At 62.7% G+C, this 112,055-nt stretch carries 120 protein-coding genes and 1 pseudogene (2 of these 121 only partly in view); 40 read left to right on the top strand and 81 right to left on the bottom strand.

The annotated features are described in order from the left end of the window. The 7 genes in view from TM49_RS01520 to TM49_RS01555 are tightly spaced (at most 7 nt apart) and all read right to left on the bottom strand, a layout consistent with a single transcriptional unit that may run on beyond the window. A protein-coding gene (locus TM49_RS01520; protein WP_244464771.1) for a phage tail protein crosses the window boundary here: on the bottom strand, positions 1–174 show its beginning. The gene continues 2,052 nt to the left of window position 1, outside the view; the window shows 174 of its 2,226 coding nt (coding positions 1–174); its start codon is at positions 172–174; the stop codon falls past the left edge of the window. Next, complete coding sequence (locus TM49_RS01525) at positions 167–562, bottom strand: DUF6950 family protein (RefSeq protein ID WP_045679239.1); 396 nt, start codon at positions 560–562, stop codon at positions 167–169. The genes TM49_RS01520 and TM49_RS01525 overlap by 8 nt, the downstream gene beginning before the upstream one ends. A 7-nt stretch (positions 563–569) precedes the next feature. After that, positions 570–1,172, bottom strand: a complete 603-nt coding sequence (locus TM49_RS01530) for a hypothetical protein (protein WP_045679240.1) — start codon at positions 1,170–1,172, stop codon at positions 570–572. Beyond that, entirely contained in the window at positions 1,172–1,906 is a 735-nt protein-coding gene (locus TM49_RS01535; protein ID WP_045679241.1) for a hypothetical protein, read from the bottom strand. Before TM49_RS01535 ends, TM49_RS01530 begins: the two co-directional genes overlap by 1 nt. A 3-nt stretch (positions 1,907–1,909) precedes the next feature. After that, positions 1,910–4,300 carry a hypothetical protein gene (locus tag TM49_RS01540; RefSeq protein WP_045679242.1) on the bottom strand — a complete coding sequence of 797 codons (2,391 nt, stop codon included), beginning with the start codon at positions 4,298–4,300 and terminating at the stop codon, positions 1,910–1,912. After that, positions 4,293–4,835 (bottom strand): gene transfer agent family protein, encoded by a 543-nt coding sequence (locus TM49_RS22495; RefSeq protein WP_052699655.1) that lies wholly within the window; start codon positions 4,833–4,835, stop codon positions 4,293–4,295. Before TM49_RS22495 ends, TM49_RS01540 begins: the two co-directional genes overlap by 8 nt. Beyond that, a complete protein-coding gene (locus TM49_RS01555; RefSeq protein ID WP_045679243.1) occupies positions 4,835–5,278 on the bottom strand; it encodes a phage tail tube protein in 444 nt (147 codons plus the stop codon). The genes TM49_RS22495 and TM49_RS01555 overlap by 1 nt, the downstream gene beginning before the upstream one ends. A 223-nt stretch (positions 5,279–5,501) precedes the next feature. On the opposite strand from TM49_RS01555, the gene TM49_RS01560 reads away from it, so the two are divergent. Beyond that, complete coding sequence (locus tag TM49_RS01560; protein WP_144409431.1) at positions 5,502–5,861, top strand: hypothetical protein; 360 nt, start codon at positions 5,502–5,504, stop codon at positions 5,859–5,861. A gap of 432 nt (positions 5,862–6,293) precedes the next feature. On the opposite strand, the gene TM49_RS01570 is transcribed toward TM49_RS01560, so the two are convergent. From TM49_RS01570 to TM49_RS01685, 26 genes are all read right to left on the bottom strand, one after another. After that, on the bottom strand, positions 6,294–6,704 hold the full coding sequence (locus TM49_RS01570) for a DUF3168 domain-containing protein (protein ID WP_045679244.1): 411 nt from the start codon (positions 6,702–6,704) through the stop codon (positions 6,294–6,296). Then, the gene (locus TM49_RS01575; protein WP_158498592.1) at positions 6,701–7,048 is read right to left on the bottom strand and encodes a phage head completion protein; all 348 of its coding nucleotides are present in this window, start codon (positions 7,046–7,048) and stop codon (positions 6,701–6,703) included. Before TM49_RS01575 ends, TM49_RS01570 begins: the two co-directional genes overlap by 4 nt. Next, entirely contained in the window at positions 7,030–7,605 is a 576-nt protein-coding gene (locus tag TM49_RS01580) for a class I SAM-dependent methyltransferase (protein ID WP_045679245.1), read from the bottom strand. The genes TM49_RS01575 and TM49_RS01580 overlap by 19 nt, the downstream gene beginning before the upstream one ends. Next, positions 7,599–8,189: a hypothetical protein gene (locus tag TM49_RS01585; protein ID WP_045679246.1), complete on the bottom strand. Its 591-nt coding sequence runs from the start codon at positions 8,187–8,189 to the stop codon at positions 7,599–7,601. The genes TM49_RS01580 and TM49_RS01585 overlap by 7 nt, the downstream gene beginning before the upstream one ends. Then, complete coding sequence (locus TM49_RS01590; RefSeq protein ID WP_045679247.1) at positions 8,186–8,755, bottom strand: head-tail connector protein; 570 nt, start codon at positions 8,753–8,755, stop codon at positions 8,186–8,188. Before TM49_RS01590 ends, TM49_RS01585 begins: the two co-directional genes overlap by 4 nt. Beyond that, a complete protein-coding gene (locus TM49_RS23815) occupies positions 8,749–9,102 on the bottom strand; it encodes a hypothetical protein (RefSeq protein ID WP_244464772.1) in 354 nt (117 codons plus the stop codon). Before TM49_RS23815 ends, TM49_RS01590 begins: the two co-directional genes overlap by 7 nt. Positions 9,103–9,599: 497 nt before the next feature. Then, a complete protein-coding gene (locus TM49_RS01600) occupies positions 9,600–10,922 on the bottom strand; it encodes a phage major capsid protein (protein WP_045679249.1) in 1,323 nt (440 codons plus the stop codon). Beyond that, the gene (locus TM49_RS01605) at positions 10,919–11,782 is read right to left on the bottom strand and encodes a head maturation protease, ClpP-related (protein ID WP_045679250.1); all 864 of its coding nucleotides are present in this window, start codon (positions 11,780–11,782) and stop codon (positions 10,919–10,921) included. Before TM49_RS01605 ends, TM49_RS01600 begins: the two co-directional genes overlap by 4 nt. After that, positions 11,769–13,106 carry a phage portal protein gene (locus tag TM49_RS01610; protein WP_045679251.1) on the bottom strand — a complete coding sequence of 446 codons (1,338 nt, stop codon included), beginning with the start codon at positions 13,104–13,106 and terminating at the stop codon, positions 11,769–11,771. The genes TM49_RS01605 and TM49_RS01610 overlap by 14 nt, the downstream gene beginning before the upstream one ends. Continuing rightward, positions 13,106–14,836 carry a terminase large subunit domain-containing protein gene (locus TM49_RS01615; RefSeq protein ID WP_244464773.1) on the bottom strand — a complete coding sequence of 577 codons (1,731 nt, stop codon included), beginning with the start codon at positions 14,834–14,836 and terminating at the stop codon, positions 13,106–13,108. Before TM49_RS01615 ends, TM49_RS01610 begins: the two co-directional genes overlap by 1 nt. Further along, positions 14,808–15,344 (bottom strand): hypothetical protein, encoded by a 537-nt coding sequence (locus TM49_RS01620; RefSeq protein WP_244464774.1) that lies wholly within the window; start codon positions 15,342–15,344, stop codon positions 14,808–14,810. The genes TM49_RS01615 and TM49_RS01620 overlap by 29 nt, the downstream gene beginning before the upstream one ends. A 23-nt stretch (positions 15,345–15,367) precedes the next feature. After that, positions 15,368–15,832, bottom strand: coding sequence for an HNH endonuclease (locus TM49_RS23820; protein WP_244464775.1), 465 nt, complete (start codon positions 15,830–15,832; stop codon positions 15,368–15,370). Positions 15,833–15,879: 47 nt separating this feature from the next. Then, positions 15,880–16,674, bottom strand: coding sequence for a hypothetical protein (locus TM49_RS01630; RefSeq protein ID WP_045679254.1), 795 nt, complete (start codon positions 16,672–16,674; stop codon positions 15,880–15,882). Positions 16,675–17,103: 429 nt separating this feature from the next. Beyond that, a complete protein-coding gene (locus tag TM49_RS01635) occupies positions 17,104–19,011 on the bottom strand; it encodes a phage/plasmid primase, P4 family (RefSeq protein WP_244464776.1) in 1,908 nt (635 codons plus the stop codon). Between the two features lie 97 nt (positions 19,012–19,108). Further along, positions 19,109–20,350: a DUF7146 domain-containing protein gene (locus TM49_RS01640; RefSeq protein WP_045679256.1), complete on the bottom strand. Its 1,242-nt coding sequence runs from the start codon at positions 20,348–20,350 to the stop codon at positions 19,109–19,111. Continuing rightward, positions 20,347–22,719, bottom strand: coding sequence for a DNA cytosine methyltransferase (locus tag TM49_RS01645; RefSeq protein ID WP_425283282.1), 2,373 nt, complete (start codon positions 22,717–22,719; stop codon positions 20,347–20,349). The genes TM49_RS01640 and TM49_RS01645 overlap by 4 nt, the downstream gene beginning before the upstream one ends. Positions 22,720–22,724: 5 nt before the next feature. Then, the gene (locus TM49_RS01650) at positions 22,725–23,039 is read right to left on the bottom strand and encodes a hypothetical protein (protein WP_045679257.1); all 315 of its coding nucleotides are present in this window, start codon (positions 23,037–23,039) and stop codon (positions 22,725–22,727) included. Beyond that, the gene (locus tag TM49_RS23585) at positions 23,029–23,190 is read right to left on the bottom strand and encodes a hypothetical protein (RefSeq protein WP_158498593.1); all 162 of its coding nucleotides are present in this window, start codon (positions 23,188–23,190) and stop codon (positions 23,029–23,031) included. The genes TM49_RS01650 and TM49_RS23585 overlap by 11 nt, the downstream gene beginning before the upstream one ends. Beyond that, complete coding sequence (locus TM49_RS01655; protein ID WP_045679258.1) at positions 23,181–23,585, bottom strand: hypothetical protein; 405 nt, start codon at positions 23,583–23,585, stop codon at positions 23,181–23,183. The genes TM49_RS23585 and TM49_RS01655 overlap by 10 nt, the downstream gene beginning before the upstream one ends. Continuing rightward, the gene (locus TM49_RS01660) at positions 23,578–23,862 is read right to left on the bottom strand and encodes a hypothetical protein (protein ID WP_045679259.1); all 285 of its coding nucleotides are present in this window, start codon (positions 23,860–23,862) and stop codon (positions 23,578–23,580) included. Before TM49_RS01660 ends, TM49_RS01655 begins: the two co-directional genes overlap by 8 nt. Next, positions 23,859–24,245, bottom strand: a complete 387-nt coding sequence (locus TM49_RS22500; RefSeq protein ID WP_052699659.1) for an HNH endonuclease — start codon at positions 24,243–24,245, stop codon at positions 23,859–23,861. The genes TM49_RS01660 and TM49_RS22500 overlap by 4 nt, the downstream gene beginning before the upstream one ends. Continuing rightward, a complete protein-coding gene (locus tag TM49_RS01670; RefSeq protein WP_045679260.1) occupies positions 24,242–24,898 on the bottom strand; it encodes a GcrA family cell cycle regulator in 657 nt (218 codons plus the stop codon). The genes TM49_RS22500 and TM49_RS01670 overlap by 4 nt, the downstream gene beginning before the upstream one ends. Further along, positions 24,895–25,164 carry a hypothetical protein gene (locus TM49_RS01675; RefSeq protein WP_045679261.1) on the bottom strand — a complete coding sequence of 90 codons (270 nt, stop codon included), beginning with the start codon at positions 25,162–25,164 and terminating at the stop codon, positions 24,895–24,897. The genes TM49_RS01670 and TM49_RS01675 overlap by 4 nt, the downstream gene beginning before the upstream one ends. A gap of 2 nt (positions 25,165–25,166) precedes the next feature. After that, positions 25,167–25,622, bottom strand: coding sequence for a hypothetical protein (locus tag TM49_RS01680; protein ID WP_045679262.1), 456 nt, complete (start codon positions 25,620–25,622; stop codon positions 25,167–25,169). A gap of 238 nt (positions 25,623–25,860) precedes the next feature. Next, positions 25,861–26,028, bottom strand: a complete 168-nt coding sequence (locus tag TM49_RS23590) for a hypothetical protein (protein WP_158498594.1) — start codon at positions 26,026–26,028, stop codon at positions 25,861–25,863. Then, the gene (locus TM49_RS01685) at positions 26,025–26,240 is read right to left on the bottom strand and encodes a YdaS family helix-turn-helix protein (RefSeq protein WP_045679263.1); all 216 of its coding nucleotides are present in this window, start codon (positions 26,238–26,240) and stop codon (positions 26,025–26,027) included. The genes TM49_RS23590 and TM49_RS01685 overlap by 4 nt, the downstream gene beginning before the upstream one ends. 93 nt (positions 26,241–26,333) lie before the next feature. On the opposite strand from TM49_RS01685, the gene TM49_RS01690 reads away from it, so the two are divergent. After that, positions 26,334–26,672 (top strand): helix-turn-helix domain-containing protein, encoded by a 339-nt coding sequence (locus tag TM49_RS01690; protein ID WP_052699660.1) that lies wholly within the window; start codon positions 26,334–26,336, stop codon positions 26,670–26,672. A gap of 40 nt (positions 26,673–26,712) precedes the next feature. Here TM49_RS01690 and TM49_RS01695 read toward each other — a convergent pair whose 3' ends face one another. Next, complete coding sequence (locus TM49_RS01695) at positions 26,713–26,946, bottom strand: hypothetical protein (RefSeq protein ID WP_144409435.1); 234 nt, start codon at positions 26,944–26,946, stop codon at positions 26,713–26,715. A gap of 246 nt (positions 26,947–27,192) precedes the next feature. On the opposite strand from TM49_RS01695, the gene TM49_RS01700 reads away from it, so the two are divergent. The 11 genes and pseudogenes from TM49_RS01700 to TM49_RS01740 all read left to right on the top strand — a co-directional run bounded on the left by TM49_RS01700 (position 27,193) and on the right by TM49_RS01740 (position 32,775). Next, entirely contained in the window at positions 27,193–27,489 is a 297-nt protein-coding gene (locus TM49_RS01700; RefSeq protein ID WP_045679265.1) for a hypothetical protein, read from the top strand. Positions 27,490–27,554: 65 nt separating this feature from the next. Beyond that, positions 27,555–28,178 (top strand): hypothetical protein, encoded by a 624-nt coding sequence (locus TM49_RS23755; protein ID WP_179945012.1) that lies wholly within the window; start codon positions 27,555–27,557, stop codon positions 28,176–28,178. Further along, positions 28,175–28,426 (top strand): hypothetical protein, encoded by a 252-nt coding sequence (locus TM49_RS23270; RefSeq protein WP_144409437.1) that lies wholly within the window; start codon positions 28,175–28,177, stop codon positions 28,424–28,426. The genes TM49_RS23755 and TM49_RS23270 overlap by 4 nt, the downstream gene beginning before the upstream one ends. A 156-nt stretch (positions 28,427–28,582) precedes the next feature. After that, positions 28,583–28,798, top strand: a complete 216-nt coding sequence (locus TM49_RS01710) for a hypothetical protein (protein ID WP_045679266.1) — start codon at positions 28,583–28,585, stop codon at positions 28,796–28,798. After that, complete coding sequence (locus tag TM49_RS01715) at positions 28,798–29,448, top strand: hypothetical protein (RefSeq protein WP_045679267.1); 651 nt, start codon at positions 28,798–28,800, stop codon at positions 29,446–29,448. Before TM49_RS01710 ends, TM49_RS01715 begins: the two co-directional genes overlap by 1 nt. An 11-nt stretch (positions 29,449–29,459) precedes the next feature. Continuing rightward, a complete protein-coding gene (gene ssb / locus TM49_RS01720) occupies positions 29,460–29,927 on the top strand; it encodes a single-stranded DNA-binding protein (RefSeq protein WP_045679268.1) in 468 nt (155 codons plus the stop codon). Positions 29,928–29,938: 11 nt separating this feature from the next. Beyond that, positions 29,939–30,202 (top strand): DUF2312 domain-containing protein, encoded by a 264-nt coding sequence (locus tag TM49_RS01725; protein ID WP_045679269.1) that lies wholly within the window; start codon positions 29,939–29,941, stop codon positions 30,200–30,202. Next, a complete protein-coding gene (locus TM49_RS23275) occupies positions 30,199–30,501 on the top strand; it encodes a hypothetical protein (RefSeq protein WP_144409439.1) in 303 nt (100 codons plus the stop codon). Before TM49_RS01725 ends, TM49_RS23275 begins: the two co-directional genes overlap by 4 nt. After that, positions 30,488–31,606, top strand: coding sequence for a DNA polymerase III subunit beta (gene dnaN / locus TM49_RS01735; RefSeq protein WP_052699661.1), 1,119 nt, complete (start codon positions 30,488–30,490; stop codon positions 31,604–31,606). The genes TM49_RS23275 and dnaN overlap by 14 nt, the downstream gene beginning before the upstream one ends. 9 nt (positions 31,607–31,615) lie before the next feature. Further along, positions 31,616–31,750, top strand: a pseudogene (locus TM49_RS24020) (excisionase family DNA-binding protein); the annotation flags it as partial. A gap of 17 nt (positions 31,751–31,767) precedes the next feature. Beyond that, on the top strand, positions 31,768–32,775 hold the full coding sequence (locus TM49_RS01740; protein WP_045679271.1) for a tyrosine-type recombinase/integrase: 1,008 nt from the start codon (positions 31,768–31,770) through the stop codon (positions 32,773–32,775). Between the two features lie 402 nt (positions 32,776–33,177). On the opposite strand, the gene TM49_RS01745 is transcribed toward TM49_RS01740, so the two are convergent. Then, positions 33,178–34,758 (bottom strand): ABC transporter substrate-binding protein, encoded by a 1,581-nt coding sequence (locus TM49_RS01745; RefSeq protein ID WP_045679272.1) that lies wholly within the window; start codon positions 34,756–34,758, stop codon positions 33,178–33,180. A 2-nt stretch (positions 34,759–34,760) separates the two neighbouring features. Further along, positions 34,761–35,399 (bottom strand): helix-turn-helix domain-containing protein, encoded by a 639-nt coding sequence (locus TM49_RS01750; protein ID WP_045679273.1) that lies wholly within the window; start codon positions 35,397–35,399, stop codon positions 34,761–34,763. A gap of 122 nt (positions 35,400–35,521) precedes the next feature. Between TM49_RS01750 and TM49_RS01755 the strand changes: the two genes are divergently transcribed. The 6 genes from TM49_RS01755 to TM49_RS01780 all read left to right on the top strand — a co-directional run bounded on the left by TM49_RS01755 (position 35,522) and on the right by TM49_RS01780 (position 40,716). Then, the gene (locus TM49_RS01755; protein ID WP_045684601.1) at positions 35,522–36,601 is read left to right on the top strand and encodes an ABC transporter permease; all 1,080 of its coding nucleotides are present in this window, start codon (positions 35,522–35,524) and stop codon (positions 36,599–36,601) included. Continuing rightward, positions 36,598–37,494 carry an ABC transporter permease gene (locus TM49_RS01760; protein ID WP_045679274.1) on the top strand — a complete coding sequence of 299 codons (897 nt, stop codon included), beginning with the start codon at positions 36,598–36,600 and terminating at the stop codon, positions 37,492–37,494. Before TM49_RS01755 ends, TM49_RS01760 begins: the two co-directional genes overlap by 4 nt. Further along, positions 37,491–38,315 carry an ABC transporter ATP-binding protein gene (locus TM49_RS01765; protein ID WP_045679275.1) on the top strand — a complete coding sequence of 275 codons (825 nt, stop codon included), beginning with the start codon at positions 37,491–37,493 and terminating at the stop codon, positions 38,313–38,315. The genes TM49_RS01760 and TM49_RS01765 overlap by 4 nt, the downstream gene beginning before the upstream one ends. After that, on the top strand, positions 38,315–39,061 hold the full coding sequence (locus TM49_RS01770; protein WP_045679276.1) for an ABC transporter ATP-binding protein: 747 nt from the start codon (positions 38,315–38,317) through the stop codon (positions 39,059–39,061). Before TM49_RS01765 ends, TM49_RS01770 begins: the two co-directional genes overlap by 1 nt. Before the next feature lies 1 nt (position 39,062). After that, positions 39,063–39,551 carry a GAF domain-containing protein gene (locus tag TM49_RS01775; RefSeq protein ID WP_045679277.1) on the top strand — a complete coding sequence of 163 codons (489 nt, stop codon included), beginning with the start codon at positions 39,063–39,065 and terminating at the stop codon, positions 39,549–39,551. A 241-nt stretch (positions 39,552–39,792) separates the two neighbouring features. Beyond that, positions 39,793–40,716: an ROK family protein gene (locus TM49_RS01780; RefSeq protein ID WP_045679278.1), complete on the top strand. Its 924-nt coding sequence runs from the start codon at positions 39,793–39,795 to the stop codon at positions 40,714–40,716. Positions 40,717–40,746: 30 nt separating this feature from the next. Here TM49_RS01780 and TM49_RS01785 read toward each other — a convergent pair whose 3' ends face one another. The 3 genes from TM49_RS01785 to bcsN form a co-directional block, all read right to left on the bottom strand. Next, positions 40,747–43,083 (bottom strand): cellulose biosynthesis cyclic di-GMP-binding regulatory protein BcsB, encoded by a 2,337-nt coding sequence (locus TM49_RS01785; protein ID WP_052699662.1) that lies wholly within the window; start codon positions 43,081–43,083, stop codon positions 40,747–40,749. Continuing rightward, positions 43,083–45,275 (bottom strand): UDP-forming cellulose synthase catalytic subunit, encoded by a 2,193-nt coding sequence (gene bcsA, locus TM49_RS01790; protein WP_045679279.1) that lies wholly within the window; start codon positions 45,273–45,275, stop codon positions 43,083–43,085. The genes TM49_RS01785 and bcsA overlap by 1 nt, the downstream gene beginning before the upstream one ends. 370 nt (positions 45,276–45,645) lie before the next feature. Continuing rightward, a complete protein-coding gene (bcsN, locus tag TM49_RS22505; RefSeq protein ID WP_158498595.1) occupies positions 45,646–46,722 on the bottom strand; it encodes a cellulose biosynthesis protein BcsN in 1,077 nt (358 codons plus the stop codon). Between the two features lie 471 nt (positions 46,723–47,193). Between bcsN and TM49_RS22510 the strand changes: the two genes are divergently transcribed. Next, positions 47,194–50,109 (top strand): tetratricopeptide repeat protein, encoded by a 2,916-nt coding sequence (locus TM49_RS22510; RefSeq protein WP_052699664.1) that lies wholly within the window; start codon positions 47,194–47,196, stop codon positions 50,107–50,109. Positions 50,110–50,119: 10 nt separating this feature from the next. Here TM49_RS22510 and TM49_RS01805 read toward each other — a convergent pair whose 3' ends face one another. The 4 genes from TM49_RS01805 to TM49_RS01820 all read right to left on the bottom strand — a co-directional run bounded on the left by TM49_RS01805 (position 50,120) and on the right by TM49_RS01820 (position 54,191). Continuing rightward, entirely contained in the window at positions 50,120–51,034 is a 915-nt protein-coding gene (locus tag TM49_RS01805; RefSeq protein WP_045679280.1) for a bifunctional helix-turn-helix transcriptional regulator/GNAT family N-acetyltransferase, read from the bottom strand. A 112-nt stretch (positions 51,035–51,146) separates the two neighbouring features. Continuing rightward, positions 51,147–51,377, bottom strand: coding sequence for a DUF2093 domain-containing protein (locus tag TM49_RS01810; protein ID WP_045679281.1), 231 nt, complete (start codon positions 51,375–51,377; stop codon positions 51,147–51,149). 26 nt (positions 51,378–51,403) lie between these two features. Continuing rightward, a complete protein-coding gene (mutL, locus tag TM49_RS01815; RefSeq protein ID WP_045679282.1) occupies positions 51,404–53,248 on the bottom strand; it encodes a DNA mismatch repair endonuclease MutL in 1,845 nt (614 codons plus the stop codon). Between the two features lie 52 nt (positions 53,249–53,300). Next, a complete protein-coding gene (locus tag TM49_RS01820; protein WP_045679283.1) occupies positions 53,301–54,191 on the bottom strand; it encodes an SMP-30/gluconolactonase/LRE family protein in 891 nt (296 codons plus the stop codon). A gap of 553 nt (positions 54,192–54,744) precedes the next feature. Here TM49_RS01820 and apbC point away from each other — a divergent pair. Next, a complete protein-coding gene (gene apbC / locus TM49_RS01825; RefSeq protein ID WP_045679284.1) occupies positions 54,745–55,845 on the top strand; it encodes an iron-sulfur cluster carrier protein ApbC in 1,101 nt (366 codons plus the stop codon). On the opposite strand, the gene nagA is transcribed toward apbC, so the two are convergent. The 3 genes from nagA to TM49_RS01840 are packed head-to-tail and all read right to left on the bottom strand — an operon-like array spanning position 55,846 to position 58,827. After that, entirely contained in the window at positions 55,846–56,988 is a 1,143-nt protein-coding gene (gene nagA / locus TM49_RS01830; RefSeq protein WP_045679285.1) for an N-acetylglucosamine-6-phosphate deacetylase, read from the bottom strand. A 1-nt stretch (position 56,989) separates the two neighbouring features. Continuing rightward, positions 56,990–58,018, bottom strand: coding sequence for an SIS domain-containing protein (locus tag TM49_RS01835; protein ID WP_045679286.1), 1,029 nt, complete (start codon positions 58,016–58,018; stop codon positions 56,990–56,992). A gap of 23 nt (positions 58,019–58,041) precedes the next feature. Further along, positions 58,042–58,827: a GntR family transcriptional regulator gene (locus TM49_RS01840; protein ID WP_045679287.1), complete on the bottom strand. Its 786-nt coding sequence runs from the start codon at positions 58,825–58,827 to the stop codon at positions 58,042–58,044. Positions 58,828–59,008: 181 nt separating this feature from the next. Between TM49_RS01840 and TM49_RS01845 the strand changes: the two genes are divergently transcribed. Then, positions 59,009–59,914 carry a LysR family transcriptional regulator gene (locus TM49_RS01845; RefSeq protein ID WP_045684608.1) on the top strand — a complete coding sequence of 302 codons (906 nt, stop codon included), beginning with the start codon at positions 59,009–59,011 and terminating at the stop codon, positions 59,912–59,914. An 8-nt stretch (positions 59,915–59,922) separates the two neighbouring features. Here the strand turns inward: TM49_RS01845 and TM49_RS01850 are convergent, their stop codons facing one another. Next, a complete protein-coding gene (locus TM49_RS01850) occupies positions 59,923–60,930 on the bottom strand; it encodes a 2-hydroxyacid dehydrogenase (RefSeq protein ID WP_045679288.1) in 1,008 nt (335 codons plus the stop codon). A gap of 130 nt (positions 60,931–61,060) precedes the next feature. Between TM49_RS01850 and TM49_RS01855 the strand changes: the two genes are divergently transcribed. Further along, positions 61,061–61,591, top strand: coding sequence for an SH3 domain-containing protein (locus tag TM49_RS01855; protein ID WP_052699665.1), 531 nt, complete (start codon positions 61,061–61,063; stop codon positions 61,589–61,591). On the opposite strand, the gene ubiG is transcribed toward TM49_RS01855, so the two are convergent. The 4 genes from ubiG to TM49_RS01875 form a co-directional block, all read right to left on the bottom strand. Continuing rightward, positions 61,592–62,347 (bottom strand): bifunctional 2-polyprenyl-6-hydroxyphenol methylase/3-demethylubiquinol 3-O-methyltransferase UbiG, encoded by a 756-nt coding sequence (gene ubiG / locus TM49_RS01860; RefSeq protein WP_045679289.1) that lies wholly within the window; start codon positions 62,345–62,347, stop codon positions 61,592–61,594. A gap of 78 nt (positions 62,348–62,425) precedes the next feature. Continuing rightward, entirely contained in the window at positions 62,426–63,331 is a 906-nt protein-coding gene (gene trhO / locus TM49_RS01865; protein ID WP_082074579.1) for an oxygen-dependent tRNA uridine(34) hydroxylase TrhO, read from the bottom strand. Positions 63,332–63,413: 82 nt separating this feature from the next. Next, positions 63,414–64,325: a CHAD domain-containing protein gene (locus TM49_RS01870; RefSeq protein ID WP_045679291.1), complete on the bottom strand. Its 912-nt coding sequence runs from the start codon at positions 64,323–64,325 to the stop codon at positions 63,414–63,416. After that, complete coding sequence (locus TM49_RS01875; RefSeq protein ID WP_045679292.1) at positions 64,326–64,799, bottom strand: CYTH domain-containing protein; 474 nt, start codon at positions 64,797–64,799, stop codon at positions 64,326–64,328. It lies immediately after the preceding gene. A gap of 163 nt (positions 64,800–64,962) precedes the next feature. Between TM49_RS01875 and TM49_RS01880 the strand changes: the two genes are divergently transcribed. Next, positions 64,963–65,604, top strand: coding sequence for a 2-dehydro-3-deoxy-phosphogluconate aldolase (locus TM49_RS01880; protein WP_045679293.1), 642 nt, complete (start codon positions 64,963–64,965; stop codon positions 65,602–65,604). A 205-nt stretch (positions 65,605–65,809) separates the two neighbouring features. Here the strand turns inward: TM49_RS01880 and TM49_RS01885 are convergent, their stop codons facing one another. Further along, complete coding sequence (locus tag TM49_RS01885) at positions 65,810–66,256, bottom strand: Crp/Fnr family transcriptional regulator (RefSeq protein WP_045679294.1); 447 nt, start codon at positions 66,254–66,256, stop codon at positions 65,810–65,812. A 29-nt stretch (positions 66,257–66,285) separates the two neighbouring features. Continuing rightward, a complete protein-coding gene (locus TM49_RS01890) occupies positions 66,286–66,969 on the bottom strand; it encodes a response regulator transcription factor (protein WP_045679295.1) in 684 nt (227 codons plus the stop codon). Positions 66,970–67,063: 94 nt separating this feature from the next. On the opposite strand from TM49_RS01890, the gene TM49_RS01895 reads away from it, so the two are divergent. Beyond that, positions 67,064–67,594, top strand: coding sequence for a L,D-transpeptidase family protein (locus tag TM49_RS01895; RefSeq protein ID WP_244464777.1), 531 nt, complete (start codon positions 67,064–67,066; stop codon positions 67,592–67,594). Here the strand turns inward: TM49_RS01895 and TM49_RS01900 are convergent. The 5 genes from TM49_RS01900 to TM49_RS01920 all read right to left on the bottom strand — a co-directional run bounded on the left by TM49_RS01900 (position 67,572) and on the right by TM49_RS01920 (position 72,570). Beyond that, complete coding sequence (locus tag TM49_RS01900; protein ID WP_045679296.1) at positions 67,572–68,807, bottom strand: AI-2E family transporter; 1,236 nt, start codon at positions 68,805–68,807, stop codon at positions 67,572–67,574. The genes TM49_RS01895 and TM49_RS01900 overlap by 23 nt on opposite strands. 76 nt (positions 68,808–68,883) lie before the next feature. After that, positions 68,884–69,432, bottom strand: coding sequence for a gamma-glutamylcyclotransferase family protein (locus TM49_RS01905; protein ID WP_045679297.1), 549 nt, complete (start codon positions 69,430–69,432; stop codon positions 68,884–68,886). Between the two features lie 3 nt (positions 69,433–69,435). Then, the gene (locus TM49_RS01910) at positions 69,436–71,256 is read right to left on the bottom strand and encodes an ABC-F family ATP-binding cassette domain-containing protein (protein ID WP_045679298.1); all 1,821 of its coding nucleotides are present in this window, start codon (positions 71,254–71,256) and stop codon (positions 69,436–69,438) included. A 3-nt stretch (positions 71,257–71,259) separates the two neighbouring features. Next, complete coding sequence (locus TM49_RS01915; RefSeq protein WP_045679299.1) at positions 71,260–71,916, bottom strand: thiamine diphosphokinase; 657 nt, start codon at positions 71,914–71,916, stop codon at positions 71,260–71,262. 111 nt (positions 71,917–72,027) lie between these two features. Next, positions 72,028–72,570, bottom strand: a complete 543-nt coding sequence (locus TM49_RS01920) for a MarR family winged helix-turn-helix transcriptional regulator (RefSeq protein ID WP_045679300.1) — start codon at positions 72,568–72,570, stop codon at positions 72,028–72,030. Between the two features lie 123 nt (positions 72,571–72,693). On the opposite strand from TM49_RS01920, the gene TM49_RS01925 reads away from it, so the two are divergent. Further along, entirely contained in the window at positions 72,694–74,211 is a 1,518-nt protein-coding gene (locus TM49_RS01925; RefSeq protein WP_045679301.1) for an MDR family MFS transporter, read from the top strand. Positions 74,212–74,242: 31 nt separating this feature from the next. Here TM49_RS01925 and TM49_RS01930 read toward each other — a convergent pair whose 3' ends face one another. The 5 genes from TM49_RS01930 to TM49_RS01945 all read right to left on the bottom strand — a co-directional run bounded on the left by TM49_RS01930 (position 74,243) and on the right by TM49_RS01945 (position 79,968). After that, on the bottom strand, positions 74,243–75,442 hold the full coding sequence (locus TM49_RS01930) for an OpgC family protein (RefSeq protein WP_244464848.1): 1,200 nt from the start codon (positions 75,440–75,442) through the stop codon (positions 74,243–74,245). Between the two features lie 20 nt (positions 75,443–75,462). Next, positions 75,463–77,277, bottom strand: a complete 1,815-nt coding sequence (gene mdoH, locus TM49_RS01935; protein ID WP_045679302.1) for a glucans biosynthesis glucosyltransferase MdoH — start codon at positions 77,275–77,277, stop codon at positions 75,463–75,465. A 74-nt stretch (positions 77,278–77,351) separates the two neighbouring features. Then, positions 77,352–77,531: a hypothetical protein gene (locus TM49_RS23280; protein WP_144409444.1), complete on the bottom strand. Its 180-nt coding sequence runs from the start codon at positions 77,529–77,531 to the stop codon at positions 77,352–77,354. Continuing rightward, positions 77,515–79,134, bottom strand: a complete 1,620-nt coding sequence (locus TM49_RS01940; protein WP_045679303.1) for an OpgD/OpgG family glucan biosynthesis protein — start codon at positions 79,132–79,134, stop codon at positions 77,515–77,517. Before TM49_RS01940 ends, TM49_RS23280 begins: the two co-directional genes overlap by 17 nt. Positions 79,135–79,530: 396 nt before the next feature. Continuing rightward, complete coding sequence (locus tag TM49_RS01945; RefSeq protein WP_045679304.1) at positions 79,531–79,968, bottom strand: FKBP-type peptidyl-prolyl cis-trans isomerase; 438 nt, start codon at positions 79,966–79,968, stop codon at positions 79,531–79,533. 477 nt (positions 79,969–80,445) lie between these two features. Here TM49_RS01945 and TM49_RS01950 point away from each other — a divergent pair, with 477 nt between their 5' ends. Then, positions 80,446–81,954: a M48 family metalloprotease gene (locus tag TM49_RS01950; RefSeq protein ID WP_425283268.1), complete on the top strand. Its 1,509-nt coding sequence runs from the start codon at positions 80,446–80,448 to the stop codon at positions 81,952–81,954. A 76-nt stretch (positions 81,955–82,030) separates the two neighbouring features. Continuing rightward, entirely contained in the window at positions 82,031–83,842 is a 1,812-nt protein-coding gene (locus tag TM49_RS01955; RefSeq protein ID WP_045679305.1) for a B12-binding domain-containing radical SAM protein, read from the top strand. A gap of 32 nt (positions 83,843–83,874) precedes the next feature. Here the strand turns inward: TM49_RS01955 and TM49_RS01960 are convergent, their stop codons facing one another. After that, complete coding sequence (locus TM49_RS01960; protein WP_045679306.1) at positions 83,875–84,738, bottom strand: RNA polymerase factor sigma-32; 864 nt, start codon at positions 84,736–84,738, stop codon at positions 83,875–83,877. Between the two features lie 233 nt (positions 84,739–84,971). On the opposite strand from TM49_RS01960, the gene TM49_RS01965 reads away from it, so the two are divergent. Continuing rightward, entirely contained in the window at positions 84,972–85,655 is a 684-nt protein-coding gene (locus TM49_RS01965; RefSeq protein WP_144409446.1) for a hypothetical protein, read from the top strand. Positions 85,656–85,693: 38 nt separating this feature from the next. Here the strand turns inward: TM49_RS01965 and TM49_RS01970 are convergent, their stop codons facing one another. The 4 genes from TM49_RS01970 to TM49_RS01985 form a co-directional block, all read right to left on the bottom strand. After that, positions 85,694–86,266, bottom strand: a complete 573-nt coding sequence (locus TM49_RS01970; protein WP_045679308.1) for a CarD family transcriptional regulator — start codon at positions 86,264–86,266, stop codon at positions 85,694–85,696. A 419-nt stretch (positions 86,267–86,685) separates the two neighbouring features. Then, on the bottom strand, positions 86,686–87,024 hold the full coding sequence (gene fdxA, locus TM49_RS01975) for a ferredoxin FdxA (RefSeq protein WP_045679309.1): 339 nt from the start codon (positions 87,022–87,024) through the stop codon (positions 86,686–86,688). 167 nt (positions 87,025–87,191) lie between these two features. Beyond that, positions 87,192–87,593 (bottom strand): RNA-binding S4 domain-containing protein, encoded by a 402-nt coding sequence (locus tag TM49_RS01980; RefSeq protein WP_045679310.1) that lies wholly within the window; start codon positions 87,591–87,593, stop codon positions 87,192–87,194. Positions 87,594–87,596: 3 nt separating this feature from the next. Further along, on the bottom strand, positions 87,597–90,650 hold the full coding sequence (locus TM49_RS01985) for a helicase-related protein (protein ID WP_045679311.1): 3,054 nt from the start codon (positions 90,648–90,650) through the stop codon (positions 87,597–87,599). Between the two features lie 886 nt (positions 90,651–91,536). Here TM49_RS01985 and TM49_RS22880 point away from each other — a divergent pair. Both TM49_RS22880 and TM49_RS01990 read left to right on the top strand, forming a co-directional pair. Next, positions 91,537–91,692, top strand: a complete 156-nt coding sequence (locus TM49_RS22880; RefSeq protein ID WP_082074580.1) for a DUF3309 family protein — start codon at positions 91,537–91,539, stop codon at positions 91,690–91,692. A gap of 22 nt (positions 91,693–91,714) precedes the next feature. Further along, on the top strand, positions 91,715–91,897 hold the full coding sequence (locus TM49_RS01990; protein WP_045679312.1) for a hypothetical protein: 183 nt from the start codon (positions 91,715–91,717) through the stop codon (positions 91,895–91,897). A gap of 103 nt (positions 91,898–92,000) precedes the next feature. On the opposite strand, the gene TM49_RS01995 is transcribed toward TM49_RS01990, so the two are convergent. Further along, positions 92,001–93,182, bottom strand: coding sequence for an acetyl-CoA C-acetyltransferase (locus TM49_RS01995; protein ID WP_045679313.1), 1,182 nt, complete (start codon positions 93,180–93,182; stop codon positions 92,001–92,003). A gap of 208 nt (positions 93,183–93,390) precedes the next feature. Between TM49_RS01995 and phaR the strand changes: the two genes are divergently transcribed. Continuing rightward, on the top strand, positions 93,391–93,921 hold the full coding sequence (gene phaR / locus TM49_RS02000) for a polyhydroxyalkanoate synthesis repressor PhaR (protein WP_045679314.1): 531 nt from the start codon (positions 93,391–93,393) through the stop codon (positions 93,919–93,921). 91 nt (positions 93,922–94,012) lie between these two features. Here phaR and pheT read toward each other — a convergent pair whose 3' ends face one another. The 6 genes from pheT to infC all read right to left on the bottom strand — a co-directional run bounded on the left by pheT (position 94,013) and on the right by infC (position 99,622). Further along, positions 94,013–96,454, bottom strand: a complete 2,442-nt coding sequence (gene pheT / locus TM49_RS02005; RefSeq protein ID WP_045679315.1) for a phenylalanine--tRNA ligase subunit beta — start codon at positions 96,452–96,454, stop codon at positions 94,013–94,015. 163 nt (positions 96,455–96,617) lie between these two features. Continuing rightward, on the bottom strand, positions 96,618–96,893 hold the full coding sequence (locus tag TM49_RS02010) for a DUF2442 domain-containing protein (protein WP_045679316.1): 276 nt from the start codon (positions 96,891–96,893) through the stop codon (positions 96,618–96,620). 35 nt (positions 96,894–96,928) lie between these two features. Then, positions 96,929–98,011: a phenylalanine--tRNA ligase subunit alpha gene (gene pheS / locus TM49_RS02015; protein ID WP_045684618.1), complete on the bottom strand. Its 1,083-nt coding sequence runs from the start codon at positions 98,009–98,011 to the stop codon at positions 96,929–96,931. A gap of 150 nt (positions 98,012–98,161) precedes the next feature. After that, complete coding sequence (gene rplT / locus TM49_RS02020; RefSeq protein WP_045679317.1) at positions 98,162–98,566, bottom strand: 50S ribosomal protein L20; 405 nt, start codon at positions 98,564–98,566, stop codon at positions 98,162–98,164. A gap of 43 nt (positions 98,567–98,609) precedes the next feature. Further along, positions 98,610–98,810 carry a 50S ribosomal protein L35 gene (gene rpmI / locus TM49_RS02025; RefSeq protein ID WP_045679318.1) on the bottom strand — a complete coding sequence of 67 codons (201 nt, stop codon included), beginning with the start codon at positions 98,808–98,810 and terminating at the stop codon, positions 98,610–98,612. A gap of 275 nt (positions 98,811–99,085) precedes the next feature. After that, the gene (gene infC / locus TM49_RS02030) at positions 99,086–99,622 is read right to left on the bottom strand and encodes a translation initiation factor IF-3 (protein WP_082074581.1); all 537 of its coding nucleotides are present in this window, start codon (positions 99,620–99,622) and stop codon (positions 99,086–99,088) included. A 191-nt stretch (positions 99,623–99,813) separates the two neighbouring features. Between infC and TM49_RS02035 the strand changes: the two genes are divergently transcribed. The 5 genes from TM49_RS02035 (at position 99,814) to TM49_RS02055 (ending at position 103,112) form a co-directional block, all read left to right on the top strand. Beyond that, positions 99,814–100,623 (top strand): alpha/beta hydrolase, encoded by an 810-nt coding sequence (locus tag TM49_RS02035; RefSeq protein WP_425283269.1) that lies wholly within the window; start codon positions 99,814–99,816, stop codon positions 100,621–100,623. A 131-nt stretch (positions 100,624–100,754) separates the two neighbouring features. Next, a complete protein-coding gene (locus TM49_RS02040; RefSeq protein ID WP_045684621.1) occupies positions 100,755–101,333 on the top strand; it encodes a transglutaminase-like cysteine peptidase in 579 nt (192 codons plus the stop codon). A 3-nt stretch (positions 101,334–101,336) separates the two neighbouring features. After that, complete coding sequence (locus TM49_RS02045; protein WP_045679320.1) at positions 101,337–102,047, top strand: NAD-dependent deacylase; 711 nt, start codon at positions 101,337–101,339, stop codon at positions 102,045–102,047. 297 nt (positions 102,048–102,344) lie between these two features. Then, entirely contained in the window at positions 102,345–102,890 is a 546-nt protein-coding gene (locus TM49_RS02050) for a DUF2975 domain-containing protein (RefSeq protein WP_158498596.1), read from the top strand. Positions 102,891–102,893: 3 nt separating this feature from the next. Continuing rightward, the gene (locus TM49_RS02055) at positions 102,894–103,112 is read left to right on the top strand and encodes a helix-turn-helix domain-containing protein (protein WP_045679322.1); all 219 of its coding nucleotides are present in this window, start codon (positions 102,894–102,896) and stop codon (positions 103,110–103,112) included. A 184-nt stretch (positions 103,113–103,296) separates the two neighbouring features. Here the strand turns inward: TM49_RS02055 and der are convergent, their stop codons facing one another. The 6 genes from der to TM49_RS02085 form a co-directional block, all read right to left on the bottom strand. Further along, positions 103,297–104,724 (bottom strand): ribosome biogenesis GTPase Der, encoded by a 1,428-nt coding sequence (gene der, locus TM49_RS02060; protein ID WP_045679323.1) that lies wholly within the window; start codon positions 104,722–104,724, stop codon positions 103,297–103,299. A gap of 25 nt (positions 104,725–104,749) precedes the next feature. Continuing rightward, positions 104,750–105,457 (bottom strand): tetratricopeptide repeat protein, encoded by a 708-nt coding sequence (locus TM49_RS02065; RefSeq protein ID WP_045679324.1) that lies wholly within the window; start codon positions 105,455–105,457, stop codon positions 104,750–104,752. Positions 105,458–105,575: 118 nt separating this feature from the next. Further along, positions 105,576–106,163 (bottom strand): NnrU family protein, encoded by a 588-nt coding sequence (locus tag TM49_RS02070; RefSeq protein WP_045679325.1) that lies wholly within the window; start codon positions 106,161–106,163, stop codon positions 105,576–105,578. Positions 106,164–106,224: 61 nt separating this feature from the next. Then, positions 106,225–107,541: a peptide antibiotic transporter SbmA gene (sbmA, locus tag TM49_RS02075; RefSeq protein WP_082074583.1), complete on the bottom strand. Its 1,317-nt coding sequence runs from the start codon at positions 107,539–107,541 to the stop codon at positions 106,225–106,227. A gap of 129 nt (positions 107,542–107,670) precedes the next feature. Then, complete coding sequence (gene map, locus TM49_RS02080; protein ID WP_045679326.1) at positions 107,671–108,426, bottom strand: type I methionyl aminopeptidase; 756 nt, start codon at positions 108,424–108,426, stop codon at positions 107,671–107,673. Positions 108,427–108,447: 21 nt separating this feature from the next. After that, on the bottom strand, positions 108,448–109,494 hold the full coding sequence (locus tag TM49_RS02085) for an LLM class flavin-dependent oxidoreductase (RefSeq protein ID WP_045679327.1): 1,047 nt from the start codon (positions 109,492–109,494) through the stop codon (positions 108,448–108,450). A 229-nt stretch (positions 109,495–109,723) separates the two neighbouring features. Here TM49_RS02085 and TM49_RS02090 point away from each other — a divergent pair, with 229 nt between their 5' ends. From TM49_RS02090 to xdhA, 3 genes are all read left to right on the top strand, one after another. After that, the gene (locus tag TM49_RS02090; RefSeq protein ID WP_045679328.1) at positions 109,724–110,236 is read left to right on the top strand and encodes a hypothetical protein; all 513 of its coding nucleotides are present in this window, start codon (positions 109,724–109,726) and stop codon (positions 110,234–110,236) included. 161 nt (positions 110,237–110,397) lie between these two features. Then, a complete protein-coding gene (locus TM49_RS02095; protein WP_045679329.1) occupies positions 110,398–111,174 on the top strand; it encodes a 3-hydroxybutyrate dehydrogenase in 777 nt (258 codons plus the stop codon). 28 nt (positions 111,175–111,202) lie between these two features. Next, positions 111,203–112,055 carry the 5' portion of a xanthine dehydrogenase small subunit gene (xdhA, locus tag TM49_RS02100; RefSeq protein WP_045679330.1) on the top strand. 611 nt of this gene lie beyond the right edge of the window, so 853 of the gene's 1,464 nt are visible here — the first part of the coding sequence; its start codon is at positions 111,203–111,205; the stop codon falls past the right edge of the window.

Raw genomic sequence — 112,055 nt, forward strand, 5'->3', positions numbered from 1 at the left:
GGCAAAGCCGCTCGAGAATATGCCGCCGATCAGCGCCGTAATCGGATCGCGGCCGACGAAGGGCGAATAGAGCGCCGTCGAGCCGCGCAACAGCGCCCGTCGCTGGTATCCCCGCAGATGGCCGGTGTCGATCCCGTCAAGCTCGTACCAGCGCAGCCGGTAGCGCTCATGCATGGATCGGCCTCCAGATCGCCTTCGCATCCCAGCGCTTGGCCATTACGCCGCGCAGGCTCATCATCGCCCAGAGCGGCCCGAAGCGGATCGCGCCGGCCTCATGACCATCGGGACCGGCGACGACGGCGATATCGCCGTCTGCGGGAAGCTGAACGCGGCGGCAGAGCGATGGCAGCACAAGTCGTTCGACGAGCGGAACCATGCCGCCAGCCTCGGCAATGATCGCGTCCGCGCCCTCGCGATCGCGATAGGTGCCACGAAGCGAAGCGGCCGGGTCGACGCCGGTGATCTCGGCAACCCAGGTGGCGAGCAGCGTCATGCAATCATCGCCGTCGACCCCGCCCCATGCATGATGGCGCGGTGCCTCGATAAAGGCTTTCAGGTTCATAAATCCCTCAGGAGTAGTAAGGCCAGACGACGTCGACGCCGCGGGAAAGGCGGCCGGTCTGGTCGCAGAAGAGATCGGTCGGCGAAAGCGCCTTTTGGTGCGGCGCCGACCAGAATGTGCGTGCCGGCCGCGAGCGGGCGCGGCCACCGGAAACGGCGGTGAGCGACAGCCTGAGCGTCGCCGGATCGCCCTGCCCACCGCCGTCATAGGCCTCGGTCGTGTGCGACGCCATCGCCTGCCAGAGCGGGATGACGGCGCTCATCGGCTGATAGTAATCGTCAAGCGTGGTCATCCCGACATGCATCAGGCATCCGCGCACCGGCGGAAGGCTCTCGACGATCCGCGCGCGCTCGTCCGGGTCGACGCCCGTGATCGTGAACGATGCTGAACCGGCCGTGCCGTTGACCAGCACCTCCAGCGTGTCCAGCTCCAGAAGCCGCCCCGCGCCCTCGTAGACCGCCCCGGCTTCGTCGAGCGCGTCGAAGCCAACCGGCACGTCATTGACGCCCAGCCAGAGCCGGAGCGGCGGATCGGTGTCGAGGCGGACGAAGACGGCGAGCTGATGCGACCCGCGCAGCGCGTCGATGATGTTGTCCGGTACGTAGGCCATCAGAAGGCCTCGACGAACTTCAGCGTCACCTGGCGCACATAATTGCCGGGCGTTTCGCTCGGCAGATTGAAGTCCGCCGCGAATTTCATGGCGCAGAGCGGGCGGGCAAACTCAACCCGCGTCCCGGCCGGGACAGCCGCCCTCAGAGGCGGTTGCAGGGCGAGTGTGTAGACCGGGTTCGTCTCATCCGTTGCGGACAACACCTCCCAGTGGCGATAGGCGCGCCAGCCCTTCTTGTCGGCGTGGTATATCGAAAACCAGTCCGACCACTGCAAAGGCCTGGAAAGCCCGTAGACGCGCATCTTCAGGATGCCGGCATTGAGTGCGGCATTCTCGGTGACCTCGCCCCAGACGGTCGCCTGCGAATAGCCGGAGCCATCCGAGAACAGCGAACCGTCACTATGGGGGATGCCCTTGATGATCGCCCGCTTCTTGCCGTCAAGAACAGGGAACGGGCCCTTGGCATCGGTCCAGATCGGCACATTGATGAACCGGAAGCCGCCGTTCAGTCGAGCGCTGAGCCAATCGAGGTAATTATGCACCTCCATGTTGCGCGAGCTGGCATTGGCATCCAGCTCGTATGTCACCATGCCACCACAGGAAAGGTCCATGGTGATGCTCTCGCCAACGCCGTTCGCGCCACCGGATATGACGTTTCCGACCACGTTGGCGGCGACGCGCGACGGCTTCAGGAAATCGTGCGCAAGGCTTGGCAGGTTCAGATATGCAGCCACCGGTCAGCCCTTCTGCTGGTCAAACGTCTTGTTCATCTCGCCGACGCCGCCGCGCTTCATGGCACGATGGTAATTGGCCAGGCCCGTCGTTACGGCGCTCGATGACTCTCTGCGGGAGATGCGCTGCACCTCCGCCTGCCACTGCCCGTTCTCGTCCATGTAGACGCGGACGTCGGAGGCAACGTTTACGCGACCGGCGACCTGCCCGCCGCCAGCACCCGTTGCCTCGCGCACGGCCCTGACACCGAGATCGCCATTGGCAGCCCTCACCAGCGGCATTACCGCCTCGGGGTCCTTCTCGCCCATGACACCGTTCTTTTTGCCACCGGAGCCGAACTTGAAGAAGGTCGGGCTGGAGACGATCGAATTCGTGAACGACCCACCCTTGGCAAACGGCTTGGCGCCGGATGTGCCGAAGGCGTTGCCTTTCTCGGATTTGAACAGACCGCCAAGACCAGAGAACAAGCTGCCAAGCAACCCGGAGCCATGCCCGCTTGAAAACGGCCCTTCGTTGAATAGCACCGCATTCAGGGCCGCCTTTGCCAGCGACTTCGCGACATCCTCAAGCACGCCGGCAAAGTCTTCGCCGGCGACGATGGCGTCCAGAAGCCCGTCCTTGATATCGGCCTGGATGCCCTCGAAATATTCCGCACGGTCCTTTGCCTCGTTGTACTTTTCGGTCAGGCGTCCAACGGCCTCGGCCTGCTTGTCGATCTGCTGGCCAACGGTTTCGCCGGTTCCAGCGATCTGCATGTCGAGACTGAGCCCGCGTTCCTTCGCGGCGTCGAGGAGTTGCCATCGTGCCTCCAGTTCGGCGACCTGGCGGTCGGTCTTTCCAAGCAGTTCAAGGTTGCGCTCGAGCCTCAGAAGCTGATCGTCGGAAGAGGCGAAGATGCTTTCCTTTTCCTTTTTGCTACGACCGCCGCCGCCACGGCTCTTGCGGCCGAGCTTCGCCTGCTCCTTGCGCCAGTTCTCCAGCTGTTGGGCATACTCCGCGGTCTCCTTCGCATTGGCGACAGCCTCATCGCGCATGGCCATCCATTCCTTGGTGGCCATCAGGTCGCCCTGCGGAGGCTTGGTTTCGGCGAAGTTCTGGCGCGTGATCGCCCCGGCCTTGCCGATCGGGTCGTCGCGGAACTGCCATTCGATCTTGGCCCGGGCGAGGTCGGATATGCCGCTGGCGGCAAGCGCGGCCGCGTTCTGCACCGCCCGACCGATCTCGTCGGCCAGACGACCGGCTTCGCTGGCGGCGGTCGAGATGGAGACATCTGCAAGTTCCATCGCGGCCTTAAGATCGGCAGCGGACCTTCCCGCTTCCGCGACGGAATTATACAGATCTTGCGCGCTCTGGTTCATGTCATCGAACGGCCCAAGCGCATCTTCGAGAGCCTTAAGAAGACCTTCGGCGGCCTTCATCTGTTCTTCAGGACCATTGGCGTCACCAAGAGCATTTAAGGCCTTGGCAAGATTGTTGGCGCTACCGACCGTGATGTCCAGCGCGTCCATCATCTGGTAAATGCTGGCAATGCGATCGGACGGGTCGGCGCCGGGCACCCTCCGCAGATCACCATAGGACTGGGACAGGTCGCTGAAAGTGTTGTTGAGTTCCTCTTCCGCGCGAAAACGGTTGATATCCTTCAGGACATCAAGGAATTCCTTCGCAGCGAAGGTCGCCGTGCCGTATTTCTCGGCGAGCTCCTTCGTCGGCAGGTTCGCCTCCCGCACGGCGTCACGATAGGCATCGACAGCCGACTGCAATTCCTTGAGCTTCTTGTCCGCATCCTCGCCGGCTTCGCCAAGATCGATGAACGAACTGGCAAGCGGGACCGCGATCGCGACCACCGCGCCCAGCACGGCGCCGAGCACGCCGAAACCTCCCAGCAACTGCGGCATCTGCATGCCAAGTGCTTTCGACGCGGCTGTACCGGCCCCCACCTGCACGGCGAAATCGCCGATCTGGTAGGCGACATTCTGGATGCCCGCCTGCAGCCCCGGCGTCATCCGGCTGACATTCTTGCCCTGCACGACAAGGCTTCTGGAGCCGACGGCGGCCGCCGTGTACCGGGCATTCAGAGCTGTCAAAGACTCTCCATAAACACGATTGTCGATCGCGCCTACCTTCAAAGCCCTGTTCAGCTCTTCCAGTTCCGTTTCGTACAGCTTCGATGCCCGGAAGAGAGGATCGTACTTGGCTCTAAGCCGATCCATTTCCGCACCGATGGCATTGGCGGAGTGCTCGGCAGACTGTGCCATCTTCTGCTGCGCACGATCAGTGATCTCCTGCATCTGTTTCATGCTGCGACCGACAATGCTGTTGGCTTTGGCCAGCCTCTTTTCAAGACCGGTGATCGAAGCCTCAAGTCGCAGGACCAGGCGATCGTCGTTCTCAGCCATTGCTGTTCAGAGCCTCCGGCTCATAACGGGCAAGAATGTCCTCGAATTCCTCGACGGTCGGCGGTTCGGCCTTGCGCGAAGATCCTGCATTGAAGCCCTTAACGAGATTGATGAAGTCGGCGTAGTCCATCGCTCGAAGTTCAAGCGGCGACATGTTGAAGACCCGGCAAATCTGCGAGACCTCGGAGAACCGGACAGGCTCCGCCTCTCCATCATTCGGCGCCCCGCTCTTTTCGACGCCGGCAAACAGTGCGGTAAGGATTTCCGCAGCCAGTGCGGCATTGTCCGCCAGCGGATAAAGGTCGAAGTGAGCGTCAGAAAGACGCTTGGCCTCCACCTTGCCGACCCCACCGCCTATAAGCCCGATACGTATGACCTGATAGACGTCTTCGAGCCGATATTTCCCAGCCGCAACGCGCAGGAGTATCTCGCCGATGGCATCGCCGCGGCAGGCCTGCTCAAGGTCCATCACGTCGCCGAAGGAAAGCCGGAAAAGCCTATCTTTCCCGGCCCATTCGCTGATCAGTTCCGCCATCAGGATGCATCCGTCCAAACGCGACGGCCGGAGCCCGAGATCGATCCGGTGAAGGTGACCTTGCCGCTCCCCTCTTTCGAGAGTTCAAGTGAACCGAGATAGGCCGGCATGATCCAGAAGCCACCATTGCTTGCGGCAGGTTCGTCGATCAGCATCTTGATGTTCTTCTCCGACCCGTCATCGGCCCAGTCACGCCAAGTCGGCCAGGCTTCCGTCGTGACCATGCCGGAAATCGACACGGACGTATCCTGGCTTTCCAGATGCCGCGTGATCGTCGCCGGAAGGTCCAGCGGGTCGTCGCAGTCCAGCACGGTGTTTTCACCGAGATTGTTGGTCAGCGTGATGCCGAAGGTGTTGGCTCCACAGGTATGAGCGAACAACTCGGGCGAGCCACCATCGCCAAGCTGAATGATCAGCCGTTTCGTCTGATTTCCCGTCGCCATGCCATCAGTCCTTTCTGGGTTCGGTTTTGACAGGTTCCGCCACGCCGCGCGCGATCAGCGCTTTTGCCGTCGCACGTGGCACATTCGCGCTTGTTCCGGCCCGGAAGGACTGGGACAGCGCCGAGCTGATGCGATGATGTGCATCGGCAAGTATTTTGATTTTCATGATTGACACCGTGGCGCCCGATCGAACTCAATGCGAGGATCAAAAGAGGGGGCGCAAATGAAGTTCAGCGTTGCAATTATACTATCGACTGTGGCTCTGGCCGGCTGTCAAACCGTAGAGACGTACACTCCGATGGAGGTTGCTCTCAACAAGGCGGCAGGGGCTGACGTTCTGGCTCAGAAGTGTGGCTATCTCGACTATCGAGCGGTCCAGCAGGTGTATTCCGACAAGAACAAAAACATGAGCGAGGCGAAGTCTCTCGGTGCGACGAAGTCAGACTACAGTGCTGCATATGATCGTGTTAATGGGCGTGTGACGACGGCCATGATTTTCGCGGGCACCAATGCGGCGTGCAATGAGTTGCTCACGCAGCTGGCGAAGAGTAATTCCGAAGCGAATATCGACCTTCCGGACTAAAGGTTCCGTATCGCCTTACTTATTGCCCCCGTCATGCGTGACCTGACCCGTCTCTTGTAGGCTCGCCATACAGGATAGAAATAGGGCTGCGCTGTGATGCGCCCGGTGTATCGTCCAACCTGTGTGTGTCGTTCAGACGTCCCAAACTCGAACCAACGAGCCACGGCGGGAAACGAGCCGGCGCCAACGACTGCGGTTGCATAGATCGTGATCCGGAGACTGGAAGTGCCCGGTGACACTTCAGCCGATGCGAGCGTCACGGATCCCGATGGCGGGCTACCCCATGTCCAATCCACCTCGATTTCCGGGATCGGCGTATTTTTGTTCATCGCTGCGACGGTCTCCTTGGCACCCGTCTCCATCGCATCCTGAAGGGAGACACGGATGGCGCTTGGAAGCCGCGCCCACCGGCGCTGCAGTTCGACTACCCCCTCAACCATGGTCTTCGGTAAACGCCGCGACCGTGACGACGCCATGGGCAATCTGCTCGTCGGGATCGTCCATAATGCGGACATCGTCGACCCGGATCATCACCAGCGCGAAAGGATCGGCGAGGGTGAGTTCCTGAAGGTGAAGCACCTTCTTCACCGCGCCACAGATCACCTTGTTTCCACGCTTGGAGCCGCCTTCCTTCGTCCAGACATCGATCTGCTGGTAGTTCTCTTCCGCGTCGAGGCAGGACAGGAACTCCGACAGGTTCTGTGAAGGACCGAACGAAATGTACGGATAGACCGGAGCGGCGGGCGGGTTGTCGTAGACGCGTGCGCCGACAAGCGCGGATACGGCAGCGTCGGCGATCAAGGCGCTGTAGATGCTGTCCTGAAGCGCGACATCAGCACTCATCCCGCCTTCCCCCCTTCGATCACGATATAGGTCCACCTGCGATCGGTGATGCTGTCTGCTTCGATTATCGCATACTCGACATTGCGACGGGCATCCCTCAGCCGCCAATCCGTCGTAACCGCGCGAACGGCGCTGCAGGATCGGACCCTGAGCTTGTAGATCGGTCGCCCTTCCAGGCGTGCCGCTTCAACGACTTCCGAGCCCTTCGAATAGATGAACTCCGCCCGGCACGCATACCGCTGGGTGAAGACTGTCGTCGTCACGCCGCCGGCGCCTTGTGTGGAAACGGGTTCCAGGAATGCAACCGCCTCGATCAGCCGCCGGTTCAAAGCCGCACCCACCATGTGAAATTGGCATCCGTTTCGAGCGTCAGACCGACGACGGAAACCCATTCATCGACAGCATCCGTCACACCGAAGCGAAATCGCGGATCGGGGTTCCTGTAGTCATGCCCCCCGAGATAGCCACCCGGCGCGAGCTTCGGCAACCAGGCATCGATGTCAGCCCGCACACCGTCATAGGAATGATCGCCGTCGAGAAACACCAGATCGAGGCTGCCGTCCTCTACATTGGCCTCCATGTCGACAGACCGGCCGTGGAGGATACGGAACCGTTCGGCATCAAAGCGTGCAACCGAGGCCAGAGCCTCTTCCATATGCCGCCCGGTCCGCCATGCATCGTGAAACGCATGTTCGTCGCCGGTCGCCTTGTACGCTTCGGTCTGCTGTTCGCGCGCCGCCCAGCTGTCGACCATCGTCAGGCGAAGCTGATCGTGGCGATCGAGGAGCCATCCGGAAAGATGGCCACGCAACACACCGATCTCCGCGGCACGGCACGGGCCGGATGGCAACCGCTTCATGATCGTTTTGCCACGCTCGGCCACTGCCTTGTTGATCACCATCCGACGTCCCATGGTCTCGGTTTTCCGTGAAAGGCGACGATGCTCGCCACCCCGATATTGCCGGTCTCTCTGACATCGGCCTTGTAGCTGACGATGCTTCCGGGCAATTCGTCCTGAAGTCGAACCGCCCGCCGCAGCCATAACTGCTCGAGGAATGACTGGTCGCCACCGCGCCGGAACCGCCGCATCGCGGAGCGCGGGTCCGAAATCCAGGCGTTCCATACCGGGCGGCGGTCAGCTTCAGGCAACAGCATCGCAGCCGACTGAAGGCCGTCAGGTCGATAGACATCCCGCATGATCGCAAGACGCCCGATCGCCATCAGGTCGGCCAGCGGCCCCGTGATCGCCATGTCGAGGTCGAGGTAGAACAACGGGCCGGCGATATCAGGCCGGAACAGCTCCATCTTGGCCCACCAGCCCGGCCAGTCGAACAGCAAGGGCAGCGTATCGACCCCGTCGATCGCGCAGTCGCTGAGACAGAGGAAATCCGCCTGCGAAAACAGCGAGACCTGCCGCTGAAGCCTCAGCACATGCTCGGGACCGTATTCGCCCCCGGACCGCAGAACGCAGACGACCCGCGTCATCGAAGAACCCGGCGCCCCGACATCATCCGCCGCATATCCGCCTCGCTCATGATCTCGCCGCCGTCATAGATGCGCTTGACCAGATGCATGATGTTCGTGGCATCGGCCGGGTCCTGCGCGAGCGCCGGGTCGTCTCCGCTGCCGCTTGCATCCGGAAGGTCGTATCCCCCCGAAAACCGCACGCGCACCGGCCAGTCCCCGTCTCCAAGGTCTGGATAGACAAAGGCATCGCCAAACCTGATCGAGGCCGTCGTGTCCGCGGGCTCCAGTGACCAGAGATCATCGGAGACGGTATGCTCGACGCCGTCCTCGTCGAAATAGGCGATCTCGATGACCGAGCGAACCGGGCCGACATCAAGGAACAGCCTGCGGGCAAAGCAGCCAAAGCACATTTCGAAGTTCCCCGGAACCATGATCCGCCGCGTGAAGATTTCGTAGCGGCTGGTTTCCGAACGGGTCAGCTTCTCGATACGGTCGTCATCGTCGTCGAAATTGACGACCAGCTCGCGCTTCATCTGATCGAGCGGAACCGCAAGGCCGGACGGTTGGCCAAGTCTGATCAGCATTCGAGTGCCTCGCGAAAATCCATTTTACGATAGTTCTCAAGCGCTGAAACGGCGCTTGCATTGATCACCTTGATGCCCATCGCCGAGATCGGCCCGGCAGCATCGTCGACAACGCGCCGCCAGCGGCTGACATTGCGCTCTGTCGGGTTGTTGAGCCCCTCGTGCAGGCCGTGCCAGTGAACGCCCTTGTCGATCCGCATGTCGTAACCGACGAGAATGATCTTGGCGGCGCCGAACTGAACCGCGAGGTTGAGGCACTGAAACCCGCTATTGCCGCCCCAGCCCGTGACGCCCGGACGATTGACGAGGATCCTGTCGTCGTGGCGGGTCACCTCGATGCGATGCACACCCCAGTCTTTCCGGGTCAGCGCACGATCGGCGGTGAGCTTCAGCCCCGAGAACGCGGGAACGCCGCGATATTTTTGCCACCAGGCGCAGTCGCAGGCATAGAGAATGTCTGCCCATGGCGCCAGTTGCCAGCCATTGTTGATGGCTATGACCCGGCAGCGGCCCCGCGCTTCCTCGATCGGCGCTTCTCGGGCGCTGGGTCCGCCTGCAATGATGCAGACTGTTTCGCCTTCCCAGTCTGGCCACCAGCGGGGATATCCCGGCCTGACTGGCGAGGGTTTTCGGTTGCCGTTCCGGCCGCCTCCGTGACGTAGGGGACAGCAAGGCCTTTGCGGATGAGGCGTTCGGCGAGATGGTCCTCTACTTCGGCGATACGACCTCGCCGCAACGAACCATAATCACCGGTCACGCTCTTGAGCGGTCTGATGCGCATATCGTTCTCCGGAGGGAGAACCGGGCGACCAATGCCGCCCGGTTCGGTGAAAGATAGCCGGGATTAGCCGGAGACGTTGCCGAAGTCGCCGTTGACCAGCGCGGCCGGGCGCTTGACCGCGAGCGCCAGACGCTCTTCGGCGCGAACCGTGATCATGTTCTTGACGAAGTTGTCACGGTCTTCCGAGGAAGCGACGACCTCCGGATCCATGCGATCATAGATGGTCGCGGCCATCTTGAAGGCACCAACCAGGAACTCATCCTGATCCATCGCCTGTGTCTCGACCACCGGGCGGCCCCAGAGCTGCGGGCCGGCGAGCTGCATCACGTTGGCGAAGATATAGCGGAATTCGCCGTCCTTCGTCAGTTCGATGCGAGCCCAGTCAGTCGGGTGCAGCACCATGCCATCGGCCGGGTACTCAGACAGCGACGCCTGCAGAAGTGCGAGCCGCAACGTGTCGATCATCGTCTCGCCAGTCACGGCAAAGGCAGCGGAATAATCGGTCGCGTTCGGGATCAGGCCGTGCAGGTTCTGCCCGGTTCCGTCACCCTTGAGCAACTGACCCTCTTCCGCCAGCATCAGGCCGTAGCGCAGCTCGCCATCGATTTCCGTCTGCAGCTGTCCGGCGTCTTCCATGGCTTGCCGGGAAACGTGTACCCAGTGCGCGATTGTCCGCACATTCGCCGTTTCCTGCTCCCAGGCATAGGTCGATTCCGGCTTCATCGCGCCTTCGCTGACCGGGCCGGCATTGTTGGTCCGGGTCACCTGCCGCGCATACTCGATCGAATTGGAGCCGGTCGAGCCCTGCATGAGAAGGCTGCGGATGGTCATCTGACGTTTCGGCATACCGACGATCTCGGTCTCGCGATCCGACCAGATCAGCCCACCGGCGCCCGGCGATACAGAGGTGATCGCCTGCTTGACCGGCAGCGCGAGGCGCGCCGTCCCCTTGCTGCCATTGGCGGCAAAGGCGCGGATAACCTCGTTCTCGGCAACCAGCTGGCCGAACGACTTGACATCCCCGCCGCCGCCACGGCCGCGCTGCGCGACCTGCTGTTCAAGATCGGAATTCCGGGTTTCGACCTTTTCGAGCCGGTTCGCGATCTTTTCCAGGCTGTCGCCCAGCGTCTTCTGAGCCGTCAGAAGAGCGTCGGCGTTCTTCTTCAGCTCGGTCGTGGTGGCGCCGGTGTCCTTCGACTGTTTCAGCGCCTCCTCGGCGGTTTTCTTGACGTCGCTCTCGACGCGCTGAAGAACCTCCTTGGTTTCCTTCATCAGCGCTTCAAGGTCGCCCGGATTGGTTTCGTTGCGAACCGTGCCGATAACGGCCGCGGGACGCTGCGCCATCAGGGCGGCAAGCGCAATGCTTGGCATAAGCATCTTGGTCATGCCTGATCTCCTGTCATGGATTTCATTTTGCGGATGAGGTCCTCGACCTCGGTGATGACGGCAGCGTCCGGCTTGCCGTGACGGGCAGCGTCTCGCGTGCCCCCTTTGATGCCGGCGAGAAGTTCGCGGGCCTCAGAGCGTGAAATCCCGGCGCGAGCTGCGACGAGATCGAATTTGCGTTCCGCCGGCATCTCTCGGCCGGTCTGATTTCTGGCGCCCTCCGAAACGGCGTCGGAGGGCAGCAGGCTGTCCGCGAACTTCTGGTCGACGGCCGAAGCGCCGCTGATCCAGGTCTCGCGGTCGAGCATCGCGCCGAGCTTGTCGGCTGCAATGCCCGTGCGGGCGGCGTATATGTCGACGGCAGCGCCGTCGAAGGGCTCCAGCCAGTCGGCGACATCGCGAAGCGCGTGGCGGTCGCCGGCGGCAACGACCCATGTATTGTGGATCATCAGGAAACCGGCGCGCGCGATCTGAACCTCGTCGCCCGCCATGGCGATGACCGAAGCCGCCGAGGCCGCAATTCCGAGGATTTTGACCGTCACCTTCGCCGGGTGTTCCCGGAGCTTGTTGTAGATCGCCAGACCTTCGAAATAGTCCCCGCCCGGACTGTTGATGCTGACGGTCACGTCACGCTTTCCGATGTTCCTGAGGGCGGCATCGATCCGCTTCGACGTGACGCCCTCACCCCAGTAATCCTGCCCGATCACATCGAGAATGGAGATCGTCGCGTCTTCGTCGGCCTGGTCTTCAGTTGCGGCATGAACGTCCGGGTTCCAGCGCTGAATGGCCTTGGCGGAGACATCCGACCGGACGCCCGGCCGAACATTGACGACGGCGGATGGCAGGTTACGAATTGTCATGTCTGGTTCCTTCGTTTTCGACGCCGAGGAAGGTCCGCAGCGCGGCACGCAACTGGCTGCCTTCTTTCGTGGCACCCAGCTGGTCGAGCGGCGCCAGGTTCGTCTGCGCGGTCAGCTGATCCGTACCGTCCTTGAACGGAAGGTTGAGTTTCGAGCGACCTTCCCCGCGGGTCATGAGACCGTTTTGCACCATCGCCGACAGGAATGCGGACTTGGCGGCAGAATCCATCTGCAGCATCGCCTCGCGGTTGAATTCCGCGTAGCGCTTCCGCGAGCTGTAGGGGCGGATCAGCTGCTTGCGGATGCGCGCTTCGATCCTGTTGCAGATCGGGTCGATCCCGAGCGTCTTCCACGACAACAGGATTTGCTCGACACCCGATCCCCACATTGTCTGGCCGTCTGCGGCGTGCCCGATGATGATTGGCGGCATACCCCACCAGCGGCAGATGTCCTCGACGTCGAAGCGCCGCGTTTCCAGCATCTGCGCGTCTTCCGGATTGAGCGTTACGCCCTGCCACTTGACCCCGGCCTCCAGAATGCCGACCGAACCGGTCTTGCCCGAACCCGTCATCGGATCGACAAGAGCCTTGCGCGCCTGTACGCGCTGCTCCGGCGTCAGAAGCTGATCGAACAAAAAGAAGCCCGACGGCTTCATGCCATTGGCAAAGACGCTGGCGGCGGCCTCTTCAGCTGCCATTGCCGCGCCGAGTGAATTGACACCGGCGGCGATCGGCGAAAGGCCAGCGTCGCGGTTGCGGAGCGATTGCCCGAAACCCTTGAGGTGAAACACCTTGTCGCGTGGCAGCTCTTCAGTTCTGCCGCGATCCGTCACGCGGTATACCAGCGTCCCGTCCGGCTTGCGTTCCGGTATGCAGCTCATGCCTTCCGACTGAAGCGGATCGAGAGCGCGAAGCTTCCCGTTGATCTCCATCCGCTCGGCATAGGCGTTTCCCGTCGTCACCAGCCATGCGACCATGCCCTCCCAGAATTCGAGCGGTGTCTGATCGGCATTGGGGCTGTCTGTCAGCACCTCGGAGACAGGGTCATCGTCGATCCGCACCCTGTCGTCGTCGGCAGCGCGCTCGTATACGGCGAGAGGCAGAGAAGACACGGCCTGCGCCGTCGTCTTGATGCACGCCCATGCGGCTGACAACTGCAGCGCGCTGTCGATCGTCACGACCTTCCCGGATGACGACGTGCGCCCGGCGAAGCGCGACCAGCCCGCGCCATCGCTCAGGCGCAGGCGCCGGTCCTTCGCGACCTCATCGGAAACCGCATTGAAGACCTTGAACGGGGCGGCGGCCGCCCTGACAAACCAGTTCATCAGCCGGCCACCATGATCGGGTCGGCCAGAAACTCGCCAATATCCATCCTGTTGGCCTGCGGGTTGAGGAACATCAGCATGGCGGCATCGAAGAGCGCCATCAGCGGATCAATCTTTGCCGCGCCGGAAACCTGTTTGGTGACCACGTAATTGCTACCTTTCAGTTCCTGCTTGGCGTTGCCTGCGGCCCAGTTCATCGAGGCCTGACCGCCATGCAGAAAGCGGCGATCTTCGAGTTTGAGCGGGACCGACGAAATCGCTGTCTGAAGCTTCCAGCCCTGCGTGACCGCCTGAACCAGAGGAGGCTCCAGCTTCTCCGCTTCAAGAGCGTCGATCAGGAGCGCGACACCGGCACTGTCGAGGCCGATGCCGGCCGTCTCCGGCAAAAGCCCGCTGTCATACACCTTGCGACAGACTGCGGCGGCAAGCGCGGCCTGCTCCTCGCTGTTGCGGGCGACCGTCAGTTCGCCGGCCTCTTCGAAGGCGCGAAGCTTGTGGGCGATCCCCTTGCGAACCTCGTAGACCTTCGGCCTGATCCAGATATGCCCCCAGCCGAGCCAGACCTTCGTGGTCTGTTCGCGTCCGATGACATACAACGCGGCGAGGTCGTCGGCGCCGCCCCAGTCGATACCGATCGTGCAGACCTCCGAACGCTCCAGAAGGGCGTCGAGGCTGTCCAGCGTCTCGTCGATGCAATTGCCCCACTCGGCCGCACCCGACCAGCTGTCACCGGCAAGGCCGACGCCGATCTCGATGTTGAGATGCTGGCTCGACCAGATTTGCTCGGTTTCCTTGCTGACCCGCCCGTTGTTCTCGTAGTCGTCCTCAAGCGCGATCGCGTCGATTGAACGCCCGATATTCGGCAGCACCAGATGCCAGTTTTCGCGGTTGCGCCAGAACGCCTCGTCGAGCTGCTTCTCCTTCGGAAACTCGTAGAGCACCGGCAGCATGATCGGCGACGAGCCGCCCTTGCCGTCCCGGATCGCCCGGGCCTTGTCCAGCTCGGTTTTCCAGATGCCGGCAGGCTCCTCGTCCGACTGGGTCGTGATCATCAGGACCTGGCCGCGCTGCATCGTGATGCCGCCGCCTCTGATCTGCTGCATCACCCGCGAGGCCTTGGCCTTCTTGCCCAGTTCATGCAGCTCGTCGATGATCGTCAGGATCGGGATTTCCCCGGTCACGATCGACGTGTCGAAGGTCTTGACGTTGAGGTCCGTCCCCGTCTTGCGACGCGTGATGAACTTCTGATGATCGGTCACCTTGAAGATATCCGACAGCTTCTCGTCGAGCTTGATCATCCCCTGCGCCTGCTCGAAGCAACGTTCGGAAATGTTCTGACTCGGCGCCACGATCAGCATCTGACGGTTCGGCGCGTCCTCCATGAACAGCGCCGTCAGGCCGAGGGCTGCGACATAGGTCGTCTTCGAGTTCTTCTTGGGAACCATGCAAAGCAGTTCCCAGACCAGTCGACGCTTCGTCACGGGATCCTGACTGGCGAGAAACGCCACCAGAATGTCACGGAACCAGTCGCCGCATGCTTCCGACAAGGGCGGGTTTCCGGGAACGTCCGGAAGCTTCAGCCTGTTGAAGAACGCCAGCGCCCGCGCCGCCCGCTTCTCGTCGAGCGGGATTTCAGGGATCGGCGTTTCACCGGCCTGCAGCTTCTCCCACCAGTCCGGGCAGGCGAAGCGCGGCAGATCGTCAGTGATGTGCGTTATGGCTGGCTTCACGTTCAAGCTCCGCCATCAGGTCGGCGTCCGCATCGAGCGCCCGCAGATCGTCCATCTTCTTCTTGCCGATCCGTTCCGGCTTCTCGACGGCCGCGTCCGGAGAATTCTCGAACAGCCGCTCGGCTTCCATCCGGTCATTGCGATCGAGAAGCTTGCCGAATTCCCGCAGCGCCCCGACATTGCCGCCCTCGGCCATGTCCCAGGCGATCTCAAGTCGGCGAGCCTCCAGCATGTCGCGCGCCGCTTCCCGCTCGGCCAGCTCATAAAAATAATACTTGTGCAGCGTCGGAAGCGTGATCTGCAGGGTGGAAGCAATCCGCTGATTTCCCCACCCAAGGGCCACTAACATACTGACACGCTTACGTGTTTTCGCAGTGGCCTCATGCTTTGGCCGCCCACGCCGACGCGGCTTTTCGACAAACGGGTTGCCGAAGAGGTCAAAATTCACGGTCACAGCAAAAAAAATCCCTGAATGTGGGGGGCGCGGGTCTGGGCTGTCGACGCCCATGGACTTTTGACCCACCCTCCCCCTCAGCGATGCCGGCCGGCCCTCTGCCGCTCGGCGCGCTGTTTCGCGCCGTCATGGCAGGCCTTGCACAGGCACTGGAGGTTGTTGATATCCCAGAACAGCACAGGGTCACCGTGATGCTGACGCTTATGGTCAGCCACGAGCAGCGAGGTGTTGGTCTCGATCTTGCCGCAGCCTTTCATCTGGCAACGGAACTGATCACGGACCAGCACGCTCCATCGCAGCTTCTGCCATCGGCTCGTCTTGTACCACTGACGCCACGACACAACGGCGTCGCGCTTACGTTCACCGTTCTCGCCGGTCAGCACGGACGGCGGAAGCAAGCCCGGTGCTGCAGTCAGCCGCGATCCGATTGCCTTCAGTCTGCCCATGATGTCCGATGATGCCGCGGCTTTCCCGCATAAACGAAACCCGCCGAGCGGGCTTTCCGCTGGCGGGTGTTTTCTGATCTTTTTCAGTGTGCTCAAGCTATGTCAACTTACCGGCGCAAATCAAGGAAAAAGTGAAGGCGATATTATCCAGCTTTATCAATGCTTTGCTCTGGCAAAACAGCCTGAAACTTCCCCACCCATGGCGCAGGATCGAAGCGCATGGGCAAAGTGTTTCCGAAACTGAGGGTGTGGTCAAGCTCCCTGTCGAGCAGCTTTAGCGCCGCCTGCCACACCATCCAGTCGAGCCGCGACAGGATCGCGCCACGCAGTGGATCAGACAGCACATACTTGCGGTACGCCCCTTTCACCGGCCGCCGCGACCGCTTGTCCCTGCCATCCACCTCGACCATGCGCGACTTGCCGAACGCATCCTTGAACCGCTTCATGACGAACCATGCCGGCATGCCATTGTGCTCGACCATCCTTTCCTTCGGCCGATCCGCCCGCCAGTCCGGCCCGCGCTTCAGCACCGCGCATGTGACGATGAGGTTATAGGCATGCCGCCCCGTCTGCCGCTCGCCCCGCGCCCGCTCGCCCGCCAGCACCCGATCGACTTCCGCCCTGATCAGCCCGCGCTCATCACTCCATTCCGGAAACGGATACCAGTCGACCGGTATGTCGAACCCGTCCTTCGTCAGCGCCTTCACTGCCTGCCCGACCTTGAGCGCATCGGCATGCGGCTCATCGACATCCGACCATGTCGGGATCACGCCCCATCCGTTCGGCGAGCGATCGATCAGCGTGCCAAGCGTCTCGATGTCGCCATAGATCGCGCTCGCGCTCTGCATGGCCGGGATCAGCCTTCCGCCACCCTGCGCCTTGCATAGCTCTTCCGTGAAAGCCCAGGTCAAAAGCTGCTCGATTGTCATCTTCCTCATCGTATCGCTCTTCCTTCCCTGATTATAGAGTTTGCTTCCCTCATTCGGCTCCTACCTTCCCTGACACGCTTTCACCGCTCATTGATTTTATTGTGTTTTCTTAAAAGTAAGGGAGGATAGGGAAGGTAGGGAAGATAGATAAAACCCTACACATGTGCGCGCGACCTGCAGTACATATTCATGCGGCGTAGGCCGCATGTGTCTTTTCTATCTCGCGCGCGTCACGCGTAGCTTTGCGGCTACCTTCCCTACCTTCCCTACCTTCCAAACCCGTTGATTTTCCAAACCTTTTGGCAGGGAAGCAAACAGAACGACCGCTGCCCTACCCTCCCCAGCATCCCGATTTCATTCCCTGCGGGAGCAAAACAGCAAGGCATGCGCGGGAAGCTGGGCGCCCTGTCATGCCAAAGGGTCCGGGATCGAGCGTGTTTATAGATCAACAGGCCACTCCTCATCCCTGTAGGGAGGCGGCTGCTGCTCGCCATTGTCCCGGAAATCCTCCTTCACCCTGATGCCGAAATAGATGGTGACGCTGCGCTTGCCTTTGCGGAACATGTGCATGGCGCCGTCCTCGCCTACCCAGCTCTTGCGCGCCTGGTCAGGGAACCGCTTGGTGAAGGTCGGTTGCCGAAAGTCAGAAAGCCCCTCGCGCCTAGCAAACTTTTGATAGGCATTGAACAGGTCGAGAGGCGTCTCGGTATCATCGTCGCGGCCGGTGACGATGCACGCTCCGCGCACGAAGGCCCCCAACGGATCGTTTTCCTCGCGGTATTCCCGCGTCGCGGCCGAGATACCTTCCGGTTCCATCAGCCCGCGCTTCAGATAGTCCAGCGCGCCACGCACCATCCACGCGAAGATGCCCGCCTTTTCGGCTCTGAGCTTGCGTGGCAGATCGCGGTCAACCTCTCCCTCGGGTATCTGTACATCCCATGGCACCAGCTTGACCCGTCGCCAGATCCCGTCGCTGTCATCGCGGATCACCGGCTTATGGTTGCCCGAAAGGATGATCTTGAACTGCGGGTCGAGCTCGAAGAAATCTTGATTGAGCCGCCGCACAGCAATCGTCTCGCCGCCTGTCAGGCTCTTTATCAAGGCATCCTTCAGTTGGACCCCCATTTCGGGCTCGGAAGCCGCCACCAGGCGCGCACCGGGCAGTCTGGCAAGGTCAGGCGTCGCCTCGGCGCCAGATCGGCGTTTGTCGCCCGCGAAACTGTCGATCGACATCGAAACGGCGTAGTCGCCCATGATCTCGACCATCAGGTCCACAAATGTGGATTTGCCGTTTCGCCCGGCGCCATAGAAGAACAAAAGGCACTGCTCGCCAGTCTGACCGAGAAGGCAATAGCCCATGAAACGCTGAATATAGGCTCGAAGGTCGGCGTTGGGCATAACCTGCTGGAAGAACCGTTCGAAAACCGGCGCGATGGCATCCCGTTCAAGCTTCACCTCTGCAAGCTTGGTGATCAGGTCATGCGCCGCGTGCCGGTCTATTCGGGCTTTCCAGAACCGTTGACCATCCACTTCCTCGCAGATGAAACGCAGCGTTCCGGAATGGCAATTGATCGCGTAGAGATCACGATTGAATTCGCCGACCTCTTTCGAGAGATAGGGCGTCGCCTCGCTCAGCATGCAGTTCAGCTTGTTGGTCGAGCATGAACTTTTGGCGTGATTGTGCCGCGATGATATCCTGCCGGAGCGATCATCCTCCACAGCCTGCATCCTCGCCACATGCCGTTCCAGGGCGCCGTATTCCTCGTAGTCCTTTTCGGTCCAAGAGGCCGTCGCGTCGATCATCTTGTTTTTCTCACGATCGGCGTCCCGCCCCTTCTTGATCCGGGCTTTGACACCGGCAAGCTTTTCATGCACTTCGTCGGGCCAGTCCGCCTTCGCTGGCCCAAGCCTCACCCTTTCCTTCTCAGCTTCCGCCGCATCGGCAATAAGCTCTTCCAGATGTCTGAGGCGCTCCTCGCTGGCGTTGTCATTGTTCGACGGTGGCTTACCCATTGCCCGCATGCGTTCGCGCGCTAAGCGACCGGCCTCAATTGCGGCACGTTCGTCTTCCGAGCAATCAAGCAGGATCGCCTCATCGTCTATGAATTCGGCTGTCCTATGCGCCCATGCCCGAACGATCGATCCTGAAGGATCTTCCTTCCAGCGTGCGCCATCATAACCGTGCCAACCGACATTGATCACCGAGAGCGCACGGTCGCCATAACGGCATACAAAACGCCGCCCGTTGCCGATGTCTGTCTCAGGCTCGCTCGCACATTCCTCCAGAATTTCGTCAGGCGAGAGCTTCAGGGAAGCCTCTTCCTCTTCAGCCTCCAGAACGGGCAAGGGGTCCGGGTTTTTCGCATAGGCGGCGCGCGCCTGCGCACGTTTGGCAATCGCCTCTTCCGCCTCAGGTGATAGCCCGCCCTTCTTCTTTTTGGTCTCAGGCATCGGCCCCCTCCATCATCAGTTCAGAAAAGTCGCCGGCGCCCTCGGGCGGCCAGACGGTCACCACGGCACGCCCCGGCCGCGAAAGCCGCCGCTCGGCCCGCGCCATGGCAAAGGCGGTCTCGACAGGCTCGCTGTCGCCATCGGCGACAAGCACCAGGTCGTCGACATGGTCGGGCACGTCGAGGCATTCGCCAGGGGCAAGCCCGGCCTTAGGCAGGGGTCCGGGGATGGTCACGGCGCGGGCGCGCCCGCGCTTGTCGGTCATCGTCAATGTCGGATGCCGCTCGCGCCCCTCGGCCGGGCCGCAGAGATTGCCGATATCGCCGGCAGCGCCATAGAATGTGTCGGCGCGGAAGAATTCGAGCCCGGCCACGGCCGCGACATTCTCGATCCCCTCGGCCAGCACCCACCGCCGCGCCGAAAGATCGCCGCAGACCGGAATGACGGAACCCTTCTTCGCGCCCTGCATCTTCTTGGCGGAAAGCGGCCGGCCCTTCTTCGGGCAAGTGAGCAGCGGCCGGTATTTCGGCGCGCGGCCGAGATCAATCCATGTCTCGTGGCAGCCGGTCACGGCGCCATCGAGATCGACATAGGGCGCGATCATGGCCGGCCCGACATGAAGAGACAGTGGATTGCCGAATTCGTCTTCGTCGTGCCAGAAGGTGTGCCGGTCATCGAAACGGATGTTGTCGAACACAGATTCATCCATCTCCGCGCCGCAGCGCAGGCGGAGATAGTCGCGCACCACTCGCCCGGCCGCACCGGTCACGATCGAGGCGTTGAAATAGAGCCCGCGCGCCTTCGTCACCGCCTTTTGCCGATATTGGTTCTGCTGTTCGGCATGAGCCTCGGCCTGGCGCGCAGCCTTCGCCCGCGCATCCGCCATCCGCTCTTCGCGCGCGGCCCGCTCCTCATCGGTCTCGCGCTGGGCCGGATCCGGGATATCGCGATCCAGCACCGCAGCGCAGGCCTCAAGAAAGCCGGTCCGGTCCCTCAGATCGTGCCCATGCTCATGCGCCGCCAGCGAAATCGCATCATGCCCGCCCTGCCCGCACTTCCGGCAGTTCCAGACGCCCTTACCGGGATTGACCGCAAAGCCGTCCGTTCCTCTGTTGGTCGGGCAAGGCCCGGTCCATTCCGAGCCCCGCACGGGCACGCGACCGATCCGCCCTGCATAGTCGGCAAGGGTGATTGCGCGCGCTTCGGCTATGAAAGCGTCGATAACGTCGCTCATTCCGCCGCCACCATCATCGGCTCGAAGTCGGCACGCAAATGCCCGCAGTTCGCCGCCACCAGCGCGGCCGCGACCGGCGGGCACACCGAATTCCCGCAGGCCGAGACCTGCTGCGATTTCGTAAACGCCTTTCCGTCCGGTCCGCGGTCGATCTCGTAATCCTCCGGAAAGCCTTGCGCGTTGAACAGTTCGCGCGGCGTCAGCATCCGCATGCCGATATCGACCACGACGAAAGTCGCCCCGCCGATCGCCAGCGTTACGAACCTGCCGCGACGGCGGAAGTCCCGTCGCATGGCCCTTGTCTTGCCCCTCCGCATCCAGAACCCATGCCTGCGCAGGAATGCCGCCACCTTGCGCGCCCTGCCGGCCTGCGCCTCGGTGAAGGGTGGTGCGTCGATCGAAGCCTGGACATGGCCGAACCGGTCTTTCGTCGTCACCGTGTGCAGCGGGCCGTCATATGTCGCGCCATCGCCGGTTCCGAAGTACTTGGCGCAATAGGCCGCAACAGCGCCCTGCTGCGCCCCGGAGGCCGTCACCGTCGAAATGGGTTCATTCATGCTTCGGCCGGGATTGACGCCACCGAGACGACGGCTGTCATTGTTGTGCTGGGCCACGAAGGCGGCGGCGACACAAGTGTCCGCCTTGGCCGTCACGGTATGCATCGGCTCATCGCCGCCACGTGGACGGCTCTGCCCTGCCCTGCCACCGCAGCCGACGAGCGAGGGAATGACAACCGCGTGCTTGACGCCGCCGGCGACGACCGTGCCGAGCGGCTTCCGTGGATCGAGCGCGCGCGGCTCTTGTCCCGCCCGCTCGCCATAGCCGGTCTGCACCAGCGTTGGCGCTATGATCGCGTTCTGGTCCTTCGGGCTGGCGCAGATCGTGTGGTGCGGCACAGTCACCGTCCGCGCGCCACCGCCCTGCTGGGCATAGGTCAGCACCGGCGCGATAACCGCCGAATGTCCGCCGCCCGCCAGCACCGTCGGATGCGGCGCCGTCACGATGCTGTCGCGCCGCTCTTTGCCCTTCAGGCTCATCAGGTGCGGCGTTACGAGGGCGGATTTGTTGACGCCGGCCGTTACGGTCGCGGACGGCATCTGCATGCCGTGCCCTACCGACGCACCGAATTGCCGGGAAACGAAGGCAGACACCAAGGCGTGACGATTCTCTGTCGTCACAACCCGCAACGGTTCCCCAACGCTGGCCGACCTGCATTTACCACCCTGCCCTGGCCCATAGAATGCCGAGAGCATTGGCGCAATCACGCCCAGCGGCGCAGCGCCACCCGGGCGCTTGATGAAGCTGTTGGCGGTGATGGTCGGCAATGGCGCATCGACGGGGCTTCCCGTCGCGCCGGAATTGAACCGCACGACAGATGGTGTCACGAGCGAATGAGATATACCGCCGGCCGTCACCACGCCGAAAGGATCGGTGAGTGGATATTCCCGTCGCCCGCCGCTATCGCCATGCGCGATCGAGACCAGAAACGGCTCATCCGCCTCTAGCACATACCGCGCAAAACCCCGCGCGATCCGCGCCTCGGTGTTGTCCGCGAGCGGCCGCACCGATCCGACGCCATATTTCGCCTTGATCTCAGCCGACGTGTCAAAGATCGACGGGCACGGCAACGACCAGTCGATGATCTCCGCCGCCGTGCGCCATGCCAGCTTCTGCCCGAAATACACGCCAGCATCATCCGGCTCGCCATGCGTTTCCTCAGGCCAGACGATCGGCCGGCCGTCAAACCGGATGATCACGAACAGCCGGTTTCGGATGGTCGGTGCGCCGTAGCGAAAGGCCCGCAATTCCTGCATCTCCAGCTTGCCGCCAAGCCGCCGCAGCCGCTTGCACCACTTCTGGAAGGTCTCTCCCTTGCGTTCGGGATCCGGCACCTCGCCCTTGTCCGTCCGCATCAGCGGCCCCCAGGTCGAGAACTCCTCGACGTTCTCCATGATGATCACGTCGATCTTGCCGCCCGATTTCTGGATGCGATCCACCCAGAACGGGATGATATGCGCCAGATCGCGGATATTCCGCTCCACCGGCTTGCCGCCCTTGGCCTTGGAGAAGTGCTTGCAGTCCGGCGAGAACCAGGCGAGGCCGATATGCTGCCCTGCCACATAGTCGAGCGGATCGACCTTGTAGATATTTTCCGACAGGTGCAGCGTGTCCGGATGGTTCGCCGCATGCATGGCGAGCGCCACCGGATTGTGGTTGATGGCGATATCGGGCGAGCGCCCCAGCGCCATCTCGATACCGGTCGACGCGCCGCCACCGCCGGCGAAACTGTCGACGATCAGCGGCAAACCGTGGTCAAATTTGCGTTTCCGTGGCGCCGCCACGACATGTGCGCCAAGCAGGTCATCAATCGTCTTCACTCTGCAGCCTCCCGCACTGGCCGCATCAACGGCCCCAGATCGCGATCGTTCGCTGGGCGCAGTTCATGGCACCGCGTCCGGAGCGTCAGAACGTCATCAAGCATTCTGGTCTCGGCCGTGGAGCCCCACGTCTCACGAAAGGCCGTGATATACGGCGTCCCTGACGACCAGCGCCGCAGCAGATAGGCATCCGTCACGATCCGGATGCTTTCCATGCAGCCGAAATCGAGCCCGTGAGCCTCCATCGCCCGCGCGGCCTCGTGGCGGCTCGCGGCGACAACCAGCAGGATCGGTGTCCGCTCACGCCGCATCGGCCTTCCTCCGCTCTTCCAGCTTTTCCCGATGAAGCGCCTCGGCCTCCCGCCGCTCCGCATCGGTCAGCGCCCGCCAGGCATCGCGCGCCAGGTCAAACACGCCGAATTCGCGCTTCGTCCAGTCGGAGTTCAGTTCGATCAATGCCATTTGTTCGCCCTTTCCCGTTTCGGCTGGTGATGATGCTCGTCGACGATGACCACGTCGGCGCGGACGCCGGAAATCGTGTCGTCGGCAGGTCCGCTCGGCACACGATCGCGCTCTGCAATCTTCGTCTCGAGGCGGTCCATGAATTCTTCGGTGGCGGCGATCAGCTCGCGGGCCGCCCATCGCTCGGTCACGAGCCGCTGCATGTATCGGCTGTTCGATGTCTCGAAGTGCCAGCAGGCCCGGTAGCGCGACCCGGACGGGATTGCATCGATCCCCTGAGACGTGTCGACGACCTCGGCCCAGTCCGGCAGCCCGTAGAGACCGATGCCGAACACGGCGAGGCAGGCCCAGGGCGCATCGTCTGTGATGACATAGAAGCGCTTTTGCTCAGCCATCGACGGGCTCCAGCGTCTTCGGCTTCAGCATGGCCGTGAAAACCGAGATATCCGGTGCCTGCCGCGCCAGCGGGCGGAACGCCGCCGCCTGCCAATCCCAACCGATCTCATTGAATGACAGGAGAAGAACGTCTCCGACTGGAACGATGAATTCCACGCTTACCGCCGCAACCGTGAGGATATCGCCCTTCTTCGGCGCATACTCAGGAACGTCATCGAACCATCGGTCATCGATGCAAACCGCCTTCTCGCCCACCTTCCACGGATAGCCCCTCATTCCGCCGCCTCCTGCCCAGGCCCAAACAGCCCGCCGGCCAGCGTAGTGGCGGATAAATCCTCCGGCAGTGCCGCACCGACCTTCCGCGCCATCTTGCGCCGCTGGTTCTCTTCGCGACTGACGATTTCGAGATGATCCGGGTTCACGCACAGCGAGAAGCAGCAGGTGTGATCGCGATGCTCACCGCGCTTCAACGTGTTCCCGCCGATGGCATCACAGGCAAAGCGATGCGCCCGCACGACCTTGCCCTTCACCCGGAACGAGCCGTACCATTTACGATTGCCCTTCCCGCGCGAGCGTGCGCCGGTCCAGAACCAGCAGCCGTTCGGCAGCTTGTCGACGTAGCGCATGAACCGGGTGATATCGTCCTCGTCGAAGGTCATGCCGCATCCCTCGCCGCAAACACGACATCGCAATGCGCCGGGCACCAGCTCTTGCCGTCCTTCGCCGGCGCACCGCAGACCGGCACATCCGGCCCGTCCGCCGCATCGAAGGCCACGAGCGGAAACCGGCATTCATAGTTGCCGACCGACAGCATGGTCTTCGGTGCGGCATCGGTGGCGACGAACTTCGAAAGGTCGCGGCCAGCGCCAGGCACATGCGAGGCCTTGGCGGGCAGCGCCAGACCGGCGAGCCGCGGCGAGGGTTTCGCCTGCTTGGCCTTCTGCGGCCGCTTCAACCCCTGAACCTTCTTTCGCGGAAACAGCTCCGGATGCGCGGCCATCATCTTCGTCACGCAGGAGGGGCTGCAGCCGAGCTGCCGTCCGATTTCCCGTGCCGAGCGCCGCTCGCCCTTCAGCCGCGCCGCCTGCGCAATCAGCGCATCGGTCCATTGAAACCGCGCAGAGGCAGACACCGCTTCGGCCTCGGCTTGCTTCGCGGCCTGCGTCTCGGGCGGGAAAAGATCGCGGTTGCGCTTGGCGATCCCGGCAATGGCCGAGCGCGAGACGCCGAATTCTTCCGCAATCTCGGCATAGGAATGCCCCGCCCGCTTCATCTCCGCCGCTGCTGCCAGCCTTTCCGTCGCCCAGTTCATACCGCCACCCCGCAGGTGAAAGGCACGTCCTGAAAGTCATTACCGCCGCAGGCCTCGCAGTAATTGTAGCCGCACGCATCGACGAGCCGGCAGGTCGGCTTGGCCGCCGCCTTTCCCTCGTGGAATATGCGCGCGCGGCGCACCGGCCGGGCAACCTGAAGCCGCTCGGCGCTGCGCCAGTCGCGGCCGCTCTCGATCGACCAGCGCGCCAGCAGGTCGACGGTCGTGTCGGGTCCGTGCGAAATCAGCCAGGAGGCAAGGCTCATGCTCAAACTCTCCCCATGATCTGGAACAGCGCCCGCATCAGCCGGTCGAAGTCACGCAGGATCGCGCGGCGCTCGCCCTCGTCGACCTTCCCGTCATCGGAAAGCGCCTCATGCATGCGGGACTGAAAGCTGGAAAAGGCGACGCCCACGGTCGTCACGTCGCGATAGTCGAGCCCCTGCGCGGGATCCTCGGCGTCTTCGGGTACCAGGCGAAAGCCCTGCGCTGCCGCAAGCGCCGCCGCGATGATCGGCGAGCCGGCCTCCCGGTCGGCCTCAAGCGCGACATCGAGCGGAATGTAGGTGTCCTGATGATCCTCGGAGGCAAGCCCGTATTTGGAAAGCTGCCCTTCGGAAACGCGGGTTGTCAGCGAAAGCGCGTCGCCACCGCCGGCGGCTTTCACCGCCCGCCGCGTCGCCGCCTTCAGCTTTCTGCCGTCTTCGTCCGAAATCGCGCGCAAGGAACCGTCTCCCGTCAGGTCAAGGAAGTCTTTTTGGAAAACTCTTCGGTGATTGCCGCCTTACGCGGCGATAGCGTCGGGCCATCGAAACACGGAGACGGCCAGCATGAAGAACCACTCGAAAGCATCCCCGCCCGCCCGGAAGACGCGGACAGGCGGGGACACGGCCGCGCATCTCCCACGGGCGGGGAGGAGGAACGCCCGATGCGCGGCAGGCAAATGGTCGAAACGCGTGGCGTCATTCCCGCCCCCGCGTCATCTCGTCGATCCCCATGCGAAAGCCGCCGATGAATTCGCGCACCGACCACACCAGCCAGATCGCGCCAATGGCGAAGGCGGCATAAGGCCAGTGCATCGGCATCAGAAAAGCCCACGCCATCAGGGCGATCGTGACACGGACCATCATTCGGCGGCCTCCTGCGAGCCTTCCGGAATGTCGCCGTAGATGTCTGGACGGAGAAGGTGCCGGGAAATCCCGGTTCTCGCCTCGATCGCGAGAACGCGCGTAGGCGGCACGACCTTCCACTGAGAGATGGCGGACGGCTGAAGATTGAGCTGCATCGCAAGGGCGACGCGGCGTCCACGTTCAGCATTGAGATATGCGAGCAGGTGTTCCATGCCCCAAAATATTCAGCACCACTGAAGTTAAGTCAAGCTGAATTTTCAGTCGGGTCGAATGGCGCCGTTTTTAAGGTGAGCTAAAATCAGAGAATGGAAACCGTAACCCCCAATTTCAAAAAAGAGCGGCCGCGCTATTTTTTCAAGGAATGGCGCAAACATAGAGGCCTCACGCAGGAAGAGCTCGCCTCACGCATCGGCGTGTCGGCCAGCAGCGTCTCGCAGTTGGAAAACGGCAAGCAGGGTTTCACAGATTCTACGCTTGAGGCCTACGCATGGGCGCTCGGATGCAATCCAGGCGACCTCCTAATGCGCAACCCGCTTGAGGAAAATGCAATGTGGTCGATATGGGAAGACGCCATGAAGGCGGATCCTGCACGACAACAGCAGATCGTCGATTACGCCAGGTTTCTGCTCGGCAAGGCGAGCTGATCGAAACTCAGCCTGAAAGCATCGGCACGCAGTGTGCCGTCTATCCGTCGCTGCTGGTAAATTCCCGACCAACAAGCATCAGCGGGATAGAGGCGAGCGAGATAAAACCGCCGCCCAATATGACCATTGCCGAAACAATCGGCGGCAAGTCTCCATAGGTTTGTCCGCTATTTTTCAGCGCTAGGTACCATCCGCCCGCGGTCACGATTGGTCCTAAAAACAAGCAGAAAACACCGAGAACCCCTTGCTCGGTAAAGTGCTGTTTTGTTTTCATATGATCCCCCATTACTTTCCTGAAACATACCATTTCGTTGTGCGGCTTTCCACCACGAGCCTGCGGCTCTCTTTTGAACGTTCCGTCGCCGTAACTTAAGTGGTACTTATTTTTCGTTTGACATAAAATTTCAGCTGCACTTATATTCTCTTCTCATCAGGCCAATCCCCGAGCCTGAGACCCAGCCGCCGACAGCTCCCCCACCCCTCGGCTGTCGGCGGCCTTACCCCACGGGAAGGAAGAGCAATGAAGCCGAGATATCTCTCCTATTCGGAAGTTGGCCAACTGGGCGCCAAGGCCGTGGCTGCCGAGGATACGAAGCGCCGCGGTACGATCGAAGACGTCAGGGAGGCCTGCGGCGACGCCGAGGAGGTGCTCCGCAACTACCTGCGGGTCGCATGCCATAACATAGGCGCGGCCAACACGATCGCGCTCCTTCTCGACGAGGCTGAACGGCTCCAGCCACAGGGCCCGGCGATAGCGAATGCAGCTTTCGCAAACCTGGGCATTCCGCCATCAGGCGGCTCGTCCGGCCGCAACTGACCCCCGTTCCGCTCCGGTGTCCGGCTCCCCGCGAGCCGGCATCCCGAACGGAACGGAGGTTCGCCATGACCTGCAATTGCATTGAAACCTTTGATGATCTCCTGAAGGACAGGAACACTCGGATCGCGCCGGACCTGTTTTTCGGCTGGGTCGACGACGCGCGCCCGCACATTGCCACCGAACAGATCGAAACCGGCAGGGGCAAGAAGAAGGCCATCACGGTCGTCGCCAGTCATTGCCCGTTCTGCGGCATGAAGTACCGCGGCAAAGAAGAACCAGAAGAGCCCGTATGGCAATGGTGGTACGGCAGTTGCACCGAACGAATGTCCGGTCCCGCCGCAACGCGCGAGGCCGCCATCGAAGAGGGCCGCCGTGAGTTTGGCAACAGGCCCTTCACCATCCTCGAAGCCGTCAAGGCCGAACCCAGCCTACCGGATGCCGACGACATCCTCGACCTGTTCTGCATTCAAAATGAAGACCTCGCCGATCCGGAAGGCGACGGCTACGGATACGACATCGGCGGGTCCGCAGAACAGCGGGCGGCACTGACCACGCGCCTGCACGATGTCCTTTCCGACTGGATGACCTGCCACGAGGCATGGCCGTCTGTCTGGATGTTCGGCCAGATGCGCAACGAGGAGACGATCAACGCCGGGGAAGATACGGCGCCGAAAGGCGGTGACGCATGAAACACTACGTCGCTGTCATCCACAGCTGGTTCATATCGAGCAAAGGCTTTGAAGTATTCGACATCGACGCCGAAAATGAAGAAGCGGCTTGGTCTGTGGCAAAATCCAGATGCTACGACGCTGATAGCACCTTCAATCATGCGGCGGTGACAGTTATCGAGATTGGCCCGGATGAACGATCCGGAAGTTCTCTGCGCCTTACGTGGAAAGAGCGCATTTCTGGAAAACTGGAAAGGCGGCGAACATGACCGCCCGCCACCCTCTTACCCACGCCGATTGCGCCGCCATGCGCCGCGCCACTTGGCCGGCCCTCATCGTCGGCGCAGCCATCCTTGCGACCCTCACCGCCTGCCAGCTCCTCGCCCTTGAGGCGACGCTGGCGGCGGCGGCCGGAGTGTAACGCCATGGATGCCATCGTCGCACTGGTTTCGACCCTCTCCGCCTTCGCCCAGTCGGCTGCCTTCATCATCGGCAGCATCGTCTTCGGCGCCCTCTACATCGTGGCCGTCATTGCCGTGACGGCCGTGGTGTTCCGCCTCTTCAGCCGGCGCACCCAAAAGGCCCGCCGCCTCCCCACCACAAAACACGCTGTTCATCCGGACGGACTGGAGAAAGACTGATGCGCCTTGCCGAAAAACCTGTCTACGCTTTCCGTCCCGACGGTTCCGTCATGGACCTCGCCGCGCCCGACCCCGCCGAAATCCGCTTTGGCGAGATCGCGTCCGGGCTGTCGAAGATCGCCCGTTTCAACGGCACCAATTCCGGCCTTGCCTATGTGGTGTCGCAGCATTCGGTCATGGGCGCCGAGGCGATCCTTCAGGAAGGCGGCGATGAACTGACCGCAGCGCTCTTTCTGCTGCATGACGCCCACGAACACCTGATCGGCGACATCACCCGGACGACCGAAAAGCTCATCGCTGGCGTGCTCTCATCCATGCCGGAAAACCCGAGCTTGGCCTTTCGGTACGCGATCGAGAAGATCAAGCGCAAGTGGGATGAGGCTATCTACTTCGCAGCCGGCCTGCCGCTTCCCGAAAACTGGACGGCCCGCCAGACGATGACGGTCGCGGCCATGGACAACCGCATGCTGCATGCCGAGGTCGCGGCCCTCTTCGGTGAACACGCCGCCCGTAACATGGCCAGCGGAGACAGGCGCCCGCCGAAGACGCGCGGCGCCATCACCCCTTGGCCGGCGATGAAGGCCGAGGAACGGTTCAACGAGATGCTAAGTCAGCTGCCGATCCAGTCGGCCTTCGCTGCAGGCGCTTGAGGGAGGGCGATATGGCAGGTTCCGTCAACAAGGTCATCCTCATCGGCCACCTCGGCCGCGATCCCGACATCCGCACAACGCAGGACGGCCGCAAGATCGCCAGCCTGTCGCTCGCCACCTCCGAAAGCTGGCGCGACAGGAACTCCGGCGAGCGCAAGGAACGCACCGAGTGGCACCGCATCGTCATCTTCTCGGAACCGCTGGCGAAGGTCGCCGAGCAATTCCTGAAGAAGGGCGCGAAAGTCTACATCGAGGGCCAGCTCCAGACCCGCAAATACCAGGGCAATGACGGCCAGGACCGCTACACGACCGAGGTCGTGCTGAACGGCTTCAACGCCACGCTCCAGATGCTCGACGGCAATGGCGGCAACCGCCCGCCGCCTGCCGACGATCCCGGCAGTTACGGCCGCGATACGAGCCGCGACACGCCGCGCGACATCCCGTCCCGCAACGATCTCGACGACGACATCCCGTTTTGAGGAGAAGCACCATGTCAGATGCACACAGCATTGCCCGCGACCAGCTGAAGTCCTTCGTCGAGCGCATCGAGCGCCTCGAGGAGGAAAAGAAGACGATCGCCGACGACATCAGCGATGTCTACGCCGAAGCCAAGGGCACCGGCTTCGACACAAAAGCCCTGAAGCGCATCATCGCGCTGCGCAAGAAGGATGAACAGGAGCGCATGGAGGAAGAGGCCGTTCTCGACACCTACATGATCGCGCTCGGCATGCTCGCCGCGCCGGAGGATGAGTGATGGCCAGAGAAGTAACGCGGGTCTTCCACTTTGATGTCGAGATTGATCGTGAGGACGTGCTCGAAGCGCTTTCGGACGAAGATATTCGGCAGGAATGCGCCCGTAGACAACTCAGCGCGATCGATGACGCCGGACAAGACATCGAGCAGCTCGCGCGCCTGATTGCACGCGGAGAGACCGAGGACGCCCTTAAGCTTCTGCAAAAGCTTGCCCCCCCCTATGCCGATCTCATTTCCCCGGCATCGCTCATGCGCATCGAGGCGCTTCACCAGAAGGACATGCTTAATGTTCAAAGCTGAGAAATCCGCACTGCTCTCCGCACTGGAGACGGCCCGCGGCGCCGTCGAGCGTCGCAACACCATCCCGATCCTCGCCAACGTTCTCTTCGAGGAAGGTGGCGAGAAAGGTCACCTGCGTGTGCGCGCGACCGACCTCGATATCGAGATCACTGTGAAGTTCGCCGCAGAGATCGACAAGGGCTTCATGGCTTTTACGGTCCCGGCGCAGCTGATGACGTCGATCGTCAAGAACATGGGCGGCTCCGAAATCAGCGTCACGGCCGAGCCGGACAAGTCCGGTGGCCTCCATGAGGTCGTGGTACGTTCCGGACGGTCCCGCTTTCGGGTTCCGGTCCTGCCCGCGACAGACTTCCCGTCTCTTCCCGAGATCCGCGAAAAGCCGTTCGAACTCGATGCAGCCGCATTCCGGCAGGGTCTGATCGATACCGCTTTCGCCATCGCCCCGGCCAACGATAGTCGGGAGATGCTGAAAGGCGTCTTCATCGACCGCAGGGAACACGACATCGCTCTTGTGGCAACCCACGGCCACTATATGGCCCGCCGCATCATCGACGCCGGCGAAAGCCCGTCGGACCTGCCGGCAGCCATCATCCCCGACAAGACGGTCTCGATCCTGACAAAGGCACTGCCAGAAGCCGGAACGCTTCAGGTCGCGATCGACGACAGCCGCATCAGCATCGGCATGGGCAGCAAGTCGATCAGCTCGAAACTGATCGACGCCACCTATCACGACTATAACCGGATGATCCTGCCTGGCATGGACCTCGAGGCGACGGCTGACCGCAAGGCGCTTGCCGAGGCGGTCAAGCGGGTCGGTCTGGTGGCAAGCGAAATGAGCCGCGCTGCAGTTCTTCAGTTCGGGAAAGGGACGTTGTCGGTCGAGATGGCGAGCCCGGACGCCGGCGATGCCACGGACGAGCTTGAAATCGAGTGCGGCTTCGAAGAGCGCGTCGGCATCAACCAGAGCTACCTCGCGGCCACTCTCGATCATATCCCGGGCTCGCGGGTCACCATGCGGCGCACCAAAGGCGGCGACCGCGTCGAGATCACCAGCCCGGACGGCCACGACGACGATATCGTCATCGTCATGATGATGAGAGTGTGAGGAGAGGTCATGAACGAGGTATTCACCCCCGCAACGCTCGCCGAACGCTGGCAGTGTTCTGAGCGCCAGGTGCGCAAGATGATTTCCGAAGGCGAGTTGCACGCCTTCCGGCTTGGTGGCAAGTTGCTAAGGATCAGGCGCGAAGAAGTAGAGGCTATCGAATGCCGGACTGGCGACTTACAAGACTGCGAGGCGAGTTCTGCCTCACATGGGACGAGCGGGACGGAACGAGACGCCGGTACCGCCTTGGAACCGCAGACCCGCAAGAGGCGGCTCGACGGGCACCTTCGCTCTTTGCCGAACTGACGCGGCCGAAAGGCACGACGGTCGCCGACCTCTGGGCCGGCTATCTGGTCGACATGGAAGGCCGCGCCGTCACCGGCACCATGGCGCACACGTGGAAAGCGCTGAAGGATCGCTTCGGCGCGATGGAAGCAGAGGCAATCTCGATCGCCGATTGCCGCGCACACGTAGCAGAGCGCCGCGCCCAGGTCTCAAAACGCCAGCCCGAGGGCATTTCCGACGGCACCATTCACACCGAGCTTGGCCATCTGCGCATGGTGCTGCTCTGGGCCGCAAAGCATGGGTTGATCGCCAAGGCTCCGGCCATCGAGCGCCCGGCAAAGCCAGAGCCGAAATCAGATTTCCTGACGAGGTCCGAAGTCGTCGCTCTGCGTGACGCGGCGAAAGCCCCGCATGTACGCCTCGCCATCATCCTGATGATCGCCACCGGTGCCCGCAACGAAGCGGCCCTGCAATTGACATGGGATCGGGTCGACTTCGACCGCCGGATGATCATGCTCCGCAATCCCTTCGATCGCGGCCGGCGCAAGGGTCGCGCGACCGTGCCGATCAACGATACCCTGATGGCCGCGCTCAGCGAGGCAAAGGCCGGAGCGCTGACACCGTTCGTCGTCGAATGGGCCGGCAAACCCGTCAAGTCGATCAAGCGAGGCCTCAAGGCCGCCGGCAAGGCCATCGGCCGCCCGGACGTCTCACCGCACATGCTGCGCCACTCTGCGGCCGTCTGGCTGGCCGAGGACGGTCATTCGATGGATGAGATCGCGCAATACCTCGGCCATGACGACGTCAAGACCACAACCCGCATCTATGCCCGCTTCTCGCCGACACATCTGCGGAAACTGGCCGACTCTTTGAATGTGATCTAGTGCTGCGAAATGGGAAAGCGGTGCCATATTTTGACATTTGCTAATATGCAAGAGTTACGTAGTGCCCCTCAGGTTCGGCGAACCTAGAAATCGGAACAAAAGACGCACATCATGCCGAAAACACCCATTGGTGTAGTGCCCTTTTCCCGAAAATACGGGGCTTTCAGGTAGGGCCTGAAAGTTGACATCGTAGGGGTCACAAGTTCGATCCTTGTCACGCCCACCATCCAATTCTTTGATTTTGAAGGGCTTCCGCCAATGCGGGGGCCCTTTTGCATGATGGCGCTCAGAGGCCCGTGGCGGCCTCTGCGGCACTCCTCACCTCAGCCGTTCACCCAAAGAGAAGCATAGCGCGCCAAGTGCCGTCGGGGCCGTCGCGATCATAGCGACGGCCCCGGAAGATTACTTCGTCACCAGCCGGTAGAACACGAAGTCCGATGTTGCACCGTTGACGTAGCCATCGACATCATCCTGCATGGCGACTTCGTAGGCCGCCTGGAACATGATCACGATCGGGGAATTCTCCTGCACCTTCTTCTGCAGGTCGACATACATGTCGAGACGCTTTTCCGGATCGGATTCCGAAAGCGCGGCCATGGTTTCCTTGTTCATGTCGTCCGGCACGGCCCAGGCATTCCGCCAGGTGGTGGTTGCCTGATAGGTGTCGTCGGAATTGTCCGAATTGTAGGCGAAGGCCTTGGCATTCGAATGCGGGTCCATGAAGTCCGGCCCCCAGTAGAGCAGCATCGCTTCATGGGTGCGGTCGCGGTATTTGGTGATGACCTGCGCGCCGGTTCCGGGGATGATGTCGAAATTGATGCCGGCTTCGGCAAAGCTTGCCTGCAGCGACTGTGCCATGTCGGTGAACGGCGCCGAATTGATGACGTCGAGGGTCACGTCGATCGGCGTTTCCACGCCGGCATCGGCGAGGATCTGCTTCGCCTTCTCGGGATCGTAGGTATAGGGGTTCTCATCGTAGGAACCCGGGAAACCCTTCGGCCAGAAGGCCTGGTGGATTTCCATCTGTCCCTTCAGGAAGCTGTCGGTCATGCCTTCGTAGTTGACGAGGTAGCGTGCGGCCTCCCAGACGGCTTCAGGCTGCAGCGCCTCTGTCTTCTGGTTGAAGGAGAGGAAGTGGACGGCGGCCTGCGGGAAGGTCTCGACCTTGATGCCGTCGCCCTCGATCGAGGCAATCTGGTCCGGCGTCAGGTTGCGGGCGATATCGACGTCACCCGAGGTCAGCAGCAGCTGCTGCGTCGCCGATTCTGCGACATGGCGGATGATCACCGACGTCATCGCCGGCGCGCCCTTGAAATAATCCGGGTTGGCATTGAGACGGATCAGTTCGGCCGGACGATAGTCGGCGAGGCTGAAGGGGCCGGAGCCGGCCGAATTGGCGTTCAGCCAGGCATTTCCCATGTCGCCATCGGTCTCATGCGCCATCACTTCCTTCTCGTCGATGATCGAGGCTGGGCGGGCCGCGAGAACGTTGAGCACGAAGGCGGAGGAAAAGTCGCCGTCATACTTGATGGTGACGGTGTTGCCGTCGGCGGTGACCATCTCGTCGACATTCTCCGGCGTCCAGCCAAGCTGGGTGAGAATGAAGGCGGGCGTCAGGTTGAGCTTGACCACGCGGCCGAGCGAAAACACCACGTCTTCCGCCCGCACCGGATTGCCGGAGGTGAAAGTGGCGCCGTCGCGCATCGTGAAGGTGATGGTCTTGGCCGCGTCATCAGCCGTCCATTCGCTGGCTAGGCCGGCGGCAAGCACGGTCGGGTCCTCGGCATCATACTGCACCAGCCGGTCATAGGTGTTGGTGACGAGCTCGCCCGAGGTGAATTCATAGGCCTGCGCCGGGTCGATCGCGACGATGTCGTCGATGTTCTGCGCCACGACAAGCATGTTGTCGGGTGTGTCGGCGAAGGCAGCGCCCATCGGCAGGGTCAGCGCCGCCGCAAGCAATGCGGTGCGGAAGAGTTTCATGGTCAGTTCTCCTCTTTCTGGTTCGGTTTCGCCGTCGGTGCGGCTGGTTTTGGGGCGGCATTGGAACGGAAGAGTGCCAGCGTGCCCGCCCAGAGAAGCTTCGCCGGCCTGTCGGTGTGGTTCGACCATGCATGCGGCTGACTGCCGCGGAAATGCAGGCTGTCGCCCGCCGACATGATCATTTCCTCGTTGTCGACGCGCTGGGTGATCGATCCCTCCAGCACGTAGATGATCTCCTCACCCTCGTGGCTCACCACCTCCGAGCGGTAGCCGGGCGGCACGGTCATCAGGAAGGAGGAAAGCGTGTTGCCGGGGAAATCGGCGCCAAGTCGCTCGTAGATCACCGAAGAGCCATCAACGGAAAACTTGGTGCGCTCGCCCTCCCGCGTCAGCGCGTCGCGCGGCGCCGGCGTCGCGATGAAATAGTCGATGCCGACGTCGAGGGCCCGGGCGATCTGGGCCAGCGTGCCGAGCGAGGGCACGGCATGATCGCGCTCGACCTGGCTCAGATAGCCGACGGAAACGCCGGATGCCTGGCTGAGCGCCGTCAACGTCATCTGCTGCTGCTGCCGCCGAGCCCGGATGATCGATCCGACCTGCGGTTGAATGGCCTCCCCGGCGGGGGCCAGCGCGTCGCGCATGAGCACACCTCATCGAAATTTTTTTGATCTAAGCAAAAATACTTGTATCATCCAAGCGAAAATCTCCCGCCGCGGCGCTTCAGCGCTGCAAAGCCTCCGACAACCCGAGGGAAATGTCCGACGTGAGTTTTGAGCCCGACGGCCCGACAGACGAGACCATCGCCGGTCCCTCGCGCGCAAAGCGCGGCGGACGCATGGCGGGCGCCATCGCCTCGGTGCTGGTCACCATCGCCTTCACCTTTCTCGGCCTTCTCGCCATCACCTTCTTCATCGGCCGGGTGATCCCGATCGATCCGGTGCTTTCGGTCGTCGGCGATCGCGCGACGCCGGAGGTCTATGAGGCGGCGCGGGTGCAGATGGGGCTCGATCAGCCGCTGCCGGTGCAGTTCTTCCACTATGTCGTCAATGTGCTCTCCGGCGATTTCGGCCGCTCGGTCTCGACCGGCCGCCTGGTCTCCGACGATCTCGCACGGTTCTTTCCGGCAACGCTCGAAATGGCGACGCTCGGCATCATCATCGGCGTCCTGCTCGGTGTACCGATGGGCGTCTATGCCGCCGCCCATCGCGGCCGGCCGCTCGATCAGGTGATCCGCGTCATCGGCATGCTCGGCTATTCGGTGCCCGCCTTCTGGCTCGGCCTCGTCGGTCTCGCGCTGTTTTACGCCCGCTTCGGCCTTGTCGGCGGGCCGGGCCGGCTCGACATCTTCTATGACGGCCTGGTGCCGCCGGTGACCGGCCTCATTCTCGTCGACAGCCTGATCGCCGGCGATACCGACATCTTCTTCAACGCCATCTCGCACATCATCCTGCCGGCCTCGGTGCTCGGCTTCTTCAGCCTTGCCTATATCGCCCGGATGACCCGTTCCTTCATGCTCGACCAGCTCGGCCAGGACTTCGTCACCACCGCCCGGGTCAAGGGTGTCGCCGAATGGCTGGTGATCTGGCGCCATGCCTTCCGGCCGATCCTGGTGCCGCTGATCACCGTGATCGGCCTCTCCTTCGCCGGCCTGCTCGAGGGCTCGGTGATGATCGAGACGGTGTTTTCCTGGCCCGGCATCGGCAATTACCTGACGACCGCGCTCCTGAACGCCGACATGAATGCCGTGCTTGGCGCCACGCTCGTCGTCGGCGCGGTCTTCATCCTGATCAACAAACTATCCGACGTGCTCTACCGCGTCATCGACCCGAGGGCCCGCCGATGACCGACTGGCTTCTTGCCGATTCCCCAACCTCGCGGCTGCAGGCGCGCCTTGGCGCCACCTACCGCGCCGGCCTCGCCCTGCTAGGCAACCCGCTCGCCGCCATCGGACTGGCGATCGTGCTGCTTTTGATCGTCATGGCCGTGTTCGCCCCGTGGCTTGCGCCCTATTCGCCATTCGGCCAGTCGCTTGGCGAGCGGCTGCAGCCGCCGAGCATGGAACACTGGATGGGCACCGACGAACTTGGCCGCGACATTCTCTCCCGCGTCATCTACGGCGCCCGGATCACGCTGATGATCGTGGCCCTGGTGGCCGTCATCTCCGCGCCGATCGGCCTCATCGCCGGGGCGGTCTCCGCCTACTTCGGCGGCTGGACCGACCGGATCATGATGGGCATCACCGATGTCTTCCTGTCAATGCCGAAGCTCATCCTCGCGCTTGCCTTCGTCGCCGCCCTCGGCCCCGGCATCGAGAACGCCATCATCGCCATCGCGATCACCGCATGGCCGGCCTATGCTCGCATCGCCCGCGCCGAGACGATGACCTTTCGCAGCTCCGAATTCATTGACGCCGTGCGCATGCAGGGCGCCTCTTCTTCGCGGATCATCTTCCGCCATATCCTGCCGCTCTGCACCTCCTCGATGATCATCCGCGTCACGCTCGACATGGCCGGCATCATCCTGACAGCGGCGGGCCTCGGCTTCATCGGTCTCGGCGCGCAGCCACCGCTGCCGGAATGGGGTGCAATGATCTCGCGGGGCCGCACCTTCATCCTCGATCAGTGGTGGGTGGCGACCATGCCGGGCTTCGCGATCCTCGTCGTCAGCCTCGGCTTCTGCTTCCTCGGCGATGGGTTGCGCGATGTGCTCGATCCGAAACAGGGAGCGGGACGATGACGGCGCTGCTTGATGTCGAAAACCTCCGCGTCTCCTTCCCGACCCACAAGGGCCGCGTCGAAGTGGTGAAGGGGCTGTCCTTCACGCTTGGCCGCGAACGTCTCGGCATCGTCGGCGAATCCGGCTCCGGCAAATCGATGACCGGCCGCTCGATCCTGAAGCTGATCGCCCCGCCCGGTCGCGTGACCGCCGATCGTCTCGATTTCGAAGACATCGACATCCTGTCGCAGACGCACCGGCAGATGCGCAAGATCCGCGGCGCCCGCATCTCGATGGTGATGCAGGACCCGAAATTCTCGCTGAACCCGGTGCTGACCATCGGCGCCCAGATCGGCGAAGCGCTGGCCGCGCATTTTTCGCTCTCCCGTCGCGAAATCCGCAAGCGCAGCATCGCCATGCTGGAATCGGTCAGGATCGACGATCCCGAACGGGTGATGGGCCTTTATCCGCACGAGATTTCCGGCGGCATGGGCCAGCGGGTGATGATCGCGATGATGCTGATCCCCGAGCCGGACTTGCTGATTGCCGACGAGCCGACCTCGGCGCTCGACGTCTCCGTCCAGGGTCAGGTGCTCGACATCATGGACCGGCTGGTTCGCGACAAGGGCATGGGCCTGATCCTGATCAGCCACGATCTCGATCTTGTCTCGCGCTACTGCGACCGCATCCTGGTGATGAAATCCGGCGAGATCGTCGAGGAATGCGTGGCGTCCGAACTGTCGAAAGCGCGTCATCCCTATACGCGCGGGCTGCTGGCGGCGATGCCGCGCATGGACGAGGACCGGGACTTCCTGCCGGTGCTGGAACGGGGAGACACGTGATGACTGCGCTTTCCCTCACCAATGTCGATATCGCCTATGGCGACACCAAGGTCGTCTTCGGCGCCGGGCTCACCGTCGCGGAGGGGGAGAGCTTTGCCCTTGTCGGTGAGAGCGGTTCGGGCAAATCGACCATCCTGCGTGCCATTGCCGGCCTTGTGCCGGACTGGTCCGGCGATATCGCCGTCCTCGGCAAGCCACGCGGCAAGAGCCTCGACCGGAGTTTCGCCCGCACCTGCCAGATGGTCTTCCAGGACCCATACGGCTCGCTTCATCCGCGCAAGACCATCGATGCGACGCTCTCCGAGCCGCTTGCCGTCCATGGCATCGGCAATCGTTCCGAACGGGTGGAGGCGATGCTTTCCGCCGTCGGCCTCGACCGGCGCTTCCGGTTCCGCTATCCGCACCAGCTTTCCGGCGGCCAGCGCCAGCGCGTGGCGATTGCCCGCGCCCTGATGCTGGAGCCGAAGGTGCTGCTCCTCGACGAGCCGACCTCGGCGCTCGACGTTTCGGTGCAGGCGGAAATTCTGAACCTTTTGAAGAGGTTGCGCGCGGAGCAAAACCTCACCTTCCTGCTGGTCACCCACAACCTGCCGGTCGTCTCTTTCCTCTGCGACCGTCTGGCGGTGATGCGCCGCGGCCGGATCGTCGAAATCGCCGGCGTCGACAAGCTCAAGTCCGGCACCCTGACCCACCCATACGCCCGCGAGCTCTATGCGGCGAGCGGCGGACATACCGAAGGACAATGACATGACCACCGAGACGGCGCTTGCCCGCTTCGCCATCGACATCGCGGCCGCTAAAACCGGCGATGAAGCTTTCGCCACGCTCCAGAGGCTGACCGAGGCCACCGTCGGCGTCAAGCTGTTCACCGTGATGACGGTGGACATGGAGGCGGGCCTTGCGCGCCGCGCCTATACCAGTGATCCGAAGTCCTATCCGGCAACCGGCACAAAGCCGATCCACCGCGATGCCTGGTTCGATATCGTCCATATCGAACGCCGCCCCTTCGTCGCCAACACGATCGAGGACATCGCCAAGGTATTTCCGGATTACAAGCTGATCGATTCGCTCGGTTGCCAGTCTGTCGTCAACCTGCCGGTCATCCTCGGCGGCGAGCTCGTCGCGACCGTCAACATGCTGCACGAGACGGATCACTACACGCCTGAACGCGTCGCCGCGATCGTGCGCGACCTCACCATCCCCGCTCAGCTCGCGGTCCTGATCGCGAACAGTTGAGGGCGCCGGAAGGGTTGTCCACGCCACCTGACCGGGACGCACAGGCCGTTTTTCGACTGGTGTCGGACCCGACCATGCATGATGACTGGTTATAAGCGCACATGTTTCCGGCGTCTCCGGTCAGCTCGCTCAAACGCATGCTGGCCGGAGGCGCGCCGTCATCGCCCGCCAGCCTCCGGCGCAGGCTTGCACAGAGAGCCGATCATCGCTAGCAATGCCTTTCCCACGAAAGGCTTCCAGAATGACCTCCTCTGTTTTGTGTTTCGATATCGGGGGCACGTCGGTGCGCGCGGCAAAGGTGTCCGCAGACGGCCGTGCCGGCCCTGTCTCCCGCTTCGACACACCCGCCCGCGATCGCGAGGCCTTCCTCACCCGGCTCGCCGGCATCTGCGACGCGGAGCCTGTGCGGCCGGCCGCGGTCGCGATCTCGCTTGCCGGCGTCGTCAACCCCGAAACCGGACGGATGATCGTCGCAAACATCCCGGCGATCCACGGTACGGATCTTTCCGGCGACCTGGCGACGCGGCTCGGCATCCCCGTTTTCGTTGCCAATGACGCCGATTGCTTTGCCGTCGCCGAGGCGGTGTCCGGCGCGGGACAGGGCCACGACATCGTCTTCGGCATCATCCTCGGGACCGGCGTCGGCGGCGGGCTGGTCACCGATGGCAGGCTGGTGAATGCCAGGGGTGGATTTGCCGGCGAATGGGGGCATGGGCCGGTGACGGCGCTGCGCGGTGGCACGCCGCCGGTCGAGGTGCCGCACTTTGCCTGCGGCTGCGGCCTTTCGGGCTGCCTCGACACGGTGGCGGGCGCGCGCGGCATCGAACGTCTGCACGCCCATTTGAGCGGCGAGGACAAGAGCTCGCATGCCATCCTGGAAGACTGGCGCGCCGGCCTGCCGGCCGCGACCCGCACCCTTGACGTCTATCTCGACATCATCGCCGGTCCGCTGGCGCTCACCGTCAACATCACCGGCGCGACGATCGTGCCTGCCGGCGGCGGACTTGCCCGCGACCACGCGCTCGTCGCCGCAATCGACGCCGCGGTGCGACCACTGACGCTCTGGCAATTCGACCGGCCGCTCGTCGTTCCCGCGACAAGCGGCGAGGAGCCGGGGCTCACGGGCGCCGGGATCATCGGTCTGCAGAAGTTGTCGGAGGGCTGAGGCCGGCGCGGCGCGCCGGCCAAACATCCGTCAGTCCTCGTAGCGGCCGAAGTGGGTCAGCATCGACTTGGTGGCAATGCCCAGCAGAACCGTGCCGATGATCAGGGCCAGCGAGAACGACATCGTGTTGGTGGAGAACCAGTTGGTCAGCACCAGCCGGATGTTGCGGATCGAGAACGGCGTGTCGAAGATGAACACCGTCGCCCCCATGCCGACATTGTCGATGACGCCGGTATTGCGGTTATAGGTGGTGATCCGGCCCTGGACGGCATCCCAGTGCTGCCGTTTGGTCAAAGCCTCCATGCCGTTCGAAAGGTTTTCCGAGGACGGCGCCGCGATCAGGGTCCAGGCGCCATCGTCGTCCGGACTAGGCTCCTGGGCAATGATCATCGAGATCGAGTTCGGCGGCAGGTATTCCTCGTCCGGCCGCGGCAGGAAGCGCAGGGTCTCGAAGGAGAGGTCATAATTGCGCTTCAGGTATTTTTCGACCTCGAAAATCCAGTTGTACCACCCGGCGGTCACGGCCTCGTCCCATTCCTCGATGGTCGTTTCCGGCCCCTCGGTGAAATTGGCCTCGCCACCCACCTGCTGGGTCCACACGCTTCGGCTGGTCTGCGAGATCTTGGTCTGGTTCAGCACCTGCGCCGGTATCTGGCCGATACTGCCGATGAAGATCGCATCCCCTTCGCCGACATCGTCCATCGACTGCACGACATCGACAGGGATCTGGTGGCGCGCCGCATTGGCGAGCTTGCCAACGAAATTCGAGGCCGTCGCCAGCGTATCCGGGTTCAGCAGGTCGAGATAGAGCGGAATGCGGTCTTCGTGCCGTGCGTAAGGGAAGGACGTACCGCTCGTCGCCCAGAGATCCGGAACCTGCGCGACACGGCCGAAATTCGGCATATCGAATTCGCTGGTGTCGAACACGGCGAAGCGCGGCGTGGTGTCGGCCGTGGCACCCGGCAGGCACTCGGCATCGGCCTTGGTCAGGAGCGCCGCCTCGAGCACGATCTTGTTCACGCCCGGTTTCAGGTGCCGCATGGTGAAGGTCACCGGCGTTCGCCGAAGCACGGCGCCGTTGACGGTGCTGATCGGCCACGTCGCGGCGAGCTGGTCATTGACGAAGACATGCAGCCGGCTTCCCGGCAGCACGGACGGGCCATAGGCGGCATCCAGCAGAAGCCGGGCCTCGCCATAGGCATTGGCGTAGAAATCCGCAGGCAGGCCGATGGCGAACTGCGCGCGGAAGACGCGGCCGGAGAATTCCTGGGTCGGGATACCGAGCTGCTCGAAGGTGAGCGCCCGCTTGCCGGTCAGAAGCTGGGTATCCTGCTTGCGCCAGCCATGGGTCGAATAGGCTTCGTCCTTGACCGCGGCGGTGCGGGCGGCGGGCTGAGTGATGCCGTCGACCAGCGGGCCGATGCGCTGCCAGGAGGGCGCCACCAGCACCAGAACGCTCTGGCCGAGCTTGTCGCTCGACACGAACCGGGCCGTCTGGGTGGTGCCGATATCGGGAAGCGCATCGCCGAGCAACGGGCGCAGTTCGGCGGGCGTGCCGACATAGACCGGCAGGACGCCGGATTCAAACGTTGCCGGGGCCGACTTAGAATAGGTGAACATCGTGTTGGGCATGTCGGCGAGCAGGGCCAGACCCTGTGACAGCTCGACCAGCGGATCGGCCGTGATCGGATCGCCGATTGCCGGCGCCACGATGTGGAAACGGGTGCGGCCCATGTCGTCGACACCGACAGCGCGAATGTCATCAGTGCGCGACAGCAGCGCGGCGTTCGGATCGGTAAACATCAGGAATGTCCGTTCCTGATCGATATCGGTCCAAAGATCATAGGTCGAGTCCAGGTCGCAATCGGTGCGGTGACGCTGCTTGATCTTGAAGGAGACGAGATTGTAGCCCGGCTTCAGGACACCTTCGGGGATGTCGAAGCGCAGATCGGCCTTGCGCTCGGAGGCATCGAGCGGCGGCTTTGCGATTTCGATATTGTTGATCGAAATCGTCAGCGTCGAGAATTCCGGCGCCGTGAAGATCGAGTTCTGGTAGCCGATGTTGAATTTCGCCGGGGCCGCCGCCTGCGCTTCCGTCAGGTACATCGACCATGCGCGGTCGACATTCTCGCCTTCCATGCGCATCTCGTCGGCCGGGATGACATAGCGGAAGAACGGCATTTCTTCCGGCGCTTCCGGCGCGGGGGCGGAATAGACGGGATCATCTACAGCTGCGGGCGGTGGCCCGGAGCCGTCAGAGCCCATGGAAAACGGCGCCACGGGCGGTCGTGCCGGCGCCGGGCTCTGGGCAAGCACGATCTGCGGGGCGAGGAGAGCCGCGGCGAAGAGGAGAGCAATCTGTTTCATCAGCCCTTCCCCTTGGCGCGAGCAATGCCACCGCCACCGGTATTCGGCTGAACCTTGCCGATGAAATAGCTCATGCCGCGACCCATCTGCCGGACCGCCGTCTTGATGAACCAGAAGGTTCCGACCACCGTGCCCGGATCGTTCTTGCGGGATTGCAGAAGCTGCTGCCAGCGATCGGAGCTCGCAAACATGAGATCGGAAATGACGCTGTGGTGCAGGCTATTGACCGGCGCATAGCGGCAGCCGACCATGGCGAGTTCGCCAAGCGAGCGGGCATGGCGGATCATCACCGGCACCTCGCCCGGATCGCCACCCTTCAGTGGCTCGACCCTGAGGCGCGCTGCCGTGCCGGGACGCAGCTTGTCGAGATCGCGTACCTGCACCTGCAGGCCGGCGCCATCTGTAGAGACATCCTCGATCGTGCCGCGGTAGACGCTGTCGCCAATCACCAGTTCGCAGCGACGCGACATCTTCACGCGCCGTGCCTTCTGCCGTTCACCGGCCTCCGAGACAACGCCAAGAGCTGCCGCCGTCAGAAACAGATTGAGGAAGTTCCAGCCACCCACGACCCAGGTCACGCCGGCAAGATAGGGCTCGGCATAAAGCCGGTAGACCATCATCACGCAGGCCGCGACATAGATGAAGAAGATGATGAAGAACGGCCGGCTGATTTCCGAAAGCCGGCTGAACTCGATCGATTCATCCTTCGCCGTCACCTTGAAGGACGGCTTCTTCGGATTGAGGATTGCCGAGACCACGGCCGGCATCAGGTGCACTGTCTGGATGTATTCGTAGAGCTCGGAAATCCATGGCCAGCGGAACTGACCGAAGAGGTAGTTCTGGGTCAGGATATTCACCACGAGATAGGAAAGCGTATAGGCCAGGAACTCGCCACCCGAGGCGTCAAAGATCTGCAGGCCGAAGAAAAGGTAGCAGAGCGGCGCGATCATGAACGAGGCGCGCGCAAACGGGAACAGCCAGAACAGGTTCGACGACATGTAGCAGAGGCGCTGCGGTATGGTGAGGCCGCTGAGCAGGATCGGAAACTTGAAGCGCAGGATCTGCATCATCCCCTGCGCCCAGCGACTGCGCTGGCCGATGAAGGAGGAGAAGGTCGCCGGCTGCAGGCCGGCAATCAGCGGCCGGTCGACATAGACGCTGTTCCAGCCGTTGGAGTGGAGTTCGACGGCGGTTTCGCAGTCCTCGGTGATCGACACACCGGAGAAGCCGTTCACCGAATTCAGCGCCTCGCGGCGCAGAACGGCGGCCGAGCCGCAGAAGAACGAGGCGTTCCACTTGTCGAGGCCGCGCTGAATGATGCCGTAGAACATCTCGTTCTCGCTCGGCATCAGCTCATAGGTTCTGAGGTTGCGTTCCAGCGGATCGGGATTGATGAAGAAGTGCGGTGTCTGCACCAGGAACAGCCGGGGATCTTCAAGGAAGTAACCGACGGTTTCCTGCAGGAAATCATTGGTCGGCGCATGGTCGGCATCGAAGACGACGATCAGGTCGCCGGTCGTGTGCTGCAGCGCGTGGTTCATATTGCCCGCCTTGGCGTGCTCGTTGCGCGCGCGGGTGATGTAACCGACCCCGAGTTCGGCGGCGAGCTGGCGGAGTTCCCGGTGACGGGTCTGGGCAAGGCTCGCCTCGACAAGGTTCTTCGAGTTGCGCTTCTGCTCCGTACCGCCGTCGTCGAGCAGATAGACCTTCAGCTTCTCGGGCGGGTAGTCCATCGCCTTGGCCGCGGCAAGCGTGTTCGACAGAAGCGTGGCGTCCTCGTTATAGGACGGCACATAGACGTCGACATAGGGAAGCTCGCCCTCAAGCTTGCCCCAGCGCGGACGCACCGGCAACGGCAGCGACACGACGAACAGGCTGAGCGCCAGCATGCAGACCGAGAACATTTCGGCGATGTAGATGATCAGGCCGGGAATGAAGTTCTGCAGCTCGGTGATCGGCGGCAGCGTGCTGGTCGTGCGCCAGAACACATAGCGCAGCACGATGGACGTGCCGAAGGCGAGCGCGATCAGGCGCCAGTTGCCTTCCGCATGCATCTGCTTCAGCACCGTCATCACCGCCACGGCGACGACGCTGACCACGATCTGCGTGCGCAGGTCGATCGGCAGCGTGACAAGCCCGAGCACGAAAATCGAGGCGATGATCCAGAAGACAACGATTGCGGCCTTACGCATCAGGCGAAACCCTTCCCAGAACGCCGGCACCCTTCGGCCCGCAAAGACGTCCTAACACTTTGAAACTGCGCATTCTCCCGGCATCGCCCGTTTCGGGGACGCGCGCCGTTGCGCCGAACCATTCCGTATGCCGCGCCTCGCGCCTCCGGACATGCCGGGTGGCAATCAATCACGCCGTAGAACCCTTGCCGACGGCCAAAGTCACTGGCGCGGCACGAGGACAATAAATCCCAGAAAACTAAGATTTGTTTTCCAAAACGGATTTTTCCGAGCTTGTGCAATATGCATTGAAGCTTGTCCATCTCCAAGCCGCAACAGTTTTTCCTGCGTGTTGTTCGTGTCACGGCTGCCGCAGATGGAATGCTGAACCTCATTCGCAGGTAACGGTTGTGGACCCGGGAAGAAGCCGGCAGGGCGGCGTCGGAATGCTGCCCACGCTGCGCGTGGCCGCGGGTGCCGGAGCCGCCGGAGCCGCTGTCGTGGTCACCGGCGCGCTGGTCGTCTGCCGGCTAGGCGTCGGAATGGCGGACCCTGTTGCGGGCGGCGTCGAAATGGCTGTCGCGGGAGCGCTCACCGATGTCGGCGTCGTCAGCCGCGTCGCTGGCTGAGCCGGTGTCGGAATGGTCTGCGCCGGCATTGATGGCGGCATGTATGCGGGCGAGGCAATGGGCGTTCCCGGCGGCAGCGATCCGGCCGGCAGGACCTCGACATCGACTTCGCCGACATTGGTCGATACCGTCCGCGTCGCCGTGCTGCGCGTCGCGCTGCTTGACGTGCCGGAGGAAAGCACCCTGCTGGTATTGGCGAGGTTTTCCGGCCGGTCGTCATAGGCCTTGCGCGGATAGCTGGGCGCGCTGTGTCCGCCGAGGAGCGGCGGCGGCGCATTGGCGTCGCCGAACGGGTTCCAGCCATAGGCCTCGACGGCGGCGTTGATGGTGTAGCCGTACATGATCCCGAGCAGGTCGTCCTCGCTTGCCCCGGATTCGCAGAACCGCACGCGGATCTGGATGGTGGCGGGGTTGCCGAAGGCCGACAACGATTGCCGACCGGCGCGGATCTGCTGCCAGCCATACATGCACAGATCGTCGCCGCGGCCCTTGCCGAAGGCATAGCCGAACGGGCCATAATTGTTCTGGACATAATAGGGCGACTGTTTCATCGCAACGCCGGGGATCTCCTCACGCATCTCCTCGTCCACCTTCAGGTCTATGACCTGCTGGTAGGAGAGCGCGTTCTTGTTCATCGGCGAATAGTTGCCGGTCCCGAAGAAGATGGCGTTGATATAGTTCTGGCCAGGCGTGCGGGCGTTGGTGCGCAACAGGATCCGCTGGTCGATGGCGTTGGAATACTGATGCTCCAGCACCGACACGATGGCCGGGCCGCCGGGCGGCGGCATTACCGCCGCCTCTTCCGGCATCAGATTGCGTACGGCCGAGGTATAGGGCATCAGATCGCCGGCGCAGCCGGAAAGCATTGCCGCCGCAACGAGGGCCAGGAGCCCGCGGCACCTGAACCTTGATCTTGGGGCATTCAGCTTCATCATCTGGGGGCACCTTGAGTTCCGGCCCGGTTCGGCCATTTATACGCTTTGCCGCAGTTTTTTCAGAACTTGGTAAACAAACGCCTAACGGAGTGCTTCTGCCATGCAGGAGATTTTGGCCGTTTCTTACGAAGTTTGGCCCGGATTCGGCTATTTTTAATCTTTCTTAACGACAATATGGATTTGTAGTTGGCACGTTGCATTCGAAATGGGGGCCGGTCGCGACGGATTTCTACCGCGGCACCTGTTCATCGGGGCAGTTAAATAAGTTAAGTCCTACTGGCGGGCGGCGGCAATCGCCCATGGGGGACGCGGGATACAAACGATGCGCGCGCCGTGTCGGCAACCATTGCCCGTACTGGTCGGAGAATCGATGTCATGAAGTTGGCTTACATTGCACTGAGCGCGGGCGCGATCGCCATGATCGGTGCAATCGGCATGAATGGTTCCGGTTCCGACACCGCTGCGCGCCCCGCTTTGGCGCAGCAGGGCAACGAATCCTTTCAGGACGCCTACGACAAGATGGTGGACGGCGATGCGCCTGCCCCGGCCCCGCAACCGCAGCCCGGCTTTTCCTCCGTGCGCGAGGCGCAGGCCCAGGATAATAACGGCGACCTGCGCAACCTGCCCGACCAGCAGCAATCCCGCAGCGGCGACGTCACCCAGATCACCCGCAGCCAGAATACCGACACGACCCAGAGCGCGCCCGAAGCACCGGTTGGCCCCAGGGTCGACGAGAGCGCGCTGCGCTATTTCGCGCAGCAGGGCGACCTGCAGCGCCTGCAGGCAGAGATCTCGCGCCTGCGCTCGCTCTATCCCAACTGGACGCCGCCTGCCAATCCGCTTGCCGTCGAGGACGGCACGGATGAGCAGCTGAACACGATGTGGGAGGACTATGCCCAGGGCAACTATCAGGAAGTGCGCCAGCTGATCCAGCAGCGCCAGCAGGAGGAACCGGACTGGAAGCCGCCGGCCGACCTCCTGAACCGCCTCCATATCGCAGAAACCCGCGTCAAGCTTCTGCAGGCCGCCGATGACGGCAATTACGCACAGGTCATCGATCTCGCCTCGCAGGCACCAAGCCTGCTCACCTGCGCCGAGATCAACCTCCTGTGGCAGGTCGGCGAAGCCTTCGCCAAGACCGACAAGCTGTCGCGGGCCATGGACGACTACACCTACATCCTGAAGAACTGCGACAACCCGCAGGAACGTCTGGCGACCATGCAGAAGGCGCTCGAATTCATGCCCTTCGACGACATGAAGACGCTTCTGAGCTACGAGCGCACCAATGATGCCGGCCAGCCGGAATTCCAGGAAATCCGCGACACGCTGCTGCGCGACCGTTTCGCCGAGGCCGGCGACGACAAGACCATCGTCATCGCTCCCGAAGACCTCGCCCGCATGGAGCAGATCGCCAACGAGAGCAAGGACCCGGACGATTCCCAGCTTTTGGCTTGGTATTTCCTGATCCGCGACAGCGAGAATGCCGCCGAGGAGTGGTTCCGCAAGGCCCGCGACGAAGGCGATTCCGCCACCATCTCGCAGGGTCTCGCCCTGATCCTGATCGGCCAGGACCGGCCGGACGAAGCCGAGGCGATCATGTATCCCTGGCGCGATTCCTCCGCCGAGGCGATGGACACCTATCTCAATGCCGTCGTCAACATGCTTGGCGCCCTTCCCCGCCGGGATTATTCGCCGGAAGTCCTGAAGCGCATGGCGGACGTCGTCACCACCACCAAGAGCGCGACGGCAGCACAGCAGTTCGGCTGGTATTCCCACGATTTCGGCCAGCCGCTCGCAGCCTTGCAGTGGTTCGAGGCCGCGCTTTCCTACGAACCATGGGATGAGCCCGCCGCTTATGGCGTGACGCTGATGCTCAACGACATGAACTACAGGCCCGGCGTCTACCTGATGCAGAAAGTCTGGGCGCCCTATTCCGAGCGCATCGCCTGGCTCAACGACCCCTATGCGCCGGTGACATCGCTCGAGGACCTGACCGCAACGGTGTTCGAGCTGCGCAGCGTCGAGCAGCCGGGCGGCAAGTCGCAGACCGTGGCCGTGCCGATCGCCGAGATCAACCTTGCGACCGGCCAGCAGGAGCCGATCACCTCCTATGCGCAGGAAGCCATGGCGACGACCGATCCGCTCTCGGGCGGCCAGGGCGTGGCACTGACCGCGCCGCGCTATTACCCCGGCGCCGAACCGCTGATGGGTGCGCCCGAGGACACCCAGCAACTCAACAACTACGTGCCGGAATACTATCAGTATTACTATGGCGGCCAGAACGCCGCGGGCACGACGGCTGCTGCCGGCGGCGCCTCGGCTGCGCCGGTCATCCCCGGCATGAGCGAGCGCCAGGCCAGCCTTGCCGCCGCCTTCGCCCGGCTGAACGTGCCGGAATCGATGATCAAGACCGATCCGATCACCGGCGTCCAGACCGTGACCATCATCAACTCGGCGCTGCGCAATCAGGCCAACGGCTATCAGCCGTCTGCAGCCCAGATCCAGGCCGCCTTCTACACGACCGGCGAACCCTCGGAGAAGACCGAGATCTACCGCTTCGATCAGCAGGCCTATGCCAACCGCGACTATCTGCGCCAGTTCGAGATCAATACCTATCTCGATCCCGACGGCACCAACCAGCCGGCACTTGCCAACCTGGCCGGAACGACCACATCCGCCGCGACCACGACAACAACAACCCGTCGCGCGTCATCGTCGACATCATCGTCGTCTTCAGCCAGCAGCCGCTCGAGCGGCGGCAGTTCGTCGTCGGGCTCCTGCTGGTCCGGCAGCGATCCGGGCAAGCTCTCGCCGGATGCGGCCCTTCGCCAGGGCTGGTGCCTGATGGACCTGCAGCGGCCGATGGAGGCCGTCCGGGCCTTCGAGGTTGCCCTTGGCTCGTCGTCGTCGAAGAACCGCGAAGACGCCGCCTATGGCCAGAGCCTTGCCTATATGCGCCTCGGTCTTGACAACAAGGCCGCCGTCGCCGCCGCCCAGGAACCGCTCAGCAGCGATCGTCAGCTCGGCGTTCAGGTGCAGCTCCTGACCAACCGCGCCATCGCCGCCTACCAGGGCGGACACTATAACGATGCCCTGCTGATCCTCGACCAGCGCAACCAGCTTGCGCCGGAACAGACCGATCTGATGGCGATCCGCGGTTACGCCTACTACAATCTGAAGCGCTATCGCGACGCGATGCAGGTGTTCTCGGCACTGGCGGAGATGGGCAATCGCAAGGGCATGGAAGGGCTTGCGCTCACCCGCAACCAGCTCGGCCTTTCCACCAACTGACGACCTCCGGTCAGAGGTCGCGGGAAAAAACCTGGCCGACGAGGTCCCTGCCGAAGCTGTGATGAGCCTCCTCGCTTGTCAGGGTGAAGCCGGCATGCTCGTAGAGGCGCCGCGCATCGGCAAGCACGCTGTTGGTCCAGAGCACCATGCGCTGATATTGCGCCCGCCGCGCAAACAGCATCGCCTCCTCCACCAGCCGGCGGCCGATGCCGTGGCCGCGGGCGGCAGGATCCACATAGAGCATTCTGAGCCTTGCCGTGACGTCGTTCTCCCGCACCACGAAGACGGAGCCGACGACACCGCCATTGCGCTCGGCCAGCAGGCAGTAGTCCGAGGCCGAGTCGTAGTCGCGCTGATAGTTTGCGACGATCTCGCTCGCCAATGCCTCGAACTCGTCGTTCCAGCCATATTCCTCGGCATAGAGCACGGCCTGGCGATGCACGATGAAGCCGAAGTCGCCGGGCCGCGGGGCGCGCAGGATGTAGCCGGGGCTCGGCGCGCCGAGGAGCTGCTCGATATCCGCCATTGCCGCCAAAAGCCGCGACTGTTCGGTTTCCGAAAGATTGGAAAGGAGCGCCGCCACGCTCGCCCGAGAGGCCGCCTCGATCGGCGCCAGCGTCTTTCGGCCGCGCTCGGTGAGGCCCAGCTCGATCGCCCGGCCATCGGCTGCCGATCGCGACCGCCCGACCAGCCCGCCGGCCTCGAAGCCGGCGATCACGCGGCTGACATAGCCGGCGTTCAGCCCCAGTTCGCGACAGAGATCGGCGGCCGTTAGCCCGCCCCGGTGCGCCAGCTCGTAAAGAATCCGGACCTCCGTCAGCGTGTAATCACTGCCGGAAAGATGTTCCTGAAGGATGCCGATCTGGCGGGTATAAAACCGGTTGAAGCGCCGAACCGCATCGGCCCGATCGTCAAGCTGCGGCATCGCCACCTCCCATCATTGCTCTAGGCAAATTATTAATTGCTTGGAGCAACTATTGCAACGGCAATCGTCACGCTTCCGCCGGCGGCACGGAGCCTTACATCTAGAGAGTGGATCAGGCCTTGTCGGTGGGGAGTGTCCCGGCGCGCTTTTCGGCCTCGAACGAGGCGAGGGCATCGAAATAGGGCTCCTGGCGTGCGGAACTCCAGTATCTGAGCTCATCCAGCGGTATCGGCTTGCCGGTCACCGCGCAGACGACATGCGTGCCGGGAACGATGACCTCGAAATCGGAGTCGAGATAGCGGATTTTCGCCGTGCCCCGGCCATTGCCCTCGAGAATATTCAATATTCCAGCTCCATTGTTGTCGCCGCTCAGCGCCCGAACAGGCGTTCGATATCGGCGAGCTTGAGTTCTATATAGGTCGGCCGGCCGTGATTGCACTGCCCGGAACCCGGCGTGACCTCCATCTGCCGCAGAAGAGCATTCATCTCGTCGGCCCTGAGGCGCCGGCCGGAGCGCACCGAGCCGTGGCAGGCCATGGTGGCGGCCACCGCCTCCAGCCGGTTGCGCAACCCGTCGGCGGTTTCCCATTCGGCCGCCTCGTCGGCGAGCTGGCGGACGAGCGCCACGGCATCGACCTCGCCGAGCATGGCCGGCGTTTCGCGCACCGCGATCGCGCCCGGGCCGAACCGCTCGTAGACGAGGCCGAGCTGGGCGAGATCGTCGGCAAAGGGCATCAGCCGGTCGCAGTCCTCCTCCGGAAGATCGATGATTTCCGGAATGAGCAGCACCTGCGAGGGCAGCCGGCGATCGGCCAGCGCCTTGCGCATCGCCTCGTAGACCAGCCGCTCGTGCGCGGCGTGCTGATCGACGATGATGAGCCCCGTCTCCGACTGGGCGACGATGTAGTTCTCATGGATCTGCGCCCGGGCGGCGCCGAGCGGATGGTTCGCGGCGGGTGCCTCGGAGGGCGCCTCGGCAAAGGTCTCGGCCCGGGCGGACGGGCTGGCGAACCCGGAAAACCCATCCTGCGCCGCCGGCGCATCGGCAAAGGCCTCGGCCGGCCGTTCTTCAAATCCTTGCGGGCGATAGGGCGAGCGTGCGGCTGACCAGTCGGCGCTCGGCCGCCGCTCGAAGGCGGGCGAAAACGCCCGGGCCGGATTGTCACGCACCGCAAAGCCCGGACGAAAGGCATTCAGCATCGCATCTGCCCCTGTCGAGGAGGCGCGGTCGCCGGAGCGGGTCAGCGCCTCGCGGATCGCGCCGATGATGAGGCCGCGCACGAGGCCCGGGTCGCGGAAGCGGACATCGGCCTTGGCCGGATGGACATTGACGTCGACAAGCGCCGGATCGAGCGTGAACCACAGCACCGCCACCGGATAGCGGCCCTTCGGCACGGTCTCGGCATAGGCGGCGCGGATCGCGCCCATCAACAGCTTGTCCTGGACCGGCCGGCCGTTGACGAAGGCATAGACATGGCCGGAATTGCCACGGTTATAGGTCGGCACGCCGGCAAAGCCGGTCAAAGCCACATCCTCGCGCGCCGCATCGATCTCGATGGCGTTGTCGCGGAAGTCGCGGCCAAGCACCTGGGCGATGCGGGCCAGGCGATCGTCGCCGGTCGCCGCCAGTTCCAGCGTCGAGCGATCCGAGCCCGACAGCACGAACCGCACCGCCGGGAAGGCGAGCGCCATGCGCTTGACCACCTCGGTGATGGCGCCGGCCTCGGCGCGTTCGGTCTTCAGGAACTTGAGCCGCGCCGGTGTGGCGAAGAACAGGTCGCGCACCTCGACGATGGTGCCGGGATTGACGGGTGCCGGCACCGGCTCGGCGAGCCTGCCGCCTTCCAGCGCGATGCGATAGCCCTCACCCGCCGCGCGCATGCGACTTGCAATCGAAAGCCGCGCCACCGAGCCGATCGACGGCAGCGCCTCGCCACGGAAACCGAGCGTGCGGATATCGGTGAGATCGCCGGTGATCTTGGAGGTGCAGTGGCGGCGCACGGCGAGCGACAGGTCGTCCGGGCTCATGCCCGAGCCGTTGTCGGTGACGCGCAGCAGCGCCTTGCCGCCGCCGGCCGTGGCGATCTCGATGCGGGTTGCCCCGGCATCGAGCGCATTCTCGACCAGTTCCTTGGCAGCGCTCGCCGGCCGTTCGATGACCTCGCCGGCGGCAATCTGGTTGATGACCGTTTCCGAAAGCTGGATGATGCTCATGGCCCAGTCTTAACCGGATTCGCCTTCCTTGTGAAACCGAAGTTTTGACCGCTCAGAGGCCGTGCACCGCTCTGTAGGGCGGATCGAAGCGCGGCTTGGCGCCGGTGACGAGAGCAAAGGTGAAGCCGGCATTGGGCTCCTTGTCCGGCGTCGTGCCCTGGGCGGCGGTCGTGACCATCATCCAGCCGCCGTCGCGACCGATGAAGGCCGGGCAGGTCGGCTGCAGCGCCGGCAACTGGAACCGGCCGACGAGCCTTCCGTCGGGCTCATAGTGATCGAGCAGGCCGGCGCCGTAGCGCGCATTCCAGATATGGCCGTCGCCATCGCAAACCGCGCCGTCCATGCCACCCGGCCTGCCGGACGTGTCGATGAAGAGCTGCGGCTCGCCCTCCGGCAGCCCGGTTTCGGGATCGAGGTCGACCCGCATCAGACGATTGTTGTCGGTGTCGACGTAATAGCCGATATCGCCGTCCGGCGAGAAGCAGATCGCGTTCGGGATGGTGAGACGATCGAAGAGCTTGGTCACCTTGCCTTCAAGCACGTGATAGATGGCACCAGCCTCCTTCTCGGCCTGCTTGCCCATGGTCGAGACCCAGAAGGCGCCTGAAGGATGCACCCGTCCGTCATTGGAGCGGGTCGTCGGGTCGTCGGCTTCGATGGCGACATGCAATGTCAGCGCGCCGGTGGATGTGTCGCGGAAATAAAGCCCGGTCTCGGTGGAAAGCACCTGCCGGTGATCGTCAACAACAGCGAGCGCGCTTGCCATCTCGGTCAGCGGAATGACCCGGCGGTCGCGGTTGGAGGCATTGAGGAAATGCAGGCGGCAATTGACGATATCGAACCACCAGATGAGATCCGTCTTCGGATCGTAGCCCGGACCTTCGCCCAGCGTCATCCGGTCCGTGACCAGGATCCGGCCTTCAAAAACTGTTTCTGCTGTCATGCCTCTTCACGCTCCTCCGCCGATGCCTTTGCGGCACCTTGTCTGGTTGATGACCGAACGTCGCAGACTTTCTGCGGCATGGAAATGCGCAATCACAAAGTCAGAGCGCAATAACGCCGTTTGTGCACGCCAAATGCGAAAACATGGTGATGCCGGGCGGCAGCGACGGCGCTTACATGAAAAAAAATCGACGTTTTTGAACATCTGATCAATTGCAGCGACGAAGCCCAAAAAATAAGCGCAGTCAATAATTTGTGCAGTGCAGCAATGTCAGGATTCGGCGGCCTCACCGTTCGAACCGGCTAACCGGCTGTTCTTCCGCGAAAAAAGCCGCTTGCCAAGCGCTTACTAATAGTACACTCTCCCCCCAGTTCCAGAGGGGATGAAAACAATACGCGCCCAAGAGCGCGGACTTGAGAACAGAAAACACCGGCAGCAGTCATCCTTAAGGATGAATTTGCGCCGGTGTTTTTCTTGGCGTTTTCAAGTCCGGCCGGCCATTGGCGCGGAGGCATTTTCCCATTATCTACGTCTCAGCACAGAAAGAGACGTCATGACCGAACTCAGCAAAGATCAGGTTCTTGCGAGCCTCCAATCCGTCACGCTTTCCGACGGCACGCCGCTCGGCCAGAGCGGGCTTGTCTCCGATATCTTCATCGCCGACGGCAAGGCCTATTTCTCGCTCAGCGTTCCAGCCGACAAGGTCGAGGCCTTCGAGCCGGTGCGGCGCGCCGCCGTTGCCGCCGTCGAGGCTCTGCCGGGCGCAAAACAGGCGCTGGTGACGCTGACTGCCGACAAGCCGGCATCCGAGAAACCGGCGACGAAATCGAGGCCGACGGGGGAGCAGCAGGCAAAACCCGAAATTCCCGGCATTGGCGCGATCATCGCCGTCGCGTCTGGCAAGGGCGGCGTCGGCAAGTCGACGACCTCGGTCAACCTGGCGCTCGGGCTTGCTGCCGAGGGACTGCGCGTCGGCCTGCTCGACGCCGATATCTACGGCCCCTCGATCCCCCGGCTTCTCGGCCTTTCCGGCAGACCGATGCAGGGGCCCGGCCGCACCATCATGCCGATGGAAAAATACGGCCTCAAGGTGATGTCGATCGGCTTCCTCGTCGACGAAGGCACCGCCGTCATCTGGCGCGGGCCGATGGTGCAGTCGGCACTGATGCAGATGCTGCGCGAGGTCGCCTGGGGCGAACTCGACGTGCTCGTCGTCGATATGCCGCCCGGCACGGGCGACGCCCAGCTGACCATGGCCCAGCAGGTGCCGCTTGCCGGCAGCGTGGTCGTTTCCACACCGCAGGACCTGGCGCTGATCGATGCCCGCAAGGCGATCGCGATGTTCAACAAGGTCTCAGTGCCGGTGCTTGGCATCGTCGAGAACATGAGCGCCTTCATCTGCCCGGATTGCGGCGCGACCCACCATATCTTCGGCCATGGCGGCGCGAAGGCGGAGGCCGAGAAGATCGGCGTGCCCTTCCTCGGCGAAGTGCCGCTCGCCATGGATATCCGCGAGCGCTCGGATGCCGGAACCCCGGTGGTCGCCGAATTGCCGGACGGCCCGCACGCCGAAGCCTACCGCGCCATTGCCCGGGCAACGCGCGAGGGCCTTGGCGCCGGCGCCCGCAAGGGGCCGGCGATCGTGTTCGACTGATCAGGCGGAGAAGGCCAGTTCGCCGCCGATATAGGTCGCCGACAGCGTGAGGTCTTCCGACAGGATCAGGAAATCGGCGTCGAGGCCGGGGGCAAGCGTGCCCTTGGAGGTGACGCCGACCGCTGCGGCCGGATAGGCGGAGGCCATGCGCAGGGCCTCCTCGAGCGCGACGCCGAGCGCCATGCAGTTCTTCAGGCAGGTCAGCATGTCGGTGTCGGCACCGGCAAGTGTGCCGTCTGCGAGTGTCAGTCGGCCGCCCTTGCGATAGATGGTGCGGCCATTGAGCTCGAAACTCTGCAGATCCGTGCCGGTGACCGACATGGCGTCGGTGACGAGAAAGATCTTCCCCGGCCCGAGCTTGGCCCTGATCGCAATCCCCATCGCCGCCCTGTCGACGTGAAAGCCATCGGCTATCAGTCCGGCATTGAGCGCCCCCTCGGAGAGCGCAGCGCCGACGACACCGGGTTCTCGGTGGGTCAGCGGGCTCATGGCATTGAACAGGTGCGTCACCATGCTGGCGCCGGCCGTCACATATTCGCGCGCCGTCGCATAATCCGTATCGGTGTGGCCGAGACTGACCGTATAACCGGCGCCGGCAAGCCCCGAGACCTGCGCCCGCTTGACGCTTTCCGGCGCGACGGTGAGCAGGCCGACACCGAAGGCGCCGGCATTGTCGATCAGGAAATCGTAATCGGCCGCATCCATCGGCCGGATCAGCGCCGGATCGTGGGTTCCCTTGCGGGCAAGCGACAGATGCGGGCCCTCAAGATGCAGGCCGAGAAAGCCGGGAACGCCTGCGTCCTTCGCCGCCCGACCGGCGGCAACCGCGCTGCGCACGACCTCCGGCCTATCAGTGATCAGCGTCGGCAACAGCGCCGTGGTGCCGAAGCGCGCCGGCGCCCGGCAGATGGTTTCGAGCCCTTCGAGGCTCGGATCGTTGTTCAGCAGAACGCCGCCACCGCCATTGACCTGCAGGTCGATGAAACCCGGCACGACAAGCTTTCCCGCCGCGTCGATGATTTCCGCATCATGGGGTGCGCGGCGGGCAATGGCCTCGATACGATCGCCGTCGACAACCAGGACAAGTCCGTCACGAAACGCCGTCCCATCGAAAATACGTGCGCCGGTAACCGCCTTTTTCATCTCACTCGGTCTCCGTCACCTTGTTGAGCGCCACCGGCGAATCCGGATTGAAGCCGCGGGCGCGCGACAGGGTTTCGATGAAGCTGTAATAGGGCACGATCAGCGCTAAAGCGTCGGTCAGCGGATGTCCGGTGGCCACATGCGGCAGCACTTTCGGACCGTGGCCCTTTTCGGAAGACAGGAACACGTCCGCGCCCTTCTCGGCCATGCCGGAAGCCGTCTTGGCGATCGAGTCCTCCGCCTTGTCGCGGGCTGCAAAGGCGATCACCGGGAAGCGGGCCTCGACCAGCGAGACCGGGCCGTGCATCACCTCGGCGGAGGAATAGGCCTCCGCATGAAGCTCGCAGGTTTCCTTGCATTTCAGCGCCGCTTCGCTGGCGATCGCAAAGGCCGGGCCACGGCCGAGAACATAGAGCGACTGCGCATCGCGCATCGGCTCCATCAGCGCCGACCAGTCGCAGGCGAGCGCCTTTTCAAGATCCTCGGGCAGTTTCGCAAGCGCGGCCTTCAACGAGGCATCGGCCGTCCATTCGGCGAGAACGGCAAGGCCGGCAACGATCGAGTTCACATAGGATTTGGTGGCGGCGACCGCCTTTTCCGGACCGGCGGCGATGTCGATCGGCTGGTCGGCGATGTCGGCGAGCGGCGAGGCAATGGTGTTGACCAGCGACAGCGTCAGCGCCCCGCCCTCGCGCGCGGCCTTGCCGAGCGCCACGATATCCGGGCTCTTGCCCGACTGCGAAACGCAGATCGCAGCGGCCGTCTTCAGTTTCAGCGGCGCCTGATAGATCGAGGCAAGCGAGGGACCGAGGGAGGCGACCGGAACGCCGGCGGTCAGCTCGATCGCATATTTCAGGAACAGCGCCGCATGATCGGACGAGCCACGGGCGACGGTGACGACCACGGCGGGGTCCTTTGCCGCAAGCGCCCTGCCCGCGGCTGCGTAGCTCTCGCGGCCCTCGCTCAGAAGCCGCGCGGCGGCTGCCGGTATCTCGTTGATCTCCCGGCGCATATTGGTCAGTTCGTTCATGAAAGCTTCCTCGATACTTGTCTTCAGACGGCGTCTTGGTCGGCGACGTAGGCGACGGCGGAGCCAACGCTCTGGAATGTGAGTTCTGCGATGAGGTCATAGACATCGCTGCGGTAATAGGTTCCGGTCACCTCCACCACGCGTCCTTCGGCATCGAAAGCCGTGCGCAGGATGAAGAGCGCCGGCGCGCCGGGCGAAACGGCGAGCAGTTCGGCCTGGTGATCGTCGAGCACGCAGGCGGAAATCCTTTCCGTGGCGCGCACCGGGCGTCGGCCGCGTTCGGACAGGACCGAATAGAGCGAGCCGTTGACCTCCTGCGGCGCATCGAGAACATCCTGCGGCAAGGCGCTGTGTTCGATCGCCATCGGCATGTTGTCGGCGAAGCGGATGCGCGAGAGCCGCGCGATCTGCGTTCCGGCGGCAATCCCAAGCCGCCGCGCCTCATCATCGCTGGCAGGCATCAGGCCGCGCTCCAGCCACTGCGAGTGCGGCTTCATGCCGCGGGCCTGCATGTCTTCGGTGAACGAGCTCAGCCGCTTCAGCGACTGTTCGATGCGCTCGACCGGGCGGGCGACGAAGGTGCCGGCACCCTGGCGACGGGTGAGCAGGCCCTCGCGGGTGAGTTCGGCGATCGCGCGCCGGACGGTGACCCGGCTGACACCGGAAGCCTCCGCCAGATCGCGCTCCGGCGGCAACGCTGCGCCGCGCTCCAGCTTGCCATTCGCCACGGCTTCGGCGATCGCAGCCTTCAGGCGGCGGTAGAGAGGCCCCTCACCCGATACGTCGAGGTTCTCGAAAATAGTGTGCATGCAAGACTGTCCGTTTCGATCGTCTGGACCTCCCGAATCCATCCCGTGCGATAATACCAATATGATACCAAAGCGCAAGAAAGCTCTGTTTGTGTCGCGAAAATTTCAAGTTCGGATGCCGAAGCTTGCGGGAACGGCGCGGTCGCGGTCAAATGCGCCGCTTCACGAAAGAGATCGAACCATGCAGCTTCAGGCCATTGCCTATTTCAACGAACTGGTCCGTTCCCGCTCGATCCGGCAGGCCGCCGAAACGCTCGGCGTCTCGCCGACGGCGGTCAGCCGTCAGCTGGAGAACCTGGAAGCCTATTTCGGCGCACCGCTCCTGGAACGCGGCGCCCGCGGCATCGTGCTGACGCCTGCCGGACGGCTCTTCGCCGAGCGCTCGACGGCGATCATGCGCGACCTCGAGACGGCGCGGCAGGTGATCGACGATCTCGGCGGGCTGAGATCCGGCCACGTCTCGGTTCACGTCAACGGCGCGGTGATCAATGCCATTCTGGCGCCGGCGCTTGCAGAATTCTACGCGCTGTTCCCAGCGATTTCGATATCCGTCGCGGTCACCTCCGCATCGGCCGCCCTGAATGCGGTTTCGGCCGGCGAGAGCGATATTGCCGTGACGATGTTCTCGCCGAAGGATGCCCGCGTCGACACGCTGTTTTCGATCGCCGTCAACCACGAACCGGTGATGGCGCCGGACCATCCGCTTGCCGGCGAAGGCGAGATCACGCTTGCGGCGATCCGCCAGCACGCCATCGCCATGCCCGACCGCAGCTTTTCCATCCGGCGCGATTTCGATGACCGCCAGCGCGCCGTCGGGCTCGAGCCGGTCGAGGCGGCGTTCACGACCTCCTCGCTGGAACTGCAGAAGGAATTGGCCCGCCGGGGCACGGCGGTGCTCATCCTGCCGGCGATGACGGTGTCCCGAGAGATCGCGGACAACGTGCTGACCGTGAGGCCATTCGAGGAAAGCGCCGAGATTTCAAGCGACATGCGGCTTGTGCGCGCCGAGGGACCGACACCCACCTTTGCCGCCCGCACGCTCGCCGAGTTCCTCGAGGCCTTTCTGCGCGAACATGCACAGCGATAAGAGCGGCGTCAGTTGCGGCCCGGCAGCACCCGGTTCGGCGGTCGGTGGCCGTCGAAGAAGGTGCGGATGTTGATGATCACCTTGTCGCCCATGTCGATCCGGCTTTCGAGCGTTGCGGAGCCCATATGCGGCAGCAGCACCGCCTTTCCGGCGTCGGCAAGCTGCAGCAGGCGCGGATTGATGTCCGGCTCGTTCTCGAAGACATCGAGGCCGGCACCGGCGATGCGGTCCTCCTCCAGGCAGCGGATCATCGCTTCCTCATCGATGACATCGCCGCGCGAAGTGTTGACGATGTAGGCCTCGGGCCTCAGCAGCGCCAGGCGACGTGCCGAAATCAGGTGATAGGTTGCCGGCGTAGACGGGCAGTTGACGGAGACGATATCGACGCGGGCGAGCATCTGGTCGAGGCTGTCCCAGTAGGTCGCCTCCAGCTCCGCCTCGGTCTCCGGGCTGACGCGCTTGCGATTGTGATAGTTGACCGACAGGCCGAAGGCCCGCGCCCGGCGGGCCACCGCCGTTCCGATCCGCCCCATGCCGACGATACCGATCCGCTTGCCCCAGATGCGGCGGCCGAGCATCCATGTCGGGCTCCAGCCCTGCCATTCGCCCGGCCCGGCATTTGCCAGATACCGCGCCCCTTCGGCGAGCCGGCGCGGCACGGCGAGCACCAGCGCCATGGTCATGTCGGCGGTATCCTCGGTCAGCACGTTGGCCGTGTTGGTGACGGTGATGCCGCGGCGGGCGGCGGCGTCGACATCGACGTGATCGGTTCCGTTTGCGAAGCTTGCGATCAGTTTCAGCTGCGGCCCGGCAGCCTCGATCAGGCCGGCATCGATGCGGTCCGTCAGGGTCGGCACCAGAACGTCGGCGCGCTGCATGGCGGCGGCGAGCTCGTCGCGCGAGAGCGGATGGTCATCGCGGTTCAGGTGGGTGTCGAACAGTTCGCCCATCCTCGCCTCCACCGGCGCGGGCAGTTTCCGCGTGACGAAGACGACGGGTTTTCTGGCATTGGTCATCGGTTAACAGCTCATTAATCATGTCGGGCGATAATGCACATATTGGAGGCTTTTTTCCACCTGAGCGAACGGACGATGGCTCCGGCCGAAGCGGCGAGGGTGTCAGATGCCGCATTGCAGGAAGGGGTTCATGCGTCGCTTTATCACCATAGTGCTGTCGGCCCTTCTCGTCATCGCCATTCTCACACCGGCCGAGGCGCAGAGCGAGCAACGTCGTGGCGCCTCCGGCGCACCGCTGCCGCGCTTCGCCATCATCAAGCCTGACCGGGCGCGCATGCGCGTCGGCCCCGGCTTCAACTACGCCACAAAATGGATCTACAAGAAGCCCGGCCTGCCGGTCGAGATCACCGAGGAATACAGCGTCTGGCGGCAGGTGCGTGACGCCGACGGCACCGAAGGCTGGATGCATGTCTCCGTGCTCTCCTCCGTCCGCAACGCCATGGTCGCGCCGTGGCTGCGCACCGACAAGGACGTGCCCTTCCTCGACATCAAGGCGCAGCAGGACGATTCGGCCCGCGACGTGGCGACGATCCAGCCAGGCGCCATCGTGTTCATGAAGGACTGCGACGGCACCTGGTGCGAAGTCGAGACCAGCGGCATTACCGGCTACATGCACCAGAACGATCTGTGGGGCGTCTATCCGGACGAGGTCTTCCGCTGATCAGGCCGAAGCCGGCGGCTTGGTTGCCAGCACCATATAGTTGACATCGGTGTCCTTCGAGCGGTTCCAGCTGTCGGTCAGCGGGCTGTAGAACACACCCTGGCGCTCGATCGGCGTCATGCCGGCGGCGGTGAGCGGCTTCTCGATTTCCTCCGGCCGCACCAGCTTTTCATACTGATGGGTTCCCGGCGGCAGCCAGCGCAGCACCCGCTCGGCTGCGAAGATCGCGAGCGCGCCAGCCTTCAGCGTGCGGTTGATCGTGGCGACGAACATCATGCCGCCCGGCCGCACCAGCGAGGCGCAGGTGGTCAGGAAGAAATCGACATCGGCGACGTGCTCGACCACTTCCATGTTGAGCACGATGTCGAAGGTCTCGCCCGCTTCGGCAAGCGATTCTGCTGTAACAGCGCGATAATCGATCTCAAGCCCGCTTTCGGCGGCATGGGTGGAGGCGATGCCTATGTTCTTTTCTGCGGGGTCGATGCCGGTAACGGTTGCGCCCATGCGCGTCAGCGGCTCGGAAAGCAGCCCACCGCCACAGCCGACATCAAGTATCCTCAACCCGTCGAGCGGACGCGCGGATTTCTCGTCCCGGTCGAAATGGCTCGACGCCTTTTCGCGGATATAGGCAATGCGCACCGGATTGAACTTGTGCAGCGGCTTGAACTTGCCGCGCGGGTCCCACCACTCGGCCGCCATTTTCGAAAACCACTCGACCTGGCTTTCGTCGATTGTCGTCTTCGCGGCGTCCGTCATGGCTCTGTCTCCGGCTGTGATTACCCTTCGGTTATAGGGAGCCGGAGGGCCTGCGGCAAGGGAGAGCTTTGGCCGCTCTCAAGCACCGAGGTGGCGCTCACCGCGCCCTTTTGCCAGCGCGATCTGGTGCTGGCGCTCGCGGAAGCGGGCGCGGTCGGCATCGGAATAGGCCTCGGCGCAATGCGGGCAGGAAACGCCCTCGTCATAGTCCGCGGAAAGCTTGTCTTCCGGCGTCAGCGGATGCCGGCAGGCATGGCAAAGCGCGTGCTCGCCTTCCTTCAGCCCGTGCGTCACCGAGACGCGCTCGTCGAAGACGAAGCAGGCGCCGTCCCAGAGGCTCTCCGTTTCCGGCACTTCTTCCAGATACTTCAGGATACCGCCCTTCAGGTGATAGACCTCGTCAAAGCCCTGTTCCTTCATGAAGGCGGTGGCCTTCTCGCAGCGGATGCCGCCGGTGCAGTACATGGCGATCTTCGGCTTGTTGCGCAGGCCGGCGTTCTCCGCCACCCAGCGCGGAAATTCGCGGAAGGTTTTCGTATGCGGATCGACGGCACCGCGGAAGGTGCCGATCGCGGTCTCGTAGTCGTTGCGGGTATCGATGACGATCGTGTCCGGATCGGAAATCAGCGCATTCCAGTCCTTCGCCTCGACATAGGTGCCGACCGATTTCAGCGGGTCGATATCCGTAACGCCCATGGTGACGATTTCCTTCTTCAGCCGCACCTTGAGGCGGTTGAAGGGCATTTTCGTGGCCCAGCTTTCCTTGTGCTCGAGACCGGCAAGTTCCGGGCGGGCGCGCAGGAATGAGAGCACATTGGCAATCCCCTCCGGCGAACCGGCGATGGTGCCGTTAATGCCTTCATGGGCAAGCAGCAGCGTGCCGCGAATGCCGTTCTCTTCGGCGACCGCCTGGAGCGGCGCGCGAAACGCCTGGTAATCGGTAAAGCGCGCGAAATGATAAAGGGCTGCGACCAGATACGACATGGTCTCTCTCCGCGAATTGTGCTGCTTGAGGTTTGGCAGGCCCAATACACGCATTGGCCCTTCTTTGCAATTGCCGGCGGCTTCAGCCCTTCATGCGCTTGCGCCAGAGCGTGCCGAGGATTTCAGCCTCCTCTTCCGCCTCGTCGCCAAACACCTTGCGGGCGGCCTTGATGGCGCGCTTGCGCAGTTCCTTGCGTTTTCGCGCAGCGAGGACACGGCAGGCTGTCAGGATGTCGGCGCCGATATCGGGTGCATCCGGCCCGTCGAGAAGAGCAATCAGTACCGACAGGTCGTGTTCGTGGCCGAGCAGGTCGGCAAGCGCCTTGGCCTCGGTGCGCTTGCTTTTCAGCGCCGATGGCCAGGCGGCGGATGCAAGCGCTGTAAACATCCAGTAGGTCTGGCTCTTCTTGCGCAATTCATGAAAGTTCTCATCCTCACCTTCGGCCTGCGCCGTCATCAGGGCGACCTGGGCATGCGCAAGCTCGCGTTTCCAGGCTTTTTCGATGCAATGGCCGGCGGCCTTGGCGCCATCGGCAAAATCAAACTTCTTCACCGCCTCGATCGCGTCCCGGCAGCCGCCGATCGCATCCTTGACGTGGCTCTTGAGTTCCGCCTCGGAGAGCTCGGAGGCGGCGCGGCGGGCAATAAGGCCGGCCTCGAGCCGGGCAAGCGCCATGTCTGCCTTCCCGGTCTGCACGCTTTCCCGCAGGTAATCGACGCATTCGATCAGGGCTGTGGCATCGCGGCCCGCCGAAAGCGCACCGGCGAGATCGCGGATGCGGGCATTCTCGGCCTTGGCGAAATCCTTCGCCGCCGGACGAACGAGACGATAGAGGCCACGGACGCGCTTGAACTTCTTGCGGGCATCGTGAATTGCCTCGTACAGCCCTTTCGGTTTCTTCTTCAGAAGTTCGATGGCATCCTCGAGCTGCGAAACGGCAACCGCCTCAACGGCCTCGTCGAAGGGCTTGTCGGGATCGAGTGCGAAGGGCATTCAGCGCGTCTCCTCGGGAAGGCCGCCGGTCTCTGCAAGCGACTGATTGATATAGCGGCGGTCGCCCGTCACCTCGCGGCCGAGCCAGGCGGGCAGCGAGGGCTCGGCATGCTCGTCGGGCAACTCGACCTCGGCGAGGATGAGCCCGGCATGGGCACCGTGGAACACGTCGACCTCGTAGACGAAACCGCGATGCGGAACGCGGTAGCGCGTCTTGTCGATGACAACGCCCTCGGCATGGCCCACCAGCTCGCGGGCATCCTCCACCGGAATGTCGTATTCATACTCGTCGCGGGAAAGGCCGGCGCCGAATTTCATCGTCAGGCGGGCCGAACGGTCGTTCAGGATGCGCACACGGGCAGAGCGGGCAGGTCCGCCGAAAAGATAGGCCTGGGTGAAGCGCACGCCGCGCTCCGCCTCGTCCTTCCATTCATCGCCATCGACCAGAAATTTCCGTTCGATTTCCTTCGCCATGGTGGTGCGCTCCGTCACTGGTCCGCAAGTTTTTTAATCGAGGTCAAACTGACACAACAAAAATACGTTATGAAGGCGCCGAGATGCTTTGGGCTCGACTTGATGCCTGCAGCACGGTATTCCAAACACAACGCGACACAAGTGCAAAAAGGCTGGTGCGACGATGCAAGCAAAAACCGAATTTCTCCTGAAAACCCTGACTGCCCAGCCGGTTATCCCGGTGCTGATCGTGGAATCGGTCGAGCATGCCGTGCCGCTGGCGCGGGCTTTGGTCGACGGCGGCCTGAAGACACTGGAAATCACGCTGCGCACTGACGCCGCGCTCGAGGTCATCCATGCCATGTCGCAGGAGATCGAAGGTGCAGTGATCGGCGCCGGCACCATCCTTTCGGCCAAGGACTATGAAGCCGCCGTCGAGGCCGGTGCCAAGTTCATCGTCTCGCCGGGCATCAACGGCGACATTCTCGACGCGGCCGACGACAGCGAAGTTCCGCTGCTGCCGGGCACGGCGACGGCCAGCGAAGTGCTGTCGCTGCGCGAGGAAGGCTACCGGGTTATGAAGTTCTTCCCGGCGGAGCAGGCCGGCGGCGCACCCTATCTGAAGGCGCTCTCCTCGCCGCTCGCCGACATCAAGTTCTGCCCGACCGGCGGTGTTTCGCTGCAGAACGCACCCGATTACCTGAAGCTCCCGAATGTCCTCTGCGTCGGCGGCTCCTGGGTTGCGCCGAAGGACATGGTCGTTGGCGGCGACTGGGCCGGCATCACCAAGCTCGCCAAGGACGCCTGCGACGCGCTGGCCAAGTAAGGCGGCATCGCTCCGGGACGGAGACACCGGGTCCTCAAATGATCAATCTCCCCCTTGAGGGGGAGATTGCTTGAGGCGAAATTGCTCTGACTGCTGACAAAGCCAGCCTTACGCTCCGCCGTCACGCTCGGGACAGGCCCAAGAATGACGCCCGCTAAAGGAATAAGCTTGTCAGAAATCTGAGCGGCGAAACCGCTTTTCCCGCTCAAAAATCGGCAAGCCGCGTCTTCACCGCGTCGAGCGCGCTGACCATTTCCGAAAAGCTCTTGCGCAAGCGGCGGTCCATTTCGGTGGCGATCGCCGGGTATTCGGCAACGAGGCGAAGGAACTGGTCGCGGCGGATGAACAGGATTTCCGCGGCTTCGCGCGCCGCAGCGCTGAACCGGTAAGGCACGGGGCTGATCAGCGCCGCCTCCGCGAGCAGGCTGCCCGGACCGGCAATGCCGGCGGAGCGTCCGCCCGCCTCAAGCGACAGCGTGCCCGTTTCGATGAGAAAGGCGCCTTCGCTTTCGCCATCTTCCGCGCACAGAAGCTCACCCGCCTCGACCTTCAGCCGTGTCACCGTGAAGGCGATAAGCCGGAGCTGTTCATCGGAAAAGCCGGAGAAGAGTTCGGTGCGCCTGAGCGTTTCGATATCACGCGACAAAGCCATGTCAGCCCCCTCTCAAGCCCCGGCCGGCCTTATGGCACCAGCTTGTATCCGCCGTTTTCGGTGACGAGGATGCGCGCGCTTGACGGGTCTTCCTCGATCTTCTGCCGCAGCCGGTAGACATGGGTTTCGAGCGTGTGCGTCGTGACACCCGAATTATAGCCCCAGACCTCTTCCAGCAGCATGTCGCGGGTTATCACCTTCTGGCCGGCGCGGTAAAGGTAGCGGATGATCGCCGCCTCCTTTTCCGTCAGCCGGATCTTCTTGCCGTCAGATGTGGTGAACAGCTTCTGGCCGGGACGGAAGACATAGGGCCCGACATTGAAGGTGGCATCCTCGCTCTGTTCGTGCTGGCGCAACTGCGCGCGGATACGGGCGAGAAGCACGGCAAACCGAAACGGCTTGGTGACGTAGTCGTTGGCACCAGCCTCCAGGCCGAGGATCGTATCCGAATCGGTGTCGTGGCCGGTGAGCATGATGATCGGCGCCTTGAAGCCGTTCTTGCGGGCAAGCTTGACCGCCTCGCGGCCATCCATGTCCGGCAGGCCGACATCCATGATCAGGAGGTCGATCTGCTCTTCGCGCAGCATCTTCAGCGACCGCGCGGCACTGTCGGCGGAGCGGATGTCGAACTCGTCGTAGAGTTCGAGCTGTTCCACCAGCGTTTCGCGCAGGTCCTGGTCGTCATCGACCAGCAAAATCGTTCTTGCCGTCATCAAGCTGCCCTTCTGCCCTCACCATCCCGCATATTGCGGCCTCCGGGCCCAATGCTATAGAAATTAAACGATTTCACGCACAAAGCAAAAAAAAGTGAAAAAACGCAGAAACGCCTCCCCGGTCATCACCGTGCGCGCCGCCCCCGGGGCGCCACACCGCGCCATCCTGACCTTCGGCCCGCTCGTCTTCCGCGCCGCGATCGGGCGCAGCGGCCTGACGGCACGAAAACGCGAGGGCGATGGCAGAACGCCGATCGCGACGATGAAACTGCTTGGCGGCTACCATGCCGGCACCGTGCCGGCGAGCGCGCTTCGCCTCGTGCGGACCCGTGCCGATACGGGCTGGTGCGATCAGCCGGCCTCGCCCGCCTACAACCGCCCGGTCCGCCTGCCCTTCCGGGCAAGTCACGAACGGCTGATGCGCGACGACGGCATCTACGATCTCGTGATCGTCATCGACTGGAACATCACCAGCCGGTCGCGAAACCGCGGCTCGGCGGTATTCTTTCATCTTGCCCGGCCCGATTTCTCCGGCACGGCGGGCTGTATCGCGATCGCTCCGGCGGCCATGCGGGTGCTGCTGCCGCATCTGAGGACGGGCGTCAGGCTAGTGGTTCGCGGCTGACCGGTTTCCTGACCGGCGGTCCGCCGGCGGGGGGCGGCTCGCTTACACGTTCCGGCGCGAGCCCCGGCGACGGTTCGACAGGCGCCTCGGCAACCTTGCCGGTGGACGCCTCCAGCACCCATTCCCGCCAGATCGCGACGATCAGCGCCATCAGCACCGGACCGACGAACAGGCCGATGAGGCCCATGGTCTTGACGCCGCCGACAAGGCCGAAAAAGGTTGGCAGGAAGGGCAGCTTGATCGGCCCGCCGACGAGGCGGGGCCGCAGCGTCTTGTCGACGATGAAGAGTTCGATCGTGCCCCAGGCGAGCAGCCCGATGCCGTGAACCGGCGTGCCGCGGGCAATCAGATAGCCCGAGATCAGCGTGAAGGTCAGCGGCGCACCGCCCGGAACCATCGCCATCACGGCGGTCAGCAGCCCGAAGGACACGAAATTCGGAACACCGGCGAGATAATAGGCTGTGCCGAGCACAACGCCCTCGCCCATGGCAATCAGCGTCATGCCAGTGACGGTCGACGAGATCGTCGCGGGCACCACCCGCGAGATCCGGTGCCAGCGATCCGGAAACAGCCGCTCGCCGATCATGTCGAGCTGATCGGCAAATTTGGGGCCGTCCTTGTAGATGAAGAACAGCGCGATCAGCATGAACAGCGCCGACAGCACCAGGCCGAATACCCGGCCGCCGACAAACAGCGCGGTGCGATAGATGCCGCCGATATTCTCGCCGCTGACAGCCTGGATGAGCTGGCCGATATCGCCCGGCTGACCGAGATAGGCCTGCCACTTGTCCGCGACCCAGGTGCCAACCACCGGCAGGTTGTGGATCCAGTCCGGCACCGGCGCGCCGACGCGGTTCGCCTGGCTCGCCCAGGTGATCCAGGCCTCGAGTTCGCGCGACATATAGAGTACGGCAAAGATGATCGGCAGGATCAGGAACAGCAGAATCAGACAGATCGCGATCGCCGACGTCAGCGCGCGGCGATAGCCCAGTCTGCGGTTCAGATCGTTGAAGACGGGCTGCGAGGCGAAGGCGATGATCAGCGCCGCCAGAACCGGCACCAGGAAGCCGTGGAAGAAATAGACCGCCGCGATTGCGACACCGAGAAGCAGCCAGCGCGCCGCCGTGACCGAGGGGATGAGCGGCAGGCGATTGGCCGCCGCCGTTCCTATCCAGCGCTGAAGGTGATGCGCGTCCTCGTCTTTCTTCGGCATTCTCTCTTCGCTTTCACGCAATCAAGGCGTCTTATGTAGGATGGTTACACGGCCGCTTGCAAGCCCGGCCTGGCTGTCATCGAAAATCACCGTCCGCCGTGAATCCGGCTTTTTCGAGCAGAACAAGCGCCTCATTGCGCGTTTTCCGTTCAGGATCGGGATCAACGGCAAACGCCTGCGCCGCAATACCATCAATATAGTCAGCCGGCAGATCGTTCTGACGAGCCCCGGCAAGCACGAGTGCCAGATACCAGTCATAGGGCCTCAGCTTCGGATCGTGATGGTCGGGCTGTTCGACATAGGTGATCGCCGGCTGGCGCGCCCTGTCGGAAAGTCGCTCGAAACCGTCGAGCTCCACCCGCCGATACCCCTTCGGCGCGCCCTCAGCCCGATCAAGATCCGCCAGTTCGGCAAGATCGATTTCGTAGAGCACTCCGAACACTCTTTCTTCCACAGCAGGCGCAATGGTCGCCTTGGCCGACATGTCCCTGTCGCTCAGCTTGGTGAAGCGCAGGCCATATCCGGCAAGACGTGCGGCGCCGATGACTATGGCGGACGGACACCGCGCCTCGAGCCGCTCCGTCAACATGTTGGAACCATATGAAAAGTAGATGAAGGTTTTCATCGCCTACCCTTCAAGCTCCTCCCTGAGCATCTCAAGCTCCAGCCATTCCTCCTCCTTGGCGGCAAGCGTCTCGCGCTCGCGCTCAAGCACCTTCGCCGCCTTGGAGAACCCGTCAGGATCACGGGCGAAAAACTGCGGATCGGCCATGCGTTCCTCGAGCTTGGCGATATCGGCCTCGATCTTCGCCATCTCCTTCGGCAGGTTTTCAAGCGCGAATTTCTGCTTGTAGGAAAGCTTGCCCTTGGCCTTCGACGGCTCGGGTGCCGCTTTCTCGCGGGCGGCCTGCTTTTCCTTTTTCTCGGCCGCCTTCGCCTCCGCCTCGGCGCCCTTGCGCTGGGCCAGCATGTCGGAATAGCCGCCAGCATATTCCAGCCATTCGCCATCCGGCGACAGCGGATTGGCCGGCGCGATGGTCGAGGTCACGGTGCGGTCGAGAAAGTCGCGGTCATGCGAGACCAGGATGACACTGCCGGCAAAGCCCGCGACGATCTCCTGCAGAAGATCGAGGGTCTCGATGTCGAGGTCGTTGGTCGGCTCGTCGAGGATCAGGAGGTTCGCCGGACGCGACAGGATACGCGCCAGCATCAGCCGCGCCCGCTCGCCACCCGACAGATTGCGGATCGGCGTGCGCGCCTGCTCGGGCTGGAACAGGAAGTCCTTCATGTAGCCGGTCACATGGCGCTGTTCGCCATTGACCAGCAGCGTGTCGCCGCGACCGTCGGTCAGGTAGTGGGCGAGCGTATCATCGGGATCGAGTTCCTCACGCTTCTGGTCGATGAGCGCGATCTCGAGATTGACGCCGAGGCGGACCGTGCCGCTGTCGGGCGCAAGCTGGCCGGTGAGCATTTTCAGCAGCGTCGTCTTGCCGGCGCCGTTCGGGCCGACGAGACCGATCCGGTCACCGCGCGAAACCCTCAGCGAAAACGGCTTGACGATCGAACGGCCGCCATAGGACTTGGTGATGTCCTCCGCCTCGATCACCAGCTTGCCGCTCTCGCGGACATCGCTGACCGTGGCGTTGACCGTGCCCTGCGGGCCCTGATGCGAACGGTGACGGGCGCGCATGTCATGCAGCTCGCCAAGGCGGCGCATGTTGCGCTTGCGCCTGGCGGTGACGCCGTAGCGCAGCCAGTGCTCCTCGCGCACAATGGCGCGGGCGAGCTTGTGCTGCTCGGCCTCTTCCTCTTCCAGCACCTTGTCGCGCCACTCCTCGAAGCCGGCAAAGCCGCGATCCATCCGCCGCGCCGTGCCGCGATCGAGCCAGACGGTGGCGGTCGAGATGTTTTCGAGGAAGCGCCGGTCATGCGAGATCAGCACCAGCGCCGAACGCGAGGCTGCAAGCTCCTCTTCCAGCCATTCAATGGTGGTGAGATCGAGATGGTTGGTCGGCTCGTCGAGCAGCAGGATATCCGGTTCCGGCGCCAGCACGCGGGCCAGCGCCGCCCTGCGCGCCTCGCCGCCCGAAAGCGTCGTCGGATCGGCAGACGGCGAAACACCAAGGTGCTCCATCATGTAGTCGGCGCGGTAATGCTCGTCGCCCGGCGCAAGCCCGGCAACGACATAGGATTCCACCGTCTTGTGGCCGGAGAAGTCCGGCGCCTGCTCCAGATAGCGGATGGTGACGGAGGGATGGCGGAAAACCTCGCCGGACTGCGCTTCGACGAGGCCGGCGGCAATCTTCAGCAGCGTCGACTTGCCCGAACCATTGCGTCCGACAAGGCAGATACGGTCCCCCGGCTCGACCTGGAAGCCGGCGCCGGACAGAAGCGGCGTGCCGCCGAAGCTCAGGTGAATGTCGTCCAGTTTCAAAATCGGAGGCGCCATGCCTCAAACTCCCGAAAAATCATGCGGCCGGACAAGAACGATGCCACGTCCCGTCTTCAGGGTAATGGCAACCGGGCTCTTGCCGGCAATATTGGAAACGGTGCGCGGCAGACCGAACGGCGCTTCAAAACCGTCGAGCTCATAACCCGCGTTCTCGATCGAAAGGCCGCTGAGATCGGCAAAGCCAAGGATCGAAAACAGAGCGCCTTTGGGCATGTCTATGGTCGTGGTGCCAGGCAGAAGCGGCCAGGCCTCCTCCGTGCCGGAGGTCAGGACGATGTCGATACCGCCTTCGGCGAGGCTGACGGCGTGCAGCATGTTCATCATGCCGTGATCGGTGCGCTCGCCCTGCAGCGCGCCGGCCATCACGATCCGCCTTGCGCCGCGCTCCAGCGCGACGGCAACGGCAAGCGCGCCGTCGGTCTCGTTCTTGGCCGGCGGGAAGCCCTGTCGCTCGACATCGGGGAAGCGTTCGGAAAGCGCCGCATCGGTGGAATCGAAATCGCCGACCCAGAGCTCCGGCTTGACGCCCAGGCCATCGGCATGGGCCATGCCGCCGTCGGCCGCGATCACCCGGCTCCCCGCGACAAGCCGCCTGACGCGGTCATCGATGACCAGCGCTCCGGACAACAGGACTGTAAAGACATCGCCTTCTCTCATGCGCTATGGCAATAGCGAATGTCGCGGGCAAACAAAAGCGGTTTAACCGGCAGAAGGCGCGAGAGCGGCCCAAAACGGAGACCAGCGACCGCAGTAGCCGGTTGCCGACGCTCAGGCGCGCTCCTTGCCCGCCTCTTCCTCGTCCTCCGCACGGCCCTCGCCGGCATTGAAGGCGCGGGCATAATCCTCAAGCCCGGTGATGAACCGGTCGTAGAGCTTCGAAAAGACGATCAGCTCTTCCGGTTCCCAGCTTTCCGTCACCGTGTCGAGCAGCGAGCGCTTGACCGCCCGCATCTCGTCGACAAGGCTGCGGCCCTTGGGCGTGATCACGAGGATGGAACGGCGGGCGTCGCTCTGGCAGATGCGTCGTTCGAGCACATCGTTACTGACGAGTTCGGCGACGATGCGGCTCGCCCGCGAGGGATCGATCCGCATGCCCTCGGCCACGGCGCCGATGGTGGCGCTGCCCTTGCCTTCCAGACGCCGCACCACGTCAAGCACATCGAGATGGGTGATTTCCAGCGCCGGCGCGATGTTGGCGATGGCAATGCGGGCGATGATCCGTCGGCGGGTCATCAGCCGATTGCGGGTCATCGCCGCGGAAAGGCGCTCGATTGCCTGGTTCAGTTCGGTGTCGTCTTGCGAAGTGTTCATGGCGTCGTCATTAACAGATTCAGGATCGATTTGAAATATGCTTATCGCAAATACATGCCGTTGACAAATAATTGTCGTCAGCATATATCCGGTCCGAACTCAAAGATCAGGATCCCTTGTTTCATGCCGGAGCAGCCTTCCTTCGTATCGCTGGTCGAACATCCACGGCTGCGCATCGTCGCCTTCATCTTTCTCCTGATGTCGATGTTTCTCGCGACGCTCGACAATCAGATCGTCTCGACCGCACTGCCCACAATCGTCGGCGAGTTCGGCGAAATCGAGCGTTTCGGCTGGGTGGCGTCCGCCTATCTGCTCGCCTCCTGCGCCGTCATGCCGATCTATGGCAAGCTTGGCGACCTTATCGGGCGGAAATATGTGCTGATGGGAGCGATCATCCTGTTTCTCATCGGTTCGCTCACCTGCGGCCTGGCGGTGTCGATGAACACGCTGATCGCCGCCCGCGTCCTGCAGGGTTTCGGCGGTGGCGGGCTGATGGTGTCGATCTTCGCACTCAATGCAGACCTGTTCTCGCCACGGGAGCGGCCGAAATACCAGAGCTATTCCAGCCTGGTGATCATGACCTCGGGTGCGCTCGGCCCGCTGCTCGGCGGCACCATGACCGCCGCCTTCGGCTGGCGCTCGATCTTTCTCATCAATCTGCCGCTCGGCATCATCGTCCTCGTCGGACTGTTCTTCCTGATCCCCAACCGCAAGCCGAACCGCACGCCGAGGATCGATTTCGCCGGCGCGCTCCTGCTCGCGATCACCGTGACCGGCATTGTTCTGTGGAGCGATTCCGCGCAGATCTTCGGCTCCATGCTGGCGCCGGAAAGCCTGGCGGTGATCGGGTTCGCCATCCTCTGCGCAATCGTCTGGATCATGGTCGAAAGACTGGCGCCGGAGCCGATCATTCCGCTGTCGCTACTTAGGAACCCGACCGTCGCCCTGCTCATCCTCGTCTCGATCACCAGCGGCGGCATCGCCATCGGCATGGTTAACTACTTCGCCCTGTTCCTGCAGACCGTCCACGAATTGACGCCGACTGCGGCAGGTCTGTTCTTCATTCCTGTCACCCTGGGCATCGTTGTCGGGTCGATCTCGAGCGGCCGGCTGATGTCGGCGACCGGTCGCTACAAGCCTTACGCCATCGCCGGGCTTGCGATCAGCACATGCTGCTTTGCGACGCTGACGCTGATCGCCACGAGCGCACCGCTCTTTGCCATTGCCCTGGTCATGGGCATGCAGGGTCTCGGTATCGGGCTTGGCCAGCAGGTCCCCGTGCTCGGCGTCCAGAACGCCGCACGCGGCGGCGATATCGGCGCGGCCACCGGAACGGTGACGCTGTCGCGGATGATCGGCGGCGCATCGGCCATTTCTGTTTATGGCGCCATCCTGGCGCAGGGGCTCAACGCGGCGCCGCCCGTGCCGGGCATCGGCCCGCTCTCCGAGGTGACGCCGGCAGCGATCTCCACCCTCACCGGCGCCGCCCATGACGCGGCGATCGCCGGCTACGGCGCCACCTTCACGCATCTCTTCATGTTTGCCTGCCTGACGGCAATCATCGGCCTGGTTGCCGCCATCAGCCTCCGCCCCGTGGCGCTGGGCGCGACGGCGGAGGCGCCCGCACGGGCGCCTGCCTGACATGGTCAACCGGGGATGGCGCGAGGCCGGCCTATCCGCCGCGCTTGGAAAGCGCCAGCGCCTTCGGGGCGGGCCGATCGATACCGGACGGGGGGGACGGCTTCGCCTGTTTCTGCCGCAACCGCCCGGCGCGGGCGAGCGCATAGCGCGCCACCGCATACTGGATGACGATGCCGGTTAGGAGCAAAAGCGTATCCTCCAGCAGCGTTGTCGAAACGATCAGGCGGAAGAGCTGCAGGCTGAAGGCGATCAGCGAGCCCGTGACGAAAGTCACGAGGCTGGCGCGGCCCATGATGTTGAACGGCGAGAACACCCTCGCCCCCAGCAGGCTGCGCAGACCCGGCAGATAGATGACGATATAGGCGAGTGCCAGGATATGGGCGATGCGCGGCAGGCCGAGCGTTTCCTTACTGGTATCGGCGATGATCGCAGGCGTGATCGATGGAAACGGAAAGGCGTAGTGCCCGGTAAACCGCCAGACCGCCGCAAACACCACAAACCCGACGCAAAGGGCATAAAGTTTGGACGAGAACGGCACGAGGCTCCAGCCCTGCCGCCGGGCCGTGCCGATCGCAAGCCCGATCGCAAACAGAAGCAGCCAGCAGAACGGGTCGAAATACCATGCCCAATCGCCGGGATAGGCCGGCATGTTGGTGTCGAGGCCGCGCGAGACCAGCCAGATGACGACGGCGAAGCCAAGCATCATGCCGAGACTCTGCCGGCCGATCCACAACAGCAGCGGCACCGCGGCAAAGAGCGCGACATAGAGCGGCAGGATGTTGAAGTAACTCACCTGGTAGCTCAGCGTGAACAGGCCGATCGCCGTCGCCAGCGGCTTTTCCCAGACCCAGTCGATGCCGTTGTTCTCAGCAAACTCGATCATGCCGAAATAGACGACGACCGGAATGGTGATGGCCAGCGCCAGAATGGTCGAGAGCAGATGCGCGCCGTAAATGGTAAGGCCCCGTTTCCAGACCCTCAGCGCCGCGGCCCACATCTGGCCCGGCACGAAGCGATGGCTATAGGCGAGCCCCGCCGAAATGCCCGAGATCAGTACAAACGCCTCGGCGGCATCGGAAAAGCCGATCATTCGGATGGTGTAGAACGAATACAGGTTCTCCGGCACATGATCGATGAAGATCATGATCAGCGCCAGACCGCGCAAGACATCAATACGGGGGTCGCGCTCAGATTTGCGCGCCCCTGCCAATGCGCCGGAGCGCACAGCCACCTGGTTCAAAGGCTTGATCCTTACATCGCCGAATATGCGGGTTCGGCTTCCCCCGTTTTCGGTTCATCCGTCTCTTCTTTAACGAAGACGGAAGCGTCGGGTTCCAACCAGCGCGCGATGATGCGATCTCTTTCGATCATCACGGGAGGGCGCGTGGTCTCTTCAACAGTGCGGAACAGCCCACACCGGGCGGCAATGCGGCCGCTTTCGGGCGAAGAACTGAAGGAGATCAGCAACGGTGCCAGGATCTGCGGCACGGCGATCGGCGTCAGCCACCAGAACAGGTCGGGCGCGAGCGTCCAGGCCCCGGCCAGCATGACAATACCGGTGAGCACGATCCACCAGCTGGCCCGGAAGCTTTCGCCAAGGCCGATCGAATGGCCTTCGCGATCGGAAGCCGGCCAGCCGCCATCCATGCCGAGGATGACCTGCATCACCGAGCGGCTCTGATACATCAGCGTGATCGGCGCGAGCATCGAGGACCAGATGATCTCGATGAGAGTCGACCAGAAAACGCCGATGAAGCCACCGAAGCGACGAGCCTCGCCGGAGAGCCCGCTGCGCAGCGCGATCAAGAGCTTCGGTCCGATCAACAGGCCGCCGACGCCGACGAGCAGCGTCACCGCAAGCGCCGTCTCGGCACGCGGGAAGATCGCCGGCAGATAGGGGCTCGGGAAATAATCGGGGTCGGGCGCAAACAGCGGCGCCACGATGGAGGCGGCAATGAACATCATCCACAAGGGCGAGCTCAGATAGGCCATCACCCCCTGAAGGAAGGTGAAGCGGTTCCAGGCCTTGATGCCGGGCGCGAACAGGAGGCGGATATGCTGAAGGTTGCCCTGGCACCAGCGGCGGTCACGCTTGGCGAAATCGACGGCATTCTGCGGGCCTTCCTCGTAGGAACCCTCCAGATCCGCATCGACCCGGACGATCCAGCCGTTGCGGGCCAGCAGCGCCGCCTCGACATAGTCGTGCGAAAGGATGTGGCCACCAAACGGCGGGGCACCGGTCAGGGCTGGCAGGCCGCAGCTTTCGGCGAAGGCGTTTGTCCGCACCATCGCATTATGGCCCCAGAAAGGCCCCTCGACGCCCTGCATGCGGGCCAGGCCGCGGGTGAAGATCGGCGAGAACAGGCCGGCCGAGAACTGCAGCGCCCGGGCGAACCACGAGCGGGAGGCAACGATCTTCGGCAGCGTCTGCAGAAGCCCGAGCTTGGGTTCGGCTTCCATCCGCCGCAGCATTTCGACGATCGTCTCGCCTTCCATCAGGCTGTCGGCATCGAGAATCAGCATGAAGGGATAGCGCGCGCCGTGGCGGCGCACGAAATCGCCAATATTGCCGGCCTTCTTGCCGGAATTGTCGGTGCGGCGACGATAGAAGGCCTCTATCCCCTCCGGCATGTCCGAATGCAGCTTGAGGAACCATTGCTCTTCCGCCGCGATCACCTCGGGGTCGCGGCTGTCGGAAAGGATGGCGATGTCGAAGAGGTTTCCATAGGGCGTCGCGGCAAGGCTGCTTGCCATTGCCGCTGCGGAGGAAAACGTTGCGCGCGGGTCTTCGTTATAGACAGGGATGAGGATCGCCGTCTTGGCGCTCTGCCCGCTTTCGGCAAGCTTGGCGCGCGCCGGCGTCTTGATACGGGCGCCGATCAGGCCACCGATACCAAGCGTTGCACCCCAGGCAATCCACGCAGCCGTGGCCGCGCAAAGCCCGATCCTGACGAAGTCGACCCAATCCGTGCCATCGGCAAAAAACACATCCATCGCGAGACGCGTGGCGATGGCCGCAACGATCGCGGCAAAGGTCATCGAAAGGGTGCGCCGGAAGGCTAGCATGGATCTTCCCCCTGCTGGGCCCCGGCCGAATCGGCCGGGCTACGGTCAGCATGCGCCTCTATGGCGCATGGCTATCAAAAACGCATTGAACGCGGGCGCTGCCAGGCGAGCACCGGCGACAGGATGATCGACAGCACGCCATAACGTCGGCGTGCTCGCTCCAGTCGCTGTTCAGGCATGGGAAGCGGCGCCGCCGCCGGAAGGAACCGGCTAAAATCGGACGTTTGATTGAACCTGTTAATTGGGTCGCTCATTGCCTTCTCTCCATTGATAGAGCCAGGTTTCGGTCAGTTCGCGATCGCCATCGGTTAGGGAGGCAACCAGTTCCACCGGCTCATCGCCGTCGGGACGCAGGTCGATCGCGAGACGCCAGATACCCTGGCCGCGGATGGCAGAGACCGTGCTGTGCTCGATCTTGCCGTTGGTTACATTCAGTTGTTCCTTGACTTCCGCACCGGCCGCCAGGTCATCCAGCGGTGTTCCGGCAAAGTCGACGACGATCTTGCGGATGCCATCATCCGGTTCGCCGCCAGACACACCGCCTTCGCCGGTGCGCAAGTCCACGACGCGGCCAAGCCGCGCCGTGTCTTCTTCCATCGCCCCCCAGGTCAGCCGGTAGCCAAACTCGGCGGATTCCCCGCCCTTGGCCTGTTGGTCCGGCTGCCAGAAGCAGACGATATTGTCATTGACTTCCTTGTCCGTCGGAATTTCGACGAGGGCGATCGCGCCCTTGCCCCAGTTTCCGAGCGGCTCCACCAGCAATGACGGCCGGCGCTCGTAATGCGCCTCGGCATCCTGGTAGTCATCAAAATCGCGGTGGCGCTGGTAAAGACCAAATGCGCGCGGGTTTTCCTCCGCAAAGAAGGAATTGGCCAGCTTCTTGGAATTCTGCAGGCTGCGCCACAATTCGGTGCCATCGGCTCGCACGATCTTCAGACCTTCGCTGTCGTGAACCCGTTCCCGGTAGTCATCGAACGCATGGTGGTTGGCCGGTCCGAAAAGGAACATCGAAGTCATAGGTGCAACGCCGAGACGCTCGATATCGTTCCGGAAAAAAAGCCGCGCCGTGACATCCATGCGCGTATTTTTTCCAGGCGTGATCACAAACCGGTAGGCGCCCGTCGCACTCGGACCTTCAAGAGCCGCATAAACGGTGATCTTGTCGGTGTCTGCCGTCGGCCTCTCGATATAGAACGAGGAGAACCGCGGAAACTCCTCGCCCTGGCCCGTTGCCGTGTTGACCGCGAGGCCACGCGCCGACAGGCCGTAAAGATTGCCCTGCCCCAACGCCCGGAAATAGGAGGAACCAAGGAACGAGATCAGTTCGTCGCTGACTTCCTTGCGGTTCAGCGGGTAGTTGATTCGGAAACCCGCAACGCCCGGCAGCTGGATGCCCTTGAACTGATCCGGGCTGAGCGGCGGGCGATAGATGAAATCGTCCGCCGTGAACTGCAGCATCTGGGCCTTGCCGTCGGCAACCTCGTAGATTTCGACCGGGGTCTTGAACAGCCAGCCGAGCGAAAATGCATGAAGCTGGAAGTCCGACTGATCCCGCCAGATCGCCTTGTTGGGATCGTAGCGAATCGCCCGGTAGTCATCATACTGAAGCGACTTGAAGGGCTCGGGAACATTCTGCCCCGGCTCCTGATAGTCCTCGCCCGCCTTCGCCTTCATGGTGGCCGTCAGCGTATCGAATGAAAAGCCGCCCGCTTCCGGCTCAGGCGCCTTCGGCTCGCCGTTCTGGTTCGGCACCTTGCTGGGTTCAACCGGCGCATCCTGGGCAAAAGCCGCGCCGGCCACACCCGATAGAGCGATCGCGCTGACCGCTGTGTGCGCTAGGAAAGTCCGTCGTTTCATTCGCAATCCCGTCAATTCGAAAAGTCTTTTCCCTGAAATGCTGCAAAGCGGCGGGCTCTGAAAAACCATTGCGTCAGGCAGGCGGAAAAATCGACACACGCTCACCGGCGGGCGAAGTCACCATCAAACCCGTCGACTCCCTAACGAGGAAGTCAACCAGGAGTTCCCAGCCATTTCAGAAAAAGTCATTTCAGATCAACCACGCGCATACAGATGCATAACGTCCGATTTTTTACAAGGGAAAAGGGGCTGGAATGCGGTAACGCATACCAGCCCCTTCAAAAAGGACGAAGTCGGGCAAAATCCTGGCCCGTTCAAGGCGGCGAAAACCCTGCACCGCAATATCGCCGCAGTGGCTTCAGCAGCCTCGGGGGCATCACTGGAGCGCCCTGAAATTCAGGCGGCCTTGACGATTTCAACCAGTTCTACGGCGAAATTAAGGTCCTGACCGGCGAGCGGATGATTGGCATCCACAGTCACTTCCTCCGGCTCGACCTTGGTGACGATCAGCGGCACCGTCTCGCCATTCGGCGTGCGGGCCTGAAGCTGCATGCCGGGCGTGATTTCCATTTCCTGCGGCATGGCCGAACGCGGTACGACCTGAACCTTCTGCGGATCGTGATCGCCATAGGCTTCGGCTGCCGGGACCTGCACGGCGCGGCTGTCGCCGACGTTCATGCCGGCGATTTCGCGGTCGAGACCGGGGATGATCTGGCCGGCACCGACGGTGAATTCCAGCGGCTGGCGGCCTTGCGAGGAATCGAACATGGAACCGTCGTTCAGCGTTCCGGTGTAGTGAATACGAACGGTATCGCCGCTCTTTGCTTCTGCCATTTCGTGTGCTCCTTCCTTGTGAACACCGGGCACCCCGGCCGGAAGACCGGCGGGAGGCGCCGTTTTCTTCTCTCGAGGCGCGCTCGCGCGCACCCCAACAGGACGAGCCGACACGCGTTTTCCTGCATGACGACCGGCGGATTGGGCGTCCGGCGCACCGGACACGCTCACAACCTAGTGATTTCCCCACGGGTTTTCAAATCGACGTCCATATTGCTGCCACGAAGCGGCGCTTTTGCTCCTGTTGCCGAAGCGTCGCAGCCATTAAATTGGGTGGTGCGCCACTTGAACTACATCAGGAAAACAGCAATACCGGAGGCATGGTTCGGCGCTGGCCGGAAGCCGGCGTGCCACCGAAAGGACGGTCCCGCCGGCAAACGGCCGATGGTCGCGTGGCGGGAACGGAGAGAAATTCCGGAAACTTTTTCCCTGCGGAACGTTTCCATAAGGGGTTTTGTACAAGCGGACTGTGCAGGCATGGTGAAGCAAATCGGTTTCGGCCGCATGATGAGTTTGATGGCGCGGCCCGCGAAAGCCAGCCGGCTTGGCGCCGCAGTGGCAATGGCGAGCCTGATTGCACTGACCGCCTGCCAGACGGACGACACGTATTTCATCCGTCCCGAGACCGTCGCCACCGAACAGACCGTCGAGGCGCTGACGCGCAACGATCCGAACGCGGCCATGGGCGCGCGCGAACATCCGCATATCCTCGAAACCTATGGCGGCCAGTATCGCGATCCCCAGGTGGAGCGGCTGGTGGCCCGCATCGCGGGGGCGCTGACGGCGGTTTCCGAAAACCCGCAGCAGACCTTCCGGATCACCATCCTCAACTCGCCAACCATCAATGCCTTCGCGCTTCCGGGCGGCTATCTCTATGTCACCCGCGGGCTGGTGGCGCTTGCCAATGATGCCTCCGAACTCGCCGCTGTGCTGGCCCACGAGATGGCCCACGTCACCGCCAATCACGGCATTCAGCGCCAGCAGCTGGAAGAGGCCGAAGCGATCTCGAACGAGGTCGTGTCCGAGGTCGTTCCGGACAACGCCCGCGTGGAACAGATCGCCGCCCGCGGCAAGCTGCGGCTCGCCGCCTTCTCGCGGCAGCAGGAGCTGGAGGCCGACGCGATCGGCATCCGCACCATGGCCGAGGCCGGTTACGATCCCTATGCCGCCGCCCGCTTCCTGCACGCCATGTCGGCCTATGCGAACTATCTGGCGAACGACCTTGATTCGCAGCCACTGGACTTCCTGTCCAGCCATCCGAGCACGCCGCGCCGCATCGAGCTTGCCGAGGAGCAGGCGCGTCAATACGCCAATGTCGGCGCGACCGAAACCGGCAGGGATTACTATCTGAACGGCATCAACGGCATGCTCTACGGCAGCAATCCGGATGAAGGCTATATTCGCGGCCGGGACTTCTATCATCCGGGCCTGCGCATCAGTTTCCGCGTGCCACCGGGCTTCTCCATGACCGACAAGGCCAATGCCGTCGTGGCCACCGGCCCGAACGACGTCGCCATCCGCTTTGACGGGGTGAAGGCCAACGGCAAGCGCGATATCGAATCCTATATCGAGAGCGGCTGGGTGACCGGCCTTGTTCCGGATTCCGTCCGCCCGGCGACAGTCAACGGCATGCCTGCGGCGACGGCCCGCGCCGTCGCAGGCGAATGGGCCTTCGATGTCACAGCCATCCGCGACGGCAACGACATCTACCGGCTGCTGACGGCGGCCCCGCGCGGCAGCACCGATCTCGACGGCATCGCCGCGGCGCTGCGCGACAGCTTCCACAAGATGACGCCGGACGAGATGGCCAATCTGAAGCCGCTCAGGATCCGTGTCGTCAAGGTCGCCCCTGGCGACACCATGGCCAGCGTCTCAGCCCAGATGATGGGCACCGATCGCAAGCTTGCCCTCTTCCGGGCCCTGAACGACCTTCCGGCCGGCGCCACACTTTCGGTCGGCCAGGAGGTCAAGATCGTTTCGCAGTGACCTGCCGGCGCACCTAAACTTGCGGTAGCGAGGGATTGCGGCTAGGCTAAGGGTTCAACTCTGTGGAGTGCGGCTCATGAGCGGTGATGCGATCAATGCGAATTCCGGCTCCGGCCCCCAAGCCTTCACCCTGGTGCTGGTGAAGCCGACCCATTACGACGATGACGGATATCCGATCCAGTGGCTGCGCTCCGCCCTGCCCTCGAACACGCTTGCCTGCATGAATGCGCTCGCGGAAGACGCACAGGCTCGCAACGTCCTTGGCAGCGACGTCGACTTCCACATCGAGACCTATGACGAGACCAATCGTCGCGTTTCTCCTTCAAGGATCGTCCGAAGGATCAGGGCGCGTGGCGGCAAGGCCTTGATCGGCCTCGTCGGCGTGCAGTCCAACCAGTATCCCCGGGCGCTCGATCTGGCACGGGAATTCCGGACCGCCGACCTGCCGGTGGCAATCGGCGGGTTCCATGTCTCGGGCTGCATTGCCATGCTGCCGGAAATGCCGGCCGAGCTTGCCGAGGCGCAATCGATGGGCATCGCACTCTTTGCCGGCGAGGCAGAGGAAGGCCGGCTTGACGCGGTGCTGCTCGATGTCTGGCACGACCGGCTGAAGCCGCTCTACAATCACATGGACAATCTGCCAGGCCTCAGCGGCGAACCGCCGCCGATCCTGTCGCGCAAGGATGTGAGCCGCACCGCCGGCACCTATTCCAGCATCGACCTCGGGCGCGGCTGTCCCTACCAGTGTTCCTTCTGCACCATCATCAATGTCCAGGGACGCAAGAGCCGCTTCCGCACGCCGGACGACCTCGAGCGGATCATCCGCGCCAATTACGCGCAGGGCATCGACCGGTTCTTCATCACCGACGACAATTTCGCCCGCAACAGCGACTGGGAAATTCTCGTCGACCGGATCATCAAGCTTCGCGAGGAGGAAGGCATCCGCCTCGGGCTCACCATCCAGGTCGACACGCTCTGTCACAAGATCCCGAACTTCATCGAGAAAACGACCCAGGCCGGCGTGCGCCGCGTCTTTATCGGGCTTGAAAACATAAACCCGGACAATCTGATCGCCGCCAAGAAGCGGCAGAACAAGATCACCGAATATCGCGACATGCTGCAGAAGTGGCGCACCCACGGAGCGATTACCTATGCCGGCTACATCATCGGCTTCCCCGGCGACACCAGGGAATCGCTCGTTCGCGATCTTGAGATCATCAAGCGCGAACTGCCGCTCGACATCCTCGAATTCTTCTTTCTGACACCGCTTCCGGGATCGGAGGATCACAAGACCCTGCTCGCCAAGGGCACGTGGATGGATCCCGACATCAACAAATACGACCTCGATCACCGCGTCACGCACCATCCGAAGATGTCGGATGCGGAATGGGACGAGGCCTACAAGCTCGCCTGGGATACCTTCTACAGCCCCGACCACATCCGCACGATCCTGAAACGTGCAGCGCAGATCCCGAACGGCCGGCCGAAGACCGTTTTCCGCACGATGCTGTGGTTCAAGTCGATGATCGATTTCGAGGATGTCCATCCTCTTGAAGGCGGCGCCCTCAGGATCAAGCACAGGCGCGACCGCCGCCACGGCCTGAAACGGGAATCACCGCTGGTGTTCTATCCCCGCTACTGGAGCGAGACCGTGTCGAAGGCGTGGAAATACTGGCGATTCTACGCGGGCTCGCGCGCCATCCTGAAGGAGTTGCTCGCCGATCCGGACCGTCACGCCTATCAGGATGTCGCGATCACACCGCCGCAGGCCGACGAGTTCGAAGAACTCTCCCTTTACCACGCCACCATGGGCGGCGAAGCGGCACTCGCCCGCAAGAAGCGCGGCGACAGCATAAGCCCGGCCGCAAAGGTGGCCGGGGCGGTTTAGTCAGAAATAGACGTGAAGCGGATAAGGCGCGCTCAGGCGATCGCCATCAACTCGCTGCCTTCGGCCATCATCGAGCTCTTCAGCTTTTCCAGCGCGCGGCATTCGATTTGGCGGACACGTTCCTTGGAAATGCCGAGCTCCTCACCGAGTTCGGCGAGCGTTGCGCTGTCCTCAGCGAGTTTGCGGGCGCGGATGACGCGATTTTCGCGTGGGGTCAGCTTGCCGAGCGCGCTCTTCAGCCTGAGGCTGATGCGTTCGCCATCGATGATGCCGGAGACCTGCTCCTCGGGAAGCGGCTTGTCGCACACCAGAAGATCGATGCGCTGGGTGCCCTCCTCGTCGCTGTCGCCGACGGTTGCCTGCAGTGAGGTATCGTTGGCCGAAAGCCGCGAATCCATGTTCTGGACATCGGCAACGGTGACGCCGAGGCTGGAGGCGATTTCCTCGTAGATCGCCTGGGCAGAGAGCTCGCGGTCACGTGCCGCGATGCGGGCGCGCAGCCGGCGGAGCTTGAAGAACAGCGCCTTCTGGGTCGAGCTGGTGCCGCCGCGAACGATCGACCAGTTGCGTAGCACAAAATCCTGCATCGCGGCGCGAACCCACCAGCTTGCATAGGTCGAGAACCGGACGCCCCGCTTGTGGTCGAAGCGGGCGGCTGCTTCCAGCAGACCGACATAGCCTTCCTGCACAAGATCGGACTTCGGCAGGCCAAAACCGCGAAACTTGCCGGCCATGGAGACGACCAGCCGGAGATGCGCCATGGCGATATCGTTGCGGGCGCCGCTGTCATCCTTGCCGCGCCAACGTGCTGCGAGCTCGGTTTCCTGTTCGCGTGTCAGATAGGGGGCCGCCATGGCCGCGCTGGCAATTCGGTGGTCCTGAACGTCGATCTGCATGGCGTCACTCCCGGGCTCATGGAAATGGGAAGATGCGGTCTTGCCGACGTCATGCGACGCCGATCCAATCCACGGCTTCATGTTGTGTTTAACGTCCACAGCGCCGATTTGGTTCACACCGCAGCGCAAGTTTTCGGCGGCGGCGGTGGAATCCGCCCTGAAAACATGATGTTATCGGCCGATCACAGTTCGTTTACCGCAGGGGCGGCAGGATGACTGACAACCGCGCGATCATGGCGGCGGGCAACAATGCAGATCTCTACGAGGCCGTGTTTGCAGCACACGGCCTCCGCTACGAGCGTCAACCCTACGCCTTTATTGCCATTGATCCGCCGCCGCCCTTCTATGCGCACCTTACCGTCCTGCGGCCCGGCCACGCCGACGCTGTCCGCGAGCGGACCGAGCAGCTGCGGCAGCGTTTCGATGACCCGATCGGCGTCAAGGACAGCTTCTGCGAGCTCGATGCGACGGAAGAAAGCGTGCTGTTCAGCGCCGCATGGCTATGGCGGAAAAAGGCAGCGACCATGCCGGGCGGCTGGAAGAGAATAGAGACTGAAGAGGCGCTTGGGACCTGGGAGACGGCGTGGCGGGGCGCGCCCTCGGACGAGCGGCAGTTCCCGGAGACGATGCTGAACGATGCGGCCATCGGCTTCTTCGGAAGCTGGCGGGACGGCCGGATCGTCGCCGGTTGCATCGCCAATATTTCAGGTGACTGCGTCGGCCTCTCGAACGTCTTTCCCGATGAGGCCTTCGCGGATGCGGCCGGTTGCGCCGCTGCCTTTGCCCCGACCCTGCCGGTGGTGGGCTATGAACGCGGCGCGGCGCTGGACAAAGCGACCGCCAGCGGCTTCGAGATCGTCGGCCGGCTCCGTGTGCTGGCGTTCGATACCGGCACAAAAAAATCCGGCCACAAGTGACCGGACTTTTTTTGGAATTCACGTTATGGAAGAGGCGCTCAGGCGGCTTCTTCGCGGGCGTCGTCTTCGTCGTCTGCCGCCTTGCCGCGCTTGGGACCCTTGGCAAGATGGGTTTCGATGAGACGGACGGCTTCGGTTTCCGACATCTTGTTGACGGCGGCAATTTCGCGGGCCATGCGGTCGAGGGCGGCTTCGTAAAGCTGACGCTCGGAATAGGACTGTTCCGGCTGATTTTCGGCGCGGTAGAGATCGCGAACGACCTCGGCGATCGAAATCAGGTCACCGGAATTGATCTTGGCATCGTATTCCTGCGCGCGGCGCGACCACATGGTGCGCTTGACGCGGGCCTTGCCCTGCACAACCTTCAGCGCGCGCTCGACGAAATCGGTTTCCGACAGCTTGCGCATGCCGATGCTCATGGCTTTCGCCACCGGCACCTTGAGGCGCATCTTGTCCTTGTCGAAATCGATGACGAAAAGCTCGAGCTTCATGCCCGCCACTTCCTGCTCTTCGATGGCGTTGATCGTGCCGACGCCGTGGGCAGGGTAGACGATGGACTCACCAGTCTTGAAACCGTGGCGGCCTGAAGGCTTTTTCTGCTGTACTGTCATAGGCTTTTAAAAACTCCCTGTTACGCATCCGGCGGGCGCCGGTTCCGGTCATGCATGTCCGGAGGAGCGGGCAACGGTGGTTGCCGCCCACTGTTTCCATCAAACGGGCAACGGAAAGCGTCGCGAACTCCTTTTGACGAAGGGCATTCGCTCTTCATTTTGGTGATATTCGACGCTAGTTTGATTGCTTTCTTGGGCTTTATAGGCAAAAGCTGCCGTTTTTTGGGTCAGTACGACAGTATATAACACAACATGTGGGAGAAATCAATGAAATATGCGCCCGCGACAGGGTGTCGCCGGCGGAAGCATTGCCTAGGGCGACACCTAACCGAATTGCTGCGCTTCGCCAAGCCTTAAATTGCCCGGCCGGATGAAAAAACGATTAAGCCCGGAGCGACGCTCACGGGCAGGGCAATTGCTCAGTCGCCCGCGCCAGGCTTCTCGGAAAAGAACTTCTCGAACTTGCCTTCGACGCCGTCCATTTCCTCGGCACCTTCAAGCGGTTCCTTCTTGATCGTGATGTTCGGCCAGACATCGGCGTAATCGGCGTTCAGTTTCAGCCACTTGTCGAGACCAGGCTCGGTATCGGGGCGGATCGCCTCGGCCGGACATTCCGGCTCGCACACACCGCAATCGATACATTCGTCGGGATGGATAACAAGGAAGTTCTCACCCTCGTAGAAGCAATCCACCGGGCAGACTTCGACGCAGTCTGTGTATTTGCACTTGATGCAGTTATCGGTCACGACATAGGTCATGAAAGGCTCCAGAAATCGATTTCGAGCGGGAGGCACGCGCAATAGCGGCACGTGTCCCGCGCCGGACAGAAGGCTGAGGTACCGGCTTTCCCGCACGACCGCAAGGACAATTCATGCCCGAAACCGGCCGCATTTTGGCAGAACTTTCCAAATTGCGGTGACCGACCTCAATCCTCGCCGGTCAACCTGTCGATCGCGCGCCTTTCCTTCTTCGTCGGGCGGCCGGCTCCGGGAACCCGCTGGGCCTGCTCGAAGGCGGAAAGGCGCCGACGCTCTTCCGGCGGTGGACTGACGTCGTCATAAAGCTGGCTAGCCTCGGCGAAAGGCCCGCGCCTGGCGCCCGGCGCCCTGACGATGAGATGCACATCACGGCGCTCCAGCGACACGACCAGACGATCGCCAGCCGTCACCTCGGCACTCGCGCGGGCAACCTTCGCATCGTTGAGGCTGACATTGCCGGCCTGGACCAGCTTCTGCGCCAGCGAACGCGACTTCACGATGCGCGCGAAGAACAGCCACTTGTCGATGCGCTGGCGGCCCGGCGGGGCCTGTTGCGCCTCGTCCGCCATGCCTTACTTCTTCATCTGCGCCTTCAGCGCAGCCAGCTTGGCGAAGGGGGAATCCGGATCGATCGGCTTCTCGCGTTCGCGACGCTCCTGCCGCTGCGGCTTGTTGTCGTCATTGTGGCGATCCCGGCGCGGGCCCTTGCCGCCCTTGCCGCCACGGTCATGACGCTCGCCGCGCTCCTGCCGTTCGCCATCGCCGCGGTTCTCGCCGCCCTGCGGACCGCCATGGCGGCGGCCGCCCTGGCCACGGCCGCGACCTTCGCCGCGCGGCTGACCGCGACCCTGCTGCGGGCGCGGACCGCGCTCGCTCTGCCGGCCGCCACCCTGGCGCCACAGCAGAACCGGCTTCGGCTCTTCGGTTTCGGCTTCTGCGGCACCCGCTTCAGTAACGGGCGTTTCGCTGGCAGGCGCTTCGACCGGCGCAGCCGCCGCTTCAGCCGTCGGCTCGGCAGCGGTCTCGCCTTCAGGCGCGGCAGGTTCAGCCGCTTCGGAAGCGTCCTCGGCAGCCGGTTTTTCGGCGACGACCTTGCGAGCAACCGTCTCGACGGCAACACCGGACGCCACCTGGCGCGCAGCCTTCTCGGCGTCGCGCTCGGCCTGGATCTCGGCGAGCTTCTCGACCTCTTCCGGGCTCGCGGTGTCGGCGCGATAACCGAGCCCCTTGAGGATTTCCTCCATGTCGTCCGGCGTCGCGCCAAGGATCGACATCATTGCCGGCGTGGTGACGAAGCGGCGGCCATCAAAGGCTCCTTCCGGACGGGCACCGCCCGCTTCCGGCTTCCACTGGGTCAGCGGCCGGATCAGGTCGGCGAGACGCTCGAGGATGTCGATACGCACGGCGCGCTTGCCGAGGAAACGGAAGCCCGCGAGCTTGTAGAAAGCGCGTTCGAATGTGGGATCGGTGACCACAGAGGTGCGGCCAGCGGCCAGCACGGGAATGAGTTCGCCGTAGCCCGGCTTGTCGAGACCGTCATTGGCAAGCGCCCACAGCAGCGTGATCATCTCGGCCGGCGCCGGCTTCAGCAGTGCCGGCATGAAGACGTGATAGGCGCCGAAGCGCACACCGTAGCGGCGCAGCGAGGCGCGCGCATCCTGATCGAGCGCCTTGACGTCGTTGGCGACGTCACGGCGGAACAGCACGCCGAAATTCTCGATGATCTGGAAGGCGAGACCGCGGGAGAGCCCTTCAAGGTCTTCGGCGGCGGCAAGATCGTCGAGCGGCTTCAGCACGGTCTGGATCTGGTGATTGACATAGCGTTCGATGCGGGCGGCGACATGATCGCGCGCAGCGCCCGTCAACTGCTCATCGGCAAGCAGGATGACGCGCGGACGCAGCGCATTGTCGCTTGCGACCAGCCTTGCCACCGGATCGCCGAGCCAGCGCACCGTACCGGAGGCATCCAGCGCCAGATCGCCATTGCCGGAGGCATGCAGCCGTGCGGCACGCGCCTCGAACTCCAGCGCGAGCGCTTTCAGCGCCGCCGCCTCGATCGCCTTGGCGTCCGGCCCCTCGGCACCGGTCACGGCCTTGAAACGGAAGCCCGCCAGTTCCCCCACATGATGTCCTTCCACAAAGACATCCCCATTCACGCTCACTTCAGCTTCAAGCATCGCATTCTCTCTCAGGCGCTTCATCAGCACGGAAGTCCTGCGATCAACGAAGCGTTTCGTCAACCTCTCATGCAGTGCATCCGACAGCCTATCCTCGATTTTCCGTGTCTTTTCCTGCCAGTGTGTCGGATCGGCAAGCCATCCGGGTCGATTTGACACATAGGTCCAGGTTCTGATCTGGGCGATACGCGCCGACAGCGTATCTATTTCTCCATCGGTGCGGTCGGCATGTCGCACCTGGTTTGCCAGGAAGTCCTCGTCCACTGTGCCATGCTCGACAAGATCGAGATAGAGGGAAGCGATGAGTTCGGCATGCTGGACTGGAGTGATCCGGCGATAATCCGGAAGCGCGCAGGCTTCCCAGAGAAGTTCGATCCGTTCGCGCCGGTCGGCGCGCTCGGCGACGGCATGATTGCGCGCCAGAAATTCGAGCGCCCGCTGGTCGACCGCCGGCAGTGCCCGTGTCAGCCCCTGCACCCGCGGCACGTCGTCAAGGCTTGCCTTCAGCCCGGCAAGCGAGGAAAAGTCGAGCGCCTTGGAGCGCCACTGCAGCACCCGCACGGGATCGAAGTGATGGGTTTCCAGCCGCTCGACCAGTTCATCATCGAACGGCGCCACCCGGCTGGTGACCCCGAAGGTGCCATCACGCATATGGCGGCCGGCGCGACCGGCGATCTGGCCGAGCTCGCCGGCATTGAGGCTGCGATACTGATGGCCATCGAATTTGCGGTCCTGAGCGAAGGCGACGTGGTCGACATCGAGGTTGAGGCCCATGCCGATCGCATCGGTGGCGACCAGATATTCGACATCGCCGTTCTGGTAGAGTTCGACCTGGGCGTTGCGGGTGCGCGGGCTGAGTGCGCCCAGAACCACGGCAGCACCGCCACGCTGGCGGCGGATGAGCTCGGCAATCGCGTAGACCTCGTCGGCCGAAAAGGCGACGACGGCGGTGCGGCGCGGCAGACGAGTGATCTTCTTCTGACCGGCATAGAAAAGCTGAGACAGACGCGGTCGCTCGACCACGGAAATGCCCGGCAGCAGGTTCTGCAGGATCGGCTTCATCGTCGCCGAGCCGAGCAGCAGCGTCTCCTCGCGACCGCGCAGGTGCAGGATGCGATCGGTGAAGATGTGGCCACGCTCAAGGTCGCCGGCAAGCTGGACCTCGTCGATGGCGACAAAGGCTGCGTCTGTCGTGCGCGGCATCGCCTCGACGGTGCAGACGCTGAAACGTGCCTTCGGCGGCGCGATCTTCTCCTCGCCGGTAACGAGCGCGACGGCATTGACGCCGACGCGTTCGACCAGGCGCGTATAGACCTCGCGCGCCAGAAGGCGCAGCGGCAGCCCGATAACGCCGGAGGAATGCGCCACCATGCGCTCGATTGCGAAATGGGTTTTGCCGGTATTGGTCGGACCGAGCATCGCGGTGACACCGCGTCCGCTCAAGATCATTGCGTTCGAATTCAACGTCCCGGTCCCGAATTCCCCTGGCCAGGGCCAAAACCTCGCCCCCGGCCGATGCCGAAATGGCCAGCCTGCGCGGAAATCGGCGGCTGGCATACCTTCCTATAGATGGACTCTGCGCCGTCAGCAAGCAAGAGGGGGAGGCAAATCCGGAGTTATATGCGCAAATCCTTAAATTCTGGAACAGATGCGAACGAATCGAAGACGAATCGCTGACTCTGTCATTTTCCCGTTTCGTTCACGGCTAGATGTTGGGCTCTGCCCGTTTCTTCGCCCCACATCTGGAATCGCAAGATCGACGGTAAATGCCGTTTGAGCGAAGAAGACGCGTCGCGTTAACCTTCCTTTACAAAGTGTAAACGACAGAACGAGTCCAGCGAGTGGCGGATGCAAGAAAAGACATCGCTTCATGGAAACGCTTTCCTCGACATCTCCTGCACACCGATCTACGTACGGGCTTGCGATCCAGCCCGACCTCGCACGCCATCCCGCCTTCATGATGCCCGTGAACTTTCCGTTGGCCTTGCCACCGGCTTTTCCGTGGCACGATCCGTCGCCTATCCCCTGAAGGCCCGCGCAACGCTCGGCAGGGCATGAAATGCCAAAAAACGCCTGTCGTTAACTTTCGGGCCAAAGCCGGAACGAATCGGCGACGAATCGCTGACGGCGGTATTTTCCGGTTTTGTTCACCCCAAAATATGGTGTTTTAACAGTAATTTAACCATATTCTTGCGGCTGCTTCCCGCTGTGGGTGAATGCGGCAACACACCGCGTTAACCATTGTGTGGGAGACTTGTCGCGATCGCCACGGAACAAATTTCAGGGAAAGCGCGTTTGAAACTGGACAGCTTGCAAAGGGAGAGGTTTTTCCGCCATGCTCGGAACCATTCTGCTTATCATACTGATCCTGCTTCTTATCGGCGCCTTGCCGCGGTGGGGTTACTCCACCAGCTGGGGTTATGGCCCGTCCGGCGGTCTCGGACTGGTACTTCTGATCGTCATCATCCTGCTGCTTGCAGGCTATATCTGATTCCCCAAAGGAGATTCACATCATGAAAAAGGCTGTTCTCGCCATCGCTCTCATTCTTCCGCTCGCCGCCTGCACGACGCAGCAGCGCAACGCCACGATCGGCGCCGGTGTCGGCACTGCCGCAGGTGCAGCCATCACGGGCGATGCGACCGGCGCGATTGCTGGTGGCCTGATTGGCGGCGGTGTCGGCGCGGCGGTACGCTAATCATCGAAAGCGGCGCGCGCGCAATGTGTCGCGTCAGGATCGGCACGAAGCCCCCACCCCCAGCTCGCCGATCCCCAGGCGCCGCTTCAAGCGGCGCCTTTTTTTATGGCCGCTCGAGCGTCATGGCGATGCCCATGCCGCCACCGATGCAGAGCGTGGCGAGCCCCTTGTGCGCACCCCGCCGCTTCATTTCGTAAAGCAGCGTAACCAGAACCCGAGCGCCCGAGGCGCCGATCGGATGGCCGAGGGCGATGGCACCGCCATTGACGTTGAGCTTTTCCGGATCAAGCGAGAGCGCCCGTGCAACCGCGAGCGACTGGGCGGCAAAGGCTTCATTCGCCTCGACGAGATCGAGATCTCCGACAGTCCAGCCCGCCTTCTGCAGCGCTCGCTCAGAGGCGGGAATGGGCCCGGTGCCCATGACCTGCGGATCGACGCCCGCCGTCGCCCAGGAGACAATCCGCGCCAGCGGCTCGATGCCGCGCCGCACGGCCGCATCCTCATCCATCAGCACCAGCGCTGCCGCACCGTCATTGATGCCGGAGGCATTGCCCGCCGTCACGGTTCCGCCATCCATGAAGGCGGGGCGCAGCCGCTCCAGGCCCTCGGCGGTCACACCCTCGCGAATGCCCTCATCCTGATCAACGACATGTTCGGCCTTGCGCTGCATGACTGTGACCGGCTCGATCTCCTCGGCGAAACGCCCCTCGGCGCGGGCGGCCTCGGCGCGGTTTTGCGAGCGGGCGGCATATTCATCCTGCATTGCACGCGTGATCTCGAACCGCTCCGCGATGTTTTCGGCCGTCGTGCCCATGTGATAGCCATAGAAGGCATCGGTGAGGCCGTCCTTCAGCATGGTATCGACAAGAGCGAGATCGCCCATACGGTGATGGCCGCGCAGATGCGCAACATGCGGTGCGAGCGACATCGATTCCTGGCCGCCAGCAACGATCACTTCGGCATCTCCAAGCGCGATCTGCTGCATGCCGAGCGCCACCGCCCTGAGGCCCGAACCACAAAGCTGGTTGACGAGGAAGGCTGTCTTTTCCGCAGAAATCCCCGCCGCCATCGCCGCCTGCCGCGCGGGGTTCTGCCCTTGCCCCGCCGTCAGCACCTGGCCGAGGATCACCTCATCGACCGCGCCTGGCCGCAGGCCGGCACGCTGCAGAGCCGCCGCGATGGCGACCGCGCCGAGTTCATGCGCCGGGACGGCCGCAAAGGCGCCATTCAGACTGCCGACGGCCGTGCGTGCTGCACTTGCGATGACGATTGCCTTTTTCGCCATGTGGCTGCTCTCCTCCTCAGCTTCGCGTCAGCGGAATGTGCAGAACAGCGCCTTCGAAGTCAAACGGCCTTGTGCTCCCGCCGCGATCCGTGGCGGCTGCGAACAACGACGCTGCATTGCGACAAAACGATTGTCACCCCAACCGTTTTAAGGTTAGATCGGGGCGGGAAGAGGAATACATCAAGCAGATCGCGGGGAGGAGGCAATTATGCCCGTAAGCGACGGCAAGACAATCATCAAGAAATACGCCAACAGGCGGCTTTATAACACCGGGACCAGCAGTTACGTCACGCTGGAGGACCTGGCCGACATGGTGAAGCAGGGAGAGGACTTCGCCGTTCACGACGCCAAGACCGGAAGCGACATCACCCACACGGTGCTGACCCAGATCATCTTCGAACAGGAAGCGAAATCCGGCCAGGGCATCCTGCCCGTGTCGTTCCTGCGCGAGCTGATCGGCTATTACGGCGACCAGATGCAGGCCATGCTGCCGGGCTTTCTCGACCATGCGATGAAGGCCTTCTCCGAACAGCAGGCCCATATGCGCGACGAGATGGACAAGGCGCTCTACGACAATCCGCTGCGCCGCGAATTCTATCGCAACGAAGAAACCCGCCGCCCCGCAACCGCCTCGAGCTACCGACCGACAGAGGCCGCCGAAGAGCCGCTGCACACCGGCGAACTCGACGACCTGCGCCATCAGCTGCGCGTGCTGCAGGACCGGATAGACAATCTGTGAGCGGGGCCGACCGTTTTCGGCTTCGGAAGAACTGAGCGCATTTTGATCTCCCCCTCGAGGGGGAGATTGGTTGGCGCTTTGGGGTTATTCCTCAGCTGCGGATCACGCCACCGGTCGACTTCTCGACGTTGGCGACGATCTTTTTCGTCAGCGCCTCGAAATCCTCGTCGGTCAGCGTGCGCTCGACCGGCTGGATTGCGACTTCGATCGCGACCGACTTCTTGCCCTCGCCGAGCGAGGCACCTTCGAAGATATCGAAGACGGTGACGCCGGTGATCAGCTTGCGGTCGGCGCCGGCGGCCGCGCGCTCGATGGCACCGGCCTCGACCGTGCGGTCGACGACGAAAGCGAAGTCACGCGAAACGGCCTGGAACGGCGACAGCGTCAGCGCCGGCTTGGTGCGGGTCGCCTTCTTCTTCGGCTCCGGCATGGCATCGATGAACACCTCGAAGCCGGCGAGCTTGCCGGAAACATCGAGCGCTTCCAGTACCTTCGGATGAAATTCGCCGAAATGGCCGAGCACGATCTTCGGGCCCATCTTGATGGTGCCGGAGCGGCCGGGGTGGTACCAATCCGGCCCGCCGGCGACGATCTGGACATTGCCCATCGGCAGGCCGCAGGCCTCGATCACGGCCAGCGCATCGGCCTTGGCGTCGAATACGCCGACAGAGCGACCGGCGCCCGTCTCGGCGTTCGACCACATGCGGCCGGAGCCCGAAAGCGTCGCCGTGCCGCGGCGAAGACCGCCGGCCACCCGGCGCTGGCCTTCCGGCCGGTCGTTTTCATAGGTCGCCGCGACCTCGAACAGGGCGACATCGCCATGGCCGATGGCCGCATTGCGCTTGGCAGCGGAAAGCAGGCCCGGCAGCAGCGAGGGGCGCATGTCGGACATGTCGGCGGCAATCGGGTTCGAAAGCTTCAGCGCCGGTGCGCCACCGCCGAAGAGCTTCGCGTGCTCTTCAGGAATGAACGACCAGGTGACAGCTTCCATCATGTTGCGGGCCGCAAGCTCGCGACGCGTCGCGCGCGAACGGATCTGAAGCGTGGTCAGGATCTTCTCGTTGACCGCACCGGCGGATGGCAGCGGCTCCGGGCTGATCTTGTCGACGCCATGGATACGCATGACCTCTTCCACGAGATCGGCCTTGCCTTCGACGTCCGGCCGCCAGGACGGTACGGAAACTTCTGCCCGCTCACCTTCACCTGAAACGGCAAAGCCGAGGCGCGTCAGGATATCGCGGCTTTCGCCAGCGGAAATGTCGAGGCCGGTGAGGCGCTTTGCTTCGGAGAACGGATAGTCGATGACCTTCGGCGTATAGCCTTCATAGCCCTCGACCTTCTTCTCGGCAGCCGTGCCGCCGCAGAGATCCAGCACCAGTTCGGTCGTGCGCTCAAGGCCCGGCACCATGTATTCCGGATCGACGCCGCGCTCGAAACGATAGCGCGCATCGGTGATGATGCCGAGCGTGCGGCCGGTGCGGGCGACGTTCATCGGGTCCCACAGCGCCGATTCGATCAGCACATCGGTGGTGTTTTCATCGCAGCCGGAATGCTCGCCGCCCATGATGCCGCCGATCGACTCGACGCCGCTGTCATCGGCGATCACGACATTGTCGGGCGACAACGTGTATTCGCGCTCATCGAGCGCCAGCAGCGTCTCGCCCGCCTGCGCCCGGCGCACAACCAGCCCGCCCTTGACCTTGGAGGCATCGAAGACGTGCATCGGCCGGCCCTGATCGAAGGTCATGTAGTTGGTGATGTCCACCAGAGCGTTGATCGGCCGGAGACCGATGGCGATCAGGCGCTGCTGCATCCACTTCGGGCTCGGCCCGTTCTTGACGCCGCGCACCAGACGCAGCGCGAAGCCGGGGCAGAGGCCCTTGTCTTCAGCAGCAAAATCCAGCGTCAGACCAACCGATGTTTCACCTTCGGCCTTGAAGGACGGCGTTTTCGGTGCCTTCAGCGTGCCAAGACCGGAAGCCGCGAGATCGCGGGCAATGCCGAAAATGCTTGTGCAGTCCGGACGGTTCGGCGTCAGGTTGATCTCGATGACCGGATCGTCGAGCCCGGCATATTCGGCAAAGGAAGCGCCGACGGGCGCATCGGCCGGCAGGTCGATGATGCCGTCATGGCTATCCGACATGTCGAGTTCTTTTTCCGAGCACATCATGCCCTGGCTCTCGACACCGCGGATCTTGCCGACCGACAGCGTCACATCGATGCCCGGCACATAGGTTCCCGGCAGGGCCAGGGCCCCAACGAGCCCGGTGCGCGCGTTCGGCGCGCCGCAGACGATCTGAAGCGGCTTGCCGCCATTGACCGCCGGCCCGGCATCGACCGTCAGCACCCGCAACCGATCCGCATCCGGATGCTGCTTCGCCTCGATCACCTTCGCAATGGTGAACGGCTTGTAGGCCGCCTTGTCATCGACTTCTTCAACCTCAAGCCCGATCGTCGTCAGCCGCTCGCAGATCGCATCCAGCGACGCATCGGTTTCCAGATGGTCCTTCAACCAGGACAGTGTGAATTTCATTGTCGTCTTTTCCTGTTATGTCGCCCGGACCATCCCCAGGCCTACATTTCCGCTACATCGCTTCCGACTGGTTACTGCGCCGGTTCATTCTCCGGCGTCGCCCCACTCTCCGCGTCATCCTCGGGCTTGACCCGAGGATGACGCAAGTGGTGGAGGTCGGCCTTCAAGCCGCCCGCTCAGGCTCTTTCGCGCCCGGCATCTTCTGCCCAAGAAACATGCTCTTCACCGAAATCCCCTCATCGGCCTGCGACCACCAGATTCCCTCATACATGAGTTCGATATCGTTGAGCCCATCCTCATCGAGTCCGCTCAGAAAAGGGTACCACCAGAGCGGGGCGGAGATGGTGCGGCCGTCGGCGAGAGTCACGTGGACCTCGCCTTTCGTGCACCATGCCTTCACAGGACGCATCTCTTCGGTCTCAAATTCCAAAGAAGTCATTCCATACTCCGATCCACTCGTTCCGGATCAGCCTCTCACGAACTCAACCCGCCAAACAGCGTCGGAATATCCAGCGGCCGGAATCCGTAATGCGACGTCCAGCGCTCGTCTGCGGCGAAGAAATCGCGCAGGTCCGGCATGCCGTATTTCAGCATGGCGATGCGGTCGAGGCCCATGCCCCAGGCAAAGCCCTGGTAGACATCCGGGTCGAGGCCGCAATGGCGCAGAACATTGGGATGCACCATGCCGCAGCCGAGAATTTCCATCCAGTCCGTGCCGGTTCCGAATTTCACCTGCTCGCCGGAACGGTCGCACTGGATGTCGACCTCGAAGGACGGTTCGGTGAAGGGAAAGAAGGACGGACGGAAACGCATGGTCACGCTGTCGACCTCGAAGAAGGCCTTGCAGAATTCCTCCAGCGTCCAGCGCAGATGGCCGACATGGGTGGTCTTGTCGATGACGAGGCCTTCAAGCTGGTGGAACATCGGCGAATGCGTCGCGTCGCTGTCCTGCCGATAGGTCTTGCCGGGAATGACCACGCGGATCGGCGGCTCCTGGTTTTCCATCGTGCGGATCTGCACCGGCGAGGTGTGGGTTCTGAGCACCTTGCGCTTGCCCTCTTCATCCGGATTGAAGAAGAAGGTGTCGTGCATCTCGCGGGCGGGATGGCCTTCGGGGAAGTTCAGGGCGGTGAAATTGTAATAGTCCGTCTCGATCTCCGGGCCTTCGGCAATCGAAAAGCCCATGTCGCCAAAGATGGCGGTGATCTCGTCAATCACCTGGCTGACGGGATGGATGCGGCCGGAAAGCGAGGGCGAGGGACGCACCGGAAGCGTGACATCGACCGTCTCCGCCTTCAGCCGGGCGGCGATGGCGGCATCCTTCAATTCGGCCTTGCGGGCGGCAATCGCCTCTCCGACCGCGTTGCGCAACTCGTTGATCGCGGCGCCACGGGTCTTGCGCTCTTCCGGGTCCATCTTGCCGAGCGTCTTCAAAAGCTCGGAGACCGATCCCTTCTTGCCGATCGCGCCGACGCGCACGGCCTCGATTTGGGCCTCGTCCCCGGCGCCGGCGATTTCCGCCATCAGCGTCTGTTTCAGATCCTCAAGATCGGACATCTTCATCTCTTCCTTGCCGGAGCGTTTTGGCGCTCCCCCAACCGGTCAGATACAGGCATTGTGTGATTTGAAAATGAAAAACCCGCACTGGTCCAGCCAGCGCGGGTTTCCCAAAAAGGCAAATATTGAAAAAGCTTGGGAAGCGCTGGCTTAAGCTACAACGCTTTCAAACTCGTTGGCCGTGCCCTCTTTCTTGAGGTACTCCAGGCCCTTCTTCGATGCTGCAACCAGCGATGCGAAGGCTGCCGGCTCATGGATCGCCATGTCGGACAGAACCTTGCGGTCGATCTCGATACCAGCCTTGTTCAGGCCATCGATGAAGCGGCCATAGGAAAGGCCGTGTTCGCGAACGGCGGCGTTGATGCGCTGGACCCACAGAGCGCGGAAGTTGCGCTTGTTAACCTTGCGGTCGCGGTATGCGTACTGCTTACCCTTGTCGACAGCGGCCTTGGCCGTGCGGATGGTGTTCTTGCGGCGACCGTAGTAACCCTTGGCCTGCTTCAGAACCTTCTTGTGCTTTGCGTGGGCGGTAACGCCCCTCTTTACGCGTGCCATGTCATGATCTCCTTAAAATCTATCGTGCGTGCGCTGGCGGGCGTTACTTGCTGTACGGCATGAACTGCTTGACGATCTTGGCGTCTGCATCAGCCAGGACCATCGTGCCGCGCGCGTCGCGGATAAACTTGTTGGAACGCTTGATCATTCCGTGGCGCTTGCCGGCGGCAGCCGACTTCACCTTGCCGGACGCGGTGACCTTGAACCGCTTCTTGACCGACGACTTCGTCTTCATCTTGGGCATTTTGCTACTCCATTGTTGTTATTGAGACAGGCGACGAAAGCCCGTCTCGTGGCATTTCGAGCAGACACGGCATGCCCTGCCGGCCTGCTCCTTGGCGGCCCGCTCATTGAGCGACCCGTCAGAACGGCGCGCTTATACGCGCTTTGCCCTGAAAGTGCAACCGGTCTGGACCACACAAAACGATTCTGCCGCCTCGACAGTCCGTCAGGGCGGCTTAACCTTTTGAATCAGCGCATCGTACGATGCGCCACGGCCATTCGGCGCTTTGAAAAGTCTTACTTCGGTGCAAGCACCATCAGCATCTGGCGGCCTTCTAGCTTCGGCTCGGCTTCCACCTTGGCGATTTCTGCGGTGTCTTCCTTGACCTGGGACAGAAGCTTCATCCCCAGTTCCTGGTGCGCCATTTCGCGACCACGGAAACGAAGGGTGACCTTCACCTTGTCGCCGCCTTCAAAGAACTTGTTCATCGCCTTCATCTTCACCTCATAGTCATGGGTGTCGATGTTGGGACGCATCTTGATTTCTTTGACTTCGACGACTTTCTGCTTCTTGCGGGCTTCGGCAGCGCGCTTCTGGTTGGCATATTTCAGCTTGCCCAGATCGAGAATCTTGCAAACGGGCGGCGTTGAGTTGGGGGCGATCTCAACCAGATCAAGCCCGGCTTCTTCAGCCATTCTCAATGCTTCTTCGGTCAATACGACGCCCTGGTTCTCCCCGTCCTCGGTAATCAGCTGCACTTCGCGAACACGAATGTCGCGGTTGGCGCGGGGACCTTCTTTGGTCGGGGGAGCGGCTCTATGGGGTCTGCGAATGGTCGTTGTCTCCTCAAATTGTTGAAATACGGGTCCTGGAGTGCCAAGTGCACGCCAAGGCGCACGTCATCGACACAAATGGTTGTTAGACCCGTCGGATGTCAATAACACAGGCGAAAAAGAAAATCACCTCTCTATCCGGAAATGCGCCGCATGAGAGGGGATTTGGGCCCGAAAAGGCGGAGGCAGAATTGCACGAAGACGTTCCACTGACCCATATCGAGATCGACCATGGCGACGGTCCGCTGAAGATCGCGATCCGTCACAGGCAGGCAAAGGGCGACGCCCCGACCCTCGTCTGGTTCTCCGGCTACGGCTCGGACATGCTGGGCACCAAGGCGGAAGCGCTGGATGCCTACGCAGCCGGTCATGACCTGCCGATGCTCCGCTTCGACTATACCGGTCACGGCGAAAGCGAGGGTGCTTTCAAAGACGGGACGATCTCGCGCTGGCTGGCAGACAGCCTTGCCGCGATCCACCGCGCGGCGCCGAAACGCATCATCATCATCGGCTCGTCGATGGGCGGCTGGCTGGCGTTGCGCGCGGTGCAGGAGCTGCGCGGCCGCGACGATGCGCCCGCAATCGAAGGCCTGCTGCTTCTGGCACCGGCACCCGATTTCACCAGCGAGCTGATCGAGCCCGACCTGACGGATGCCCAGTGCAAGGCGCTTTCGGAGAACGGCTTTTTCGAAGAACATTCCGAGTATGGACCAGAGCCGACCATCTATACAGCAGCCCTGCTCGATGACGGCCACCGCAACCGCGTCCTGAACGGCATCATCGAAACCGGCTGCCCAGTGCACATCATTCAGGGCAAGAAGGACGAGGACGTACCCTATAAGCACGCACTCAGGCTGATGTCGCACCTGCCCGCCGACGACGTCGTGCTGACGCTTGTGCAGGACGGCGATCACCGGCTTTCACGGCCGGCCGATATCGAGCGGATGCTCGCAGCACTCGCCAACCTGGTCGAAGGGTCAACCGTCGCGCGCAGTGGTTAACCATTCCTTTCGAATGATCCCCGGGGCACGCTCCCTTTGATTGACTCCCGCCGGCAATTCTTCTTAACTCTTTGTTAAGAATTCAACAGGCGGATGAGTAGAGCGTGCCCCGTTTCAACAAGCTGGTTCTGATGGTAGCAAGCGCCGCGGCGACCCTTTTCGGGGCGCTGCCGGCTTTCGCAAGTGCGGCCATGCCGATCGGCGGCGTCACTTCCCAGCCCATCGGTCATTATGAATTCTGCGAGAGCCACCACGCCGAATGCAGCGTGCGCTCGAGCGATACCAACCCGGCACGACTGACCAATTACGGCTGGTCGACCATCGAGCGCATCAATCTCGCCGTCAATGCCAGCGTCGAGCCGATGACCGACGATGAGCTCTATGGCCGCGACGAGGTCTGGGCCTATCCCGACAGCGGCGCCGGCGATTGCGAGGACTTCGTTCTGGAAAAGCGCCGCCGCCTGATGAAGGCCGGCCTGCCCGCCTCCGACCTGCTGATCACCGTCGTGCGCAAGCCGAATGGCGAGGGCCATGCCGTGCTGACGCTCAGGACCACCAAGGGCGACTATATCCTCGACAATCTGAACGACATCATCCTGCCCTGGACCGAGACGCCCTATACCTATCTCAAGCGTCAGGCTTCCTTCGACAGCGGCCGCTGGGTCAAGATCGAGACCGGAACCGACCTGCCCGTCGCCGCATTGCGCTGACCGATGCCGATCTCCGCCCATCCCTCGATCGTGGTGCTTACGGGCGCCGGCATTTCCGCCGAATCCGGCCTCGCCACCTTCCGCGACCAGGGCGGGTTATGGGAGGGCCATTCGATCGAGGATGTCGCAACGCCCGAAGGCTTTGCCCGAAACCCGGATCTCGTGAACGACTTCTATAACCAGCGCCGACGCGAGGCGAAGCTTGCCCGGCCAAATTCCGCGCACAATGCCCTTGCCGCTCTCGAAAACGCCTGGGACGGCGATTTCCTGCTGGTGACCCAGAATGTCGACGAGCTGCACGAGAAGGCCGGCTCGAAACGGGTCCTGCACATGCACGGCCGCCTCAACTCGGCGCTCTGCTATGAATGCGGCAGTCATCAGCACTGGGAGGACGATCTCGACCAGGGCTGCTTCTGCCAGAGCTGCACACGCGCGTCGCTTCGCCCCGATATCGTCTGGTTCGGCGAGATGCCCTACGACATGGACGCAATCGGCACGGCCCTCGGCGGGGCCGACCTGTTCATCTCGATCGGCACATCAGGCACCGTCTATCCGGCGGCAGGCTTCGTCGCGGAAGCCGCCCATCACGGCGCCCGCACCGTCGAGATCAACCTCGAATCCACCCACAACCCCCTCTTCTCCGACTGTCGCCAGGGCAGCGCCTCGGCGATGGTACCGGCGTTTGTTAGGGAATTGCTGGAAGCCCATCGATAAGACGTTGGCTCTCGACCGACGCTGTCACGACGTTTGGTCCAACCCTTCAGTACAGAACAGGAGACCCGCGAGAGCCGCTTGACCATCAATCTCCCCTGTTCTGCAGGAGATCGGTGGCGAGAAGGCTTTGCACACTGACAGCTCAAGGTCAGCTGAATCGACCGAGCGAAGCCCACTGGTTTCGTGTTTTTGGGTCCATCTGCCTAGCTGCGGACGCCAACAATGCGGGAGATCGTAATTTTGACAAAAATTATTGTTTTACGATAATTATTATAAATTAAATGGATGGTAATTATCATGAAAGATGAAACAAAGGCCTTGCGCAACTTGTGCAACGGAATGAGTCTCGCCACGCGCGTGCTTCAAATTGGCGTTGTCGTGATGACAGTGTCATTGGGCTGGTATGCCATAACAAGTCCAGAAGGCTATGCCGACTTGATTTCGCCGATGACCACGAACGGAAAAGTCACGATAACTCCAGCGATAACAGCGGCGCTTGTTTCGCTTGATGTCATGACATCCGTCTTGATGCTGGCGGGGTTGCAGACAATCTGGACTTTCTTCCAAAGCCTTGGACGCGAAAAACCGTTTTCGGCCAACTTGGCTATACTGCTGCGCCGAGCAGGTATTTTTGCCCTGTCTTTGTGGGGCGCAACCTGGCTTTCAGACACACTAAGCCTACCACTCCTGACGGCTTACAACCCACCTGGCGAGCATAAATTCGCTATTGGCTTTGGCTCTTACGATTTCGGGATGTTGCTGATCGTGGGATTTCTCTTCACCATGGGACACGCCTTTGTGTTGGCGTCTCGGATCCATAATGAACTTGAGCAGGTTGTTTGAACGATGAGCATCATTGTAAATCTGGATGTGATGCTCGCGATGCGGAAGATGCGCGCCAAGTCGCTTGCCGAGCAAGTTGGAATTACCGAACAGAATATTTCATTGCTGAGATCCGGCAAGGTAAAGGGGGTCCGCTTCGATACGCTTGAGAAGATATGCGCCGCGCTTGAATGCCAGCCGGGAGATCTTCTCGAATTCAAACCCGATGTGGACACTGAATAGAACGGATCGTCGCTGATTGAAATGCCAACAAGCACCCCAAGCCATGCCGATCAATCCGGGACAATTCGCGGGCACCATGAAGACTCAAGAGCGGTTCCGCGTTTCATGAAAACGTGGAACCGCTCTATTTTGTTTTGCCACATTTCCGCGAGCGTCAGTACATTCCGCCTGACTGCGAAATACCCTAACGCTTCTTCTTGCGCTTGTGCTCGAACGGATTGTCGCCGGCGCGGAAGTGGATGCGGATCGGGACGCCCGGCATGTCGAAGTCGTTGCGCAGGCCGTTGATCAGGTAGCGGATATAGCTTTCCGGTACCGCATCGGGCCTGGTGCAGGAAATCATGAAGCCCGGCGGACGGGCCTTTACCTGCGTCATGTATTTCATCCGAAGCCTTCGGCCGGAGACAGCAGGCGGCGGATGGCTGACGGTCTGGGCTTCGAGCCAGCGGTTGAGGCGAGCCGTGGAGATGCGCCGGTTCCAGACCCTGTCGGTATCGGAAATGGCCTGCATCAGCCGGTCGACACCGGTTCCGCGCTCGCCGGAAATCGGCACGGCACGAATGCCGCGCGCCTGCGGCAAGAGCCGGTCGGTCTTTTCACGCAGGTCCGCAAGCACGGCCTGACGATCCTCGATCAGGTCCCACTTGTTGAAGGCAAGCACAGCCGCCCTGCCCTCGCGGATGACGAGGTCGACGATCTGCAGGTCCTGCTTTTCGAACGGGATCGTGGCGTCGAAGACGATCACCACGCATTCGGCAAAGCGGATCGCCCGCAGCGCATCGGCGACGGAGAGCTTTTCGAGCTTTTCCTGAACCCTGGCCTTGCGGCGCATGCCGGCGGTATCGAAAAGCTTGATCGGCCGGCCCTTCCACTCCCACTCGACCGAAATCGAATCGCGGGTGATGCCGGCTTCCGGGCCGGTCAGCATCCGTTCCTCGCCAAGCAGCGTATTGATCAGCGTCGACTTGCCGGCATTCGGGCGGCCGACGATCGCGACACGCATCGGCTTGGTATCGTCGTAGGGCGCCGCCTCTTCCGGGTTCTCGGCTTCCTCGCGCGTCAGCATCACGTCGGTGCGGGCCTCTTCCGCAGGGTCGTCCTTGCCGAAGGCGCGATCGGGGCCGATGGCCTCGATGATTGCCTCGCGCAGGTCGTTCATGCCCTGGCCGTGCTCGGCCGAGATCGGGCAGGGTTCGCCGAGGCCGAGGGCGAAGGCGTCATAGAAGCCGCCATCGGAGCCGCGCGCTTCCGCCTTGTTGGCGACCAGCACCACCGGCTTGCCGCGGCGGCGCAGAAGATCGGCGAGCGTATTGTCGGCGGGCGTCAGCCCGGCCTTGGCGTCGACCAGGAACAGCGACAGGTCCGCCTCGTCGATCGCCGCTTCCGTCTGCGCGCGCATGCGGCCCGGAAGCGTATCGGCAGCGGCCTCTTCAAGGCCGGCCGTGTCGATGATGGTGAAGCGCAGGTCGAACAGCCGCGCATCGCCTGGCCGGCGGTCGCGGGTGACCCCCGGCGTGTCGTCGACGAGCGCGAGCTTTTGCCCGACGAGCCGGTTGAACAGCGTCGACTTGCCGACATTGGGCCTTCCAACGATGGCGACCTTGAAACTCATAGTGCCTCCGCAACCGGCCGTCCGGTTACTGTGTGTCCGTGGTGTCGGCTGTGTCTGCCGTGTCCTTGATCTCGCCGTCGGCGGTCATCACCTCGAGCATGATCTGCGCGCGGTTCAGCACGTTGCGCGGCGCCTCGGTGTCGTTGGCGATCGCCTCGAACCAATCCTGGGCGCGCGGATAGTCCTTCAGGCGGTAAGCCGTCAGGCCGAGGATCTCGCGGGCGGAGAAGCGGAACGGATTGCCGTCGTTGGAGAGTTCCTCGACCTCGGCGGAAACCTGATCGTAGCTCGCATCATCGACCATCAGCCAGCCGGCGCGCAGCTTTGCCGCATCGCGGATCGCTTCCGGCACGCTGCGGTCCTTGCCGATCGTCGAGAAGGCGGAGATCGCCGCAGCGGTGTCGCCGTTTTCGGAAAGCAGCGTTGCTGCGCGCAGCTGGGCGAGAACAGGATAGGCACCGTGGCCTTCCTGCTTCAGCTGATCCAGCGTCTTCTCGGCGGCATCGAGGTTACCCTCGTTGATCTGGTTCAGCGCCGTCAGGAAGATATCGCCCGAGGCTGCCGCCTGACGCGACTGCCAGTATTCATAGCCGCGCCAGCCGGCCGTGCCGATAACCAGCAGGACGGCAGCCGCGATCAGATAGCGGCCATAGCGCCGCCATGCATCGCGCATCCGGTCGGAACGCAATTCCTCGTTCACTTCGCGGATAAAACTGTCGTCCTGATTTGCCATCACGTCACTCCGGCACGCTTTTCAAATTCCAGTGCCGGGCCTTCTAGCCGGTTTTTGGCGCTGTTGTAAGTGAAAAAGCCTTGACCCGGCACCGATATTGACCCGTGCAGGCGGTTTTTCACATGGCGAAGCTGACGGGGACCCCGATCAGCCAGATGTGAAGCTTCCAGATAAACAGGCCCCAGAGAACCAGACCCAGCACAAAGGCATAGAGATCGTAGCGTGCCGAGACGAACGGCTTTCGCGTCAGAAGCCCTGCCCGCTCGCGCCGCGCCAGCGAAATCCGCAGGATCACCGCCCAGATCAGGATCGCGCCGAACAGGATGACGGAGGACGTCTCGCCATTGGCGAGCAGGTGGGCGAAGGCCCAGACCTTCACCGACAGCACCATCGGATGCTTGACGGCGGAGGCAATGCGCCCCGGCGGAAAGAAGCTTGCGGAAAGACAGATCATCGCGATCAGCATCAGCAGGATGGTGACATGCGCCATCCAGAACGGCGGCGAATAGAGCATGCCGGTCGTCTGCCGCGCATGGCCGAAGGCGAAGATCAGGAAGACGAGCGCGGCCAGCGACACCAGCGAGAACAGCCCGCGCCACGGCCCCTCGCCGATGCGATCGATCATGGATTGCCGGAAGCCCGGCGCAAACGTGCGGATGAGATGGATGAGCGTGAAGATCAGGACGGCAACAACGAGCATAACCATGGCAAAACCCCCTTTTGGCCCCGGTGCAATGGCTCCGAGATTACGCCCTATCGCCCGGTTTTCAATCGTTGCGTCCGGGGTCCGGCGGATTGGCGATGGAGGTATCGGTCTTGGTCGCATCCCTGACGTGGTGATCCATCGGCGCCATGTAATCCTCCTGATCGATCTCCGGCAGATCGATACCGGCAATCGCCGCCTCGAAGGATTTCAGACGTTTGTGGATCGAAAGCAGCTCGACGATCGTCGTCCAGGAATTCACCAGATACTGGAACGAATTCGAGACCTGCCCGAACGCGGTCGATATCTGGTTGAAAAGACCGAGTGTGATGGTGCCCGAGACGATGGTCGGCACGAGGATGAAGGTCGAGAAGATGTTGTCGGCGTTAATGAAGAAGGAGCGCGCCAGATTGAAATAGGTGTAGTGGAAATAGAGCTTGAAGTAGTTCTTGCGGACATTGCGGAAAAGTTCGGCAAGCGTCAGCGGATCGGCGCGGTTCTCGTAGTCCTCGCCAAGCACCAGTTCCTTACGATAGGCGGCCTCGACGCGCTGGTTGCGGAATTCGAGCCCCGGCAGCTTGATGCCGACGGAGGCGAGAAACACCGTGCCGAAGATCGACCAGATGATAGCGGCGGTGAACAGCGGCGCCGGGATATGTCCGACGATCGGCAGTTCGGTGATGTAGCTCGACAGCGAGAACAGCACGGGCAGAAAGGCGAGCAGCGTCATCACCGCATCGATCATCGAGACACCGAGCCCCTCCATGATCGAGGCAAAGCGCATCGTGTCTTCCTGAATACGCTGCGAGGCACCCTCGATGTGGCGCACCTTCGGCCAGAGATCGACATAGTAGTCGTTCATCGCCGTGCGCCAGCGGAACACATAGTGGCTGACGAAGAAACGCTGGAAGGCGAAGACGGTGATGGCGACAGCGGCGATCTGCGCGAAGATCAGGAACAGGCTGTAAAAATCGCCAACCGTCACGCCCTGATTACCCTCGAAGGCGCGCTGCAGCGTGTCGCCGTAGAGCCGGTTCCAATTGTTGAGCGCGACGGAGACCTGGACGGCGAAATAGGTGATGAAGATGATCAGCGAGGAGCCCCAGACCGACCAGAGCTGCCAGCGATGATTGCCGCCGAAGACCCACCAGAAGGCACCGAAGGTAAGCGAGAAGAAGGCGTAGTAGATGTAGAACCAGATAAAGTCGACGGTGACGAAATGACCGAGGCCGACGGGCTGCTGGTCTCGCGGCAGCGGCGTGAAACCAAGGCTCTCACCCAATTCGCGACCGAAACCATACCAGACCAGAATGCCGATGATCGACCAGACGATAGCCGAGATGAAAAACAGCTTCGGCTTGGGAAAGAATGATTGAAACAAAGCGCGCGCCTTCCGGTTTGGCCCAAATGTGGAGGTCTCTCACCACATCTATGGCAAATCTGGCGGCAAAGAGAAATCGAACATTAAAGTTTCGACACATTCCTGCCCGGAAAGGGTCGACAGCGGACCTCAGTTCCCGTCAAGAAGCGTCAGCACCAGCGGACCGTTACGGGTCGCGACGATGGTGTGCTCGAACTGGACGGTCAGCGCCCGCGGCACGGAATAGAGCACCCATTCGCGCTCCTCTTCCTCGGCCCATTCACCACCCAGCGACAGAAACGGCTCGACCGTGAACACCTGCCCCTCGGCAATCGTCCGCCGCTCGGCACGATCCGGCCAGGTGGAAAGCTCCGACGGCTCCTCATGCAGCGACCGGCCGACGCCGTGGCTTGCAAGGTTGCGGATCAGCGAATAGCGGTTTTTCCTGGCGAAGTCGCCGATCGCGTCGCCGATCTCGGAAAAGCCGGCGCCCGGCTTCACCTGGTTGATGCCGGTCCACATCGCCCGCTTGCCGTCGCGGCACAGGCGCTTGATCTTGGAAGTCACAGGCGGCACCGCGAAAGAGGCGCCGGTATCGGAAAAGAAGCCGTTCTTCTCCGCCGACACATCGATATTGACGAGATCGCCCGGGCGGATCGCCCGGTCGCCCGGAATGCCGTGAGCGACCTCCTCGTTGACGGAAATGCAGGTGGCGCCGGGAAACTGGTAGGTCACCTCCGGCGCGGAACGGGCGCCGTTATCATCGAGCACCTTGCGGCCGATGTTATCGAGTTCCAGCGTGGTGATGCCGGGCTCGAGCGCCTTCGCCATCACTTCAACCGCGGTCGCGCAAATACGGCCGATGTCTTTCAGCGCCGCGAGCTCGTCTTCCGTTTCGATAATCATCCGTCTCTCAGTTCAGCCGTTTCAGGCCGGCTTGTCCGTCGCCAGCATGTCCTTCACCATCGGCGCGACCTTCGTGCCGAAGAGTTCGATGGCATGCAACAATTCGGCATGGGGCACAAGCCCCACGGCGAACTGGATCATGAACCGATCGAGCCCGAAGATACGCTGGTGAGTGACGATCTTCCTTGCAAGATCTTCCGGGCTTCCGACAAAGATCGCACCTTCCGGGCCGATCGAGGCATCATATTGCGCCCGGCTCTGCGGGCCCCAGCCACGCTCGCGGCCGATGCGGTCCATCACCGCCTTCTGCGGCTCGAAGAAGATATCGGCTGCCTGCTGGGTGGTATCGGCGAGAAAGCCGTGGACGGAGATCGCACGCTTCAGTGTCGCAGGATCGTGGCCCGCCTGTTCGCCGGCCTGGCGGTGGATATCGAAAAGCGGCGCAAACCGGCGCGGCTGGCCGCCGAGGATGGCGATGATCAGCGGCAGGCCGAGGAAGCCGGCGCGCGCCATTGACTGCGGCGTGCCGCCGGCGGCGATCCACACCGGCAGCGGGTTCTGCACCGGACGCGGATAGACGCCGAGATTGTTGATCGGCGGCCGGGTCTTGCCGGACCACGTGACCTTCTCGTTTTCGCGGATCTTCAGAAGAAGATCGATCTTCTCCTCGAACAGCGCGTCATAGGCCTCCAGCGGATAGCCGAACAGCGGGAAGCTTTCGATAAAGGAGCCCCGCCCCGCCATGATTTCCGCCCGACCGCCCGAAACCAGATCGACGGAGGAAAACTGCTGGAACACGCGTACCGGATCGTCGGAGGAAAGGATCGACACCGCGCTGGTGAGGCGGATGTTCTTCGTCTGCGCCGCAGCGGCGGCAAGCACGGTGGCGGGCGATGAGATGAGATAGTCGACGCGGTGATGCTCGCCGAGGCCGAAGACGTCGAGCCCGACCTCATCGGCAAGCCTGATCTCCGCCATCAGCTCCTTCATCCGCCGCTCGGCCTCGCGACCCCGGTCGATACCGTCAGACGGGTCGACGTCGGCAAATGTGAAAACACCCAGTTCCATGATCCATCCCTTTCAGTGCCGGAGGGCACAAATGCGGTTTATCAGGATATGGAGCAATCGGAGCGGAATGTCATTGCCCGACCGGGGTTGACGCATTGTTCAGCTATCGTGATCTGCGCTTGCCGGCAACGTCCCACCCTCCGACAAAGACCTGCGATGCCACCGCGTTGAAATACGCGCATGACACCTGCAAGATGGGCAAGGGGAAAGCAGCGGAGAGCGAGGGGCGATGGAATATGATGAATGCGCGGCATCCGTCGGATGCGCCAGCGTGATGGCGCCTGTGTTCGGATTGTTCTTGACGCTGTTCTATATCGCGATGGTCGCTATCCTGGACATCGGGCAGGCCAATCTCGGCTCTTCGCTCAGGGTGTTTCTGAAAGCCGTTATTCCGTGGGCCAAAGCCTCCGAGGAAGATACCACGAAAGGCGGTCACCTGCGCTATTCCTTCCGTGTTCTGCTGCGCGCGGCTGCCCTTTTCGCACTCATCACCTCATTTGCCCTCTTCGCCGCGATGGTGACGGAAACGGAGGGAATTGCCTTCGTCGCGATGGCCTTTGCGAGCTTCGTGGCGATCGGCATGCTCGGCAAGCGGGGACGCTCATTCACCATCCGCCTGCCTTCGAGCGACAGGGAATGGGAGTTCTACCCGGTCGTTTCGCTGGTCTGGCATATGCGCAGCGCTGCCTATGTAACGGCATTCTATCTCTTCATGCGCTTCGCGTCTGAAGTGGACCTCTAGATCCGGGTGCATTGCGTCGCCTCGAGAGCCAAAGAAAAAACGACCGGCCGGTCAAAATTTTTCGGGACCCGCTGCATTCAGGGACCTCCGGGCGATTGCATGGCTTACGGATTGCGCTTAACCTTTGTCATAAATCGACAGAACGGAATGAGTTTCAGGACATGGCGCGCACCGTCGTTATCACTGGTTCAACGAGCGGCATCGGGCTCGGCATCGCCGCAGGCTTCGCGAAGGCCGGCGAAAACATCATGCTGAACGGCTTCGGCAGCGAGGCCGAAATCGCGGAGGCCGTCGCAGCGCTTGAAAAGCTCGGCGCGGCGTCCGTCGCCTATCATCCGGCCGACATGACCAAACCCGACGAGATCGCCGACCTGATCGCCACGGCCGGCAAGACCTTCGGCGGCGTCGATATTCTGGTCAACAATGCCGGCATACAATATGTCAGCGCAATCGAGGATTTTCCGGCCGACAAATGGGACCGGATCATCGCGATCAATCTCACCAGTTCCTACCATACCATCCACCACGCCGTGCCGCTGATGAAGAAAGCGGGTTCCGGCCGCATCATCAACGTCGTTTCGGCCCACGGCCTCGTCGCCTCGCCGTTCAAATCGGCCTATGTCGCGGCCAAGCACGGCATGATGGGGCTGACCAAGACGGTGGCGCTGGAACTGGCGCAGCAGAGCATCACCGTCAACGCTATCTGTCCCGGCTATGTGCTGACCCCGCTGGTGGAGCGGCAGATCCCCGATACGGCCAAGGCCCGCGGCCTGACCGAGGAGCAGGTGAAGACCGACGTGCTGCTCGCCGCCCAGCCGACCAAGCAGTTCGTCACGGTGGAGCAGATTGCCGCGGCCGCGCTTTATCTCGCGAGCGATGCGGCCTCCCAGATCACCGGTACGCATATTTCGATTGATGGCGGCTGGACCGCGCAGTAAAGCCGGCCACCCTGCTGAAGGACATTTGATGACGATACGTTTCATACTGAACGACCGCGATGTCGCAATCGACCGGCTTTCGCCAAGCTCGACGCTTCTGGACTATCTGCGCATCGAGCGCCGGTTGACGGGATCGAAGGAAGGCTGCGCGGAGGGAGACTGCGGCGCCTGCACGGTGCTGGTCGGCCGGCTGGTGCGCGGCAAGCTCGTCTATGAAACGGTCAATGCCTGCATCCGCTTCACCGCCTCGCTCAACGCCACACACGTGGTGACGATCGAACATCTGGCCGCAAAGGACGGTACGCTGCACCCGGTCCAGCAGGCGATGGTCGATCTCAACGGCTCGCAATGCGGCTTTTGCACGCCGGGCATCGTGATGTCGCTCTATGCGCTGTGGATGGAAAACGAGAAGCCCTCGCGCCGCGCCATCGAAAAGGCGCTGCAGGGCAATCTCTGTCGCTGCACCGGTTACGAGCCGATCATCAAGGCCGCGGAAGCGGCGAGCGCTCACCGGCCGGACCCCGCCTTCGACGCGATCGCCCGCGAGCGCGACAGCGTCATGACCAGGCTTGCGGCGCTGAAAACGGGCGAGACCATCGTCGTCGGCGACGAGACCTCGCGCGCGATCATTCCGGGCTCGGTCGCAGCCCTTGCCGAAACGCTTTCCGAATATCGCGATGCCACCATCATCGCCGGCTCGACCGATGTCGGGCTATGGGTAACCAAGCAGATGCGCAAGCTGAACCCGATGGTGTTCATCAATCATCTGGAAGAGCTGCAGACCATTACCGAGACCGACGACACCTTCATCATCGGTGCGGGCGTCACCTATTCCGAGGCGCCGCCGGCGCTCGCCGGCAAGATCCCGGCCCTTGCCAGCC

It is taken from the genome of Martelella endophytica, from assembly GCF_000960975.1.
Classification (GTDB): Bacteria; Pseudomonadota; Alphaproteobacteria; order Rhizobiales; family Rhizobiaceae; genus Martelella; species Martelella endophytica.

Coding starts and splice junctions, on each gene's coding strand:
- TM49_RS01525 (WP_045679239.1), bottom strand. CDS start 562: ATGAACCTGAAAGCCTTTATCGAGGCACCGCGCCATCATGCATGGGGC.
- TM49_RS01530 (WP_045679240.1), bottom strand. CDS start 1,172: ATGGCCTACGTACCGGACAACATCATCGACGCGCTGCGCGGGTCGCAT.
- TM49_RS01540 (WP_045679242.1), bottom strand. CDS start 4,300: ATGGCTGAGAACGACGATCGCCTGGTCCTGCGACTTGAGGCTTCGATC.
- TM49_RS22495 (WP_052699655.1), bottom strand. CDS start 4,835: ATGGCGGAACTGATCAGCGAATGGGCCGGGAAAGATAGGCTTTTCCGG.
- TM49_RS01555 (WP_045679243.1), bottom strand. CDS start 5,278: ATGGCGACGGGAAATCAGACGAAACGGCTGATCATTCAGCTTGGCGAT.
- TM49_RS01560 (WP_144409431.1), top strand. CDS start 5,502: ATGAAGTTCAGCGTTGCAATTATACTATCGACTGTGGCTCTGGCCGGC.
- TM49_RS01570 (WP_045679244.1), bottom strand. CDS start 6,704: ATGAGTGCTGATGTCGCGCTTCAGGACAGCATCTACAGCGCCTTGATC.
- TM49_RS01575 (WP_158498592.1), bottom strand. CDS start 7,048: ATGGTGGGTGCGGCTTTGAACCGGCGGCTGATCGAGGCGGTTGCATTC.
- TM49_RS01580 (WP_045679245.1), bottom strand. CDS start 7,605: ATGGTGATCAACAAGGCAGTGGCCGAGCGTGGCAAAACGATCATGAAG.
- TM49_RS01585 (WP_045679246.1), bottom strand. CDS start 8,189: ATGACGCGGGTCGTCTGCGTTCTGCGGTCCGGGGGCGAATACGGTCCC.
- TM49_RS01590 (WP_045679247.1), bottom strand. CDS start 8,755: ATGCTGATCAGACTTGGCCAACCGTCCGGCCTTGCGGTTCCGCTCGAT.
- TM49_RS01600 (WP_045679249.1), bottom strand. CDS start 10,922: ATGACCAAGATGCTTATGCCAAGCATTGCGCTTGCCGCCCTGATGGCG.
- TM49_RS01605 (WP_045679250.1), bottom strand. CDS start 11,782: ATGACAATTCGTAACCTGCCATCCGCCGTCGTCAATGTTCGGCCGGGC.
- TM49_RS01610 (WP_045679251.1), bottom strand. CDS start 13,106: ATGAACTGGTTTGTCAGGGCGGCCGCCGCCCCGTTCAAGGTCTTCAAT.
- TM49_RS01620 (WP_244464774.1), bottom strand. CDS start 15,344: ATGGGCGTCGACAGCCCAGACCCGCGCCCCCCACATTCAGGGATTTTT.
- TM49_RS01630 (WP_045679254.1), bottom strand. CDS start 16,674: ATGAGGAAGATGACAATCGAGCAGCTTTTGACCTGGGCTTTCACGGAA.
- TM49_RS01640 (WP_045679256.1), bottom strand. CDS start 20,350: ATGAGCGACGTTATCGACGCTTTCATAGCCGAAGCGCGCGCAATCACC.
- TM49_RS01650 (WP_045679257.1), bottom strand. CDS start 23,039: ATGCGGCGTGAGCGGACACCGATCCTGCTGGTTGTCGCCGCGAGCCGC.
- TM49_RS23585 (WP_158498593.1), bottom strand. CDS start 23,190: ATGGCATTGATCGAACTGAACTCCGACTGGACGAAGCGCGAATTCGGC.
- TM49_RS01655 (WP_045679258.1), bottom strand. CDS start 23,585: ATGGCTGAGCAAAAGCGCTTCTATGTCATCACAGACGATGCGCCCTGG.
- TM49_RS01660 (WP_045679259.1), bottom strand. CDS start 23,862: ATGAGGGGCTATCCGTGGAAGGTGGGCGAGAAGGCGGTTTGCATCGAT.
- TM49_RS22500 (WP_052699659.1), bottom strand. CDS start 24,245: ATGACCTTCGACGAGGACGATATCACCCGGTTCATGCGCTACGTCGAC.
- TM49_RS01670 (WP_045679260.1), bottom strand. CDS start 24,898: ATGAACTGGGCGACGGAAAGGCTGGCAGCAGCGGCGGAGATGAAGCGG.
- TM49_RS01675 (WP_045679261.1), bottom strand. CDS start 25,164: ATGAGCCTTGCCTCCTGGCTGATTTCGCACGGACCCGACACGACCGTC.
- TM49_RS23590 (WP_158498594.1), bottom strand. CDS start 26,028: ATGATGGTCCGTGTCACGATCGCCCTGATGGCGTGGGCTTTTCTGATG.
- TM49_RS01685 (WP_045679263.1), bottom strand. CDS start 26,240: ATGGAACACCTGCTCGCATATCTCAATGCTGAACGTGGACGCCGCGTC.
- TM49_RS01690 (WP_052699660.1), top strand. CDS start 26,334: ATGGAAACCGTAACCCCCAATTTCAAAAAAGAGCGGCCGCGCTATTTT.
- TM49_RS01695 (WP_144409435.1), bottom strand. CDS start 26,946: ATGAAAACAAAACAGCACTTTACCGAGCAAGGGGTTCTCGGTGTTTTC.
- TM49_RS01700 (WP_045679265.1), top strand. CDS start 27,193: ATGAAGCCGAGATATCTCTCCTATTCGGAAGTTGGCCAACTGGGCGCC.
- TM49_RS23755 (WP_179945012.1), top strand. CDS start 27,555: ATGACCTGCAATTGCATTGAAACCTTTGATGATCTCCTGAAGGACAGG.
- TM49_RS23270 (WP_144409437.1), top strand. CDS start 28,175: ATGAAACACTACGTCGCTGTCATCCACAGCTGGTTCATATCGAGCAAA.
- TM49_RS01710 (WP_045679266.1), top strand. CDS start 28,583: ATGGATGCCATCGTCGCACTGGTTTCGACCCTCTCCGCCTTCGCCCAG.
- TM49_RS01715 (WP_045679267.1), top strand. CDS start 28,798: ATGCGCCTTGCCGAAAAACCTGTCTACGCTTTCCGTCCCGACGGTTCC.
- ssb (WP_045679268.1), top strand. CDS start 29,460: ATGGCAGGTTCCGTCAACAAGGTCATCCTCATCGGCCACCTCGGCCGC.
- TM49_RS01725 (WP_045679269.1), top strand. CDS start 29,939: ATGTCAGATGCACACAGCATTGCCCGCGACCAGCTGAAGTCCTTCGTC.
- dnaN (WP_052699661.1), top strand. CDS start 30,488: ATGTTCAAAGCTGAGAAATCCGCACTGCTCTCCGCACTGGAGACGGCC.
- TM49_RS01740 (WP_045679271.1), top strand. CDS start 31,768: ATGCCGGACTGGCGACTTACAAGACTGCGAGGCGAGTTCTGCCTCACA.
- TM49_RS01745 (WP_045679272.1), bottom strand. CDS start 34,758: ATGAAACTCTTCCGCACCGCATTGCTTGCGGCGGCGCTGACCCTGCCG.
- TM49_RS01750 (WP_045679273.1), bottom strand. CDS start 35,399: ATGCGCGACGCGCTGGCCCCCGCCGGGGAGGCCATTCAACCGCAGGTC.
- TM49_RS01760 (WP_045679274.1), top strand. CDS start 36,598: ATGACCGACTGGCTTCTTGCCGATTCCCCAACCTCGCGGCTGCAGGCG.
- TM49_RS01765 (WP_045679275.1), top strand. CDS start 37,491: ATGACGGCGCTGCTTGATGTCGAAAACCTCCGCGTCTCCTTCCCGACC.
- TM49_RS01770 (WP_045679276.1), top strand. CDS start 38,315: ATGACTGCGCTTTCCCTCACCAATGTCGATATCGCCTATGGCGACACC.
- TM49_RS01775 (WP_045679277.1), top strand. CDS start 39,063: ATGACCACCGAGACGGCGCTTGCCCGCTTCGCCATCGACATCGCGGCC.
- TM49_RS01780 (WP_045679278.1), top strand. CDS start 39,793: ATGACCTCCTCTGTTTTGTGTTTCGATATCGGGGGCACGTCGGTGCGC.
- TM49_RS01785 (WP_052699662.1), bottom strand. CDS start 43,083: ATGAAACAGATTGCTCTCCTCTTCGCCGCGGCTCTCCTCGCCCCGCAG.
- bcsA (WP_045679279.1), bottom strand. CDS start 45,275: ATGCGTAAGGCCGCAATCGTTGTCTTCTGGATCATCGCCTCGATTTTC.
- bcsN (WP_158498595.1), bottom strand. CDS start 46,722: ATGCCCTATACCTCGGCCGTACGCAATCTGATGCCGGAAGAGGCGGCG.
- TM49_RS22510 (WP_052699664.1), top strand. CDS start 47,194: ATGAAGTTGGCTTACATTGCACTGAGCGCGGGCGCGATCGCCATGATC.
- TM49_RS01805 (WP_045679280.1), bottom strand. CDS start 51,034: ATGCCGCAGCTTGACGATCGGGCCGATGCGGTTCGGCGCTTCAACCGG.
- mutL (WP_045679282.1), bottom strand. CDS start 53,248: ATGAGCATCATCCAGCTTTCGGAAACGGTCATCAACCAGATTGCCGCC.
- TM49_RS01820 (WP_045679283.1), bottom strand. CDS start 54,191: ATGACAGCAGAAACAGTTTTTGAAGGCCGGATCCTGGTCACGGACCGG.
- apbC (WP_045679284.1), top strand. CDS start 54,745: ATGACCGAACTCAGCAAAGATCAGGTTCTTGCGAGCCTCCAATCCGTC.
- nagA (WP_045679285.1), bottom strand. CDS start 56,988: ATGAAAAAGGCGGTTACCGGCGCACGTATTTTCGATGGGACGGCGTTT.
- TM49_RS01835 (WP_045679286.1), bottom strand. CDS start 58,018: ATGAACGAACTGACCAATATGCGCCGGGAGATCAACGAGATACCGGCA.
- TM49_RS01840 (WP_045679287.1), bottom strand. CDS start 58,827: ATGCACACTATTTTCGAGAACCTCGACGTATCGGGTGAGGGGCCTCTC.
- TM49_RS01845 (WP_045684608.1), top strand. CDS start 59,009: ATGCAGCTTCAGGCCATTGCCTATTTCAACGAACTGGTCCGTTCCCGC.
- TM49_RS01850 (WP_045679288.1), bottom strand. CDS start 60,930: ATGACCAATGCCAGAAAACCCGTCGTCTTCGTCACGCGGAAACTGCCC.
- TM49_RS01855 (WP_052699665.1), top strand. CDS start 61,061: ATGCGTCGCTTTATCACCATAGTGCTGTCGGCCCTTCTCGTCATCGCC.
- ubiG (WP_045679289.1), bottom strand. CDS start 62,347: ATGACGGACGCCGCGAAGACGACAATCGACGAAAGCCAGGTCGAGTGG.
- trhO (WP_082074579.1), bottom strand. CDS start 63,331: ATGTCGTATCTGGTCGCAGCCCTTTATCATTTCGCGCGCTTTACCGAT.
- TM49_RS01870 (WP_045679291.1), bottom strand. CDS start 64,325: ATGCCCTTCGCACTCGATCCCGACAAGCCCTTCGACGAGGCCGTTGAG.
- TM49_RS01875 (WP_045679292.1), bottom strand. CDS start 64,799: ATGGCGAAGGAAATCGAACGGAAATTTCTGGTCGATGGCGATGAATGG.
- TM49_RS01880 (WP_045679293.1), top strand. CDS start 64,963: ATGCAAGCAAAAACCGAATTTCTCCTGAAAACCCTGACTGCCCAGCCG.
- TM49_RS01885 (WP_045679294.1), bottom strand. CDS start 66,256: ATGGCTTTGTCGCGTGATATCGAAACGCTCAGGCGCACCGAACTCTTC.
- TM49_RS01890 (WP_045679295.1), bottom strand. CDS start 66,969: ATGACGGCAAGAACGATTTTGCTGGTCGATGACGACCAGGACCTGCGC.
- TM49_RS01900 (WP_045679296.1), bottom strand. CDS start 68,807: ATGCCGAAGAAAGACGAGGACGCGCATCACCTTCAGCGCTGGATAGGA.
- TM49_RS01905 (WP_045679297.1), bottom strand. CDS start 69,432: ATGAAAACCTTCATCTACTTTTCATATGGTTCCAACATGTTGACGGAG.
- TM49_RS01910 (WP_045679298.1), bottom strand. CDS start 71,256: ATGGCGCCTCCGATTTTGAAACTGGACGACATTCACCTGAGCTTCGGC.
- TM49_RS01915 (WP_045679299.1), bottom strand. CDS start 71,916: ATGAGAGAAGGCGATGTCTTTACAGTCCTGTTGTCCGGAGCGCTGGTC.
- TM49_RS01920 (WP_045679300.1), bottom strand. CDS start 72,570: ATGAACACTTCGCAAGACGACACCGAACTGAACCAGGCAATCGAGCGC.
- TM49_RS01925 (WP_045679301.1), top strand. CDS start 72,694: ATGCCGGAGCAGCCTTCCTTCGTATCGCTGGTCGAACATCCACGGCTG.
- mdoH (WP_045679302.1), bottom strand. CDS start 77,277: ATGCTAGCCTTCCGGCGCACCCTTTCGATGACCTTTGCCGCGATCGTT.
- TM49_RS23280 (WP_144409444.1), bottom strand. CDS start 77,531: ATGAGCGACCCAATTAACAGGTTCAATCAAACGTCCGATTTTAGCCGG.
- TM49_RS01940 (WP_045679303.1), bottom strand. CDS start 79,134: ATGAAACGACGGACTTTCCTAGCGCACACAGCGGTCAGCGCGATCGCT.
- TM49_RS01945 (WP_045679304.1), bottom strand. CDS start 79,968: ATGGCAGAAGCAAAGAGCGGCGATACCGTTCGTATTCACTACACCGGA.
- TM49_RS01950 (WP_425283268.1), top strand. CDS start 80,446: ATGGTGAAGCAAATCGGTTTCGGCCGCATGATGAGTTTGATGGCGCGG.
- TM49_RS01955 (WP_045679305.1), top strand. CDS start 82,031: ATGAGCGGTGATGCGATCAATGCGAATTCCGGCTCCGGCCCCCAAGCC.
- TM49_RS01960 (WP_045679306.1), bottom strand. CDS start 84,738: ATGCAGATCGACGTTCAGGACCACCGAATTGCCAGCGCGGCCATGGCG.
- TM49_RS01965 (WP_144409446.1), top strand. CDS start 84,972: ATGGCGGCGGGCAACAATGCAGATCTCTACGAGGCCGTGTTTGCAGCA.
- TM49_RS01970 (WP_045679308.1), bottom strand. CDS start 86,266: ATGACAGTACAGCAGAAAAAGCCTTCAGGCCGCCACGGTTTCAAGACT.
- fdxA (WP_045679309.1), bottom strand. CDS start 87,024: ATGACCTATGTCGTGACCGATAACTGCATCAAGTGCAAATACACAGAC.
- TM49_RS01980 (WP_045679310.1), bottom strand. CDS start 87,593: ATGGCGGACGAGGCGCAACAGGCCCCGCCGGGCCGCCAGCGCATCGAC.
- TM49_RS01985 (WP_045679311.1), bottom strand. CDS start 90,650: ATGATCTTGAGCGGACGCGGTGTCACCGCGATGCTCGGTCCGACCAAT.
- TM49_RS22880 (WP_082074580.1), top strand. CDS start 91,537: ATGCTCGGAACCATTCTGCTTATCATACTGATCCTGCTTCTTATCGGC.
- TM49_RS01990 (WP_045679312.1), top strand. CDS start 91,715: ATGAAAAAGGCTGTTCTCGCCATCGCTCTCATTCTTCCGCTCGCCGCC.
- TM49_RS01995 (WP_045679313.1), bottom strand. CDS start 93,182: ATGGCGAAAAAGGCAATCGTCATCGCAAGTGCAGCACGCACGGCCGTC.
- phaR (WP_045679314.1), top strand. CDS start 93,391: ATGCCCGTAAGCGACGGCAAGACAATCATCAAGAAATACGCCAACAGG.
- pheT (WP_045679315.1), bottom strand. CDS start 96,454: ATGAAATTCACACTGTCCTGGTTGAAGGACCATCTGGAAACCGATGCG.
- TM49_RS02010 (WP_045679316.1), bottom strand. CDS start 96,893: ATGACTTCTTTGGAATTTGAGACCGAAGAGATGCGTCCTGTGAAGGCA.
- pheS (WP_045684618.1), bottom strand. CDS start 98,011: ATGTCCGATCTTGAGGATCTGAAACAGACGCTGATGGCGGAAATCGCC.
- rplT (WP_045679317.1), bottom strand. CDS start 98,566: ATGGCACGCGTAAAGAGGGGCGTTACCGCCCACGCAAAGCACAAGAAG.
- rpmI (WP_045679318.1), bottom strand. CDS start 98,810: ATGCCCAAGATGAAGACGAAGTCGTCGGTCAAGAAGCGGTTCAAGGTC.
- TM49_RS02040 (WP_045684621.1), top strand. CDS start 100,755: ATGGTAGCAAGCGCCGCGGCGACCCTTTTCGGGGCGCTGCCGGCTTTC.
- TM49_RS02045 (WP_045679320.1), top strand. CDS start 101,337: ATGCCGATCTCCGCCCATCCCTCGATCGTGGTGCTTACGGGCGCCGGC.
- TM49_RS02050 (WP_158498596.1), top strand. CDS start 102,345: ATGAAAGATGAAACAAAGGCCTTGCGCAACTTGTGCAACGGAATGAGT.
- TM49_RS02055 (WP_045679322.1), top strand. CDS start 102,894: ATGAGCATCATTGTAAATCTGGATGTGATGCTCGCGATGCGGAAGATG.
- der (WP_045679323.1), bottom strand. CDS start 104,724: ATGAGTTTCAAGGTCGCCATCGTTGGAAGGCCCAATGTCGGCAAGTCG.
- TM49_RS02065 (WP_045679324.1), bottom strand. CDS start 105,457: ATGGCAAATCAGGACGACAGTTTTATCCGCGAAGTGAACGAGGAATTG.
- TM49_RS02070 (WP_045679325.1), bottom strand. CDS start 106,163: ATGGTTATGCTCGTTGTTGCCGTCCTGATCTTCACGCTCATCCATCTC.
- map (WP_045679326.1), bottom strand. CDS start 108,426: ATGATTATCGAAACGGAAGACGAGCTCGCGGCGCTGAAAGACATCGGC.
- TM49_RS02085 (WP_045679327.1), bottom strand. CDS start 109,494: ATGGAACTGGGTGTTTTCACATTTGCCGACGTCGACCCGTCTGACGGT.
- TM49_RS02090 (WP_045679328.1), top strand. CDS start 109,724: ATGGAATATGATGAATGCGCGGCATCCGTCGGATGCGCCAGCGTGATG.
- TM49_RS02095 (WP_045679329.1), top strand. CDS start 110,398: ATGGCGCGCACCGTCGTTATCACTGGTTCAACGAGCGGCATCGGGCTC.